Annotated in this window: 110 protein-coding genes and 1 pseudogene (1 of these 111 only partly in view); 52 read left to right on the top strand and 59 right to left on the bottom strand. The window is 58.3% G+C overall.

From position 1 onward, the window contains the following. The 5 genes from dnaA to AC4LF3_RS00025 all read left to right on the top strand — a co-directional run. A partial coding sequence (gene dnaA, locus AC4LF3_RS00005) for a chromosomal replication initiator protein DnaA (protein WP_491834553.1) occupies positions 1 to 1494 on the top strand: 1494 nt, incomplete at its 5' end. A gap of 28 nt (positions 1495 to 1522) precedes the next feature. Then, positions 1523 to 2626, top strand: a complete 1104-nt coding sequence (dnaN, locus tag AC4LF3_RS00010; protein ID WP_010796345.1) for a DNA polymerase III subunit beta — start codon at positions 1523 to 1525, stop codon at positions 2624 to 2626. A 12-nt stretch (positions 2627 to 2638) separates the two neighbouring features. Then, on the top strand, positions 2639 to 3748 hold the full coding sequence (gene recF / locus AC4LF3_RS00015; protein ID WP_491834554.1) for a DNA replication/repair protein RecF: 1110 nt from the start codon (positions 2639 to 2641) through the stop codon (positions 3746 to 3748). Then, complete coding sequence (gyrB, locus tag AC4LF3_RS00020) at positions 3745 to 6165, top strand: DNA topoisomerase (ATP-hydrolyzing) subunit B (protein ID WP_491834555.1); 2421 nt, start codon at positions 3745 to 3747, stop codon at positions 6163 to 6165. The genes recF and gyrB overlap by 4 nt, the downstream gene beginning before the upstream one ends. Before the next feature lie 163 nt (positions 6166 to 6328). Continuing rightward, a complete protein-coding gene (locus AC4LF3_RS00025; protein WP_491834556.1) occupies positions 6329 to 6886 on the top strand; it encodes a GNAT family N-acetyltransferase in 558 nt (185 codons plus the stop codon). A 55-nt stretch (positions 6887 to 6941) separates the two neighbouring features. On the opposite strand, the gene AC4LF3_RS00030 is transcribed toward AC4LF3_RS00025, so the two are convergent. From AC4LF3_RS00030 to glyQ, 4 genes are read right to left on the bottom strand one after another with little or no spacing between them, the layout of a single operon-like run. Further along, the gene (locus tag AC4LF3_RS00030) at positions 6942 to 7715 is read right to left on the bottom strand and encodes a lysophospholipid acyltransferase family protein (RefSeq protein WP_491834557.1); all 774 of its coding nucleotides are present in this window, start codon (positions 7713 to 7715) and stop codon (positions 6942 to 6944) included. 3 nt (positions 7716 to 7718) lie between these two features. After that, entirely contained in the window at positions 7719 to 8255 is a 537-nt protein-coding gene (gene gmhB, locus AC4LF3_RS00035) for a D-glycero-beta-D-manno-heptose 1,7-bisphosphate 7-phosphatase (protein WP_491834558.1), read from the bottom strand. Between the two features lie 5 nt (positions 8256 to 8260). Then, positions 8261 to 10315 (bottom strand): glycine--tRNA ligase subunit beta, encoded by a 2055-nt coding sequence (glyS, locus tag AC4LF3_RS00040; RefSeq protein ID WP_491834559.1) that lies wholly within the window; start codon positions 10313 to 10315, stop codon positions 8261 to 8263. Then, positions 10312 to 11262, bottom strand: a complete 951-nt coding sequence (gene glyQ / locus AC4LF3_RS00045; protein ID WP_219651308.1) for a glycine--tRNA ligase subunit alpha — start codon at positions 11260 to 11262, stop codon at positions 10312 to 10314. The genes glyS and glyQ overlap by 4 nt, the downstream gene beginning before the upstream one ends. A 102-nt stretch (positions 11263 to 11364) precedes the next feature. On the opposite strand from glyQ, the gene AC4LF3_RS00050 reads away from it, so the two are divergent. The 4 genes from AC4LF3_RS00050 to AC4LF3_RS00065 all read left to right on the top strand — a co-directional run bounded on the left by AC4LF3_RS00050 (position 11365) and on the right by AC4LF3_RS00065 (position 14619). Next, positions 11365 to 11934: a DNA-3-methyladenine glycosylase I gene (locus AC4LF3_RS00050; protein WP_286787330.1), complete on the top strand. Its 570-nt coding sequence runs from the start codon at positions 11365 to 11367 to the stop codon at positions 11932 to 11934. A gap of 55 nt (positions 11935 to 11989) precedes the next feature. Further along, positions 11990 to 12877 (top strand): lysophospholipid acyltransferase, encoded by an 888-nt coding sequence (locus AC4LF3_RS00055; RefSeq protein WP_010796354.1) that lies wholly within the window; start codon positions 11990 to 11992, stop codon positions 12875 to 12877. Positions 12878 to 12998: 121 nt separating this feature from the next. Then, positions 12999 to 14318: an Nramp family divalent metal transporter gene (locus tag AC4LF3_RS00060; RefSeq protein ID WP_491834560.1), complete on the top strand. Its 1320-nt coding sequence runs from the start codon at positions 12999 to 13001 to the stop codon at positions 14316 to 14318. Between the two features lie 34 nt (positions 14319 to 14352). After that, complete coding sequence (locus AC4LF3_RS00065; RefSeq protein ID WP_188866213.1) at positions 14353 to 14619, top strand: PilZ domain-containing protein; 267 nt, start codon at positions 14353 to 14355, stop codon at positions 14617 to 14619. Between the two features lie 15 nt (positions 14620 to 14634). Here the strand turns inward: AC4LF3_RS00065 and AC4LF3_RS00070 are convergent, their stop codons facing one another. The 4 genes from AC4LF3_RS00070 to def form a co-directional block, all read right to left on the bottom strand. Further along, positions 14635 to 14949, bottom strand: a complete 315-nt coding sequence (locus AC4LF3_RS00070; protein WP_491834561.1) for a tetratricopeptide repeat protein — start codon at positions 14947 to 14949, stop codon at positions 14635 to 14637. An 11-nt stretch (positions 14950 to 14960) separates the two neighbouring features. Continuing rightward, complete coding sequence (gene rsmB, locus AC4LF3_RS00075; protein WP_491834562.1) at positions 14961 to 16268, bottom strand: 16S rRNA (cytosine(967)-C(5))-methyltransferase RsmB; 1308 nt, start codon at positions 16266 to 16268, stop codon at positions 14961 to 14963. Next, positions 16265 to 17209 carry a methionyl-tRNA formyltransferase gene (gene fmt / locus AC4LF3_RS00080; RefSeq protein ID WP_491834563.1) on the bottom strand — a complete coding sequence of 315 codons (945 nt, stop codon included), beginning with the start codon at positions 17207 to 17209 and terminating at the stop codon, positions 16265 to 16267. Before fmt ends, rsmB begins: the two co-directional genes overlap by 4 nt. Positions 17210 to 17332: 123 nt before the next feature. After that, positions 17333 to 17842, bottom strand: a complete 510-nt coding sequence (gene def, locus AC4LF3_RS00085) for a peptide deformylase (RefSeq protein ID WP_188866209.1) — start codon at positions 17840 to 17842, stop codon at positions 17333 to 17335. Between the two features lie 143 nt (positions 17843 to 17985). Between def and AC4LF3_RS00090 the strand changes: the two genes are divergently transcribed. From AC4LF3_RS00090 to tsaC, 3 genes are read left to right on the top strand one after another with little or no spacing between them, the layout of a single operon-like run. Then, entirely contained in the window at positions 17986 to 19011 is a 1026-nt protein-coding gene (locus AC4LF3_RS00090) for a LysM peptidoglycan-binding domain-containing protein (RefSeq protein WP_010796361.1), read from the top strand. 54 nt (positions 19012 to 19065) lie between these two features. Next, positions 19066 to 20181: a DNA-processing protein DprA gene (gene dprA, locus AC4LF3_RS00095; RefSeq protein WP_010796362.1), complete on the top strand. Its 1116-nt coding sequence runs from the start codon at positions 19066 to 19068 to the stop codon at positions 20179 to 20181. A gap of 51 nt (positions 20182 to 20232) precedes the next feature. After that, positions 20233 to 20787 (top strand): L-threonylcarbamoyladenylate synthase type 1 TsaC, encoded by a 555-nt coding sequence (tsaC, locus tag AC4LF3_RS00100; protein ID WP_010796363.1) that lies wholly within the window; start codon positions 20233 to 20235, stop codon positions 20785 to 20787. Between the two features lie 29 nt (positions 20788 to 20816). Here tsaC and AC4LF3_RS00105 read toward each other — a convergent pair whose 3' ends face one another. Further along, entirely contained in the window at positions 20817 to 24467 is a 3651-nt protein-coding gene (locus AC4LF3_RS00105; protein WP_491834564.1) for a PAS domain S-box protein, read from the bottom strand. A gap of 70 nt (positions 24468 to 24537) precedes the next feature. Next, entirely contained in the window at positions 24538 to 25524 is a 987-nt protein-coding gene (locus AC4LF3_RS00110; RefSeq protein WP_491834565.1) for an NADPH:quinone reductase, read from the bottom strand. A gap of 132 nt (positions 25525 to 25656) precedes the next feature. Between AC4LF3_RS00110 and hemF the strand changes: the two genes are divergently transcribed. After that, positions 25657 to 26571, top strand: a complete 915-nt coding sequence (gene hemF / locus AC4LF3_RS00115; RefSeq protein WP_112297975.1) for an oxygen-dependent coproporphyrinogen oxidase — start codon at positions 25657 to 25659, stop codon at positions 26569 to 26571. A 35-nt stretch (positions 26572 to 26606) separates the two neighbouring features. After that, complete coding sequence (gene aroE / locus AC4LF3_RS00120) at positions 26607 to 27431, top strand: shikimate dehydrogenase (RefSeq protein ID WP_491834566.1); 825 nt, start codon at positions 26607 to 26609, stop codon at positions 27429 to 27431. Between the two features lie 350 nt (positions 27432 to 27781). Here the strand turns inward: aroE and AC4LF3_RS00125 are convergent, their stop codons facing one another. Next, complete coding sequence (locus AC4LF3_RS00125) at positions 27782 to 28207, bottom strand: OsmC family protein (protein WP_010796368.1); 426 nt, start codon at positions 28205 to 28207, stop codon at positions 27782 to 27784. Between the two features lie 196 nt (positions 28208 to 28403). On the opposite strand from AC4LF3_RS00125, the gene AC4LF3_RS00130 reads away from it, so the two are divergent. From AC4LF3_RS00130 to AC4LF3_RS00140, 3 genes are all read left to right on the top strand, one after another. Further along, positions 28404 to 29384, top strand: coding sequence for an aldo/keto reductase (locus tag AC4LF3_RS00130; RefSeq protein WP_491834567.1), 981 nt, complete (start codon positions 28404 to 28406; stop codon positions 29382 to 29384). A 160-nt stretch (positions 29385 to 29544) separates the two neighbouring features. Then, a complete protein-coding gene (locus AC4LF3_RS00135) occupies positions 29545 to 29979 on the top strand; it encodes a winged helix-turn-helix transcriptional regulator (RefSeq protein ID WP_491834568.1) in 435 nt (144 codons plus the stop codon). Then, entirely contained in the window at positions 29976 to 30974 is a 999-nt protein-coding gene (locus tag AC4LF3_RS00140; RefSeq protein WP_491834569.1) for an LLM class flavin-dependent oxidoreductase, read from the top strand. Before AC4LF3_RS00135 ends, AC4LF3_RS00140 begins: the two co-directional genes overlap by 4 nt. 115 nt (positions 30975 to 31089) lie before the next feature. On the opposite strand, the gene rfbD is transcribed toward AC4LF3_RS00140, so the two are convergent. The 3 genes from rfbD to AC4LF3_RS00155 form a co-directional block, all read right to left on the bottom strand. Further along, positions 31090 to 31968: a dTDP-4-dehydrorhamnose reductase gene (rfbD, locus tag AC4LF3_RS00145; RefSeq protein ID WP_491834570.1), complete on the bottom strand. Its 879-nt coding sequence runs from the start codon at positions 31966 to 31968 to the stop codon at positions 31090 to 31092. A 495-nt stretch (positions 31969 to 32463) separates the two neighbouring features. Beyond that, entirely contained in the window at positions 32464 to 33108 is a 645-nt protein-coding gene (locus AC4LF3_RS00150) for a 3-oxoacid CoA-transferase subunit B (RefSeq protein ID WP_074820992.1), read from the bottom strand. Beyond that, entirely contained in the window at positions 33105 to 33779 is a 675-nt protein-coding gene (locus AC4LF3_RS00155; protein ID WP_074820994.1) for a 3-oxoacid CoA-transferase subunit A, read from the bottom strand. The genes AC4LF3_RS00150 and AC4LF3_RS00155 overlap by 4 nt, the downstream gene beginning before the upstream one ends. 517 nt (positions 33780 to 34296) lie before the next feature. Here AC4LF3_RS00155 and AC4LF3_RS00160 point away from each other — a divergent pair. After that, a complete protein-coding gene (locus tag AC4LF3_RS00160; RefSeq protein WP_010796375.1) occupies positions 34297 to 34590 on the top strand; it encodes a hypothetical protein in 294 nt (97 codons plus the stop codon). A gap of 50 nt (positions 34591 to 34640) precedes the next feature. On the opposite strand, the gene AC4LF3_RS00165 is transcribed toward AC4LF3_RS00160, so the two are convergent. Then, the gene (locus AC4LF3_RS00165; protein WP_010796376.1) at positions 34641 to 34940 is read right to left on the bottom strand and encodes a hypothetical protein; all 300 of its coding nucleotides are present in this window, start codon (positions 34938 to 34940) and stop codon (positions 34641 to 34643) included. Between the two features lie 663 nt (positions 34941 to 35603). Between AC4LF3_RS00165 and AC4LF3_RS00170 the strand changes: the two genes are divergently transcribed. After that, positions 35604 to 36125, top strand: a complete 522-nt coding sequence (locus tag AC4LF3_RS00170) for a hypothetical protein (RefSeq protein ID WP_491834571.1) — start codon at positions 35604 to 35606, stop codon at positions 36123 to 36125. Positions 36126 to 36148: 23 nt separating this feature from the next. Here AC4LF3_RS00170 and AC4LF3_RS00175 read toward each other — a convergent pair whose 3' ends face one another. The 6 genes from AC4LF3_RS00175 to AC4LF3_RS00200 form a co-directional block, all read right to left on the bottom strand. After that, on the bottom strand, positions 36149 to 37165 hold the full coding sequence (locus tag AC4LF3_RS00175) for a MerR family transcriptional regulator (protein WP_491834572.1): 1017 nt from the start codon (positions 37163 to 37165) through the stop codon (positions 36149 to 36151). A 119-nt stretch (positions 37166 to 37284) separates the two neighbouring features. Beyond that, a complete protein-coding gene (locus tag AC4LF3_RS00180) occupies positions 37285 to 38511 on the bottom strand; it encodes a multidrug effflux MFS transporter (RefSeq protein ID WP_491834573.1) in 1227 nt (408 codons plus the stop codon). Between the two features lie 59 nt (positions 38512 to 38570). Beyond that, the gene (locus AC4LF3_RS00185; RefSeq protein WP_010796380.1) at positions 38571 to 39188 is read right to left on the bottom strand and encodes a TPM domain-containing protein; all 618 of its coding nucleotides are present in this window, start codon (positions 39186 to 39188) and stop codon (positions 38571 to 38573) included. 15 nt (positions 39189 to 39203) lie between these two features. After that, positions 39204 to 39983 carry a TPM domain-containing protein gene (locus AC4LF3_RS00190; RefSeq protein ID WP_491834574.1) on the bottom strand — a complete coding sequence of 260 codons (780 nt, stop codon included), beginning with the start codon at positions 39981 to 39983 and terminating at the stop codon, positions 39204 to 39206. Further along, positions 39980 to 40594 carry a LemA family protein gene (locus AC4LF3_RS00195; protein ID WP_219651335.1) on the bottom strand — a complete coding sequence of 205 codons (615 nt, stop codon included), beginning with the start codon at positions 40592 to 40594 and terminating at the stop codon, positions 39980 to 39982. Before AC4LF3_RS00195 ends, AC4LF3_RS00190 begins: the two co-directional genes overlap by 4 nt. 401 nt (positions 40595 to 40995) lie before the next feature. After that, positions 40996 to 41211, bottom strand: coding sequence for a dodecin (locus tag AC4LF3_RS00200; protein WP_010796383.1), 216 nt, complete (start codon positions 41209 to 41211; stop codon positions 40996 to 40998). Positions 41212 to 41390: 179 nt separating this feature from the next. Here AC4LF3_RS00200 and AC4LF3_RS00205 point away from each other — a divergent pair, with 179 nt between their 5' ends. Continuing rightward, positions 41391 to 41711 carry an ElaB/YgaM/YqjD family protein gene (locus AC4LF3_RS00205; protein WP_010796384.1) on the top strand — a complete coding sequence of 107 codons (321 nt, stop codon included), beginning with the start codon at positions 41391 to 41393 and terminating at the stop codon, positions 41709 to 41711. A 46-nt stretch (positions 41712 to 41757) separates the two neighbouring features. Here the strand turns inward: AC4LF3_RS00205 and AC4LF3_RS00210 are convergent, their stop codons facing one another. Next, positions 41758 to 42648 (bottom strand): LysR family transcriptional regulator, encoded by an 891-nt coding sequence (locus tag AC4LF3_RS00210; protein ID WP_037029877.1) that lies wholly within the window; start codon positions 42646 to 42648, stop codon positions 41758 to 41760. Between the two features lie 99 nt (positions 42649 to 42747). Between AC4LF3_RS00210 and trpB the strand changes: the two genes are divergently transcribed. Continuing rightward, on the top strand, positions 42748 to 43956 hold the full coding sequence (gene trpB / locus AC4LF3_RS00215) for a tryptophan synthase subunit beta (RefSeq protein WP_074821002.1): 1209 nt from the start codon (positions 42748 to 42750) through the stop codon (positions 43954 to 43956). Then, entirely contained in the window at positions 43953 to 44762 is an 810-nt protein-coding gene (trpA, locus tag AC4LF3_RS00220; protein ID WP_491834575.1) for a tryptophan synthase subunit alpha, read from the top strand. The genes trpB and trpA overlap by 4 nt, the downstream gene beginning before the upstream one ends. 181 nt (positions 44763 to 44943) lie before the next feature. On the opposite strand, the gene pbpG is transcribed toward trpA, so the two are convergent. Continuing rightward, a complete protein-coding gene (gene pbpG, locus AC4LF3_RS00225) occupies positions 44944 to 45870 on the bottom strand; it encodes a D-alanyl-D-alanine endopeptidase (protein WP_010796388.1) in 927 nt (308 codons plus the stop codon). Positions 45871 to 46149: 279 nt separating this feature from the next. Between pbpG and AC4LF3_RS00230 the strand changes: the two genes are divergently transcribed. Next, complete coding sequence (locus AC4LF3_RS00230) at positions 46150 to 46656, top strand: anti-virulence regulator CigR family protein (RefSeq protein ID WP_010796389.1); 507 nt, start codon at positions 46150 to 46152, stop codon at positions 46654 to 46656. 99 nt (positions 46657 to 46755) lie between these two features. Here the strand turns inward: AC4LF3_RS00230 and AC4LF3_RS00235 are convergent, their stop codons facing one another. Continuing rightward, positions 46756 to 47115, bottom strand: a complete 360-nt coding sequence (locus AC4LF3_RS00235) for a DOPA 4,5-dioxygenase family protein (protein ID WP_010796390.1) — start codon at positions 47113 to 47115, stop codon at positions 46756 to 46758. Positions 47116 to 47118: 3 nt separating this feature from the next. Further along, positions 47119 to 48135 carry a zinc-dependent alcohol dehydrogenase family protein gene (locus tag AC4LF3_RS00240; RefSeq protein WP_491834576.1) on the bottom strand — a complete coding sequence of 339 codons (1017 nt, stop codon included), beginning with the start codon at positions 48133 to 48135 and terminating at the stop codon, positions 47119 to 47121. 194 nt (positions 48136 to 48329) lie between these two features. Here AC4LF3_RS00240 and AC4LF3_RS00245 point away from each other — a divergent pair, with 194 nt between their 5' ends. Next, the gene (locus AC4LF3_RS00245; protein WP_491834577.1) at positions 48330 to 49499 is read left to right on the top strand and encodes a lactonase family protein; all 1170 of its coding nucleotides are present in this window, start codon (positions 48330 to 48332) and stop codon (positions 49497 to 49499) included. Further along, positions 49499 to 49882 (top strand): SMU1112c/YaeR family gloxylase I-like metalloprotein, encoded by a 384-nt coding sequence (gene gloA2 / locus AC4LF3_RS00250; protein WP_313550469.1) that lies wholly within the window; start codon positions 49499 to 49501, stop codon positions 49880 to 49882. Before AC4LF3_RS00245 ends, gloA2 begins: the two co-directional genes overlap by 1 nt. 64 nt (positions 49883 to 49946) lie before the next feature. Here gloA2 and AC4LF3_RS00255 read toward each other — a convergent pair whose 3' ends face one another. The 3 genes and pseudogenes from AC4LF3_RS00255 to AC4LF3_RS00265 form a co-directional block, all read right to left on the bottom strand. Next, a complete protein-coding gene (locus AC4LF3_RS00255) occupies positions 49947 to 50810 on the bottom strand; it encodes a methyl-accepting chemotaxis protein (RefSeq protein ID WP_371106376.1) in 864 nt (287 codons plus the stop codon). Next, a pseudogene (locus AC4LF3_RS00260) lies at positions 50802 to 51572 on the bottom strand (MCP four helix bundle domain-containing protein); the annotation flags it as partial. The pseudogene AC4LF3_RS00260 and the gene AC4LF3_RS00255, both read right to left, overlap by 9 nt. A 103-nt stretch (positions 51573 to 51675) precedes the next feature. Beyond that, positions 51676 to 52617: a choline sulfate utilization transcriptional regulator gene (locus AC4LF3_RS00265; RefSeq protein ID WP_434135271.1), complete on the bottom strand. Its 942-nt coding sequence runs from the start codon at positions 52615 to 52617 to the stop codon at positions 51676 to 51678. A 112-nt stretch (positions 52618 to 52729) separates the two neighbouring features. On the opposite strand from AC4LF3_RS00265, the gene betC reads away from it, so the two are divergent. Beyond that, entirely contained in the window at positions 52730 to 54241 is a 1512-nt protein-coding gene (gene betC, locus AC4LF3_RS00270) for a choline-sulfatase (protein WP_312509102.1), read from the top strand. Positions 54242 to 54309: 68 nt separating this feature from the next. Then, the gene (locus tag AC4LF3_RS00275) at positions 54310 to 55230 is read left to right on the top strand and encodes a choline ABC transporter substrate-binding protein (RefSeq protein ID WP_491834578.1); all 921 of its coding nucleotides are present in this window, start codon (positions 54310 to 54312) and stop codon (positions 55228 to 55230) included. Positions 55231 to 55708: 478 nt separating this feature from the next. Here the strand turns inward: AC4LF3_RS00275 and AC4LF3_RS00280 are convergent, their stop codons facing one another. Then, positions 55709 to 56353: an HAD family hydrolase gene (locus tag AC4LF3_RS00280; protein ID WP_312509105.1), complete on the bottom strand. Its 645-nt coding sequence runs from the start codon at positions 56351 to 56353 to the stop codon at positions 55709 to 55711. A gap of 97 nt (positions 56354 to 56450) precedes the next feature. On the opposite strand from AC4LF3_RS00280, the gene AC4LF3_RS00285 reads away from it, so the two are divergent. Both AC4LF3_RS00285 and AC4LF3_RS00290 read left to right on the top strand, forming a co-directional pair. Then, positions 56451 to 57209, top strand: coding sequence for an SDR family oxidoreductase (locus AC4LF3_RS00285; RefSeq protein ID WP_491834579.1), 759 nt, complete (start codon positions 56451 to 56453; stop codon positions 57207 to 57209). A 121-nt stretch (positions 57210 to 57330) separates the two neighbouring features. Continuing rightward, complete coding sequence (locus tag AC4LF3_RS00290) at positions 57331 to 57870, top strand: hypothetical protein (protein ID WP_491834580.1); 540 nt, start codon at positions 57331 to 57333, stop codon at positions 57868 to 57870. 435 nt (positions 57871 to 58305) lie between these two features. On the opposite strand, the gene AC4LF3_RS00295 is transcribed toward AC4LF3_RS00290, so the two are convergent. Both AC4LF3_RS00295 and AC4LF3_RS00300 read right to left on the bottom strand, forming a co-directional pair. Beyond that, positions 58306 to 59673: a glutamine synthetase family protein gene (locus AC4LF3_RS00295; RefSeq protein WP_491834581.1), complete on the bottom strand. Its 1368-nt coding sequence runs from the start codon at positions 59671 to 59673 to the stop codon at positions 58306 to 58308. 23 nt (positions 59674 to 59696) lie between these two features. Further along, positions 59697 to 61088 carry an aspartate aminotransferase family protein gene (locus AC4LF3_RS00300; RefSeq protein ID WP_074821039.1) on the bottom strand — a complete coding sequence of 464 codons (1392 nt, stop codon included), beginning with the start codon at positions 61086 to 61088 and terminating at the stop codon, positions 59697 to 59699. Between the two features lie 173 nt (positions 61089 to 61261). Here AC4LF3_RS00300 and AC4LF3_RS00305 point away from each other — a divergent pair, with 173 nt between their 5' ends. Continuing rightward, entirely contained in the window at positions 61262 to 61885 is a 624-nt protein-coding gene (locus AC4LF3_RS00305; RefSeq protein ID WP_125888069.1) for a glutathione S-transferase family protein, read from the top strand. A gap of 186 nt (positions 61886 to 62071) precedes the next feature. Next, positions 62072 to 63541: an alkaline phosphatase gene (gene phoA, locus AC4LF3_RS00310; RefSeq protein ID WP_491834582.1), complete on the top strand. Its 1470-nt coding sequence runs from the start codon at positions 62072 to 62074 to the stop codon at positions 63539 to 63541. A 124-nt stretch (positions 63542 to 63665) separates the two neighbouring features. Here the strand turns inward: phoA and AC4LF3_RS00315 are convergent, their stop codons facing one another. Then, the gene (locus AC4LF3_RS00315) at positions 63666 to 64148 is read right to left on the bottom strand and encodes a GNAT family N-acetyltransferase (RefSeq protein ID WP_074821043.1); all 483 of its coding nucleotides are present in this window, start codon (positions 64146 to 64148) and stop codon (positions 63666 to 63668) included. Positions 64149 to 64366: 218 nt separating this feature from the next. Between AC4LF3_RS00315 and AC4LF3_RS00320 the strand changes: the two genes are divergently transcribed. Genes AC4LF3_RS00320 through AC4LF3_RS00330 form a run of 3 tightly spaced genes read left to right on the top strand, consistent with a single transcriptional unit; the run spans position 64367 to position 67725 of the window. Then, positions 64367 to 65737: an aspartate aminotransferase family protein gene (locus tag AC4LF3_RS00320; RefSeq protein ID WP_491834583.1), complete on the top strand. Its 1371-nt coding sequence runs from the start codon at positions 64367 to 64369 to the stop codon at positions 65735 to 65737. Positions 65738 to 65741: 4 nt separating this feature from the next. Further along, entirely contained in the window at positions 65742 to 66854 is a 1113-nt protein-coding gene (locus tag AC4LF3_RS00325) for a GNAT family N-acetyltransferase (RefSeq protein ID WP_491834584.1), read from the top strand. After that, entirely contained in the window at positions 66826 to 67725 is a 900-nt protein-coding gene (locus tag AC4LF3_RS00330; RefSeq protein ID WP_308460593.1) for an arginase family protein, read from the top strand. Before AC4LF3_RS00325 ends, AC4LF3_RS00330 begins: the two co-directional genes overlap by 29 nt. Here the strand turns inward: AC4LF3_RS00330 and AC4LF3_RS00335 are convergent. From AC4LF3_RS00335 to AC4LF3_RS00375, 9 genes are read right to left on the bottom strand one after another with little or no spacing between them, the layout of a single operon-like run. Then, complete coding sequence (locus AC4LF3_RS00335) at positions 67698 to 68948, bottom strand: DegT/DnrJ/EryC1/StrS family aminotransferase (protein ID WP_491834585.1); 1251 nt, start codon at positions 68946 to 68948, stop codon at positions 67698 to 67700. The genes AC4LF3_RS00330 and AC4LF3_RS00335 overlap by 28 nt on opposite strands. Next, the gene (locus AC4LF3_RS00340) at positions 68929 to 69312 is read right to left on the bottom strand and encodes a DMT family transporter (RefSeq protein ID WP_491834586.1); all 384 of its coding nucleotides are present in this window, start codon (positions 69310 to 69312) and stop codon (positions 68929 to 68931) included. Before AC4LF3_RS00340 ends, AC4LF3_RS00335 begins: the two co-directional genes overlap by 20 nt. Further along, a complete protein-coding gene (locus tag AC4LF3_RS00345) occupies positions 69309 to 69683 on the bottom strand; it encodes a DMT family transporter (protein WP_122041166.1) in 375 nt (124 codons plus the stop codon). Before AC4LF3_RS00345 ends, AC4LF3_RS00340 begins: the two co-directional genes overlap by 4 nt. Further along, complete coding sequence (locus AC4LF3_RS00350) at positions 69680 to 70528, bottom strand: alpha/beta hydrolase (RefSeq protein ID WP_491834587.1); 849 nt, start codon at positions 70526 to 70528, stop codon at positions 69680 to 69682. Before AC4LF3_RS00350 ends, AC4LF3_RS00345 begins: the two co-directional genes overlap by 4 nt. After that, complete coding sequence (locus AC4LF3_RS00355) at positions 70525 to 71274, bottom strand: MtnX-like HAD-IB family phosphatase (RefSeq protein ID WP_010796414.1); 750 nt, start codon at positions 71272 to 71274, stop codon at positions 70525 to 70527. Before AC4LF3_RS00355 ends, AC4LF3_RS00350 begins: the two co-directional genes overlap by 4 nt. Next, positions 71267 to 72172, bottom strand: a complete 906-nt coding sequence (locus AC4LF3_RS00360) for an efflux RND transporter periplasmic adaptor subunit (protein ID WP_074821063.1) — start codon at positions 72170 to 72172, stop codon at positions 71267 to 71269. Before AC4LF3_RS00360 ends, AC4LF3_RS00355 begins: the two co-directional genes overlap by 8 nt. Next, complete coding sequence (locus AC4LF3_RS00365; RefSeq protein WP_010796416.1) at positions 72172 to 72912, bottom strand: ABC transporter ATP-binding protein; 741 nt, start codon at positions 72910 to 72912, stop codon at positions 72172 to 72174. The genes AC4LF3_RS00360 and AC4LF3_RS00365 overlap by 1 nt, the downstream gene beginning before the upstream one ends. Positions 72913 to 72916: 4 nt before the next feature. After that, complete coding sequence (locus AC4LF3_RS00370) at positions 72917 to 74053, bottom strand: ABC transporter permease (RefSeq protein ID WP_491834588.1); 1137 nt, start codon at positions 74051 to 74053, stop codon at positions 72917 to 72919. After that, positions 74050 to 75450, bottom strand: coding sequence for an efflux transporter outer membrane subunit (locus AC4LF3_RS00375; RefSeq protein WP_491834589.1), 1401 nt, complete (start codon positions 75448 to 75450; stop codon positions 74050 to 74052). The genes AC4LF3_RS00370 and AC4LF3_RS00375 overlap by 4 nt, the downstream gene beginning before the upstream one ends. Positions 75451 to 75731: 281 nt before the next feature. Between AC4LF3_RS00375 and AC4LF3_RS00380 the strand changes: the two genes are divergently transcribed. From AC4LF3_RS00380 to AC4LF3_RS00410, 7 genes are all read left to right on the top strand, one after another. Then, entirely contained in the window at positions 75732 to 76457 is a 726-nt protein-coding gene (locus AC4LF3_RS00380) for a response regulator (RefSeq protein WP_239383239.1), read from the top strand. Next, positions 76442 to 77599: a sensor histidine kinase gene (locus AC4LF3_RS00385; protein ID WP_074821074.1), complete on the top strand. Its 1158-nt coding sequence runs from the start codon at positions 76442 to 76444 to the stop codon at positions 77597 to 77599. Before AC4LF3_RS00380 ends, AC4LF3_RS00385 begins: the two co-directional genes overlap by 16 nt. A gap of 149 nt (positions 77600 to 77748) precedes the next feature. Next, positions 77749 to 79242 carry a YdgA family protein gene (locus AC4LF3_RS00390; protein WP_491834590.1) on the top strand — a complete coding sequence of 498 codons (1494 nt, stop codon included), beginning with the start codon at positions 77749 to 77751 and terminating at the stop codon, positions 79240 to 79242. A 119-nt stretch (positions 79243 to 79361) separates the two neighbouring features. Next, the gene (locus AC4LF3_RS00395; RefSeq protein WP_491834591.1) at positions 79362 to 81014 is read left to right on the top strand and encodes an isovaleryl-CoA dehydrogenase; all 1653 of its coding nucleotides are present in this window, start codon (positions 79362 to 79364) and stop codon (positions 81012 to 81014) included. Positions 81015 to 81104: 90 nt separating this feature from the next. Beyond that, entirely contained in the window at positions 81105 to 81416 is a 312-nt protein-coding gene (locus AC4LF3_RS00400) for a hypothetical protein (protein WP_491834592.1), read from the top strand. A 38-nt stretch (positions 81417 to 81454) separates the two neighbouring features. Continuing rightward, positions 81455 to 81784, top strand: a complete 330-nt coding sequence (locus tag AC4LF3_RS00405) for a four-helix bundle copper-binding protein (RefSeq protein ID WP_010796424.1) — start codon at positions 81455 to 81457, stop codon at positions 81782 to 81784. A gap of 103 nt (positions 81785 to 81887) precedes the next feature. Then, positions 81888 to 84248, top strand: coding sequence for an FdhF/YdeP family oxidoreductase (locus tag AC4LF3_RS00410; RefSeq protein WP_312271237.1), 2361 nt, complete (start codon positions 81888 to 81890; stop codon positions 84246 to 84248). Between the two features lie 31 nt (positions 84249 to 84279). Here the strand turns inward: AC4LF3_RS00410 and AC4LF3_RS00415 are convergent, their stop codons facing one another. Further along, the gene (locus AC4LF3_RS00415; RefSeq protein ID WP_219651370.1) at positions 84280 to 84480 is read right to left on the bottom strand and encodes a DUF2905 domain-containing protein; all 201 of its coding nucleotides are present in this window, start codon (positions 84478 to 84480) and stop codon (positions 84280 to 84282) included. 22 nt (positions 84481 to 84502) lie between these two features. Here AC4LF3_RS00415 and AC4LF3_RS00420 point away from each other — a divergent pair, with 22 nt between their 5' ends. Beyond that, positions 84503 to 87166, top strand: a complete 2664-nt coding sequence (locus tag AC4LF3_RS00420) for a mechanosensitive ion channel family protein (protein ID WP_491834593.1) — start codon at positions 84503 to 84505, stop codon at positions 87164 to 87166. A gap of 84 nt (positions 87167 to 87250) precedes the next feature. On the opposite strand, the gene AC4LF3_RS00425 is transcribed toward AC4LF3_RS00420, so the two are convergent. After that, complete coding sequence (locus AC4LF3_RS00425; RefSeq protein WP_491834594.1) at positions 87251 to 87802, bottom strand: gamma carbonic anhydrase family protein; 552 nt, start codon at positions 87800 to 87802, stop codon at positions 87251 to 87253. Between the two features lie 181 nt (positions 87803 to 87983). Here AC4LF3_RS00425 and prlC point away from each other — a divergent pair, with 181 nt between their 5' ends. From prlC to AC4LF3_RS00445, 4 genes are all read left to right on the top strand, one after another. Next, positions 87984 to 90035, top strand: a complete 2052-nt coding sequence (gene prlC, locus AC4LF3_RS00430; protein WP_491836225.1) for an oligopeptidase A — start codon at positions 87984 to 87986, stop codon at positions 90033 to 90035. Then, the gene (locus tag AC4LF3_RS00435; protein WP_491834595.1) at positions 90032 to 90304 is read left to right on the top strand and encodes a YheV family putative zinc ribbon protein; all 273 of its coding nucleotides are present in this window, start codon (positions 90032 to 90034) and stop codon (positions 90302 to 90304) included. The genes prlC and AC4LF3_RS00435 overlap by 4 nt, the downstream gene beginning before the upstream one ends. Beyond that, positions 90304 to 91074 (top strand): DUF1835 domain-containing protein, encoded by a 771-nt coding sequence (locus AC4LF3_RS00440; RefSeq protein ID WP_491834596.1) that lies wholly within the window; start codon positions 90304 to 90306, stop codon positions 91072 to 91074. Before AC4LF3_RS00435 ends, AC4LF3_RS00440 begins: the two co-directional genes overlap by 1 nt. Before the next feature lie 100 nt (positions 91075 to 91174). Continuing rightward, positions 91175 to 92725, top strand: coding sequence for a phospholipase D-like domain-containing protein (locus AC4LF3_RS00445; RefSeq protein ID WP_074821104.1), 1551 nt, complete (start codon positions 91175 to 91177; stop codon positions 92723 to 92725). Here the strand turns inward: AC4LF3_RS00445 and AC4LF3_RS00450 are convergent, their stop codons facing one another. Beyond that, positions 92726 to 93589, bottom strand: coding sequence for a LysR family transcriptional regulator (locus AC4LF3_RS00450; protein ID WP_491834597.1), 864 nt, complete (start codon positions 93587 to 93589; stop codon positions 92726 to 92728). A gap of 104 nt (positions 93590 to 93693) precedes the next feature. Between AC4LF3_RS00450 and AC4LF3_RS00455 the strand changes: the two genes are divergently transcribed. Beyond that, positions 93694 to 94119, top strand: coding sequence for a VOC family protein (locus AC4LF3_RS00455; protein WP_150348329.1), 426 nt, complete (start codon positions 93694 to 93696; stop codon positions 94117 to 94119). A 5-nt stretch (positions 94120 to 94124) separates the two neighbouring features. Here AC4LF3_RS00455 and AC4LF3_RS00460 read toward each other — a convergent pair whose 3' ends face one another. The 6 genes from AC4LF3_RS00460 to AC4LF3_RS00485 all read right to left on the bottom strand — a co-directional run bounded on the left by AC4LF3_RS00460 (position 94125) and on the right by AC4LF3_RS00485 (position 101014). Then, entirely contained in the window at positions 94125 to 94523 is a 399-nt protein-coding gene (locus AC4LF3_RS00460; RefSeq protein ID WP_219854955.1) for a VOC family protein, read from the bottom strand. Then, entirely contained in the window at positions 94523 to 95161 is a 639-nt protein-coding gene (locus AC4LF3_RS00465) for an SCO family protein (RefSeq protein WP_010796436.1), read from the bottom strand. The genes AC4LF3_RS00460 and AC4LF3_RS00465 overlap by 1 nt, the downstream gene beginning before the upstream one ends. Positions 95162 to 95283: 122 nt before the next feature. Then, positions 95284 to 96390 carry a Gfo/Idh/MocA family protein gene (locus AC4LF3_RS00470; protein ID WP_447109442.1) on the bottom strand — a complete coding sequence of 369 codons (1107 nt, stop codon included), beginning with the start codon at positions 96388 to 96390 and terminating at the stop codon, positions 95284 to 95286. 127 nt (positions 96391 to 96517) lie between these two features. Continuing rightward, complete coding sequence (locus tag AC4LF3_RS00475) at positions 96518 to 97921, bottom strand: aminoacyl-tRNA deacylase and HDOD domain-containing protein (protein WP_010796438.1); 1404 nt, start codon at positions 97919 to 97921, stop codon at positions 96518 to 96520. Between the two features lie 85 nt (positions 97922 to 98006). After that, a complete protein-coding gene (recG, locus tag AC4LF3_RS00480) occupies positions 98007 to 100082 on the bottom strand; it encodes an ATP-dependent DNA helicase RecG (RefSeq protein ID WP_074821118.1) in 2076 nt (691 codons plus the stop codon). Next, a complete protein-coding gene (locus AC4LF3_RS00485) occupies positions 100079 to 101014 on the bottom strand; it encodes a hydrogen peroxide-inducible genes activator (protein WP_010796440.1) in 936 nt (311 codons plus the stop codon). Before AC4LF3_RS00485 ends, recG begins: the two co-directional genes overlap by 4 nt. 275 nt (positions 101015 to 101289) lie before the next feature. On the opposite strand from AC4LF3_RS00485, the gene AC4LF3_RS00490 reads away from it, so the two are divergent. Further along, a complete protein-coding gene (locus AC4LF3_RS00490) occupies positions 101290 to 102144 on the top strand; it encodes an NAD-dependent epimerase/dehydratase family protein (protein ID WP_491834598.1) in 855 nt (284 codons plus the stop codon). A 39-nt stretch (positions 102145 to 102183) separates the two neighbouring features. On the opposite strand, the gene AC4LF3_RS00495 is transcribed toward AC4LF3_RS00490, so the two are convergent. The 5 genes from AC4LF3_RS00495 to AC4LF3_RS00515 form a co-directional block, all read right to left on the bottom strand. Further along, positions 102184 to 102564: a RidA family protein gene (locus tag AC4LF3_RS00495; protein ID WP_010796442.1), complete on the bottom strand. Its 381-nt coding sequence runs from the start codon at positions 102562 to 102564 to the stop codon at positions 102184 to 102186. A gap of 85 nt (positions 102565 to 102649) precedes the next feature. Further along, positions 102650 to 104764, bottom strand: a complete 2115-nt coding sequence (gene spoT, locus AC4LF3_RS00500; protein WP_491834599.1) for a bifunctional GTP diphosphokinase/guanosine-3',5'-bis pyrophosphate 3'-pyrophosphohydrolase — start codon at positions 104762 to 104764, stop codon at positions 102650 to 102652. 50 nt (positions 104765 to 104814) lie between these two features. Further along, complete coding sequence (rpoZ, locus tag AC4LF3_RS00505; protein ID WP_010796444.1) at positions 104815 to 105087, bottom strand: DNA-directed RNA polymerase subunit omega; 273 nt, start codon at positions 105085 to 105087, stop codon at positions 104815 to 104817. 86 nt (positions 105088 to 105173) lie between these two features. Then, on the bottom strand, positions 105174 to 105803 hold the full coding sequence (gene gmk / locus AC4LF3_RS00510) for a guanylate kinase (RefSeq protein WP_150348325.1): 630 nt from the start codon (positions 105801 to 105803) through the stop codon (positions 105174 to 105176). Between the two features lie 10 nt (positions 105804 to 105813). After that, positions 105814 to 106677 (bottom strand): YicC/YloC family endoribonuclease, encoded by an 864-nt coding sequence (locus AC4LF3_RS00515; RefSeq protein WP_150348324.1) that lies wholly within the window; start codon positions 106675 to 106677, stop codon positions 105814 to 105816. 189 nt (positions 106678 to 106866) lie between these two features. Here AC4LF3_RS00515 and rph point away from each other — a divergent pair, with 189 nt between their 5' ends. Next, the gene (rph, locus tag AC4LF3_RS00520; RefSeq protein ID WP_491834600.1) at positions 106867 to 107586 is read left to right on the top strand and encodes a ribonuclease PH; all 720 of its coding nucleotides are present in this window, start codon (positions 106867 to 106869) and stop codon (positions 107584 to 107586) included. A gap of 14 nt (positions 107587 to 107600) precedes the next feature. Then, positions 107601 to 107963: a DUF4870 domain-containing protein gene (locus AC4LF3_RS00525; protein WP_010796448.1), complete on the top strand. Its 363-nt coding sequence runs from the start codon at positions 107601 to 107603 to the stop codon at positions 107961 to 107963. 57 nt (positions 107964 to 108020) lie between these two features. On the opposite strand, the gene crc is transcribed toward AC4LF3_RS00525, so the two are convergent. Then, positions 108021 to 108800, bottom strand: coding sequence for a catabolite repression control protein Crc (gene crc / locus AC4LF3_RS00530; RefSeq protein ID WP_037029885.1), 780 nt, complete (start codon positions 108798 to 108800; stop codon positions 108021 to 108023). An 82-nt stretch (positions 108801 to 108882) separates the two neighbouring features. Between crc and pyrE the strand changes: the two genes are divergently transcribed. Beyond that, on the top strand, positions 108883 to 109524 hold the full coding sequence (gene pyrE, locus AC4LF3_RS00535) for an orotate phosphoribosyltransferase (protein WP_122041140.1): 642 nt from the start codon (positions 108883 to 108885) through the stop codon (positions 109522 to 109524). Between the two features lie 24 nt (positions 109525 to 109548). Next, positions 109549 to 110148 (top strand): DUF4124 domain-containing protein, encoded by a 600-nt coding sequence (locus AC4LF3_RS00540; protein ID WP_371106364.1) that lies wholly within the window; start codon positions 109549 to 109551, stop codon positions 110146 to 110148. A 41-nt stretch (positions 110149 to 110189) separates the two neighbouring features. On the opposite strand, the gene argB is transcribed toward AC4LF3_RS00540, so the two are convergent. The 3 genes from argB to dut form a co-directional block, all read right to left on the bottom strand. Continuing rightward, positions 110190 to 111092 carry an acetylglutamate kinase gene (argB, locus tag AC4LF3_RS00545; protein ID WP_010796452.1) on the bottom strand — a complete coding sequence of 301 codons (903 nt, stop codon included), beginning with the start codon at positions 111090 to 111092 and terminating at the stop codon, positions 110190 to 110192. A 65-nt stretch (positions 111093 to 111157) separates the two neighbouring features. Next, entirely contained in the window at positions 111158 to 112552 is a 1395-nt protein-coding gene (gene algC / locus AC4LF3_RS00550) for a phosphomannomutase/phosphoglucomutase (protein WP_491836226.1), read from the bottom strand. A 1193-nt stretch (positions 112553 to 113745) separates the two neighbouring features. Next, positions 113746 to 113775: the end of a dUTP diphosphatase gene (gene dut / locus AC4LF3_RS00555; RefSeq protein ID WP_010796454.1), read on the bottom strand. The gene runs 426 nt beyond the window's last position; 30 of the gene's 456 nt are visible here — the last part of the coding sequence; its start codon lies beyond the right edge, outside the window; it ends in the stop codon at positions 113746 to 113748.

Consider the following 113775-nt stretch of genomic DNA (forward strand, 5'->3'; position numbering starts at 1 on the left):
GTGTCAGTTGAACTTTGGCAGCGCTGTGTCGATGTACTGCGCGATGAGCTGCCTTCTCAGCAATTCAATACTTGGATCCGCCCTCTGCAAATAGAAGCAGAAGGAGCCGAGCTACGCGTTTATGCGCCGAATCGGTTCGTACTGGATTGGGTAAATGAAAAGTACGTTAGCCGGTTGCTCGAGCTGCTTGAGGAGCAATCCGATGATGGGTTGGTACCCGAGCTGACTCTGCTGATTGGAAGTCGCAAGAGCAGCAAACCTACGCGAGCGCCTTCCATGACGGCGCCGCCTGCTCCTGTCGTATCCACTACACCTTCATTACCTGAGTCTACGGGTCGAGATCCGGTTGCCGAGCCTGAAACATCAGTGCAGCAGATCGAGATGCCGATCGCTGATGATGCCGATCCGCAGCCGGCGCCTCTGGTCGCCAACAAGACCGAGCGCAACGTTCAGGTAGAAGGGGCGCTCAAGCATACGAGCTACCTCAATCGTACTTTTACTTTCGAGAATTTTGTCGAGGGTAAGTCCAACCAGCTGGCTCGTGCTGCAGCCTGGCAGGTTGCGGACAACCCCAAGCATGGATACAACCCTCTCTTCCTTTATGGAGGGGTTGGCTTGGGCAAGACGCACCTCATGCATGCAGTGGGCAACCATCTGCTCAAGCGTAATCCCAATGCCAAGATTGTGTATCTGCATTCGGAGCGTTTCGTGGCTGACATGGTGAAAGCCCTGCAGTTGAACGCCATCAATGAATTTAAGCGTTTTTATCGCTCCGTTGATGCCCTGCTGATCGACGATATCCAGTTCTTCGCACGCAAGGAGCGTTCACAGGAAGAATTCTTCCATACGTTCAACGCCCTGCTTGAAGGCGGACAGCAGGTTATTCTGACAAGTGATCGTTACCCCAAGGAAATCGATGGGCTTGAAGAACGCCTCAAGTCCCGTTTCGGCTGGGGGCTGACAGTGGCTGTCGAACCGCCTGAGCTGGAAACGCGAGTGGCCATTCTCATGAAGAAGGCAGACCAGGCGAAGGTAGACCTTCCCCATGACGCTGCCTTCTTTATCGCCCAGCGGATTCGCTCGAATGTTCGAGAGCTTGAGGGTGCACTCAAGCGTGTCATCGCCCATGCTCATTTCATGGGGCGAGAAATTACGATCGAGTTGATTCGCGAGTCGCTCAAGGATCTGCTGGCGCTTCAGGACAAACTGGTTAGCATTGAAAATATCCAGCGAACGGCTGCTGAATATTACAAGATCAAGATCGCCGATCTGTTGTCGAAGCGACGTTCTCGTTCCGTTGCTCGTCCTCGCCAAGTGGCGATGGCCCTGTCGAAGGAATTGACCAATCACAGCCTGCCAGAAATAGGTGATGCCTTTGGCGGGCGCGATCACACGACAGTGCTGCACGCTTGTCGTAAGATTGCCGAACTCAGAGAGTCCGACGCTGATATTCGCGAGGACTACAAAAATCTATTGCGCACACTGACGACCTGATCAGAAGCACTTGGCAAGGGACAAGACCATGCATTTCACTATTCAACGCGAAGCCTTGTTGAAACCATTGCAGCTCGTGGCTGGTGTCGTGGAGCGTCGGCAGACATTACCGGTGCTGTCCAACGTGCTGCTGGTGGTCCAGGGCCAGGAACTGTCCTTGACAGGTACTGACCTTGAGGTTGAGCTGATCGGCCGTGTAACGCTCGAAGACAAAGCTGAGCCTGGCGAGATTACCGTACCGGCTCGCAAACTCATGGATATTTGTAAGAGTTTGCCAAGCGATGCCCTGATCGATATCCGGACCGATGAGCAGAAGCTGCTCGTCAAAGCTGGCCGCAGTCGCTTTACATTATCCACATTGCCGGCCAATGACTTCCCTACCGTTGAGGAAGGTCCCGGATCAATGAGCTTCAGCCTGCCGCAAAGCAAGTTGCGCCGTCTTATCGACCGCACTGGATTTGCCATGGCTCAGCAGGATGTCCGTTACTATCTGAACGGTATGCTGCTTGAGGTCAGCGAAGGCCATTTGCGCGCAGTTGCGACCGATGGGCACCGTCTTGCCATGTGCGTACAGGAAGCGGGAATCCAGTACGAAGGTCGTCATCAGGTAATTGTGCCGCGTAAAGGTATCCTGGAGTTGTCACGGTTGCTGCTCGAGCCTGAGGAGCCGGTCAATGTTACGTTGGGCCAGCACCACATTCGAGCGACGACCGCTGACTTTACCTTTACTTCAAAGCTGGTCGATGGGAAATTCCCTGACTACGAGCGTGTACTGCCACGCAACGGTGACAAGGTTCTGACTGGTGAGCGTCAGCTGTTACGGGAGGCGTTCAGCCGTACGGCTATCCTTTCTAATGAAAAATACCGTGGTATTCGCCTCCAGCTGGTAACCGATCAGCTGAAGATCCAGGCTAACAACCCTGAACAGGAAGAAGCTGAAGAAGAGTTGCAGGTGGATTATGCTGGTGCCGATCTGGAAATCGGATTCAACGTAAGCTATTTGCTCGACGTACTGGGCGTCATGACGACGGACCAGGTACGCATCACCCTTTCCGATTCCAATAGCAGTGCGTTGGTTCAGGAAGCCGGCAATGACGAGTCCTCTTACGTCATTATGCCGATGCGTCTGTAATTTCGAGGCGCGATGTCCCTTATCCGCCTGACCGTCACCGCTGTGCGTAACCTGCACGCGGTGACGCTGACGCCTTCCCCGCGGATCAATATCCTTTACGGCGACAACGGTAGCGGCAAGACCAGTGTATTGGAGAGTATCCATCTGCTAGGACTTGCTCGCTCGTTTCGTAGCACCCGACTGTCACCCGTTATCCAGAACGAGCAAGCCGCCTGTACGGTCTTTGGCCAGGTCAGCTTGCCTAGTGATGGCGTCAGTAGTCTGGGCGTCCAGCGTGAGCGTAATGGTGATTTCACTATTCGTATCGATGGGCAGAATGCTCGAAGTACAGCCCAACTTGCTGAAACTCTGCCGATTCAGTTGATCAATCCCGACAGTTTTCGATTGCTTGAAGGAAGCCCAAAGATCAGGCGGCAGTTTATAGATTGGGGTGTGTTCCACGTGGAACCGCGTTTTCTACAAGTGTGGCAAAGGCTTCAGAAAGCGCTAAGACAGCGGAACTCATGGCTGCGACATGGTAAAATGGATCCTGCCTCGCAACAGGCGTGGGACAGAGAACTGACGCAAGCCAGCAACGAAATCGATGCGTTTCGGCGAGCCTATATTACAGAGCTCAAACCTGAGTTTCAGGCTGCTCTGGAAGAGCTAGTCGATATTGAAAACCTGACGTTCAGTTATTACCGCGGCTGGGACAAAGACCGCGAGCTGCAGGATGTGTTGACGGCGTCCTTGACCCGAGACATGCAGCTTGGACATACGCAGGCCGGTCCGCAGAGAGCCGATCTACGAATTAGGCTAGGTAGCCACAACGCGGCAGATATCCTGTCGCGTGGCCAGCAAAAACTGGTGGTCTGTGCATTGAGAATTGCACAGGGAAGATTAATCAATCGAGTCAAGCGCGGCCAGTGTGTCTATCTGGTAGATGATTTGCCTTCCGAATTGGATGAACAGCACCGCAAGGCATTATGCCGTTTGCTGGAAGGCCTTAACTGCCAGATCTTCATCACGTGTGTCGAGAAAGAATCATTGGAATCCAACTGGCAAGACGACACGCCAGTGGCCCTGTTCCATGTTGAACAGGGATCCATTACGCAGACCCCAAGCGTTGGGAGTAAAGCATGAGCGAGAACCAGACTTACGATTCCTCCAGTATTAAGGTACTGAAGGGACTGGATGCAGTTCGCAAGCGTCCGGGAATGTACATCGGCGATACCGATGACGGTACCGGCTTGCATCACATGGTATTCGAAGTTGTCGATAACTCTATCGACGAAGCCCTGGCGGGGCATTGTGATGAAATTACCATTACGATCCACACGGATGAGTCCATAACCGTCCGCGACAATGGACGTGGAATTCCGGTCGATATCCACAAGGAAGAAGGCGTTTCGGCAGCCGAAGTCATCATGACGGTACTGCACGCAGGCGGTAAGTTCGACGATAACACTTACAAAGTATCCGGCGGCTTGCACGGTGTAGGTGTGTCCGTTGTAAACGCTTTGTCTGAAGAGCTGCGCCTGACGATCCGTCGACTCGGTCAGGTTTGGGAACAGGTCTATGTCCACGGCGTTCCGCAGGAGCCTCTTAAGGCGATTGGTGAAACGGACGGGACCGGCACTCAAATCCATTTCAAGCCGTCAGCCGAGACCTTCAGTAACATCCATTTCAGCTGGGATATTCTGGCCAAGCGATTGCGCGAACTGTCCTTTCTGAACTCGGGCGTGGGCATTCTGCTGCGAGACGAGCGCTCGGGCAAGGAGGAGATGTTCAAGTACGAAGGCGGACTGCGCGCATTCGTTGATTATCTCAACACTAACAAAACGCCTGTCAATCAGGTGTTCCACTTCAACGTAGGTGACCGCGAAGACGGTATCGGTGTGGAAGTAGCGTTGCAGTGGAATGACAGTTTCAACGAAAACATTCTCTGCTTTACCAACAATATTCCTCAGCGTGATGGCGGTACTCACCTTGCCGGTTTCCGTTCAGCGCTGACCCGTAACCTGAACACCTATATCGAGGCGGAAGGTCTGGCCAAGAAGTTCAAGGTTGCGACTACAGGTGACGATGCACGTGAAGGCTTGACGGCAATTATTTCCGTTAAGGTTCCGGATCCCAAGTTCTCTTCCCAGACGAAGGATAAATTGGTTTCTTCTGAAGTGAAGACTGCAGTAGAACAGGAAATGGGTAAGCAATTCGCTGATTTCCTGCTCGAAAATCCCGGTGAAGCCAAAGCGGTTGTCGGTAAGATGATCGATGCGGCACGCGCTCGTGAAGCGGCGCGCAAGGCACGCGAAATGACCCGCCGTAAGGGCGCTCTGGATATCGCAGGTCTGCCCGGTAAGCTGGCGGACTGTCAGGAAAAGGACCCTGCGCTGTCAGAACTGTACATCGTGGAGGGTGACTCCGCAGGCGGTTCGGCGAAGCAAGGCCGTAACCGCCGTACGCAAGCCATTCTTCCACTAAAGGGCAAGATCCTGAACGTGGAGAAGGCGCGCTTTGACAAGATGCTGTCTTCTGCTGAAGTCGGTACGCTGATTACAGCGCTGGGCTGCGGCATTGGCCGTGAAGAATTCAACATCGACAAGCTGCGTTATCACAACATCATCATCATGACCGATGCTGACGTTGACGGCTCGCACATCCGTACGCTGCTCTTGACGTTCTTCTTCCGTCAGATGCCCCTGTTAATCGAGCGTGGTTATATCTATATCGCTCAGCCTCCGCTGTATAAGGTCAAGCGTGGCAAGCAGGAGCAATACATCAAGGACGACGAGGCGATGGAGGAATACCTCACGCAGACCGCCCTTGAAGATGCTAGCCTGCACGTGAATGAGCATGCTCCAGGACTTTCCGGCGTTGAGCTGGAGAAAATGGTGAACAACTATCGTACGGTGATGAAGTCCCTCAAGCGGCTGTCCCGCCTGTATCCGTCGGATATCAGCGAGCACATGCTTTACCTGCCTCGTGTTGAATTGGAGCAACTGGCTGACCAAGCGGCGATGAACGCATGGATCGACATGCTGCGTACGCGTCTGAAGACCAATGAGCGCTCCGGTCTTGCCTACGAAGTCAACTTGCGTGAAGACCGCGAACGTCATCTTTGGCTGCCAGAGGTTGAGACCAAAGCGCACGGGCTCTCAAGTTATGTCACCTTCAACCGGGATTTCTTCGGTAGCAATGACTATCGTCAGATCACGACGCTGGGCGCTCAGATCAACAACCTGCTTGAAGACAGCGCTTATGTGAAGCGTGGCGAGCGCCGCAAGGCAGTCTCTACTTTCCGTGAGGCTCTTGAATGGCTAATGGGCGAGACAGCGAAACGCTACAGCATCCAGCGCTATAAGGGCTTGGGCGAGATGAATCCGGATCAGTTGTGGGAAACCACAATGGATCCGAATGTACGTCGCATGTTGCGTGTCACGATTGAAGACGCTATTGCTGCTGACCAGATCTTTAATACCCTGATGGGCGATCAGGTAGAGCCGCGTCGCGACTTTATTGAAAGCAATGCCCTGGCAGTATCAAACCTGGACGTCTGACCGCTACGTAACAAACAAAAGGCCAACGGAAACGTTGGCCTTTTTTATTGTGGTTAACTTTAACAGCACCAATACCATGCGTTGATTTCCCACAGCTGTGTTGGAAATCTGCTGGTAACACAGCTTGTGTATATCTCAGAGTTATACACAGTCGAGTTAACACATGTCTTCTCTTCCCTTGTTGAAAACACATCGTTTGCAGCTAAGGCCGTATGTCCCTGCCGATGCGCCTTTTCATTATCTGCTGGCTGACAATCCCGATATTGCTTCCATGACCGGGACGCTGCCCTCGGCTTATACCCTTGAACTGGCAGAGCACTGGATCTCCAATCATGAACGTTGGTTTATGGAAGGACGAAGCCTTAATCTGGCCGTTGTGCTTCAAGAACATGCTGCATTGATTGGAACGATAAGCCTGAGCGGTTTCGGCTCTCCTCATCGAAAAGCTGGCTTGGCTTACTGGATAGGCAAAGCCTACTGGAATCAGGGCTACTGCAGCGAGGCAGCAATGGTGGTAATTGAATATGGTTTTACTACGCTTGGACTCAATCGGATCTTCGGCGAGTGCTTCAAGCGAAACCGTGCATCTATCAGAGTGTTGGAAAAGCTAGGCATGAGCTACGAAGGGTGCCGGCGCGAAGATATGCACAAGGCAGAGCAATTCGAGGATGTGATGATGTATGACTTGCTTCGAAAGGAATGGAAACAGACCTCTGTATAATTTTCATCTGTGCATAACAAAACCCGGTTATCCCGGGTTTTGTTTTTTGACCTGATCAACTATTAGTAGCGGGCCTGACTGGAGGGTCAGTTAACGCTGAGTTATGCACAGGTGATATAGAGGCCAGCGCTTGATCGATAAAGGACTGACTACGGTTATTGAGGTCTACAATCGCACGGGGATCAGAGCCATTGGGCGGTAGGGCCGGACCAATAATCACTTTGATGGTGCCGGGACGCTTGACCCAGCTCTTGTTTGGCCAGTATTCACCGGCGTTGTGAGCGATAGGCAGTACCGGCACGTTCAACGCACAAGCCAGCGCAGCGCCACCGCGAGAAAACTTGCCAGTCTCTCCCGGCGATACACGAGTCCCTTGGGGAAAAATCAGTACCCAGCAGCCTTGCTTGATGTAGCGTCCGCCTTGTTCGGTAATCTGCTGAAGGGCAACCTTGCCATTGTTTCTGTCGATAGCGATTGGCTTGAGCAAAGCAAAAGCCCAGCCGAAGAACGGTACCTTGAGCAACTCGCGCTTGATCACCTGTGAGGTGGGTTCAAACAGGGCAGACAGGAAAAAAGTTTCCCAGGTGCTCTGGTGGTTGGCAATGATGATGCAGGGTGTCTTGGGAATATTCTCAAGCCCTGAAATCTCATAGCGGATACCGCAAACCACCTTGGCCAGCCAAACGGCAAAACCCGTCCAGGCCTTGACGATAAAGCGATAGCGCGCTCGATAGGAAAGCAGCGGAGCGACCAGCAGGGATACACACGACCAGATGATGCCGCTGGTGCCAAGGAGAATATAGAAGATCACAGTACGCAGGACGCGCATGGATTAGTCCTGTAGGAGATGTTGTACAACAGCCGCCAGATCGGGAAAGACCTGTGTTCCTTTCGGGAGCGGCTTCTGCAAGGTTCGCTCACCCTTCCCTGTTTTTACAAGGTAAGGCGTACAGCCCATGGCAATACCAGCGGTCAGATCACGCAGGCTATCGCCGACCACAGGAACCCCGGTCAGGTCGGTCATGCCGTAATGCTGTGCCACTTGGCGGAACATACCCGGGCTTGGCTTGCGACAGTCACAGCCGTCATCCGGACCGTGGGCGCAGTGAACGATCAGATCGACATGGCCGCCCTGCCCGCTCACCAGCTGCCTGAGTTTTTCGTGCATGGCCTCCAGTGTCTCGCCATCGAACAGCCCGCGCGAAATACCGGACTGGTTGGTGGCAATCGCCACCTTCCAGCCGGCTTGGCTCAATCGGGCCATGGCTTCGATACTGCCCGGGATCGGAACCCATTCCTCGACCGATTTAACAAACGCGTCGGAATCCTGATTGATGACGCCATCCCGGTCCAGCACGATCAGCTTCATATCGATCAACCCAGCAACGAGATATCGGCAATGCCCAGGAACAGCGCCCGTAGACGTGCCAGGAGCGCATAGCGGTTTGCGCGGATATGCTCGTCTTCAGCGTTTACCAGTACCTGATCAAAGAAGCTATCGACCGGTTCACGTAGACTTGCCAGGCGGTTGAGTGCTTCGCGGTAGTTACGTGCCAGTGACAGCGGCTCGACGTTCTGCTCGGCATCAGTGATTGCTTCGAGCAATACCCGCTCGGCATCGTGTTCGAAGAGCTTGGCATCGACCTGGGCCAGTACCATGCCTTCGGCCTTGCCTAGAAGGTTGGATACACGCTTGTTGGCCGCTGCCAGCGAAGCGGCTTCCGGCAAACCACGGAAAGCCTGAACGGCCTGCACTCGCTGATCAAAGTCCAGTGCCGAGTTGGGTTTCAGGGCGCGTACAGACAGATAGACTTCAGCGGCAACGCCTTCATCCTCATAGCGCGCGCGCAGGCGGTCAAAGATGAAATCCTGTACCTGCTGAGCCAGATCGCCCGCTTTGACCTTATTACCGTACAGTTCGATGGCCTTGTCGATCGCAGCCGGAATACTGAGGTCCAGCTGTTTTTCGATCAGGATGCGCAGCACACCCAGGGCCTGACGGCGCAGGGCGAACGGGTCCTTGCTACCGGTGGGCAGCATGCCGATGCCGAAGATACCAACCAAGGTATCGAACTTGTCTGCCAATGCAACAGCGGCGCCTGTAGCGGTACGAGGCAATTCAGCTCCTGCACCGCGGGGCATGTATTGTTCGTTCAACGCGTGCGCAACGTCTTCGGCTTCACCGCCATGCAGTGCATAGTAATAGCCGGCGACGCCCTGCATTTCAGGGAATTCACCTACCATTTCGGTAGCCAGATCGCACTTGGCCAGGATGCCTGCACGTGCTGCTTTTTCTACGTCGCTGCCCAGTTGTTCGGCGATGTATGCCGCCAGCTGGGAAACACGCTCGGACTTCTCATAGACAGTGCCAAGTTGAGCCTGGAAGACCACATTCTTCAATCGCTCGTTGAAGTGCTCCAGCGGCTGCTTCTTATCCTGTTTAAAAAAGAATTCGGCATCGGTCAGACGCGGGCGAACAACCTTCTCATTTCCAGAAACGATCTGGATTGGGTCCTTGCTTTCGACGTTTGCCACCGTGATGAAGCGCGGCAGAAGCTTGCCGTTGGCGTCCAGCAGGCAGAAGTACTTCTGGTTGTCCTGCATGGTGGCGATGAGGGCTTCCTGGGGAACCTCGAGGAAACGTTCCTCAAACGAGCACACCAGTGGTACCGGCCATTCGACGAGTGCAGTCACTTCATCAAGCAGACCTGCCGGCACGACGGCATTGCCCTGCTGCTCGGCAGCCAGCTCATTGACGCGGCGCTCGATCAACGCGCGACGTTCGGCAAAATCGGCCAGCACATAAGCTGCGCGAAGGTCTTCAGCATAGTTGGCGGGAGCCGTGATGTTTACGCTGCCTGGACTATGGAAGCGGTGACCGCGAGATTCGCGGCCGGCTTTCTGGGCCAGGATTTCGCAATCCAGTACGTCATTGCCAAAGAGCATGACGAGCCACTGGGTCGGACGAACAAATTCTTCACGACGGGCGGCCCAGCGCATGCGCTTGGGAATAGGCAGTTCACCCAGGGAAGCTTCAACAATCCCTGGCAACAGGGTGCCGGCTGGTTGACCCTGAATTGTCTGGGAGAAACGAAGCTTCGGACCGCTACGGTCGATTTCGCTGATATCCACGCCGCACTTGCGGGCGAAACCCAGCGCCGCCTGTGTAGGGTTGCCGTCGGCATCAAAGGCTGCTTTGACCGGCGGGCCGTCCAGATTGACGCTGCGATCAGGTTGCTGCTCATCCAGTTGGTTGATCAGCACGGCTAAACGGCGCGGTGCAGCGTAGTAACGGGTACCGCCATAGTTCAGCCCGGCAGCCTTGAGGCCTTTTTCGATACCGGCGAGAAACGCCTCACCCAAGCTTTTCAAGGCTTTGGGTGGCAGCTCTTCAGTACCGAGCTCGACGAGGAAATCCTGGGCGCTCATTGTTCGGCCTCCTTGAGTTTGGCGAGTACTTCGTCACGCAGTTCGGACGTGGCCATGGGGAAGCCAAGGCGTGCGCGGGCCTTCAGGTAGCTGTGCGCCACAGCACGGGCCAGGGTACGAACGCGCAGAATATAGCGCTGGCGCTCGGTTACAGAAATGGCGCGGCGAGCATCCAGCAGGTTGAAGGTATGCGAGGCCTTCAGCACCATTTCATAGGTCGGCAACGGCAATTCGAGCTCAAGCAGGCGGTTGGCTTCCGACTCGTAAAAGTCGAACAGCTCGAACAGCTTGGGCACATTGGCATGCTCGAAGTTGTAGGTGGACTGCTCCACTTCGTTCTGATGGAACACGTCGCCATAGGTCACGGTACCGAATGGACCATCGGTCCAGATCAGGTCATAGACCGAGTCGACGCCCTGCAGGTACATGGCCAGACGTTCCAGGCCATAGGTAATCTCACCGGTCACTGGATAGCACTCGATGCCACCGGCCTGCTGGAAGTACGTGAATTGGGTAACTTCCATGCCGTTCAGCCAGACTTCCCAACCCAGACCCCAGGCACCCAGGGTGGGCGATTCCCAGTTGTCTTCCACGAAGCGGATGTCATGGACGAGCGGGTCAAGGCCGATGGCCTTCAGGGAGCCGAGGTAAAGCTCCTGGAAGTTTTCCGGGTTGGGCTTCAGGACTACCTGGAATTGGTAGTAGTGCTGCAGGCGGTTGGGGTTTTCGCCGTAGCGACCGTCGGTTGGACGGCGGCTGGGTTGTACGTAGGCGGCGTTCCAGGTTTCCGGGCCGATGGCGCGAAGGAACGTGGCGGTATGGAACGTACCGGCGCCGACTTCCATGTCATAGGGCTGCAAAACAACGCAGCCCTGCTCCGCCCAGTAGTTTTGCAGGGCGAGGATCAGATCCTGGAAGGTGCGCACGGCGGGTGGAGTCGAAGTCACGGCGTTCACCTGTGCTGGAGACGGTAAAAGTCAGGCAGTATAACCGATTAGACTCGGATGATATTTAGGTGAACGGCCTGTTCTGACCATTAGGGAGCCCTCATGCCGCGTTGCTACTGGTGTACTGACGATCCGCTGTATATCGCCTACCACGATGAGGAGTGGGGAATACCGCTGAAAGATCCGCAGCGGCTGTTCGAGTTGCTGGTGCTGGAAGGCTTCCAGGCGGGATTATCGTGGATCACCATTCTGAAAAAGCGCGCCCGTTATCGGGAAGTGCTGTTCGGTTTCGATCCTGGGCGACTGGCGGCCATGACCGATGAGGAGATTGAGATACGCATGCAGGATGCAGGCATCATTCGCAACCGGATGAAGCTCAAGGCTGCCCGGCAAAACGCCCAGGCGTGGCTGCGCCTGGAGGATCCGGTGACGTTTCTCTGGTCGTTCGTCGGTGGTGAGCCAAAGATCAACCATTTCCGCGATCGCAGCGAGGTCCCTGCCATCACGCCTGAGGCTGAGGCGATGAGCAAGGCGCTCAGGAAGGCAGGCTTCACGTTTGTCGGCCCGACCATCTGTTATGCCTATATGCAGGCCGCCGGGCTGGTGATGGATCACACGACGGACTGCGACCGTTACGCCGTGTTATGTGGTGATCAGATGCCGAAAGGCTGATCAGCCCCGGCGTGCGGCAGTACAATAGTGGATTTTATGCTTGTGGGAGTTGCTCTTGGAAAAGCTCAAAGGCGCGCTGATTGTCGGCTTCTTGCGTCTGTTGGCCCTATTGCCCTGGTCCATGGTACAGCGGCTGGGTTCCTTCATTGGCTGGTGCATGTGGAAACTGCCGACACGTGCTGGCAAGGTGACCCGGATCAATCTGGCCCATTGTTATCCAGAGCTTGAGGGCGAAGCGCTGGAGCAATTCTCCAAGGAGTGCCTGGCTGGTATCGGCAAGACCCTGACCGAAAGCGCCTGTGCCTGGATCTGGCCAGCAGAGCGCTCGCTCAAGCTGATTCGTGAAGTGGAAGGCATGGACGTGCTGCAGGAGGCATTGGCTTCAGGCGATGGCCTGGTGGGCATTACCAGCCATCTGGGTAACTGGGAGTTGCTCAACCACTTTTATTGCTCCCATGCCAAGCCGATCATTTTCTACCGTCCGCCCAAGCTGAAAGCAGTGGATGAGCTCCTGAAGAAACAGCGGGTTCAACTGGGCAACCGTGTGGCACCTTCTACCCCGGAAGGCATCATCAGTGTGATCAAGGAGGTGCGTCGGGGCGGCGCTGTGGGTATTCCGGCCGATCCCGAGCCTAGCCGAAGTGCGGGGCTGTTCGTGCCCTTCCTCGGCACTACGGCGCTAACCAGCAAATTTGTGCCGTCGCTGTTGGCCAAGGGTAAGGCGCGGGGTGTGTTTTTCCATGCGGTGCGCCTGCCGGATGGCAGTGGCTACAAGGTGATTCTCGAGGCTGCTCCACCGGAAATGTATGACAAGGATCCGGAAGTGTCCGTGGCCGCCATGAGCAAGGCGCTGGAGCGTTACGTCAGTACCTACCCTACGCAATACATGTGGAGCATGAAGCGCTTCAAAAACCGCCCGGATGGCGAGCCTCGCTGGTACTGAGCGTATTCCATGCACTTGTGTGGTCAACCATTCATATCCAGCCAAGTGTGATGCCTGGTCTGTTCGGGTTCAGACCAGGCCTTGATACAGGCAAACCAGTCTTACTGATCGAGAGCAGCAGGTGAAATTCTCAATTCCCAAAATTGCTACAGCACCCTTCTGTCCCTCCGAGGTCAGTGGGTCGGTGACTGTCACGCCCGGTGCGCCCTTCTGGCGCAAGGCTTTCCAGTTTGCAGGTCCGGGCCTTCTGGTCTCGATCGGTTACATGGATCCTGGCAACTGGGCGACCGCCATCGAGGCAGGCTCCCGCTTTGGCTACAGCCTCTTGTTTGTGGTGTTGCTGGCCAGCTTGGCCGGCATGGTGGTTCAGTGCCTATGCGCGCGTCTGGGACTGGCCACTGGCCGCGATCTGGCGCAGCTCTCTCGCGAGCGATACAGCCCGCGGACAGCCAAGACGCACTGGGCATTGGCACAGATATCCATCATCGCCACCGATCTGGCGGAGGTGCTGGGATGCGCGTTGGCATTTCATCTGCTGCTTGGGTGCTCGCTAACCACGGGGATCATCCTGACGGCTTTCGATACCTTGTTGATCCTGAGCTTGCAGCGTCGGGGGTTCCGTCAGTTGGAGGCCATCATGCTGGGGCTGGCCGCCACGATCGGTATCTGCTTCTTTATCGAGCTGATGCTGGTCAATCCATTCTGGCCCGACGTGGCAAAAGGCTTCGTACCGTCCTGGGAGGCGATCGCTCATCAGGAGCCCTTGTATCTGGCGATCGGCATCCTGGGCGCGACCGTCATGCCGCACAACCTCTATTTGCACTCTTCGGTGGTGCAGACACGTCTGGTGGCGAAGGATCAGGCCAGCCGGCTAGAGGCCATTCGGCTGGCGCGTTTCGATACCATTGGCTCGCTGGCGCTGGCCCTGCTGATCAATGCGGCGATCCTGATTCTGGCCGCTTCGGCATTTCACCGTACCGGCCATACGGATGTGGTCGAGATTCAGGATGCGTACCACCTGCTCGATCCGCTGGTTGGCGGTGCGCTCGCCAGCATTCTGTTTGGTGTGGCGCTGCTGGCTTCGGGACAAAGCTCGACCTTTACCGGGACGGTAGCCGGACAGGTCATCCTGGAAGGGTATCTGCAACTCAAGATTCCCTGCTGGCAGCAGCGATTGGCCACACGCGCCATGGCCCTGGTCCCGGCGCTGATTGGCGTGTGGTGGTTGGGCGAGGGTTCCGTGGGCAAGCTATTGGTACTGAGTCAGGTTGTCCTGAGTCTGCAGCTTCCCTTTGCGCTCTACCCGCTCATTCGCATGACGAGCGATACGAAACTCATGGGCCCTTTTGCTAATCGCACCTATACCAAGCTGCTGGCCTGGTTTCTGTTCGGTATCATCAGTCTCGCCAACCTGTGGCTTCTGGCGCAGTGGTTATTCTGATGACAGACGGAAAAGCAGTAAGTAGGAGAACGTGATGGGTATCAATCAGAGACGCCACCCACGTATAGCCATGAAAGTCCGGTTGCGCATCACGCATCCGGACTTTGGCGAGCTGATCTGCCAGACACGCGATCTGTCTGATGGTGGCGTCTATGTACAGCATGCGACGTTGACGGAGTGGCCTGTCGGCACAAGGGTGCAGGGGCAGGTGCTGGACCTGCCTATCGAGGCACCGATAGTGGATATGGAAGTAATGCGCGTGGATGCACTTGGTGCGGGCTTCCGCTTCCTGCGAGGATAGGCCAGGAAGTTTGGCTTAGCCCTTTTGCTTATCCAGACGCTTCAGGAAAACCGTCATTTCTTTCTCTGACTGCTTATCGCCTTTGGCTTGGGCTGCTGCCAGGCCCACCTGCCAAGCCGTACGAGCCCCGTCACTGTCGCCCTGCTGATCCAACGCCTTGCCAAGTAGCTTCCAGGCAGCGGAGTAACCTGCATCTTGTTCCACACAGCGCCGAAGGTGTACAGCCGCCTGGGTAGCATCACCCGCATCCAGATAGCCCTTGCCCAGCCCGAACCGCAACATGGGATTATCCATTCCCTTGGCCAGCATTTTTTCCAGTGATTCGAGCATGGGCAGTCCTCTTATTTAGCGATTTTGATCAGCTTGGCGTAGTAAAACCCATCGTGACCATTTTCTTGGGGAAGCAACTGTCGGCCATGTGGCTGTTTGATCCCCCAGGGTGCTGGGATATCCAGCTCCCTGGCGCCCGGCGTTCGCGCCAGAAACGCGCCGATGTTATCGGTATTTTCAACCGGCATTACCGAGCACGTGGCATACAGCAGAATGCCTCCGACTTCTAGCGTGGGCCAGAGTGCATCCAGGAGTTCAGCCTGTAATTGGGCCAAGGCAGGAATGTCCTCGGGTGTACGGGTAAGCTTGATATCTGGATGGCGACGGATGACGCCTGTGGCTGAACAGGGTGCGTCGAGCAGAATGCGCTGGAACGGTTTGCCGTCCCACCAGTTATCCACTGCGCGGCCGTCCGCTGCAATCAAGGTGGCAGAAAGGTTGAGGCGGCTGAGGTTTTCACGTACTCGGGCGAGACGCGCCTCCTCGGCATCGATAGCCACAACTTCGGCCAAGCGCTCTTCCCGCTCAAGGATGTGGCACGTCTTGCCACCAGGCGCGCAGCAGGCATCCAGCACACGCTGGCCAGGTGCCAATTCCAGCAACAGGGCTGACAGTTGCGCGGCTTCGTCCTGAACGCTGACGCGACCCTCGGCAAAGCCCGGCAGGGTTTTTACATCCTGAGCTGCCAGCAGGCGAATGCCGTCCTCACTGTAGGCGCAGGCTTCAGCCTCAATACCGGCGGCAATGAGTTCGGCCAGATAAGCGTCTCGTGTTCCCAAGCGATGGTTTACCCGCAAAATGAGCGGGGGATGAAGATTGTTGGCGTGGCAGATCGCTTCCCAGTGCTCAGGCCAACGCGCCTTGAGCTCTTTTTGTAGCCAACGCGGATGGGCCAGCCGAGCGGCAGGGTCACGCTCAAGGCTTGCCAGGATCTCTTCGCCTTCCCGTTGGGCACGACGCAGTACTGCATTGAGCAGGCTTTTTGCCCAAGGCTTTTTAAGCTTGTCCGCGCAGCCTACGGTTTCACCTAAGGCTGCATGGGCAGGCACGCGAGTGTAGAGGAGCTGATACAGACCAACCAGCAGCAGCGCTTCCACGTCGCGATCCGCTGCCTTGAATGGTTTTTGTAACAGCTTCTCGGCCAGCAGAGCCAACCGGGGCTGCCAGCGAGCGGTGCCAAAAGCCAGCTCCTGAACCAGCGCACGATCCCGTGGATCAACTTTGTCCTGTTGGGCTGGCAGGCTGCTACCCAGCGAGGCGCGGCCTGCCAGCACGGCAGCCAGTGCCCGAGCCGCAGCAAGACGGGGATTAAGACTCATAAGCCAAGTACCTGACCTGCGGCAAAGCGCTCACGGCGGGCATTAAACAAGTCAGCAAACGCGAGCGGTTTACCGCCAGGAAACTGTATGCGCGTTAACAGCAATGCGTCTCCACCACAGGCAACGCGTAAGCCTTCACGGCTGGCCTCCAGAATCTCACCTGGTTGTCCGTTGCCGTCTACTACTGTTGCCGCGTAGATTTTCACGCCTTCTCCCGCCAGTGTGCTGTGGCATAACGGCCACGGATTGAAGGCACGGATCAGCCGTTCCAGATCGACAGCAGGACGGCTCCAGTCCAGCTTGGCTTCTTCCTTGTTAAGCTTATGAGCGTAAGTTGCCAAGGCATCATCCTGCAGCTTGTCTGGCAACGTACCGGCTGCCAATGCAGGAATGGCTTCGACAACCGCTTCTGCGCCTAGCAATGCGAGACGGTCATGTAGGCTGCCACCGGTATCTTCGGCAGTAATCTGTGTACTTACCTTGCTCAACATGGGGCCGGTATCCAGGCCCGCTTCCATCCGCATGACCGTGACGCCCGTTTCGGCATCGCCCGCTTCGATGGCACGCTGGATCGGCGCAGCCCCCCGCCAGCGAGGTAATAGCGAGGCATGGCTGTTAATGCAGCCCAGGCGCGGAATATCCAGTACGGCTTGCGGCAGAATCAACCCATAGGCCACGACGATCAGGAGATCAGGCTTAAGGGCTGCAAGCTCTGCCTGTGCATCAGCGTTGCGTAGCGTCTGAGGTTGATACACTGGAATGTTGTGAGATTCCGCCAGCTGCTTGACGGGACTCATCGCCAGTTTCTGCCCTCGTCCAGCCGGACGGTCAGGTTGTGTATACACGGCGGCTATTGAGTAGCCTACCCTTAACAGAGCATGTAGATGGCGGGCGGCAAATTCTGGTGTACCAGCAAAGACAATACGCAAAGGTTGAGTCATGGGGCTCTCATGGATCAGTACAAGGCAGCAACTGCTCGCTACTATAAAGGCGAGTCTTGCATAGGATAGAGGTCTTGGCACCAGAATGAAAAAGGCCTGCTGCTGCAGGCCTTTTCAGAGCGATCAGGCGTTCTGCTGGCGGTGCTGCTTTTCCAGCTTTTTCTTGATGCGGTCGCGCTTGAGCGAGGATAGATAATCAACAAACAACTTGCCGTTGAGGTGATCCACTTCATGCTGAATGCAAACAGCCAGCAGGCCTTCGCAAATCATCTCGAACGGCTCGCCATTACGATCAAGGGCATTTACCTTGACGCGTTCAGGTCGCTCTACTTTTTCGTAGAAGCCCGGTACGGACAGGCAGCCTTCCTGGTACTCGCCCAAGTCCTGGGTCAGGGGTTCCAGTTTCGGGTTGATGAACACGAGCGGCTGGCTCTTGTCTTCACTGATATCGATGACGATCAGCTGTTTGTGAACATTGACTTGGGTAGCGGCCAATCCTATGCCAGGCGCTTCGTACATGGTTTCGAACATGTCATCGATCACCTGACGAAGGGCATCGTCCACCTCCGCAACCGGCTTAGCGATAGTGCGCAAGCGGGGATCAGGGAATTCTAAGATATTTAAAAGGGCCATGATGTGTGTGAAGCACGTGTGGAATAAATTCGAAAGGCACTGCTAAGATGCAGCAGCGTTGATTTAATAGCCCCGCCAGGGAGTGATTGGGGCATTCCCTCAGGGTTTTTTTGCATATTGCACATAGTAAAGGGATTCACCGGATGAGGAAATCGTTGTTCGCCCTGTTGCTGGTGGCGGCTAGCAGTTGGGTGCAGGCCGACGTACAGCTGCGCCAGGGGCATCCAGACAGTTACACGGTGGTGCGCGGCGATACCCTTTGGGATATTTCCGGCAAATTTTTGAGCAAGCCCTGGCAGTGGCCAGAAATATGGCATGCCAACCCACAGGTCGAAAACCCGCATTTGATCTATCCCGGCGATAGACTGAGTCTTGTCTACGTGGACGGGCAGCCTCGGCTGATGCTCAACCGTGGCGAGTCCCGCGGCACGATCAAACTGTCGCCTACCATCCGGTCGACACCGATTGCCGAAGCGATACCGACGATTCCGCTGGAGGCCATCAACAGCTTCCTGCTGTCGAACCGTGTGATCGATGATGCCAATCAATTCAGGAACGCCCCCTATATCGTGGCCGGCAATGCCGAGCGTGTTGTCAGTGGCGCCGGTGATCGAGTCTACGCACGTGGCCACTTCACCGAGGACCAGCCTGCCTACAGTATTTATCGGCAGGGAAAAGCGTATAAAGATCCCCAGACTGAAGAATTTCTGGGCATAAACGCCGATTATATCGGTAGCGGCGACAAGGTGACCTCTGAAGGCGACATGACCACGCTGGTGCTCAGCCGCTCCAATGAAGAGGTTCGCCTGGGCGATCGCCTGTTCCCCACCGAGCAGCGTGTCGTCAACTCGACCTTTATGCCCAGTGCACCCGACAGGGACATCAACGGAATCATTCTTGATGTTCCGCGTGGTGTTACCCAGATCGGCCAGTTCGATGTGGTCATCATCAACAAGGGTATGCGCGACGGGTTGGTCGAAGGCAACGTACTGGCTGTCTACAAGACCGGCGAAACCGTACGCGACCGGGTAACGGGTGATAACGTCAAGGTGCCCGACGAGCGCTCTGGTCTGCTGATGATCTTTCGCACCTATGACAAGCTCAGCTATGGCCTGGTCCTGAATGCGACTCGTCAGCTCTCGGTTCTGGACAAGGTCCGTAATCCCTAAATAGTCACACTGGCGCAGCCTTTCAAGGGGTGCGCCACGATCAAGGATGATCGTATGTCGTTTTCTTCTCCGGCGGAGCTTGAAGCCCGCCTGCGTCTGCATAATCTCCCTGAAATTGGTCCGCGCCGCTTTCACCATCTGATTCATGCCTTTGGCAGTGCTTCGGCAGCGCTTAGTGCGCCGGCTTCCGCCTGGCAGGCATTGGGTATTCCGGGCGTCTGCGCAGACGCCCGCCGTACCGCTGAAACCCGTGAACGTGCAGCCCATGCTCTCGCCTGGCTGGAAAGTGAACATCACCACTTGGTGTGTTGGGATGATCCCCGCTATTCCGCACTACTGGCCGAAACCAAGGGGGCGCCACCTCTGCTCTATGTAGCGGGAGCCGTGGAACTGCTGGAGCGGCCCCAGCTCGCCCTGGTCGGCAGCCGCCAGGCGAGTGCCTATGGGCTTGATAACGCTCGCCGGTTTTCCAAGAGCCTTGCGGCGGCAGGTTTCTGCGTAACCAGCGGCCTTGCGCTCGGCGTCGATGGTGCAGCTCACGAAGGTGCGCTGGAAGCCAGCGGTGCTACGATTGCCGTATTGGGCACAGGGCTTGAGCGACTCTATCCTCGTCGCCATATCAGCCTGGCTCGTCGTATCGTCGAGCACGGTGGCGCGCTGGTGTCAGAGCTACCCTTGGATGCAGCACCCAACGCCGCCAACTTTCCGCGGCGTAACCGTATCATCAGCGGGTTATCACTCGGTGTACTGGTGGTCGAGGCGAGTCCTTCGAGTGGCTCCCTGATCACAGCGCGGCTGGCAGCAGAGCAAGGACGCGAAGTGTTTGCCATTCCCGGCTCGATTCATCATCCCGGCGCACGTGGCTGCCATCAGCTGGTCCGTGAAGGGGCGCAACTGGTCGAGAGTATCGAACATATTCTGGAATCGCTCAGAGGCTGGCAGGCACCGTTTGGACAATCGTCCCTGCCCTTGATGAATGAGCCTGAACCAGCAGATGTTCCACGTGAAACGCATCCTTTGCTGGACGTGCTGAGGGCTTCCCCCCAGAACAGCGAGACGCTTGCCCAGCTCAGCGGTTACGAGGTTTCTCATTTGCTGGCCGAGCTGACGGAGCTTGAGCTGGATGGCCGTGTGGCCCGTGAAAATGGACTTTGGGTCTATCGAGCGTGACGGGTCAGTCTCGGTTAAACTCGTGATCTTTTTATGGACAGGAGTGAACCGATGCTCAGCTGCTGGCGCGTTCAATATGCTGCTCACGTCATACGTCACGGCGGTGTAATCGCCTACCCGACCGAGGCAGTCTGGGGCCTGGGATGTGATCCCTGGGATGCGGCTGCGGTCTATCGGTTGCTGCGTATCAAGCAGCGCCCGCTGGAAAAGGGTTTGATTGTAGTGGCCGACAACATCAGGCAGTTCGATTTCCTGCTGCATGATCTGCCCAAGGAATGGAAGGACAAACTGTCGAGCACATGGCCGGGGCCCAATACCTGGCTGGTGCCGCACCAGAACCGCTTGCCGGGCTGGGTGACGGGTGTGCATCAAACGGTAGCGTTGCGTGTGACTGACCACCCTCTGGTGCGTGAACTGTGTGCCTTGAGCGGCCCGATCATTTCTACCTCCGCCAACCCGGCGGGACGTCCGGCCGCCCGTTCACGGCTTAAGGTTGAGCAGTATTTTTCCGGAGAGCTGGACGCCGTGCTGGGCGGTGCGCTGGGTGGTCGCAGAAGCCCCAGCGTTATCCGCGATCTGGAAACAGGTCAGGTCTTTCGTCCCTGATAGTAGAGCTGACCTCTATGGCTAAATGGTCAGCTCTGGGGTTCGTCAACAAGCATATGACGGACCCGGTTGGCCAGCTCATCGATCAGGAAAGGCTTGCCGATTATGTCGGTACCTTCAGTCAGACTACCCTTGGGCTGGACGGCTTCGCCCGCATAGCCGGTCATGAAGAGAATCTTCAATGTCGGACGTGACGCTCGTGCCCACTCGGCCAGTTGCGTACCGCTCATGCCGGGTAGCCCTACATCGGTAATCAGTAGATCCACCGGCGCGTCGGATTCCAGAATAGCCAGGGCCTCATGTGCATGGTGAGTATCCTGGGCCGCGTACCCCAACTCATTGAGTACTTCGACCACGAGCAGGCGAACGGCCGAGTCATCACCCACGACCAGAATGGATTCGCCGTTTCCTGGCGCTACGACTGCTTCGACTTCCTCTTGATCCAGAGACTCGGCTTGAAGTGCACGGGGGAAATACAGGGTAATCGTTGTGCCTTGCCCTACTTCGCTTTGCAAGGTGACATGGCCGCCAGACTGTTTGACGAAACCATAGATCATTGACAGACCCAGGCCTGTGCCCTGCCCAATGGGCTTGGTAGTAAAGAACGGGTCGAAGGCCTTGGCTACGACCTCCGGACTCATACCGGTACCGCTGTCCCGGACTGTTAGCGTGACGTAGTGACCTGGATTCAGATCTTCTAGCGGATGGGTTGCCTCATTGAAAAAATGACCTGTTTTGAGTACCAGGGTACCCCCATCAGGCATTGCGTCGCGCGCGTTGATGACCAGGTTCAACAGGGCGTTTTCCAGCTGGTTGGTATCCGACAGGGCATGCCAGAGATAGGGATGCAGTTGGGTGATGATTTCGATGTGCTCGCCGAGGGTTCGCCGGACCAGATCTTCCAGTGAAGTGACGAGGGCATTCAGATCGATGGGTTGAGGATCGAGTGTCTGACGACGAGCAAAGGCCAGCAGGCGCTGCGTCAATGTGGCAGCACGATGAGCAGAGACACTGGCGGCCTCCATGTAACGCTCCAGCCCTTGAAGCTGCTGGCTGCCAATTCGGCGCTTCATGATTTCAAGCGAACCAATGATGCCGGTCAGCAGGTTATTAAAGTCATGGGCAATCCCGCCGGTGAGTTGCCCGACCGCTTCCATCTTCTGCGACTGGCGTAGGGCTTCCTCGGTCTGCTTGAGCATGACCGCCGCCTCCACTTCAGCCGTGACATCCCGCGCAAAGACATAAACCTGTCCATCCTTGTCGGCCGTGGCCTTCCAATCGATCCAATGCCATTCGCCTGAGCGGGCTCGGTAGCGGCTGCGAAGGCCATTGATCGTCTCGCCGATCGGGAGCTGTCGAAAATGCTGTGTAGGCGATGGATCATCGGGATACTCGAGACGGGAAGTCTCAAATGCCAGCAGCTCCGATTGGGACCAGCCCAGCTGGCGCGTCCATGCCGGGTTCAGGCTTTGCCAGCGCTCACGCGCGAACACACCCAAGAGATCGTCAGACAGTGCCCAGGTGCGGTCGCGTTCGGCGGTTCGTTCGGCAACCCGTTGTTCCAGGGTTTCGTTCAACTGGCGCAAACGCTGCTCGACCTGGCGAATCTCGGTGATGTCTGTGTGTACGCCTACCCATTCGACAATGACGCCCTCTTCGATGACCGGGATCGCCCGGACCGAAAAGATCCGCCACTTGCCGTTCTGGCAACGCACGCGCTGTTCGTCGTGAAAGGTCTTGCGTCCACGTAAGGCAGCACGCCACCGCTTGAGCGAGCGAGGAGCATCTTCGGGATGCAGCGCGCGGGTCCAGCCCGTGCCCTGGTATTCCTCATACGTCTGACCCGTCAGGGCACTCCAGGCTGGCTGTTCTCCAATCATGCGGCCCTTGGCGTTGTTGGTCCAAAGCACCCCCTGAACCGCATCGACTGCAGCGCGGAACCGCTGGTTCGACAGGTGCAGCGACGCTTCGGCCTGCTTGCGCTGGGTAATGTCCACAACCACGGCACTGACATACTGAGGCATGCCCTCTGCGTCATGGGCTAGCGAGACGTGCAAGCTGGTCCAGACCTGGGAGCCATCCGGCCGCATATAGCGCTTGTCGACCAGATAGGACTCCCCCGTCTTGAACATCTGCTGGGTCAGCACCTTGCTGGTCTGGCGATCTGACGGATGCGTCAGTGCATCGACATTGCTGCCGATCAACTCTTCTTCGGAGCGCCCGAGAATATCGCAATAGCGTGCATTGACGAGCACGATCGTGCCGTTGAGGTCCGTCTGGCAGATACCGACCGCAGCCTGGTTGATCAACGTGGACAAGCGGTTGGTACGGTCCTGTAGGGTGGCTTCGGCCTGAAGCCGATCTTCGATATCGATGGAAACAGTCACCGAGGCGATGACCTCGCCTTCGGAATTACGCACGGGCGCGCTGGAAACTTCAAATGTGCGAACGGTCCCGTCCGCGCGCCGATAGATCATGGGTTCCGGTGGGATGGGATTTCCAGAGGAAAGCGCCCGTACCGTCGGGTAGTCCTCAATGGCGTAGGGTCGGCCATCAGAATGAACCGCTCCCAGATGCTTGTAGCGATGCAGACTCTCCCCGCCCGGTGTAATGCCAAGTTGGTTCTGAATCTGTTTGTTCAGCATCAATGAGCGCCCAGTGCCCGCTTCGGAGATGGAAATACCCAGAGGGGCCTGCTCCAGGACGCTGGTCAGCAAGCCACTTTCGAGTTGTAGCCGGGCTTGGCTTTGGTGAAGTTGATCCTGTGCCCTGGCCTTTTCGATGGCGACCGACGCGAACTGCGCCAACTGCACCACAATGGCTTCGTCCGCCTCATCGAACTCACCCGTGAACTTATCCGAAAGCTGGATCAGACCCAGATTGGTGCCCTGATGGCTGATCAACGGGACCGCCAGCCAACCGCGCATGGGTGGATGTTCATTGACATAGGTGCCAAAGTTCTTCCAGCGCGTATGCGCTTCCAACTCGGCCTGGGTCATGCGCACGGGCTGATTGGTCTCGCAGACCATGGCATAGATGCCACCGCCGCTGGGCAGGGCGTCGAGATGGCGCCACTTCGCGTATTTCTCGGAAAGCGACACGCTGGTGATGGATTGGCTCCAGTCTTCACCCTGGGTCATGCTGACTACGGATTGGTGAGCCCCTACGATCAGGCGGGCCTGCTCGGTAATGGCGTCCACGGTGGTTTTCATATCGGGCGCCGAGGTAATCGCCCGCGTTGCTTCGGCCAATGCCTTGAGCTGGGTCACGCGGCGGCTGAGCGTGTCAGTCAGATGATCGCGGTCGCGCTCGGTATGCAGGGATTGGGTTCGATCCCGCAGGGTCAGCAGAAAGCCGAGATGAAGGTCGTCTTTCATGAGCGGTACGGTTCGCGCACTTCCCCAGAACTGCGTGCCGTCGCGGCGTACATACCAGCGCTGGCTGTTCACATGACCTTTCGCTCGGGCCGTTTGCCGCTCCTGATGAAGAATGGGACCGATGAGGTCTTCGGCGTTGAGCAGGAACTCGACGGTCTTCCCGACCACCTCGGCCTCGCTCCAGCCGAACAGCGTCTGGGCACCGGCATTCCAGCTGGTCAGTCGCCCGTCCAGGTCCGTGGTAATGATGGCGTAATCCGTAGCGCTGTCGAGGATCGCAGCGAGGAGGGCTTGATGAGGCATACGATCGACACAGGCTCCAAATCAGCGGTACTACGGAGGAGGCAAGCCAGGCTTGCCTCCTTTCCTGCAATTATGACCGTTCCAGGATCAGAACGGTTGACCCCGTTGTTTCGCGGCCTGTCAGGGCACGTTGCGCCTGGGCGGCTTCGGATAACAGGTAGCGTTGGTTGATCTCGATCTTGAGCGTACCGTTGGCGACCAGGCCGAAGAGTTCGTCTGCCATGGATTGCAGCCGTTCTGGCGTATCGGCATAGCCTGCCAGGGACGGACGTGTGACAAACAGCGAGCCTTTCTGGTTCAAGATCGCCAGGTTGACCCCTGTCACAGCGCCAGACGAATTTCCAAAACTGACCATCAGGCCACGCGGTGAGATGCAGTCCAGCGACGCCTCCCAGGTATCCTTGCCGACACTGTCATAAACGACCGGACACTTCCTACCATTGGTCAGCTCAAGGACTCGCTTGGCGATATCCTCTTCCTTGTAATTGATTGTCTCCCAGGCGCCCAGGCGACGGGCATGTTCGGCCTTGGCAGCAGAGCCCACAGTGCCGATCACGCGCACACCCAGCGATTTTGCCCACTGACAGGCCAGAGAGCCGACGCCGCCCGCAGCGGCATGAAACAGGATGGTTTCGCCCGCTTCGACACGATAGGTCTGGCGCAGCAGGTACTGGACGGTCAGCCCCTTGAGCATGACCGCTGCCGCCTGCTCAAAGCTGACGCTTGCAGGCAGGTGAACCAGATTACGCTCCGGCAGGGAATGGACCTCGGCATAGGCGCCCAGCGGGCCGGTGGCATAGGCAACCCGATCTCCAACCTTGAACCGCGTTACGCCACTGCCGATGGCCTCGACAATCCCGGCACCTTCACTGCCCAGCCCGGATGGCAAAGTACCAAGGGGATACAGGCCGCCCCGGTAGTAGGTATCGATAAAGTTGAGTCCAATGGCCTCATTGCGGACACGTACCTCGTTCGGCCCTGGTTCGGCAGGTGTGAAATCGACATATTCGAGCACTTCCGGGCCGCCGGTGCGGCTGAACTGGATACGTTTTGCCATGGGGATTTCCTTGTAAGAATAGTGGCTGAACCTTAATCCAATCCCTTGCAGAGGCCTGCGTCAACCGGCAAAGCACCCTCCGGTGGTATGATTCAGGACTTTCTTTACCCTTCCCTACTCCAGGTGATGACCGTGAAAGACCGAATCGAAGCCGTAAAGGCATACCTGCTCGATCTACAGGATCGCATCTGCCAGTCCTTGGAAGCGGAGGATGGTCATGCCCGGTTCATGGAGGAGGCCTGGACACGTCCTACCGGCGGCGGTGGTCGTACGCGTGTGATTGGTGAAGGTGCCGTCATCGAAAAAGGCGGTGTGAACTTCTCTCATGTCCACGGCGACAGCATGCCGCCTTCGGCCAGCGCCCATCGTCCTGAGCTGGCAGGTCGCAGTTTCGAGGCCATGGGCGTCTCGCTGGTGATCCACCCTGAAAACCCGAATGTACCCACCTCCCACGCCAATGTGCGTTTTTTCATCGCTGAAAAAGACGGTGAAGAACCGGTCTGGTGGTTTGGTGGCGGTCTGGATCTGACGCCTTATTATGGTAACGAGGAAGACTGTATCCACTGGCACCGGGTGGCACGGGATGCCTGTGCGCCATTCGGTGAAGACGTCTACCCGCGTTACAAAGCCTGGTGTGATCGTTACTTCCAGATCAAGCATCGCAACGAGCCGCGTGGAATCGGTGGCCTGTTCTTCGATGATCTGAACGAGTGGGACTTCGAGACCAGCTTTGCCTTTCTGCGGGCTATTGGCGATGCCTACCTGAACGCCTACCTGCCGATTGTACAGCGTCGTCGGAACGAGCCTTTTACCGAAGCACAGCGCGAGTTCCAGGCCTATCGCCGCGGCCGCTACGTAGAGTTCAACCTGGTCTATGACCGTGGCACCCTGTTCGGTCTGCAATCGGGCGGCCGTACCGAGTCGATCCTGATGTCCCTGCCACCCATTGTGCGTTGGGGATATGACTGGAAGCCGGCGCCCGGTAGCGAAGAGGCTCGTTTGACCGAGTACTTCCTGACCGACCGTGACTGGTTGGCTGATACCTGATACCGACCCATTGATCTTTGCTTCAAGGACATCTCATGGACCGTTATGCCGTCATTGGCAACCCTGTCGCCCATAGCAAGTCGCCTGCCATTCATAGCCGCTTTGCCGAGCAGACAGGACAGGCCATGCGCTACGACACCTGGCTTGCGCCGCTTGGCGAGTTCGAGCGCAGCGCGCGTGATTTTTTTGCCGATGCGGCAGGCGCCAATGTGACGGTCCCGTTCAAAGAGGATGCCTTTCGATTTGCCGATGAGCTGACTGAGCGTGCCCGACGTGCCGGTGCGGTCAATACGCTAAAGAAGCGGGAAGACGGGACCTTTCTGGGCGACAACACTGACGGTGCCGGACTGGTTCGTGATCTGACGGTCAATGCAGGCCTGTCCCTGACTGGCAAGCGTATCCTCATCCTGGGCGCTGGTGGTGCCGTACGTGGCGTGTTGGAGCCCATTCTGGCGGAGCGGCCTGCGGCCCTGGTCATTGCCAATCGGACCGAGAGTAAGGCCATACAGCTGGCGCGTGAATTTTCAGCGCTGGGAATGATCGAGGCGGCAGCGTTCAACCTTGAGGCGGAGCCGTTCGACCTGATCATCAATGGCACTGCTGCCAGCCTTTCCGGCGATGTTCCCCCTATCACCTCTACCTTGGTCCGCGCTGGGGTAACCGTTACCTACGACATGATGTACAGCAAGGAGCCAACGCCCTTCTGTTGTTGGTCAGCCACACACGGCGCAGTACAAGTCCTGGATGGTCTGGGTATGCTGGTTGAGCAGGCTGCCGAAGCATTTTACCTTTGGCGCGGCATACGGCCGGAGAGCGGCCCGGTATTGCATGAACTCAGACAGCAGCTGGCGGCGTCCTGATTAGAGCATTGCGTCTTCTGGATAGCTTTATTAGGAGACCTGCTACTGACGCATGTGGATAAGTAATGCCTGTACAAAACGATCCGAACATTATCCAATGCTGAAAATAGATATTGTGGCAGCCCTGTTTTGACTAACAGGATTTATGGCTTGAAGGCAAAAGACAGGCGTATTAAGACGAAGTAGCAATAGAGTTTGCTATAGCGCATGTGGATAAGATTCAACTCCTGTGCATAATTAAGGAGATACCCACAGGCTTCATGTTGTCTTTATATACGCTTGAAGAATGACGCTGGAAGGTATTTGCGGCAACCAGTGCCCGGCAGCGTAGCCAGGCACTGAGTTGAATATCAGTTCAGCAAGGTGGCATCTAGGCTGATCTTGGCGTTCAGTACCTTGGAGACTGGGCAGCCTTCTTTCGCCTTGTTGGCGATGGCCTGGAATTGGTCGTTGTCGATGCCTGGGATCTTGGCCGACATGGTCAAATCAATCGTCGTGATTTCGAAGCCTTCGCCTACCTTGTCGAGCGTAACCACTGCCTTGGTTTCGATACGCTCGGCTGTGAAGTTCTCCATCCCCAGCATCATGGAAAAGGCCATGGAGAAGCAGCCCGCATGCGCTGCGCCAATCAGCTCCTCGGGGTTAGTGCCGGGCTGGTCTTCGAAGCGAGTGTTGAAACCGTAGGGATTTTCCTTCAGCGCGCCGCTGCCTGTGGAAATCGTACCTTTACCGTCCTTCAAACCACCTTGCCATACAGCAGATGCTGTCTTTTTCATGGTTCCTCTCCTGTGGATGACTCGAGTTATATGTGAAATCGGATGCTGGGCAAAGTTCGTTGGAGGGTGCGGCGAAACGTAAGGCGTACAGGTGGTGTTCATCAGGGTAAGGTAAAAGGGCCGGAGCAAATGGCCAGGGTTGTGGTCAGCCTATGACCTGCCTTTTCTCCGGTCTGATTTATTTCAAGGAGTCGTCATGGACTATAAGAACCTCGGGTCTACGGGCCTGAAAATTTCTCCGCTGTGCCTGGGCTGTATGACCTACGGCGTGCCTGAACGTGGTAATCATCCATGGACGATGGGCGAAGAAGAGAGTCGCCCGCTACTCAAGAAAGCCCTCGACATGGGCATTAACTTCTTTGATACCGCCAACGCCTATTCCGATGGTACCAGTGAGGAAATCGTCGGTCGGGCGCTGAAGGACTTTGCCCAGCGTGACGAGATTGTGCTGGCCACCAAGGTCTATTTTCCGATGCGCAACAAGCCCAACGTGGGCGGCCTGTCACGTAAGGCGATCTTTGCCAGTATCGATGCCAGCCTCAAGCGCTTGGGCACTGACTACGTGGACCTGTACCAGATCCACCGCTGGGATTATGAAACGCCTATCGAAGAAACCATGGAAGCGCTGCACGATGTGGTGAAGGCGGGTAAAGCGCTGCATATCGGTGCGTCCAGCATGTACGCCTGGCAATTTGCCAAGGCTCTGCACGTGGCAGATCAAAATGGTTGGACCCGTTTCGTCACCATGCAGAATTATGTGAACCTGCTGTATCGCGAAGAAGAGCGCGAAATGCTGCCGCTCTGCCGTGACGAAGGCATAGGGGTCATTCCCTGGAGCCCCATGGCACGTGGAAGGCTGACCCGAGATTGGGATACCAGCAGCGCACGCGTTGAGAGTGACGAGTTTGGCAAGAGCCTGTATGCCAATACGGCCGATGCCGACCGCCGTGTGGTTGAGCGTGTGGCCGAGATTGCCAACGAGCGTGGCGTACCGCGTGCACAAGTGGCACTGGCCTGGGTTGTGCAAAAACCGGGCATCAGTGCACCCATCATTGGTGCGTCCAAACCGCAGCACCTCGAAGACGCTGTGGCCGCCCTCTCGCTCAACCTGACCGCCGAAGAGATCGCCCGCCTTGAGGAACCTTACGTCCCTCATGGTGTGGTCGGTTTTGCCTGATCACGGTCTTTCCGGTACGACATCTGTCGTACCGGACCTACCGCGCCATTACCTCACCCTATCGGTTTCATAGTCACTAAAAAGAGCCAGGTTACTTTTAATAACTGCCTTAAAGGCGTAGAGTGAGTTTCTTGATGTAATCACGCTCAGCGAGGTTGCCATGGACGATTCTAACAAGTCCGCTACCGGGCGCCGCCGACTGAAAAACCACGACTGCCCTATCCGTGATGTGCTGGACCGTGTAGGCGATGCCTGGTCGGTACTGGCTGTTTTCAAGCTGGACAGCGGACCACTGCGTTTCAATGAACTCAAGCGTCAGATCGATGGCATTTCCCAACGAATGCTGACCGTCACGTTGCGCAACCTGGAGCGCGATGGATTGATTACCCGAACGGTCATTCCCTCAACACCGCCTCAAGTGGAATATGCCCTGACCGGGATCGGGCGAAGCCTGGTCATTCCCATCCGAGCCTTGGCCGATTGGGCCGCTCAATCGCAGCCCATCATTCAAGAGGCGCGCGATACCTACGATCTGGCCATGCGGCAGCGACAAACCGAAGAGCCTGCCGCGGCTAACGAGGAGACTTCTACATGACTCAACTCAAAGACACCGCCATTTCCGTCCTGGACCTGGCGCCGGTACGAGACGATGGCAGCGCTGCCCAGGCCCTGCATAACTCACTCGACCTTGCTCGCCATGTGGAGCGGCTAGGCTATAACCGATTCTGGGTCGCTGAGCATCACAACATGGACGGCATCGCCAGCTCAGCTACGGCCGTTCTGCTCGGATATTTGGCGGGCGGTACGTCCACAATCCGCATCGGCTCCGGTGGCATCATGCTGCCCAACCACGCCCCTCTTGTTGTGGCCGAGCAGTTCGGCACGCTGGATGCTCTGTATCCGGGCCGTATCGATCTGGGGCTTGGCCGTGCGCCCGGGTCCGATCAGATGACCGCCCATGCACTGCGCCGTGATCGTTTGGGAAGCGCCGATGACTTCCCTTCCGACGTAGAGGAGCTGCAGTACTTCCTGGGTCCACGACAGGAAGAACAGCGGGTAATCGCCGTGCCGGGTGTCGATAGCAACATACCGATCTGGCTGTTGGGATCGAGCCTGTTCAGTGCTCAGCTAGCGGCTGCCAAAGGTTTACCGTATGCCTTTGCATCCCATTTTGCGCCACGCTATATGCATGAAGCGATTCGTCTGTACCGTGAAAACTTCCGCCCTTCCGAGGTGCTGGACAAGCCCTATGTCATGCTGGGTGTTCCGCTGGTTGCAGCAGACAGCGACGAGGAAGCCAATTACCTGGCAAGCACGGTTTATCAGCGCGTCTTGGCATTAATGCGTGGCCAAAGCCTGGTGCTTCGCCCGCCGGTTCGAAACATGAGTCCTGAATGGTTGCCCCATGAAAAAGACGCTGTGCTGAACATGCTGGGCATGGCGATTATTGGTGGGCCGGACAAGGTACGCGAGCGGGTCGATTTGCTGCTTGAGAAGACCGACGCCGATGAATTGATTTTCACCTGCGATGTGTATGAACATGCTGATCGACTCAGGTCGTATCAGATTCTGGCCGAACTTAAAGGCTGATATAAAAAGGGCGCTATGGCGCCCTTTTTCATAACGTTAAACTAATAATGCTGATATCAGCGCATTCTAAAGAGATATCAATCAGCTATTAAATTAATATTACTTTATTAGCGGGCTATTTATCTGCAAAGTTCTGTTGCCAGAACTGTTCGAAGGCTTCTTTCCACTCGGGTAATTGCACGCCCCAGTTAGTCTGAATACGTGAGCAATCCATTCGTGAATTAGCTGGACGTTTCGCTGGAGTGGGATACTCATACGTGGCAATAGGATAAAGCCGGGCACGTAAACGGCCTTGCTCTTCAAGTTTCTGAGCGATCGTTTCGGTAAAGCCAAACCAGGATGTCTTGCCTGTCGAGGTAAGGTGGTAAATACCCCAGGGGCCTGGGTTGCCCATGGTAATGCGATCTACAATGTGGCTAGTGGCTGAGGCAATCGTATCGGACCAAGTCGGTATGCCGATCTGATCATCTACAACGCGCATTTCGTCTTTTTCCTGCAGCAGGCGATGCATGGTACGAACAAAGTTGTGACCATCCTGGGAGTAAACCCAACTGGTTCGCAGAATCAGATACTGTCCGCCTACGGCCTGAACCGCCTGTTCGCCAGCCAGCTTGCTTTCGCCATACACGCTGGTGGGGTGGGTGGCATCCTCTTCACTGTAGGGCTCGTTCTTGTCACCATCAAATACATAGTCGGTCGAATAGTGGATGAACGGAATGGCCCGTGCCACAGCCTCCTCCGCCAGAATCCGCGGTGCCTCTGCGTTTACCTTGAAAGCCATCTCGGCGTCGGTCTCGGCCTTGTCCACAGCCGTATACGCAGCAGCATTGATAATCAGGTCTGGCTGCACACGTCGAACGGTTTCACGAATGGCCTCTTCATTTGCAAGATCCATGGCATCACGACCCAGAACAACAAGTTCATGATCGGTTTTAAGGCTTCTTTGCAGCGCTTGAGAGACCTGACCGCTTCGACCTGTAATTAAAATTTTCATACTTCTCCAGCCTGATCGAGCGGCATTAACCCAAAAGCAGTGAGCTAGTTGATTAAGAACCCGATAGTGGTTGGTTTAATAATGAGCGACTGATGCTCAATTATTGCCCAACAATAAATCAATATGATGGTCGCTATGTTGAACGCGTTTAAAAGTTAAGCAAACTTTAAATAAAGCGAAAAACACAGAGCACCGCAGTTTATAAAAAACCAGGGCGATAGTGTGCCTGCCTATACGGGCAAGGCCAGAGGCGGGGCGGAGCGCTATGGCGGCGTGGGCAGCCAGAAAAGGAGATTGGTCATAAAACGTGCCAATAACAGCGTGCTTAGTCGGCGAACACTAACACACCTTTGTGACGGTTTGTCAGCAAAGTTGTTTCAAGACAGACAAACCTTTACAGAGGCTGTTGAAAGGCCATGAAGTTGGCAGAAGAAGCGGGCCTAGTACCTTGAGGCTTGTGAGTTCCATGGCAAGGCCGCTCTTCTTTGATAAGGGTCAAACCGGCTTTTGTACCAGTGCAAGGCCAGTCATTTCCTGAAGACTTTCAAGTGTGAGGCCTTCGACAAGTTCGCTGGCATACACGCGGCCGTCAGCAATATCGAAAATAGCCAGATCGGTATACACACGAGATACGCAGCCTACGCCCGTCAGCGGGTAGGTACAGTGCTCGACCAGCTTGCTTTGCCCGGCTTTGGTCATGAGATCCATCATGACAAAGACCTGCTTGGCACCTATTGCAAGGTCCATAGCACCCCCTACGGCAGGAATCGCATCAGGCTCGCCGGTGTGCCAGTTGGCCAGATCGCCTGTGACGGATACCTGGAAAGCGCCGAGCACGCAGATATCCAAATGGCCGCCGCGCATCATTGCGAACGAATCCGCATGGTGAAAAAACGCACCGCCTGGCAGCAGGGTGACAGGCTGCTTGCCAGCGTTAATCAGATCAGAATCTTCCTTGCCCTCCTCTGGCGCCGGACCCATGCCCAGTATGCCGTTCTCGCTATGCAGAAAAATCTCGCGGTCAGCCGGCAGGTGGTTGGCCACTAGCGTCGGCAGTCCAATCCCCAGATTGACGTAGGCTCCTTCCGGGATGTCCTGGGCGACTCGGGCAGCGATCTGGTTGCGGTTGAGTCTGTTCATTCCTGATCTCCTGAAACACGAACGACGCGTTGCACAAAAATGCCTGGCGTAACGATGATTTCCGGATCGATCTCGCCCAGCTCCACAATTTCACGGGTTTGCACGATGGTAGTCTTTGCGGCCGTCGCCATGATGGGACCAAAATTGCGGGCAGCCTTGCGGTAGGTCAGGTTGCCCCAACGGTCGGCACGGTCCGCGCGAATCAGAGCAAAGTCGGCATGAATGGGATATTGGATAACGTAGTGCTTGCCGTTGATTTCGCGTGTTTCCACGCCTTCGGCCAGAATCGTGCCGTAGCTGGTCGGCGTGAAAAAGGCGCCGATACCGGCACCCGCAGCGCGGATACGCTCGGCCAGATTGCCCTGCGGCACTAACTCCAGTTCAATTTTGCCGGCACGGTAAAGCTCGTCGAATACATAGGAGTCGGTCTGACGTGGAAATGAACAGATGATTTTGCGAACCTGACCTGCCTTGAGCAGGGCTGCCAGGCCTACATCGCCATTGCCCGCATTGTTGTTGATGATGGTGAGATCTTTCGCACCGTGCGCTATCAACGCATCAATCAGCTCAGAAGGCTGTCCGGATGGGCCGAAGCCGCCAATCATCACGGTGGCACCATCGTGGATGTCTTCCACCGCCTGGCTCAGGCTCTCGACAATCTTGTTGATCATTGTATGTCCTCATTCAAGGGTCTCGCTGTTGCTCATGCACCAGCCGAGGAGGTAAGCCGCATGCACCGAGCATATGCGATTGCATCCCTTGAAAAAGGTGGTTGTGTCCGATAATCGGACACAAAACGCTTCATATGTGCGTTTATCGATCGTCACCCGTATTAGTACGCCGTTGTAAGGCAAGTAGGCCATCTCAGCATTTCAATACGGCCTTTGGAGAATTAACCGGCACAGCGCTGGTCATTTTAATGACTTACACAAATGCGATGATGGCAAAAGGCTCTAGGTCAAGCATTGGCGATTAGGTTAACCAAATATTTGTGTGCACTAATTCACGGTATTGTAGGGAAATCTGAATCATTCCTGAACATGGGAGAATCGGTTAAGCAAAAAGCATTGTGATCCTAAAGTTTCCTTTTACTGTGTCGACTTATTAAAGAGGCCACAGGAAATTCGGCTTTCGCGCTAACGCTATCAACACAAGGGATTTGAATGAATATTCTTCAGGAAACACTGAATGAGCTATCTTCACTCCGCGCCCAGTATTGGACGTTTTGTACCCAAAGAGCAGCATGTCTTTTGGGGTGAGCGAGTCAGCGAGCTGCTGCAGATCGTTGCGATCAGTCACGGCTTTGATTTAATGCGCCTTGGCGCAAGCGAGGCATACCGCCTCAAGGGCTTTCTGGATACGCTCGAACAGAATGACTATCCGGAACTGGCCGACTGGAATGACCGGGTTTTTGCCTGCACCCGCCTTACGTGCCGGGTCGAGCTTGAGAAGTACATGCTGGAAGGCATGCCCAAGTCCTGACGTACCCCCTCTCCTTTCTGGGCTGCCCGCCTGATGTGGCAGCCGGACGCTCATGGTGAAACCGCCTCTTCTTCAGCCGATGCAGGTTTGGTCAGGCGCATTGAGGTCAGATATAGCGAAAATACCAGGACGAAGGCACCCAGAAGAAAGCCGACATAGGGAATTCTGAAGGCAATCAACAGGGCGGCGGCGGCACCGCTGGCTGCTGCTGGGATAGCTCTGAACACATCAAGCTTCAAGGTAAAGGGTTTGTGGCATTCGGGACATAATCGGCTTCCATCCGACTCAGGCGGACCGAAGACTGCAGCGTGGAAGGCGCTGATGCTTTGTTTGCAGTGGGGGCATTTCATGCTGAATTCCTTTTCAAGCAGTCAGGCAGGTTAACTGCATCCTGAAATCCTACGCGCGCTCCGAAGAAAATGGGGAGCTGCCGTGCAGAGCTGTGAGCAGGTTCATGTAAATAAGCATGGGTTTGTGCTAAAGCCACAGGCCGTTAGCTCAAGTGCCTGGACTGTCTTTTCGAACGGATAGGACCCTCCGGGCTGCCGATCGTTTCTGGTCTTATCACATCTTGTGGCCCTGGCTGGAGCAGCCCTGCGTCAGAATGTCAGTCACGGTATTGCCCGTCCCTGCCGTACGCCAGGATATGCTGGCATAGCCTTTCGTCTAAAAACGTATAAGGTGGCTCAGCGCTTACGGGCGCGTTCCGAAACGAGCCTTCTTCTTCCTGCGCATCGAAGCGGTTTCGCTGGAATGGTTTCAGTAGAGGCACTCCAGCGCAGCGGCTCAAAGTGACCCCGTCAGTGAGGTTATTTGGATCTGTCCAGTCCTAGTCGTATTGCTTCCCATCGGCATGTGCCGGGCGGACGAAATGCTCTCACCAACCTTTTTACCTTGTTGCAGAATCCCTTGGCAGGCAGATGAGCCCTTTCCCTTCAGGTGGCGCTGTCTGCCTTTAGCGACAGGCCCGGCTAAGCGGGCTGTGAACACAATAACTAAAAAGGGTGGTAGCGATGGAGCACATTCTCAAAGCAGCCTTCGGCTGCCAAAGCGAAGCCGAGCATGTCCGACATGAGTTGATCGCAAAAGGCGTAGCCGGTCGGCATATCTCACTTTCAGCCTCTCGAAATGAGACGGCAGGTTCTTCCACAGGTTCGCTGGGTGAACGAATCAGCCATTTCTTCTGTTCACTTTTCGACCTGGCCGATGATGAGCCCGCGCGCGAAGCCATTACCCAGCACTCGACTGTCCTGACGGTCACGCTTACCGAGTACCAGCAGCAGGCCGTAGTCGAGGCCGTGCTCGCGCAGAACGGTGCAATGAGTGCCCATGCCCTGACGGATGACTATGCCATCTCCAGTCACTATCCAAGTTCGGCCTGTACGCTCGGCATGGGTTCCTTCGCCTTGGCCGGTCAGGTGCCACAAGAGGCGACAGGAGGCCGGTTCGTGCCGACCCAGGCGGAAGAGGAGGCCTGGTTGACCAAGCCTCCGCTGGAGCTGCCCTCGCTGTCTCTCTTATTTGCCAAGCCCTGATCACAAGATCAGGGCTTGCAGGGCTAGGTGCGCAGTGCTGCCATGGCCTGGCCGAGATAGCGCTGGATATCGTCTGTCATCCAGGTGCCCTCAGCCAGCTGCGGCTCGCAGGCATGGGCCTGGCGCAGTTTATGGTGGGTCTCGGGATTTGTGCCTGCATAGGCGGTAAACAATGCGGTCCAGCGTTGCGCCAGCTGCAGCGCCTCTGGAGAGTGGGGAGGCAGTCCGTTATCCATAATGCGGCGTAAATCGGCCAGAAGCGGTAGCCATTTCGGGACCTGCTCGCCATAGTTTGCCTGCATGAAGGCGAACTCTTCGGGTGTGAGATACCGTTCATAGATCGCAAGCTTGCCGGCCGTGAAGGCCTTCAGGATAAAGTTGGTCATCTTGGTGGTGACACCTGTCTGCTCCTGTAGCGGGGCCTCATGGCGGAACAGCTCGTTGAGCCGTACGGCCAGGGCCGGGTTGGTTGATGTATTGCGCTCCAGGAGCGTCATCCAGCGCCGTGCCAGCGACTGTGCTTGAACGGACTCAGGGGGGAGCTCTTGTTGGAGGAGCTGATGGGCTTCCTGCACCAGTGCGCGCCAAGCCTGCTGGTTGGCGGGAGTGTAGAAAGGCAGATCATTCAGGTCTTCAGGGGCGAAATGCTGTTCGTACATGGTCATCAATTCCAGAGTCTTCAACCAATCGGCCAGGTCAGGCTCCTCTCCTTCACTGAGTTGTCGATGCAGGTCTGCCAGGCGATTACGCAGATTGGTTTGCTGAGTAATCTGTCGGTCCAGCCGGCGGATCTGCTGCTCGGTGATGGTCAGGAGCGCAACGTCTGGCCGCGCCAGAAGGGCTCCGATCTCGGCCAGCGACAGGCCCATGCCACGCAAGGCCTGGATCTGGTGCAGCCGGGCAATATCGGCCCGGTTGTACAGTCGGTAGCCGGCATCGGAGCGCGCGGAGGGTGTGAGCAGGCCGATGCTGTCGTAATGGTGAAGAGCCCGAATCGTAAGACCCGACTGCTTAGCCAGTTCGCCCACTTTCAATAGCATCGAATTGCTCCTTTCTTCCACGTGCGGAATTGATCCTGAGGCCTCACGTTACGATAGGGTCAAGGGGGCTGTGAACAAAGACGCGGGCTGACTATTTAAATGGCCAGCCCGGAAAGACATTACCGCGTTGAGGCGGGCTCGGCCGATGAGGAAAGACGCGTGACCAGCGCCCAACCCAAGCCACTTACCACGACTCCAATGGACAGCGCCACGGCCAGGCGGAAGGCGCTGCCGTACACCAGCGGTGCAAGCCAGCCGCTGACAATGGAAAAGAAGATCATCTGGACAAACCCCAGGACTGACGCGGCGGTACCAGACAGCTCCGGTACGCGCTCGAGGATGCGTAGTGTCATGGTAGGAATACCCAGCGACAGGCCGAAGACGAACAGCCCGTGCGGGATGACGGCCGCATAGACGTTCAGGTCGGTAGCCAGACCTGTATAGGTCAGGTTGATCAAGCAGCTCAGGCCAAGCATGGCGTAGGCAAAGCCGATCAGTCGACCGGAAGGCAATTGTGAGGAAAGCCGTGCTGCCAGAAAGGACCCGCTGGTCAATCCGATCACGATAGGAATGAACAGATAGCCAAAGTCGGTTTCGGCCAGCCCCAGTACCTGGGTGACAAAATCGGGGGCGGCGCCGATCAGGAAGGCGAAGCCGCCAAACAGGGCGCCGAAGACCACGGCGCGTGCCATGAACTGCCCGTCCCGCATGACTCGTCCGTAATTGCGCGACAGGACGCTCAGATCGAAGGCTTGTCTGCGTTCTGGCGCCAGGGTTTCGGGCATCAGGAACGCGCAGAGCGAGGCGCTGAAAACGGCAAGCGCCGCGAGGAAAAAGAATACGCCGCGCCAACCGGTGTGTTCTGACAGGTAGCCGCCAATAATCGGCGCAAAGGCTGGGGACACGCTGAAGACCATGATGATGTAGGACATGGTTTTCTGGGCCACCGGACCCTTGTAACAGTCCGTCACGATGGCCTGTCCCACTACCATTCCTGCACCAGCGGACAGGCCCTGGCAGACACGGCCTGCCAGCAGCCAGTCGAAGCTCGGGCCGAATGCCGCGATCAGCGAGCCGGCGATATACACCGCCAGGGCCGAAAGAATGACCCGCCGGCGGCCGAACGAGTCGGACAGGGTGCCATGCAGAAGCGTCATGAATGCGAACGCCAGCATATACAGGCCGAGCGTCAATTGGGTCTTTTCAGGTGTCAGCTGAAAATCTCGGCCGATGGCGCCAAAGGCCGGCAGGTAGGCATCAATCGACATGGGGCCGATACAGGCCAGGGCGCCGAGGATCAGCACCATCACGGGATAGCGAGGAATAGAGGTGGTGGTCGTTTGCAAGGGGAATAACCTGTCACGGGCCACAGTGGCCCGCGTCAAACAAGGGAAACGCCTACCCCTCAGGGTAGGATGATCAGCCGGTCCGGTAGCTCGTTACGCGTATGGGTTGCCGGCAGGTGTTGCTTCAGGTGCTCACCGCATGCGTCGATACAGGTCAGAAAGCCCTGCAAGGTTTCGCCGCGACGAACCTGCTGTGTAAAGGTTGCGATGATCGACTGCCAGGTTTCGTCACTCAGCTTTTGCGAAATACCTCGGTCTACGAGGATTTCCACATAGCGTTCGGCTTCCGATACAAAGATCAGCATGCCAGTTTCCGCCTGTGTGTGGTGAAGGTTGTGCTCGAGAAACTGACGGCGTGCCAGGTTGGACGCGCGCCAGCAACGCACCTGGCGTGGAATCAGACGCGTCGTGATGGCTGGAATGCGGAAGATCAGACTCAGCGCAATCAACGTGCCCCACTGGACCAGCAGGAGTTCATGGGGGCTCAGCCAACCTGGGTAGTAATTGATCGCGCCTGGAACGATCAATGCAATGAGGCTCGCCCAGAGTAACGGGATATAGGTGTAATCATCGGCCCGTGCGGCCAGCACCGTGACCAGCTCTGCATCGGTATCGCGTTCAACGCGAGAGATGGCTTCAGCGACCTGTCGCTGCTCGTGCTCGTTGAGTAATGTCATAGAGGTCCGCTCTCCTTACCAATCACCTGAAGCCCCGCCGCCGCCAAAGCTGCCGCCGCCCCCACCAAAACCACCTCCTCCAAGGCCACCTCCTCCCGAGCGGCCACCACCGCCGAGAACACTGCCAAGGATTGCGCCGGTTAGCACCGAGTTGCCTCGCCCGCCACGTCCACCACGACCGCCTCCGCCACCTTTCATCATGAACAGGATGATGACGAACAGGACGATGAACAGAATCGGGGTAGGACGATCTTCACTGTCGTGATATGTATCATCCTGTGCCGGGCGTACCAGCGGATCGCCGCCCAGTACCTTGAGCATGGCGCTAGCCCCCTCGTTAATGCCTTGAGCAAATTGACCCTGCCGGAACGCGGGAACAATGACCTGATTGATGATCAGGAAGGACTGCGCATCCGTCAGGCGGTCTTCCAGACCATAGCCGACTTCGATTCGGACCTTGCGGTCGTCACGCGAGACAAGAAGTAGCGCACCATTGTCTTTGCCTTTCTGCCCGATCCCCCAATGGCGACCGAGCTGATAGCCATACTCCTCAATGGAACGGCCTTGCAGGCTGGGGATGGTAGCGACCACCACCTGTTCGCTCGTCGCCTGCTCATGGGCCTTGAGCATCTGCTCCAGTCGGGCCTTGGTCTGGGCATCCAACATTCCGGCCTGATCAACAACCCGGCCGGTCAAGGGTGGGAAACCAGGAGCCTGCTGGGCCTGTGCCACCGCTGCACAAGCCCAGAACAGAATCCACAGCGCAAAGGCGCGAAACACCGGGCGATCAATCATTGATTGAAGTTGACCTTGGGTGCCTGATCAGCGTTAGGCGTCGTGGCTTTGAAGTTCTCGCGAACCGGCAGGTCGCTGTAGAAGATCTTGTGCCAGATGCTGCCCGGGAAAGTGCGGATTTCGGTGTTATAGCGCTCGACCGAGGCGATGAAGTCACGGCGGGCCACGGCGATACGGTTTTCGGTACCTTCCAGTTGGGATTGCAGAGCCATGAAGTTCTGGTTGGATTTCAGATCCGGATAACGTTCGGACACCACCATCAACCGGCTCAGGGCACCACTCAGCTGCTGCTGGGCCTGATCGAACTGCTGGAGTTTCTGGGGATCGTTAAGCGTGCTCGCGTCGACCTGAATGGAGGTTGCCTTGGCGCGGGCCTCGATCACGGCGGTGAGGGTATCCTGCTCCTGCTTGGCATAACCCTTTACGGTCTCAACCAGATTCGGGATGAGATCGGCACGGCGCTGATACTGGTTTTCCACCTGCGCCCAGGCCGACTTCACTTGCTCGTCATAGGTAGGAATAGTGTTGATGCCGCAGCCGCTCAAGAGCGAAGCCAGCACGGCGAAGACCGCAATCTTCCAGCTCAAGCGTAGTCCCTGGGTCGTATGCATTGCGTGTAACTCTCCGTTTGTATACCTGAATATGGGTGGCAGTCATGGCTTCGTGATGACGAAGCGTGCGTATAAATACGGATAGCGCGACCCCGCAAGAGTTCAGGCCAATCGCCTCCGCTGTTGTCACGAAAAAATCGCAACCACTGCCCATTGAGGTAAGGCGAGCGAGGCTCATTATCTGGCAGACGGAACTGCCCGGAACAGGCGTTAGGTTTTTGTTGCAGATGGGATAACGAGAGGGGAAATGCATAGGAATGGGATTACGGAGCTGCGCGGGGGTTGATAGCGGATCGGCACACAGGCCGCTGCGCTATCACCTGCCGGGCAGCTCCGGGAAGTTCTCGCAGCAATAGAGCGTTTCGCCGCTTATTGGTTCACTGCGAAATCTTTTTATCAGATCAGCTGTTTTCGATACGGAAACCGATTTTCAGCGTTACCTGATAGTGCGCCACCTTGCCGTCTTGAATATGACCGCGGGTCTCGGCGACTTCAAACCACTCCATGTTCTTGATGGACTTGCTGGTCTCCGCCAGGGCGTTGTTGATGGCATCTTCGACGCTGGTGGTGGAGGAGCCGACAATTTCCAGCTTCTTGTACGTGTGATGATCAGACATGTAAACCTCCTGGTTGTAGTTGGCCAATCATCTGGCCAAGGAAAAAACCGCTTGTTTAATGAGTCTCATCAAAACGTGGATTAGTTCAGTGTGTACAAGTGTTGATCAAGTTTGTGTCGCACTTTCGCTGCCGGGTGAAGTCAGACCCGGAACACTCAATGAAACAGGAGGTTCACGCCATGGCTCGTAACAGTTCCTATCAGGCAACCCTTGAAAATCTTGAAGACCAGATTCAAACACTGAAAGATTCTCTCTCCTCCTTGAAGCGCAGTGCTTCGGCGGAGTCCCGTCATTCGTTGAAGTCGTTCAAGGACAACACCAGCCACGCGCTGCACCGCTCGGGTGAGAGCCTGGAAGACTTTTATGACGAAGCACGTGTATTAGCACTAGAAGCCAGCAAAATAGCCGGTACAAGTGTGCGCAAGCACCCTTGGGCTACTGTAGGCGTGGTGGCCGGTCTGACTGTACTGGCAGGCTGGTGGCTGCTGCGCGACGAATAATGTCGCCTTTTTCGCCGCTCGCCTTGCCGGGCGGCGATGATCCTTTCTAGTCCTCTGCCAGCGCTGCTCGCAGCCACTGTGCAAGCCGCTGTGCTCGCTGGTCCGCCAGCCGCCCCGGCACCCATAATGCCAAAACCGCTTCGGTCTCAACGAATCCCCACGGTGCTATCAGCCGTCCTGCCGCCAGATCTCCAGCCACCAGGGGTTTAGGCGCAATGGCGACGCCCAACCCGGCCACGGCTGCTTCTAACAGGTAATAGAGGTGCTCGAAGCCTGCGCCAACCGTCAGGCTGTCAGCTGGCAGACCATGGCGTTGCGCCCACGCAGGCCAGGCCTGCGGACGGGAAGCCGTATGCAATAGTGGCTCGCCCAACAGCGCCGTAGGGGGTGCGTTCTGAAACAGGGATGCATTGGCATACCGGGGACTGACGACCGGGCCGATACATTCAGGGGCCAGCACGTGTACGTGCATGTCCGGCGGTGCAGTTGGCTCGGCAAACAAGAGTGTGGCGTTGAGGCCGGGACGGCGGGGATCGAGCTCACCCTCGCTGGTGGACAGGCTCAGCCGTAGTTCAGGCAATTCACGGTTGAGTCGATCCAGTCGCGGAATGAACCAGCGAGCCAGAAGGCTGCCCGAGCAGCCCAGCACAAAGGGGGCATCGCTGGCGCCGCGTTTGAGATCGGCACAGACGCTGCGCAGCCGCTCGAACGCTTCGGCACTGGCGTCCCGCAGCCGAAGACCCGCTTCGGTTAGCGCAAGGCCCCGCCCTTCCCTGACGAACAGCACCACGCCCAGCTGTTCCTCTAATGCACGAATCTGACGGCTTACCGCGCCATGGGTAACGAACAGCTCCGCTCCTGCCTTGCTGACGCTACCCAGGCGTGCCGCTGCCTCAAAGGCACGCAAAGCATTTAAAGGAGGAAGATCGTTCATTATCCGACCTGTGAGTTTTTCTAACAGATACAGGCGATCTTATCGATTTATTCCTGTCCAGCAACCGGTTAGTGTAAAACCATATTCACAGGGAGCTCTCCCATGACAGACATGACCTACAGCCAAGGCCCTGACGCTCAGGGCATGTTCGGCCAGTTTGGTGGCCGCTATGTGGCCGAAACCCTGATGCCGCTGATTTTGGATCTCGAGCGTGAGTACACCGCCGCGATGAAGGATCAGGCGTTTCTGGATGAGCTGGCCTATTTCCAGCGCGACTACATTGGCCGCCCCAATCCGCTGTATTTCGCCGAGCGCCTGACCGAGCATTTTGGTGGCGCCAAGATCTATCTGAAGCGCGAAGAGCTGAACCACACCGGCGCGCACAAGATCAACAATTGCATCGGCCAGATTCTCCTGGCCAAGCGTATGGGCAAGACCCGCATCATTGCCGAGACCGGTGCCGGCATGCACGGCGTGGCCACAGCCACCGTAGCGGCCCGCTTCGGCCTGCCCTGTGTGATCTACATGGGCACCACCGATATCGACCGGCAACAGGCCAACGTCTTTCGCATGAAGCTCCTGGGGGCGACGGTGATCCCGGTCACTGCCGGTACGGGCACACTCAAGGATGCGATGAACGAGGCACTACGTGACTGGGTGACCAATGTCGCCGATACCTTCTATTTGATTGGCACCGTTGCCGGTCCACACCCCTACCCGGCCATGGTTCGTGATTTCCAGGCCGTAATCGGTCGTGAAGCCAAGGCGCAGATCTTTGAGAAAGAGGGTCGCCTGCCCGACAGCCTGATCGCCTGTGTGGGCGGTGGATCAAACGCTATGGGGCTGTTCCATGAATTCGTGGACGACAAGGACGTGGCGATCATTGGCGTTGAAGCCGGTGGCCACGGTGTCAGTACCGACAAGCACGCCGCCAGCCTGAACGGTGGCGTTCCTGGCGTCCTGCATGGCAATCGTACGTTTCTTCTACAGGACGACGACGGCCAGATCATCGACGCGCATTCCATCTCCGCCGGCCTGGACTATCCTGGCATCGGCCCGGAGCACGCCTGGTTGCATGATGTGAAGCGCGTGGAGTATGTGCCGATCAATGACGACGAGGCGCTGGCGGCTTTCCACCAGACCTGCCGTCTGGAGGGCATCATTCCGGCGCTGGAATCCGCCCACGCTCTGGCTGAAGCCTACAAGCGCGCGCCTACGCTGCCCAAGGATCACATCATGATCGTCTGCCTCTCCGGCCGCGGCGATAAGGACATGCAAACCGTGATGAGCCATCTGGGAGACAAGCTATGAGTCGTCTGGAAACCCGTTTCGCCCAGCTGAAGCAAGAGGGCCGCGCCGCGCTCGTGACCTATACCACCGGGGGTGATCCGGACTATGCCACGTCGCTGGCAATCCTCAAGGGCCTGCCCAAGGCGGGTGCCGATGTGATCGAGCTGGGCATGCCCTTCACCGATCCCATGGCTGATGGTCCAGCCATCCAGGCTGCGGCCCTGCGTGCGTTGAAGAATGGGCAGACCCTGGCAAAAACGCTGGATATGGTGCGTGAATTTCGCCAGGAAGAAGCCGAAACACCCCTGGTGCTGATGGGTTACTACAATCCAATTCACCGTTATGGCGTTGAACGCTTCCTGACCGAAGCCAGGGATGCCGGTGTAGACGGCCTGATCGTGGTGGATCTGCCGCCCGAGCACGACGCCGAGCTGTGTGACCCGGCTCAGGCAATAGGCATCGACTTTATCCGCCTGACGACACCTACCACAGACAATAACCGCCTCCCGCGTGTGCTGAACAGCAGCTCAGGCTTTGTATATTACGTCTCGGTGGCGGGTGTGACAGGGGCGGGTTCGGCCACGACCGAACACATCGAGCATGCGGTCGAGCGGCTGCGGCAGTTCACCCAGCTTCCGTTGTGCGTAGGCTTTGGTATCCGGACGCCCGAGCAGGCCAGAGTGGTTGCTCAGCTGGCGGATGGGGTGGTAGTGGGCTCCGCCTTGGTCGACCAGATCGCCAAGGCGCAAAGCAGCACCGAGGCCGTCGAGGGTGTATTGAGCCTGTGTGGCAGTCTGGCGGAAGCGGTACGCAGTGCGAGGCGGTGATAGATAAGTGGCCTGAGTGATGGATATCGCTTCGCTCAATCTACCTTATGGGTTAATACCCTGCCGGTACTGCGCGCAACGCACTCGCCTCAAACAAAAAAGCCGCTGCATTTGCAGCGGCTTTTGTTTTGCAGGATGGGTTGAGCTTGGCGATACCCATTATTCCCGTACATACCGCGTCTTACTGCGCGGCGACCGCCTGGCGAGCGGCCATATGGCGCTGCTGCTTGTAAGCCTTGGCAACCTCTGGAATTGGAGTGACCTTGCCGGTCTCTATCCATTTGCGCAGACGGTTAGCGTCAGCCATGTGGGTGTATTTACCAAAGGCATCCAGTACCACAAACGCTACGGGACGGTTGTTCATGACCGTGCGCATGACCAGGCAATGACCGGCTGCGTTGGTAAAGCCGGTCTTGGTAACCTGAATATTCCAGTCGCTCTTGCCCACGAGGTGATTGGTGTTGTGGAAGCCTAGGGTGTAGTTGGGCTTGCGGAACGCCACAGTCTTCTCTTGCGTGGTGCTCAGCTGACCAATCAGTGGGTAATTGCGGGTGGCCTGGAGCAGCTTGACCAAGTCACGGGCGGTCGAGACGTTGTTCAGGGACAGACCTGTCGGCTCGGTATAGTGGGTATTGGTCATGCCCAGGGCGCGTGCCTTGGCGTTCATGGCGGCCACAAAGGCCTTTACACCGCCCGGGTAATGCTCGGCCAGACTGGTGGCAGCACGGTTTTCCGAGGACATCAGGGCTAGTAAGAGCATGTCATGACGGCTGATCTCGCTGCCCAGACGCACACGCGAATACACACCACGCATTTCCGGCACATCGTCAATCTTGACGGTCAGCATTTCATCCATGGGTTGCTTGGCATCCAGAGTCACCATGGCGGTCATAAGCTTGGTCACGGACGCAATGGGAGCCACGACGTCGGGGTTGCTGGAATACAAGGGCTGGCCCGTTTGCATGTCGACCAGCAGGGCGCTGCCCGATGCCAGTTCTTGCCGCATCGGCACAGTGGCCTTGGCCTTGGCCTCGGCTGCACTGACATTTGCAGCCCCCAGGCTGCCCCCGATCAATACAGCACTCAATACGAGAGAAAGATATTTCACGTGAATATCGTCCGGCTGAAGAGGTAAATAGCAGACTCGACCTGTCTGGCGTCTCGAAAGGCACTCTGGCAGGTCCCGAGTCCGGCGCAGCGGCAGTATAAAGGGCACCCTCCCGGGCGATGGAACCCCCTTACCCAAGTTTTTTCGTGGCGCGAAGGTAAAGGTTTGCTGACATAGCGCTCTGACGACGCGGATGACGATAGACTGAAAACAGCCCATACCGTAGGTAACGGGTTGTTTTGAATCAGGATCCTCTGGATCGCCATGTGGGAGACCACCATGAATCGCATGAAAAAAGCCATCGCCAGCGTATGCGTTACGTTGTGTGTGGGATCGCCACTTGCGCTGGCTTCGCCGCCGGATCAAATGAACGGGCCGCAGGGTGGCAGCAAGGGACACGGTCAGGGCGCGCAGATGCCGCATGGCCAGGACCATAAAGGCGGTTCTGCCCAGTCGAAAGGTAACCAGGGCAATCAAGGACATGGTGGTCCGCAGGCCAGCCAGGGTCATGGCAAGCGGTTACCTCCGCAGGATTTCAGCCCGGTACGTGAAACCATACGGGCCCACAAGGGCGAGATCGGCCGCGGCTCACCGCTTCCGCCGGGACTGGTGATCGCCAAGGGCAAGCCGCTACCCCATGGATATGGCAAGCCGCTGCCACCCGGCATCGCCAAGCAGCTGCCCCGCTATGACGGTTATGAGTGGCGCCGCTTGGGCACGGACATGGTGCTGATCGCTATCACGACCGGCATCGTGTATGAGGTCCTGCACAACGTGCTGGATTGATTGGTCAATTCTTTGGGTGGTGGCGCAGTAACCCTGCGTTAGTGCGCCTTTACCTAGACTGAAGCAATCCGTGGTGCCGCACAGTGCGTCATAACGGGCTTACTGAAAGTCGTATTGCACGGGTTCTTCGGGTAGCACGGACAGGTCAAGCGGCCTTACCGCACCCATCCATAGGGCATGGTCGCGGTGATCGGCACGATCATGGCCGGTCACGGGATGAAGAAAGATCACCAGCCCGTTCCGGTTGAGCGCCAGCCAGGGCACCACGTCCGCAAATACCTCTGGACGAAACGACAGCTGACAACTCCAGTCCGGGTGAGGGCCGACCGGTCGCTGGTGAACCCGGCCCATCGTCACGGCAAAGCGGCGCGCGGCCTCTTCGCACAGCGCCCTGGCCTGCTCCAGTGTCGTGGCGTCGAAATAAACATGGGCGTGGTAGCCCTGGATTGCCGCTGTCATGTCTTACCCTTCAAAGCGAATGACGACTTTGCCCACATGGCTCTGTCCGTCCATGTAGCGATACGCCGCTTCGGCCTCGTCGAAGCTGAAGGCTTTGTCGATCACCGGCTCGATGCGATGCAGGGCGATAGCACGGTTCATGGCATCGAACATCTCGCGTGAGCCGACATAGATACCCTCCAGTACGACAGAGCGCTGGATCAGCGCTGCCGGGTTGATCTCTCCACCCGTCAGCACACCGATCAGGTGGGTGGCGCCGCCCGGACGAGTCGAGCGCAGCGAGCGAGGCAGCGTACCGGCGCCGCCGACTTCTACCACATGGTCAACGCCGATCCCTTCGGTCAGGCCTAGCACCTGCTCCTGCCACTCTGGATGCTGCTTGTAGTTCACGGTCTCGTGGGCACCCAAGGCCTTGGTCTTTTGTAGCTTCTCATCGCTGGATGAGGTAATGATGGTACGCGCCCCGGCTGCACGGGCGAACTGGAGACCAAAGATGGACACACCGCCTGTACCCAGCAGCAGCACGGTCTGACCAGCCACCAATGGCTGAACACTGCCGAACAGCGCATGCCAGGCCGTTACGCCAGCGCAGGGCAAGGTGGCACCGGCCTCATAGGAGAGATGCTCGGGTAGCGTAACCACGCCGTTCTGGTCGAACAGTACGTACTCGGACAGCACCCCGTCGATGGCGCCACCCAAGGCGGAGGCGCCGTGGGTGGGGTCCAGATGGCCGCCAATCCAGGTCTGCATGAAGATACCGGCCACGCGATCGCCTACTTTGACGCGGTCAACGTCATCACCGATCTCCACTACTTCCCCTGCACCATCGGACAGGGGCACCAGATCCTTGGGCAGACCGCCACGTGCATAACGGCCGGTTGCGACCATGAGGTCGCGGTAGTTCAGCGAGGCGGCCTTCATCTTGACCAGAACCTGGCCGCGTCCCGGCTTGGGTGTATCACGCTCGCGCAGGGTCAGGTCGGCATAGGATTCGGCTTTAGGCAGGCAATAGAAACGCATCGTACTCTCCTGTTTGAGAAATGAGCGGGCTCAGGGCCGCCACAGAAAAAGGTTCAAACCGTTACACTTGGGTCGGACCGCATGGAAACGATGAAGCTCAACAGAATGTGTCACAAAGCGAACTGATATCACCGGTTCAGGTCTGTTAGCTAACTTTTTTGCCCGTGCCTCACTGATCAGAATGAGTAAACGCCATGAAGCTGCCCTCTTTGCTACCACTGTTCCTGCTCGCGCCACTGACCGGCATCGCGACCACCGCCAGCGCTGAGCCGGGACTGTATAACCTGCTGGTAGGGACCTACACCAACGGCAGTAGCCAGGGGCTTTATGTCTACCGATTCGACAGCCGCGCCGGGCAGGTCACCGGGCCGCTGCGCGTTGTCAAAGCCCACAACCCGTCCTATCTGACGCTGGCGCGCGACGGCCGTACCGTATTTGTCGTCAACGAGAATGGTCGTGGCAGCCAGGGCGATGACATTGGCCGCGCCACGTCTTATCGCTTCGAACCAGAAAGCGGCCGGCTGCAACAAATCAGCCAGGTCAAGACCCTGGGGGATCATCCAACCCACTCGACGCTCAGCCCTGACGGACAGTTCCTGTTTGTCGCCAATTATTCCGTCGAGCCCGAAGGCTCTCTGGCCGCGCTGCCGGTGCAAAGCAACGGTGTGCTGAGCCCGGTTGCCCAGATCGAATTCTTCCAGGCCAGTAATAATCACCCGGAGCGGCAGACGTCCGGCCACGTACATGGGGTGACGTTTACGCCAGACGGCCAGTATCTGTTCTCGCCAGACCTCGGCGCTGACAAGATTTTTGCCTATCGCTACAACCCTGCACGACAGGAGCGCCCGTTGTCTCCGGCTGAAACTCCCTATACGCCCGTTCCATCAGGCAGCGGCCCGCGCCATATCGTCTTTAGCGGTGATGGCCGTTTCGCCTACCTGACCCTTGAGCTGACCGGACAGGTCATGGTGTTCGCCCATGAAAACGGTGCACTGCGACAGTTACAGGTCTACACCTTGGCGCCGGAAGGTTTCAGCGGCAAGGTAGGTGCAGGCGCCATCCATCTCTCCAACGATGGCCGCTTCCTCTACGCTGCCAACCGAGGCGATGACAACCACATCGATGTGTTTGCCGTCGATCCGGTGGAAGGCACGCTGACCTTTGTCGACCGCCGCTCCGTCAACGGTCGCGAGCCCCGCGAGTTCAGCATTGATCCGACGGGACGCTACATGCTGGTGGCCAACCAGGGCAGTAGCCAGCTGAAGGTGTTCGCGCGCGATCCGCAAACCGGCAAGCTGGGCGAAGAGCTGCAGAGTGTCGACGTAGCCATGCCGTCCGACCTGAAGTTCGTGGCGGTGCCCTGATGTTCGACCGTTTGCACCATGTGGCGCTGATCTGCTCCGACTACCCCACGTCCAAGCGTTTTTACACCGAGGTGCTGGGGCTCAGGGTGATAGCCGAGACCTTTCGTGAGGCGCGCCAGTCCTGGAAGCTGGATCTGGCTGTTGGTGATCACGCCCAGCTCGAGCTGTTCTCCTTCCCGGACGCGCCACCGCGCCCTTCCCGGCCGGAAGCGCAAGGGCTGCGTCATCTGTCCTTTGCCGTGGAAGACCTGGACGCTGCCATTGCGCATCTCAAGCAGCATGACGTTGCCGTAGAGCCTATCCGGGTAGACGAGCTGACGCAGAAACGCTTCACTTTTTTCAGCGATCCGGACGACCTGCCCCTTGAGCTCTACGAGCGTTAAGGGCAATACCCGGCGGCAATAAAAAAGGCAGCGCCTGGAGCTGCCTTTTTCGTAGGCGTCAGCGTTAGATCTCGAAGCGTTTCACCAGACCGTTCAGGTCCACCGCCAGGCGAGACAGTTCCGCACTGGCAGCATTGCATTGGGCTGCGCCGGTTGCGGACTGGGAGGCCAGGTCACGGATGTTGACGAGGTTACGGTCTACTTCACGAGACACCTGCGCCTGCTCTTCCGACGCGCTGGCAATCACGATGTTGCGCTCGTTGATCTCGGCAATGAGCTGGGTGATTTCTTCAAGCGCCGCACCGGCAGACTGGGCAATCGCCAACGTGTTTTGCGCTTGGCTGGCGCTGCTCTGCATGGATGTTACGGCTTCCTGCGTACCGCCCTGGATGGCGCTGATCATCTGTTCGATTTCACGGGTGGACTCCTGGGTGCGGTGGGCCAGGGCACGCACCTCATCCGCGACCACGGCAAAACCGCGCCCCGCTTCACCGGCCCGTGCTGCCTCGATGGCCGCGTTCAGGGCCAGCAGATTGGTCTGCTCGGCAATGGCCCGAATTACATCCAGCACCTTACCAATATCGTGAGCCTGTTCGGCCAGTCCGCTGACCAGTGTGGACGTCTTGTCCACCTCGCCGGCCATGTGCTCAATGGCTGTAACTGTGTTGTCGACCTTGGTGCGGCCTTCGTGAGCGGCCTGCGCCGAGCGCTTGGACGATTCGGAGGTGGACACGGCGTTACGGGCTACTTCCTCGACAGCGGTGCTCATCTGGGTCACGGCAGTTGCAGCCTGCTCGATCTCGTGGTTTTGCTGGGTCAGGTTCATGGATGAGCTTTCGGTAACCAGATTCAGCTCCTCTGCCGCAGAGGCCAGTTGTGTGGAGGACGAGGAGATCTGTTCGATCGCATCGCGCAGGTTACCTTGCATGACGGCGAGGGATTCGAGCAGCTGCCCTACTTCATCCTTGCCGTCTACCAGAACCGGCACGCTCAGGTTGCCGGATGCTACGGCGCGCGCACTGCTCACAGCCTGGCCCAGCGGACGTACGATGCTGCGACTCATGACCCAGGCCAGCAATACGGTGATTGCAAACGCCAGGGCGATGGCAAGGCTGACGCCCAGCTTGCCGGCGTTATAAGCTGCCTCCGCCTTGTCGGCGGCCTTGCCGGATTCATCTGCGCTGTACTGCGACAGCTTTTTCAGGCTAGCAGCAAGTTCATCGGCAATTCCCGCCATTTGCGCATTTAGAATTATATTCGCTGAAGCTTTATCGCCTGACATGACTAAGCGTGTCATTTCAGCTTGATGGATTAAGTATGCATCCTGGAGCTTTTTGAACTGGGTATAAAGTTCCTGCTCGCTTGGCAGTTGAACCATCGTTTCATAGCGCGCCTCGGCATCCTTAAGCTCTGCTTTGACGGCGCTTAATTTGTTTGCAGTTTCCTGGCGGCGTTGATCAGTGTCAGCTGTAAATAGGCGCAGGCTAAAGACACGTACACGCATCATGTGCATGTTCATGTCACCCAAGGCGGCAATAGCTGGCAGCCAGTGTGCATCTACCTCGCGTGACTGCTCGCGCATGTTGCTCATTTGGCTCATTGAAAACAGGCCGAGCCCTAGAACGATAAGCGCCATCAGACCAAAGCCTGCGGCCAGGCGGGGAGCGATTTTCAGAGTGCGTAACGCCATGAGTTCATCCTCAAGAACAAGTAGGCAAAAAGCCTTTGCTTGTCCTATCGGTCCAGGCGCTATTAGCTTGATAGGCTTTTTACATATCGCAATACAGTGTTTTTCATACACTAAGGCGAAAGCGGTCTAGCACAAGGGTTTCGCCGTTGATCTCATTATGCAGCCATCCGACGAACTGCTCGACCAACCTGCCCCGCCGCTTCCGCTCGGGAATCAGTGCATGATAGCCATAGGCGGACGTGGCGCATTCGGCAATCGGGCGGCATAGCAACCCTTGCTCGACCAGATTGTCCACCAGATGCCGCCAGCCAATCGCAACGCCCTGGCCGGCGATAGCGGCTTGAATGACGAGGGTGTAGTTATCAAAGCTCAACACCGCCGGAATAGGCGGTGCTTGAATATCCAACGCCTGGAAGAGCCCTTTCCAGTCGAACCATTTGCTCGACAGCTCCGGCTTCAAATGCAGCATGGGCAGGCTGGCCAGCGTCTGCTTGGGGAGCGGCAATGTCATACCCTGAACCAGGCGCGGACTACAGACCGGGAAAACCTCTTCTCGAAACAAGGCCAGCGACTCACCATGCTTGAAGCGACCATCGCCAAAGGTCAGGGCAATATCGATATTTTGCAGATTTGGCCCAGGCATGCGATCGCTGGTGACAAGGCTGACGTCCAGCTCCGGGTGCAGTGCATGAAAGCGGGGCAGGCGAGGCATCAGCCAATAGGCGGCGAAGGCGAAATCGGTCGCTACGTTCAAGACTTCATGGGGCGCTCGTCGCGTGATGGCTGCAATGCCCGTGTCGATGCTGTCCAGCCCCGCCTGAACGTGTTCCAGAAGCAACGCCCCAGCGGCCGTTAGGGTAATGCCCCGATACACACGGTCGAACAGGCGTACCGACAGCTGCCCTTCCAGCCGTTTGATCTGCTGGCTGATGGCCGGCTGCGTCATGCCCAATTCGGCTGCCGCTGCGGTAAAGCTCAGGTGCCGGGCAGCCGCTTCGAAGATACGCAGGCAGTCTAGCGATAGTGGCTCATCCATCAATGCCATAAGTTCTCCTTATCCAACACATGCATTCTCATGTGGTTTACCCATCAACCTTGCAGGATTGATCATGGGCTCACGCACTATCGCATAACTTTCCAGCATAGGACGCGCCGCAATGAAGCAACCCAATATCCTTTTCATCATGGCGGACCAGATGGCTGCGCCGCTGCTGCCGCTCCACCGTGCCGACTCGCCCATCAAGGTTCCCAATCTTGAGCGTCTGGCACAGCAGGCCGTGGTGTTCGATTCGGCATACTGCAACAGCCCATTGTGTGCGCCCTCTCGCTTTGTCCTGATGAGTGGGCAATTGCCTTCAAGAATTGGGGCCTACGACAACGCCGCTGACTTTCCTGCGGACGTTCCGACTTATGCCCATTACCTGCGCCGCCTGGGCTATCGCACTGCCCTCTCCGGCAAGATGCATTTCTGCGGACCGGACCAGCTCCACGGCTTCGAGGAGCGTCTGACCAGCGACATTTACCCTGCCGATTATGGCTGGGCGGTGAACTGGGACGAGCCGGATGTGCGTGCAAGCTGGTATCACAACATGTCATCCGTGCTGCAGGCCGGGCCTTCCATCCGCACCAATCAGCTGGACTTCGATGAGGAAGTGGTCTTCAAGGCCAGGCAATACCTCTATGACCATGTCCGCCGGGGGGATGACCAGCCCTTCTGCCTGACTGTCTCCATGACCCACCCGCATGACCCCTACACGATTACCAAGGAATTCTGGGATCTGTATGAGGAAACGGACATCGAGCTGCCACGGGTGACGCTGTCCCAGGATGAACAGGACCCTCACAGCCAGCGCCTGCTCAAGGTCATTGACCTGTGGGACAAGCCGTTGCCGGAGCAAAAGATTCGGGATGCGCGCCGCGCCTACTACGGGGCATGCAGTTATGTGGATGCCAATATCGGCAAGCTGCTCAGGACTCTGGAAGAGTGCGGACTTGCAGAGGATACGATTATTGTCTTCTCGGGCGATCATGGCGACATGCTGGGTGAGCGCGGCCTCTGGTATAAGATGCACTGGTTCGAGATGTCTGCCCGCGTACCCCTGCTCATCCACGCCCCCAAACAGTTTGCGGCGCGGCACGTCAGTGCGTCGGTTTCCACCATGGACCTCTTGCCGACCCTCGTGGAACTGGCCGGAGGCTATGTGCAGGACGGCCTGCCCCTGGATGGTCGATCACTGCTGCCGCACCTGGAGAATCGGGAAGGCCACGATGAAGTCATCGGTGAGTACATGGCCGAAGGCACACACAGCCCGCTGATGATGATCCGGCGTGGCCGCTACAAGTTCATCTACTCCGAGCAGGACCCGCTGCTTCTGTTTGATCTTGCCAATGATCCCCAGGAGCTGGAGAACCTTGCAACCAGCAGTGAATACCAGAGCGTATTGGATGCCTTTGTACACGAGGCCCATACCCGATGGTCCATACCCCATATCCATGCCGATGTGCTGGCCAGCCAGCGGCGTCGCCGCTTTGTCGCCGAGGCGCTGAATAAAGGCGTACGTACAGCATGGGATCACCAGCCGTTCGTGGATGCGAGCCAGCAATACATGCGCAACCACATCGACCTGGATGATCTGGAGCGCCGTGCCCGTTATCCACAGCCGCTGTAATCAACCCTTGCTCGAAGGATGCTGACGGGCCACTGTAGACCCGATAACACACGCTGAAGGACGCACGCATGAAACCAATACCCACGCTCTTGATGGTTGGCGCCGCCCTGTTTGGTACGCAGGTTCACGCTGAAGATGCCGCTTGCGGCACTGTTCGTATGGCTGATCCGGGTTGGAGCGATATATCCACTACCAACGCCGTTGCCGGCTTTCTGCTCGAATCGCTGGGCTACCAGAGCACGGTCGACACGCTTTCCGTCCCTATCGTGTTTGGCGGCTTGAAGGATGGCAAGATCGACGCCTTCCTGGGCAACTGGATGCCTGCGCAGCAAGGGTACTACGACCAATTCGTTAAAAGCGGCCAGGTGACCGATCTCAGGGAAAACCTGAACGGGACCGAATTCACCCTGGCCGTACCCAAGTATGTCTGGGACGCCGGTGTGAAAGACTTCAGCGATCTGGCCAAGCATGCTGGCAAGTTCAACAAGAAGGTCTACGGCATCGGCTCGGGTGCCCCGGGTAACCAGTCGATCCAGAAGATGATCGACGGTAACGAGTTCGATCTGGGCGGCTGGCAACTGGTGGAATCGAGTGAGCAGGCTATGCTGGCGCAGGTAGGCCGCTCTGTGAAGCGCAACCAGTGGGTGGTCTTCCTGGGCTGGACGCCCCACCCCATGAACATCAATTACGAGATGAAGTACCTCACCGGCGGTGAGAAATACTTTGGCGAGGCGGGCACAGTTCATACGTTGACACGTAAAGGGTATGCCGAGCAGTGCCCGAACGCAGGCAAGCTACTCTCCAACCTTGCGTTCACGCTGGATATGGAAAACGCCATCATGAACGACGTGGTGGAGAAAAAGATCAGTTATGCCGACTCTGTACAGAACTGGCTCAAGGCTAATCCACAGGCCATTGAGCCCTGGCTGCAGGGTGTGAAAACCAAGGACGGCAACGACGGTCTGGACGCGGTCAAGGCAAAGTTGTAGAACATGATTGCGTAGGGAAAACGGGATGTATCACTAACCCGTTTTCCCTACAGCTACAGGCTGAACCAGCCCCTATCGATAGCCATATTCACCAGGCTGTCACAACACGGCGATAGCCTTTATCGCACCGTGTGCAGCGGGCAAAAAATGTCCTTATCGGCTACACCCCCCTTATTTCCTGTATTCCATGAGCTTATGAAACGTCATACGTCAGACATCGTATGAGTTAAAAGGCTATGCGAAATCGCCAAATAAATAGTCATACCTATTGCTAACGAAGTGGGGCGGTTATGAGTAACTTCACTGGGTCATGTAGCGAGCTTTAGAGAGCGCTACACATGATTTCGCGGCCTACAGTGGAGGGAATATCGGCGGTTAAGGAGCATATTGAGCGAAGCGATTTTGCTGCTTTTCTCTGCATTCAGTGGGCATGAGTGTTTTGATGATGGGTATCGCGCAGCTCAACCCATCCTGCTCATCACACCAGCGCTTCTTTCAACGCCTCCAGTGTCTCAAACACAAACCGCGGCCCTTCCGCTTTCAGCTCTGCACGGCCTCCATAACCGTAGCTCACACCGGCTGCATCTACACCGTTGCGTCGAGCACCTATGAGGTCGTGTTTGCGGTCCCCAATCATCAGGCAGGTCTCGGGCTGCAGCTTTTCCGTCTCCAGCACATGTTTGATCAGCTCGCCCTTATCCGTACGCGTGCCATCCAGCTCGCTGCCATAAATGGCCTTGAAATACCCCGTCAGCTCAAAGTGGCGCGCAATCTCATTGGCAAACACCCAAGGCTTGGACGTCACCACATACAGGCTGTACCCCTTCTCTTTGAGCACTGCCAACGTCTCGCGGATGCCTGGGTACGGCGTGTTTTCATACAGGCCCTTCTCTTTAAAGCGCACCCGATAGTGCTCCACGGCCTGCCAGGCCTGGGCATCGTCGAATCCATAAGACGCCATAAAGGCGCTGTGCAGCGGTGGGCCGATAAAATGAGTAAGCGTGTCTGGATCGGGCTCATTGATACCCATCTGAGCCAGTGCATATTGGATGGACAGTGTGATGCCGAGCTTGGGATCGGTCAGTGTGCCGTCCAGATCGAACAGGAGATTGGCATAAGGCATAAAGTCTTCTCATCAAGGCTGTGGATAACAGAGCCTACCCTAACCGCGCGGGCTGGTTTAGGCTCAGGTCTTACCTAATAAAAAGAAGGATTCACGCATGAACGCAGCCGGTAAAGTCGCGCTTGTCACCGGGGCCTCTCAGGGGATTGGCAAGGCCGTTGCCCAGGCGCTATTGAATGATGGGTATCGCGTCGTCATCGCTGCCCGTCGCGAAGCGCCGTTGCAGGCGTTTATGGAAGAAGGCAAGGCTGCAGGTCAGGAGGCCCTGGCCGTTGTGTGCGATGTGACGGACGAGCAAAGCGTAGACGCCCTGTTCGAGCGCATTAAGGCAACTTATGGCCGGCTCGACGTCCTATTCAACAATGCGGGTATCGGTGCCCAGGCCGTACCTATTGATGAGCTGGACGTCAGTGCCTGGCGTGCTACGGTCGACACCAACCTGACCGGCGTCTTTCTATGCAGCCGCGCCGCCTTCCGCCTCATGCGCCACCAGACACCCCGCGGCGGTCGGATCATCAATAATGGCTCCATCTCCGCCCACGCCCCACGGCCTTTCAGCGTAGCCTATACCGCGACCAAACATGCCATTACCGGCCTGACCAAATCCCTCTCCCTCGACGGCCGCGCTTATGACATCGCGTGCAGCCAGATCGACATCGGCAATGCCGCTACCGAAATGACCGAGCGCATGAGCACAGGCATCCTGCAAGCCAACGGCGAAAAAGCAATCGAGCCACGAATGGATGTGCAGCACGTGGCGGACGCGGTGCGTTATATGGCCGGTTTGCCTCTGGAGGCGAATGTGCAGTTTATGACGGTGATGGCAACGAAGATGCCGTATGTGGGGCGGGGGTAATACTTAACCAGTAATTTATGAACTCGTTATTTAGAGTTTACTAGCTGTCTTTTTGGGCGGGAGCATGCATTCAAGAAATGATGTATATAAAACTCCTTAACTAATAGTCTAGGAATTCCGCATGAGGTTTTGGTTATTCTTTATCGCGTTAATACTAATTGGTATGTGGTGCGGCCTCAGTGGGATTTTGCTTGGATATATAGATTTATCCTTGGCAAGTTTAAAGCTTCCTAAAAATACAGCTGAATATGGTGATTCTTTAGGTATTTTAAATGGCCTGTTTTCAGCAGTAGCAATATTTCTTGCGCTTATAGCCGTTCTTTTACAAGGTAAGGAGTTAAAAGCTTCCACTAGAGCACAAAATGAACAAGCAGAAGCACTTTTAAAACAAATTATATATCAAAAAGAGTTAAATGATAGAAACTTAGAAATTTCTACCACCATGCTACAGCAACTTAGGCAGCAGCAAATCAAGAATCAGATTCATATTTTACAGGCAAAGCAGCAGTATCATTCTTCAGAAATAGATAGGATGGACAAGGTGCTGGAGAAAATTTCTGGAAATAGAGAAAAAGCGGATCTTTTTGAAAGCTGTGTTGCAAAGAAAAAAGAACACATACATGAGCTTAATAATATTAAAAAGGAAATGAGTAATTTGTAGTTAAAGATAAAATATTGGTGGATATAAAAAGTGGTTTTGGATTTTAAAATTATTAATTTTATATTGGAGTTGAAAAAATTTGTTCGTGTCGCCAACTAAGCATAACAATGTTTATTGTCCTGTGATATCAGTATCTTCATTCCATGCTGCTTACTCCGTTATGTACAATTAATCGATTTATGGCCTTTCGCTTCAGACTACGGCTTAGCTATTTACGGTCTACCTCAACCTGTTGGGCTTGGTCCTCTTAGTTTTAACGAGCATTGGGGGGATGACGTATATCTTAGCTCAGCTCAGATTCAAGAAATTTACCTCATCCAGCCTTTCAAACTAGACACAGTGCAGCCGCGTCCACACCACATTTCTGCTGCTCCCTTCCAAATAGGGTGTGCTTCTCTTTAGCCTGATGACTTTATTCACTGTTTCACCGCGTCATCACACATGCGTCAAATACCACCGCCAATCCTGCTCCCCTACCTCCCCCATGAACTGACGGTACTCGGCCCATTTGATAGCGAGATAGACCTTTAAAAACTCATCGCCCAAAGCCTCCTGTGCCCAAGCTGATGCTTCCAGACTGCGTAGCGCCGTGAGCCAATCGGTGGGCAGGGTTTCGCGGGCTTGTTGGTAGCCATTGCCGGTGACGGGCTCGCCGGGATCGATTTCTTCACGAATCCCTTTATGAATACCGGAAAGAAGCGCGGCGGCGGCGAGGTACGGGTTGGCGTCGGCGCCGCAGATGCGGTGCTCGATGTGGCGGCTGTGCGCCGGGCCGCCAGGAACACGGAAAGAGACGGTGCGGTTGTTTACACCCCAGCTCTTGGCCTGCGGGGCGTAGCTGTTGGCCTGGAAACGACGGAACGAGTTGGCGTTGGGGCAGAAGATCGCCAAGGCGTCGTTCAGCGTCGCCATCATGCCGCCAATACTGTGGCGCAGTAACGGCGTACCGTGTGGGTCTTCGCTGGCCATAAGGTTGTTACCGTTGGCATCGGCCAGGCTCACGTGCAAATGCAGGCCGCTGCCCGCCAGATCACCAAAGGGTTTGGCCATAAAGCAGGCCTGCAAGCCGTGCCGGTTGGCTACGCCACGGACCAGCCGCTTGTAACGTACGCTCTCATCCACCGCCTGCAGCGCATCGAAGCGGTGCTCCAGGGTCAGTTCGATCTGGGATGGAGCGTATTCGGAAATGGCTGTGCGTACCGGCAGCCCTTGTACCTGGCAGGCGGCGTACAGGTCATCCAGGAATGGCTGCAGCTGCTCCAGCTCATACACTCCGTATACCTGCGGAGCCTGTGGGCGGATGCCGTTCATTTGCACGGCAGGCTGTGGGCGGCCCTGGGCGTCGCGCTGCTTGTCCAACAGATAGAACTCAAGCTCCACCGCCATGACCGGGTAATAACCGTCCGCCTTGAGTCGATCCACGGCGCGCACCAGCACATGCCGAGGGTCTGCCGGAGCGGCAGGCAGGCCCTTCTCCGGGTGCATGCTGACCTGCACCTGCCCGGTGGGCACGGTGCGCCAGGGTTGCAGCGTCAGGCTGCCGGGCAGTGGATATGTCCAACAGTCGGCATCCGCCACGTCCCAGACGAGCCCGGTCTCGTCAACGTCCTCCCCCTGGATGGTCAGCGCCAGGATAGAGCTGGGCAGCGGGCGACCATTTTCATAAATGGCCAGCAGTTCGTCGCGATGCAGGAGCTTGCCGCGTGGGACACCGTTGGCGTCGATCAATATCAGCTCAATGCTGCGCACGTCAGGGTGCTGGGCAAGAAAATCGCGGGCTTCCTGGGGATCGGCAAAGGTCATGATCAGGGCTCTTGTTGTTAGGGTTATTCGCGGGCGTTGGGCAGGGCCAGCAGATCGATCAGGGCATTATCCAGCGTGGCGATGAGACGATCCACGTCTGCCTCGGTGGTGTCGGGGCAGCACAACGTCATGTTGTGAAACGGCGTGATCAGGATGCCGCGATTGATCAGATACAGGTGCAGCGCCATCTGTAATTCATCATGAAAGGCTGCCTCGGCTTCGGCACCCGTCTTGGGCGGGGTTGGGCAGAACTGAAACTCGCACCGTGCGCCCAGCTCGGTCACAGACCACTTCAAGCCATGTCCGGCGATCAATCGGCGGAAGCCATCAGCGAGGCGCTTGGCTAGCGGCAGCATGTGGGCATAGGCAGCGGGTGTCATCACCTGTTCCAGGTTGGCGCGCATGCAGTGCATGGCCAGGGCGTTGGCGGAAAGTGTAGTGCCCATGCCGCTGTGGCCGTGTCCGTGGCTATGTGCCTGCGCCTGTTCTCGCGCTGTGTGCATGCGTTCGGCCATTTCCGCACTGCAACCAAACACGCCGCAGGGTACGCCGCCAGCGATGGGTTTGCCCATCACAAAAAAGTCTGGCTCAAGGTTCCACAGGCGGGTGCAGCCGCCAATGTCAGTAGAAATGGTATGGGTCTCGTCGATGATCAGCAGCGCGCCATACTGGCGGGTCAGCTGCCGACACTGTTGTAGAAAGCCCGCCTCTGGTAGGACCATGCCAATATTGGTCATGGCGGGCTCGCATAACAGCGCGCAGACATCCCCTTCAGCCAGGGCCGCCTCCAAGGCTGCCACATCGTTGAAGGAAATGGCGCGGCTGTATTCGGTCAGGTCATACGCTTGGCCAATCAGGCCGGAACGAGGCACCGTCCGACCGTTGCGGTGGCGCACCATCACATCGTCTACCGTGCCGTGGTAACAGCCATCGAATACCAGAAGCGTCTTGCGTCCGGTTACGGCACGCGCCCAGCGCAGCACGTAGCGATTAGCATCGGTTGCCGTGGCGGTGACCTGCCAATACGGCAAGCCGAAGCGTTCGGCCAGCAACTCGCCGCACACGACCGCATCCTCGCCCGGCAACATGGTGGTAAGGCCGTTGGACGCCTGTTCGGCCAATGCCTTGGCAATGGGGTCCGGTGAGTGACCAAACATGGTGCCGGTATCGCCCAGGCAGAAGTCGATGTATTCATGGCCGTCCACGTCGTAGAAACGTGCGCCCTTGGCCTGCTCGACGAACAGGGGCACCGGTGTCGACCAGTCGGCCATCCAGTGCATGGGAACGCCCCCGTAAAGCGACTTTCGGGCGCGTTCGGCCAGTGCCACGGAGTTCGGATTGTTGGCGAGAAAACGCTCGCGCTCTTGAGCGGTAAAGGTTTCTACAGCAGATGGGTGGATGCCACTGGCGGTCATGCAGATCACCTCGCTTGGACGTCTCCTCATGCTATGAGTAACCGCGTAAAACGCAAGGTGTTGGCAAGAGGCCGTTTTCTATTAGAGGGGCCTTACAACGTGTTCATGTCCCGGACATTGTAAGATGACGGTTTTGCTGCCGTGCGGCCTGACTCCTGTATGAGGTTACAGCCTTGATTCTCTACGATCTGGAACGATCCGGTAATTGCTACAAGATCCGTCTGCTGCTGTCTGTGCTGGAGTTGAACTATCAACGGGTCAAGGTCGATCTCAATGCCGGCGAGAACCGGCAGCCGGAGTTTCTGGCCATCAACCCCCGGGGGCAGATTCCGGTTCTGGTGGATGACAGCGTAACGCTCTGGGACTCCACATCGATCCTGGTGTATCTGGCTCGCCAGTATGGGCGTGGCTTGTGGCTGCCTACCGATCCCGTGACCATGGCCAAGGTGATGCAATGGCTGGCCTTCGAACAGAACGAAGGTCGCTATGGACTGGGTCGTGCCCGGTCGATCAGCCTTAACAACACGTCGGTCTTTGCGCGTACCGGCAACCTGACGGATTGTCAGGCCTTGGGTCTGGCTGGACTAGAGGTACTGGAGAAGCAACTAACCGGCGAAGAGTGGCTGGTGCCGGAAGCCGGCGGCCCGACGATTGCCGATATCGCCTGCTACCCATACACCGCCATGGCGCCGGAAGGCGGCATTGACCTTGCCCCCTTTGTAGCCGTTCAGAAATGGCTGCGTCGTGTGCAGGCGTTGAAAGGTTATGTAGAGCTGCCAAAGGCCGCTCCGGCATAACGTATAGATTGGATTGGGACGCCTTGGATTGATGCCCAGCAGCCCGCCTGGGTATCAATCGGCTCAATGCACGTCGTAGCAGGTTTTTTGCCGCTATTTTCTGTCATGAAAAGGTCATCTGAGCACGGCACTTTTGGCAGGCCTTGAAACAATCAAGCGCTTGGATCACTGTCAAAAGGATATTCAATGAAGACGATGCCCGCCCGTTGGTCTCAAACGGCCGCACTGTCCACCTCTCTGGTTGCCTCTGCACTGCTCACCGCCTGCGCCACGCATACCACTCCTCCCGCTTCCACCGACACCCATAAGGCCGCTCCGGCCAGCTTTTATGCTCGGGGTGCGGCTGGCGACCTCGCCCAGCATGGTGGCGCCCGTCGATTGGACGGTGATCTGACACAAGCCTTGAAAGCAACGCTTTCAGATCGGCCTGCCAAGAACGTGATCCTGCTGATTGGCGATGGCATGGGTGATTCGGAGATCACGATCGCGCGCAATTACGCTGAAGGTGCAGGCGGCTATTTCAAAGGCATCGACGCCCTGCCGGTCACGGGCCAGTACACCCACTATTCACTGGATCGCAAGACGGGCAAACCTGACTATGTAACCGACTCAGCGGCGTCTGGTAGCGCCTGGGCAACCGGCACCAAGACATATAACGGTGCCATCAGTGTCGACATCAAAGGACAACCACAAAAGACATTACTGGAGTTGGCGAAAACAGCCGGGAAGGCGACTGGAAACGTCTCCACCGCTGAAATCCAGGACGCAACGCCTGCTGTGCTGGTCGCTCATGTAACCGGGCGTAAATGCTACGGTCCGGTTGCCACCAGTAAGCAGTGCCCTACCAATGCACTGGAAAATGGCGGTGAGGGTTCGATTACCGAACAGCTTTTGAACACACGCCCTGATGTTACGCTCGGCGGCGGCGCAGCGAGCTTCGCCGAAACGGCCCGTGCCGGACAGTGGCGGGGCCAGACGCTCTTGCAGCAGGCCCAAGTACGCGGTTATCGCGTAGTGAATGACCTTGATTCGCTTAAATCAATTTCTCAGGCCAACCAGCAACAGCCGCTGCTCGGGCTCTTTTCCTCTGGCAACATGCCGGTACGCTGGATGGGACCAAAAGCCAGTTACCATGGGAACATTGATCAGCCAGCCGTTACGTGTCGCGTTAACTCCGAGCGGACGGCCAGCATGCCAACGTTGGCAGACATGACACAAAAGGCCATTGAGCTACTTAATCAGAACGACAAGGGCTTTTTCCTGCAGGTAGAAGGGGCCTCCATCGACAAAGCTGATCATGCGGCTAATCCCTGCGGCCAGATCGGTGAGACCGTAGACCTCGACGAGGCGGTGCAAAAGGCGCTGGCTTTTGCCAAGGCTGACGGTAATACGCTGGTTATTGTGACGGCGGATCATGCCCACTCCAGCCAGATCGTCTATCCCGATGTGAAAGCGCCCGGCCTGACCCAAGCCCTGAACACGCGTGACGGTGCAGTCATGACGGTCAGCTACGGCAACTCTGAAGAAAGCGACCAAGGCCATACCGGCGCGCAGCTACGGATTGCTGCTTACGGTCCTGGCGCCGCCAACGTGTCCGGTCTGACTGATCAGACGGATCTTTTCTTTACCATCCGCAATGCCCTGCAATTGCCCTGACAAAGGCTACTGTGTAGCGCTACTCAATGGAGCATGCTTCGTTAGGTAGCGCTACGCTTTACCCAACCTACAATTCAGAATGGCAGGCATGTGTCATGCGGCGATACCTAACGGTACGATTTGATCAAAGCGCGCGGAACATCACGTAGCAGTCCACCAGCCCCTGGGTGCGGTGACGGTAGGCCTTGGGCAGCGTGCCGACGACCTCAAAACCATGCTTTTTCCACAGGGCAACCGCCACCTGATTGGTGGAGACCACCGAGTTGAACTGCATTGCGAGAAAGCCCAGCTCGCGCCCCATATCCAGTGAATGGGCGCACAAGGCACTGGCGACTCCCTGCCCGCGTGCGGCTTCGGCAGTCATGTAGCCGCAGTTGCACACATGGCTGCCCGGCCCGGCGGCATTGGGCTTGATGTAATAAGTACCCAGAATCTGCCCGTCCCGCTCCGCGACAAAGGTGGCCTTGGGTAGCTCGACCCAGAGCTTCCAGGCGGCGTCACGGTCCATGGCCGGATCAAGCGCATAGGTTTCCTGGCTTTGGACGACTGCCTGGATGATCGGCCAGACCTGATCAAAGTCAGCGGCGGTAATGGGACGAATATTCATAAGAGCACTCCTGCGTTCGTTCTGGCTTTGATAATGCCAGCTCACGCCTGAAAACGTTACGTTTGTCGCTTCGCGAAACGTTCTGTTTCATCTCCACACTTTGCACACAATCCCTCGACAGGCCAGCAAGGTTGCCTTTGCACAATGCAGGGCAGTTGTCATCGCGCGTCTGCTGTAGACCACGGTGATCCTCACCCAATCGCAGTCTGGAGCAATCCATGAACAACGAAGCCTTGCTGGCTGACGAAGCCAAATACTGTTCTTTTGGCGACACTGTCCACTACGTTAATCCGCCCAAGATTTTTACTGGCTGCGAAGGCAGCTACATGTATGACGCCGAGGGCACACCCTACCTCGACCTGCAGATGTGGTACTCGGCCGTCAACTTCGGCTACAAGAATCCGCGTCTCGACGCCGTGATGCGCAAGCAGCTGGATGTCCTGCCCCAGGTTGCCAGCCAGTATCTACACCCCACCAAGATCGAGTTGGCCAAGACCATCGCTCAGGACGCCGAGCGCAAGTTTGGTTTGCCGGGCCGCGTGCATTTCAACGTTGGCGGTTCGCAGTCCGTTGAGGATTCGCTCAAGATCGTCCGTAACGCTACCGGCGGCAAGAGCCTGATGTTTGCCTTCGAAGGCGGCTACCATGGCCGTACGCTGGGCGCATCGAGCATTACTTCCAGCTACCGCTACCGTCGCCGTTACGGCCACTTTGGCGAGCGCGCCAACTTCGTGCCTTTCCCTTATCCCTTCCGCCGCCCGAAAGGCATGACGGCCGAAGAGTACGGCGAGCACCTGGTGAAGGACTTTGCCCGTAAGTTCGAGAACGAATACCACGCAGTGTGGGATCCCAAGGCGAAGGAGTCGGAATATGCGGCCTTCTACGTCGAGGCTATCCAGGGCACCGGCGGCTATATCGTTCCACCGAAAAATTACTATACCGGCCTGAAAAAGGTCTTGGACGATCACGGCATCCTGCTGGTGGTCGACGAGATCCAGATGGGCTTCTACCGTACCGGCAAGCTGTGGTCGATCGAGCATTTTGGCGTGAAGCCGGACATCATCGTCTTCGGCAAGGCCCTCACCAACGGCATGAACCCGCTGGGCGGCGTATGGGCCCGCGAAGAGCTGATCAACCCCGATGTATTCCCGCCGGGCTCCACGCACTCCACTTTCGCGTCCAACCCGTTGGGTACGGCGCTGGGCCTCGAAACCCTGCGCATGACCTCGGAAGTGGACTACGAAAAGCATGTGATGGACCGTGGTGCGTACTTCCTGGAAGGCCTGAAGGACCTCCAGAAGCGTCACAAGGAAATCGGTGATGTCGACGGTCTGGGTCTGGCCCTGCGCGCCGAGATCTGCACCGAGGACGGCTTTACCCCGAACCGCGAGCTGTTGGACAAGATGGTGGACATCGGTCTGGCTGGCGATCTCGAATACAAGGGTAAGAAGACCGGTCTGGTGCTGGACGTGGGCGGCTACTACAAGAACGTCATCACGTTTGCACCGTCGCTGGAAATCTCCTTCGCCGAGATCGATCAGGCGATGGAACTGCTTGACCAGTTGATCACTCGCGCCAAGCAGGCCTGACGCGGTGGGGCTCGAACAAAGGCCCGGCTCTGCCGGGCCGCTGTACGGCAATCAGCTCGAGCCTGGGGCGCTGATCGATCAGTTCAGCGCTCATCCGCCCGAAGGGTTTCAGGTGCTGCGCCTGCCCCAGGCCACACCGGGCTTCGAGGCGGAGTTCGATCTGCTGACTACAGTAGACGGATCGCTCAAGCGCAGGATCGAATCACTTCCCCTTTATCGCCATTGGTCCAAATGGCTGCGTATCCGTACGGCCTTCATCGGCACGACGGTTTCCGAATATGCCCTCTTCCCGGCAGCCTGGTCGGCCCGCTCGCTGGTCAAGCGTCTGCGTAAGGCGCTGGGGTGGTGCTATCCGATGATGATCATCAAGGATATTCCCCAACACTCTCCCCTGCTGGACGACTCGGCCAACCTGTATGCGGAGCGGCTGCTTGAGGCCTGCAAGGCAGAGGGTTTCGTTCTGGTGGAAGGTCAGGCGCTGGCCTATGTACCCATCGATTTCGCCTCCGTGGAGGAATACCTGGGCCGTCTTTCGTCGAGCCGCCGCAAGGATATTCGCCGTAAATGGCGCAAGCGCGAGGCGTTGACGATTCGTGAGGTGCCGACAGGCGATGCGCAGTTCCTGTGTGACGAGCTGATCGACGAGTATTACCGGCTATACCTGAATGTGTACGACCAGAGCGAGATTCACTTCGATCGTCTGTCTCGTGGGTTTTTCGAGCAGATGCTGCGAGATGCAGGCAGCGGTGGAATGGTGTTTGAGTATCGCCATGAGGACCGGCTGATCGGCTATAACGTGTGCTTCGTGCATGACGGCAAGCTGATCGACAAGTACATCGGGCTGCAATATCCCGAAGCCCGGTCGTTCAACCTGTACTTCATCAGCTGGCTCATCAATCTGGACTATGCCCTCAGCCACGGTCTGACCCATTACGTAGCCGGCTGGACAGACCCGGAAATCAAATCCTACCTGGGTGCTTCCTTTACCTTCACCTGTCACGCCGTCTATGTGCGCAACACCCTGTTGCGTGGCCTGGCGCGACGCTTTTCCCGGTACTTTGAAAGTGACCGCCAATGGAGTGACAGCCGTGAACCAGCCTATCGTTCTGGATCTTGATGGCTCTATCGGTGCAGTAGACAACGCCCTGCGCCTGGACCTGCGTGACTGGCAGGCACGGGTGCGGTTTGGCTGCCGCGTCTCGACTCTCGATGCCTTCGGCCGTGATGTGGTGGCCCGCCTACCCGTCAACCACGGCCCTGTACTGATGGGTAGTGGTGATTTTCATCATTTGAGCTGGCCGCTCATTGCCCGGCAGACGTCCCGTACACGGGGCGTTCGGGTCGTAGTGTTCGATAATCACCCGGACAACATGCGTTATCTGTTTGGTATCCATTGCGGTTCCTGGGTGCGTCGTGTCGCCCTATTGCCGCAGGTCAGCCACGTTCATGTGGTGGGTATCACCTCGCCAGACATCGGCCGTGGACATGCCTGGGAGAATTACCTGACGCCACTGCGCAGCGGTAAGCTGAGCTACTGGAGCCTGGGCGTAGACACGGGGTGGGCGCGTTGGCTGGGTGTGCGGTCGGCCTTTCGCAACTTTGCCGATGCCGACACCCTGGCTGATACCCTGAGTGAGCTCCTGATTCGTGAGCAGCAACCCACGTACTTATCCATCGACAAGGATGTTTTCAGTCCTTCGGTCGTCCGCACCAACTGGGATCAGGGGGTCATGCTTGAGCATCATGTCATGCAGGCGATTGAGGCCTTGAAGGGGCAGCTCTTAGGCAGTGATATCACCGGTGATGTCTCGGTCTATCGGCACCCCAGCGCCTGGAAGCGCTGGCTAAGCGCCGGCGATGGCCAGACGCTGGAAATACCTGATTTGACCTTACAATCCTGGCAGGTGGAGCAGCATGTGCTCAATCAGCGTCTGGTTAGCCGGCTGAACACGGCGCAGGGCTATGAGCGCGTCATGCGCTCGGCGTGACAAGCCTCTTCAATCACCCCATAGACCACATCAAAATCAGCCTCGCTTAACCAGGGGCTATTACTGATAGCCAGGATTCGACCCGCCAGCCGGCGGGCTTCCTGGCATTCAACGGGCGACTTGTAGGTAAGCGTCGTGTTCAGATAGTGGTAATCCGGCAAGGCATGCACGAAGGGAATGCTCAGACCATAGCCATTTCCCCAGAGTGCTTCCAGTACCGAGTCACGGGCCTCGCGGCTGGGCATGAGCACTAATAAAACGGGCCAGCTCCCCTCGCCCTCATGACCTACAAGGGGAACCAGCCCAGAAAGGGTGCGCAGGCGCTTGAGCCTGCGTTCGGCCTGCATGCGCTGTTGTGTGAGGAAGTCGGGCAGGCGCTTCAGGGCGCGAACGCCAACGGCCTGCCGCCAGGACCCAACCTGATGCAACGTAATGGGCAGAGAAAAATATTCATCGGCAGCGGCCACCCAATCCCCTTTCTTCAGCGCACGCCGCAGTGGCAGGCCGTAAGCGAGCCGCAGACCCGCAGGCCGATAGAGGGCGGCATAGCCCAATAGCTCAACACTGCGCTTGAATTCCAGCCAGGGTTTTGGCTGCGCCAGCGCCTGACTGGCATGACGCAAGGCCTGACGAATCGTCTCCTCGCGGGCGATAAGGGCGCCGCCTTCAAAAATCGTAAGCCCCTTGCCCACTGCCAGGCTGAAAAAGGCAATGTCGCTGCGTATGCCGATGCTATGACCACCGACACGGCTGCCCAAGCCCTGGGCGGCATCCTCGATCACCCAGGCGCCTACCGCCCGGGCGCATTCAAGCGCTGGGTCGATATCGCTGATCCGGCCGCACAGGTGGGTTGGGACGACGGCCAAGGTCTGCTCGTTGCACAAAGCCTCGAGCATTAATGGATCAAGGTCGAGGCTGTCCGGCTTGAGGTCACAGAGTTGTAGCTCAAGCCCACACTGGACAACCGCCAGCGCCACCAGCGGGCAGGTATAGGCCGGAACGATAACGGTCGTACGTGCAGGTGACAGCCTTTTCAGCGCTGTAAGCGCAATGACCATTGCCGCGGTGCCAGAGCTTTCCAGCTGAACATGCTCCACGCCTAGAAAACGCGCCAGGGCGGTGCTCAGGTTACGCTCGCCGCCGGGCAGCAGGTCGCGCAACCGCAAGGGCAGGCCCGCTGTGGGCGGTGCGTCGAAGTAGGCTTTACGAGGAAGCCGCTTCACGGTGTTCACTCAGGGCCAGGCAAACGATGCCCAGGATGATCAAACCGGCAGCCAGCAGTTGCGGCCAGCCCAGATGCTCGTTGAACAGCCACACGGACAGCAGCATCACGGAGACGATCTCCAGATGCGAGGCCGCAAAGGCCGGGCCGACCGGCACGTGCTTGAGCAGGGTCATCCAGCAGAAAAAGGCGCCGATGTAGCCTACGAACGCACCGTAGATCCATGGATGGCCGAATACCCGCCACAGCCACTCGGTGGTCATCGACAGGGGTTCGGCCTGCAGGGCGGCGTATTTGAAGCTCAGCTGCGCCAGCGTATCGAACGCCATGAGCAGCAGAAAACCAATCAGGTAGAAACGCTTCATGCCTGTATCCCCACTACGGCAACGCCAATGGAAATGAGGCTGATGCCCAACACCCGCAATGGCGTGAGCTTTTCAGCGAAGAAAAAGCGCCCCGCCAGCATGATGGCCACAATATTGATAGAGCCCAGCAGTACACCCTGGGACAGCGGCACCAACGACAGAAACGCCAGCCACACGACAAACTCCATCACGTAGCAGCCGATTCCCAGCCACAGCCACGGGCGACGGCTCATCTCTATCCAGTGCGCAAGTCCGTCCTTGTCCGCCGACTCGGTCGCTGCAGCCTTGAACGCCAGTTGGCCGACACTGTCGATCACCACATTGGCGATCCACAGCACGATGACGAGCCCCGGAAAGGTTTCGGCCGTCATGCCGTGACCCTGTCCGCCACAGGCGATACTGCCTGCTCGCCCAGCGCGCTCTTGATGAACGCAACCGTTTCGGAGGCCACCTTGCGCCGCTCACGGTCCACTGTGATCATGTGATAGCTGTCTTCCAGCCAGACCGTTGTCACCGGTCCCTTGACCGAGCGCTCTACCAGTCGCGCGTTGTAGTCGAGGCTGGCAATGTCGTCCTGGGTCGCGTGCATCACGAGACAGGGTGAGGTGATGTCGCCGAGCTGTTTGCGTACCTGGGTAGCCAGGGCATACATCTCTGCCACGGCCCACCAGGGATTGCCCGGCAAGCCTGCTGCGGCGCTGTCGCCAGAATTCATCTGGTCGACGATGTAGGTGCGCAGCATTTCATCCTTGATGCCATAGGGCGGCTGCTCGATGAACATGGTCTTGCGACCGATGCCCAGCGCCTTGCAGATCGGAAGGATGAAGCAGAAACGGGTGTAGAACGGCATGCTCCAGCCGTCGTGGCGGAACATGGTTGCCAGCGCGGCTACGCCGGCAATCCGGTCCGGCTGATCGGCTGCCAGCTTGAGTGCCAGTAGCGCGCCCATGGACAGGCCCGCCACGAAGACATGACCGACCTGCTCGCGCAGCTTGTCCGCTGCAGCGCAAACACTGGCATACCAGTCCTGCCAGCGTGTTTCGACCAGATCATCGGCTGTGCCGCAGTGGCCGGCCAGTTGAACACCATAGACTGTGAAGCCAGCCTTGTTCAGCCCACGGCCGAACAGGCGCATCTCGTTGGGCGTTCCGGTCAGGCCGTGGATCAGAAGGACGCCGGTGCGGCCGCCTTCCAGAAGAAATTCATGTTCAGTCATCGAGAGGGTTGCTCTTGAGGAACGAGCTCGTCCAGCCAGGACAGGGCGTCGTTGAAAGTGGAAATCGGTGCGAAGGGATAGCCGCGCTGGCGGCAATGATCGATCAGCTTGTACTTGGCCAGCACAAAGTCGGCACGGCCCGAGACGCAGAAGTCCGAAGTGCTGTCGCCAATGAATAACACGCGTTGCTGGCGCTGGTGCTGAAGGGCAAGCCGCTCGCACTTGCAGGTGCCGCTGTCGCGAAGGCAGTGCGGGCTGGCAAAGGGAGAGGCAAGTTCCCAGCTGCGCTCGCCGGTCTGGGTCAGGTAGTTAGCCTGCACGGGCAGCCCGCCCAGTCCGTGGCGGCGCAGGATATAGCGGATCGCATAATCCAGCCCGTCACTGATGACTTGAATCAGCAGCCCCCGCTCGCCAGCGGCCTCGACAAAAGCACGAAAGCCCGGATCGATGGCGATGCCGTCGAGATGCGCGTGGAACTCCTCCTGTGACATGTCCAGCAGTGCCACCTGGCCCTGCATGCAGTCACGGGAGCCGATCCGACCGGCCTCCCAATCGTCTTCCAGCTCTTGCCAGCCGGGGCGGCCAAAACGTTCGAGCAGGGAGTCGATCACATCGACCTGGCTGATGGTGCCGTCGAAATCGCACTGGATCATCCAGGGCTGCGAAGGGTTCGGCAAAACCTCGCGAACGACAGGCGTATAGGGCCTGAGCGATTCGTCGAGCACGGAGTGTGAAAGATTATTCATGGAAATTCACCCGTACATTCTGGCCGATACGAAGCGTCGGCGGCTGATCGAACGCGAGCAGGCAGTCGACCACTCGCACGTTGGGATGTCCCTGGCTGTCGTCGTCCAGGTGGCTGCTGCCAAAGAGATCGCCCAGGCGTGTCACGTGCGCCTTCAGGGGCGGCTGGCCGGGCTCGGCTTCCAGCACAACATCTGCTGTCATGCCCGGCTTCACACGATGGACAAAGCTTTCATTGAGTTCGGCGCGGATTTGCAGCGGGCGCTCCGGCAGGATCACCAGCAGCGGCCTGGCATCCTCTGGCGAAACGAGCGAACCCTGGGTGGCGTTGACGCGCACTACCGTCCCGGCCTGCGGTGCGTGTAGAACGCGCTCGGCCAGCCGATCCTTGGCCAGCGCGACATGCTGGCGGGCAATCTCGACCCCTGCCTTGGCAACGGCCTGTGCCGATTCCAGCTGCTGAACCTGTTGCCGGGCCTCGGTTGCCTGTTGCGGGTCCACTGCACCCTGACGGGCGGCCTTCTGCAATTGCTGCGCGCGCTGGCGTGCTGGCGGCAGACGCTGCTCCGCCGCTTTCTGCCGGGCCTGCGCCTGCGCCAGCTCTGCTTCATAGGCCTTGAGTTCGGTACGGGCGCTCCGGTCGTCCAGCGCTGCCAGTTCGGCGCCGCGCTGGACCGTGTCGCCTTCGGCCACGGTAAGGCGTGCAAGTCGGCCGGCCTGCAGGGATTTAAGCTCCAGCAGCCCACCCTGCACCTCTACCTTGCCCCTCGCCATGGCTACATATTTTGCGGCTTCGGTCGCAGCCGGTTTCGCCGGTCGCGGAGGTTTCTTGTCCGAGCAGCCTACGACCGACGCGATCATCAAGGCGGCCAGCAGACTGTGGGTAATACGCATGTTCATCAGGCAAACTCCCTGCGGGCGTGGCTGCCCTGTTCGGAGGGTCGCCAGTCACGTTGAATCTGTCCGTCCTCCATCTCCAGTACCCGGTCGGCATGACGGATCAGGCGCGGATCGTGGCTGACGCACAACACGGTGGAGCCTTGCTCATGGGCGATGCGTTGCAGCATCCGGGCGACGTTTTGTCCGTTTTCGGCATCCAGAGCACTGGTAGGCTCATCGGCAAACAGCAGTTGGGGGCGCTTGGCCAAGGCGCGGGCAAGTGCCACACGCTGCCGCTCGCCGCCAGACAGCGAAGCCGGGCGCAGGTCGAGCCGGTGAGCCAGCCCCACTTCCTTGAGCACCTGCCGGGCGCGCTCCAGGGCGTCCTGGTTGGAAAAGCCCAGATAGCCCAGCGGCAATGCCACCTGCTCGGTAGCGGTCAGCGCCGGAAACAGATTGAAGCCCTGAAAGACAAAGCCGGTGTGCTTGAGACGAAAGCGCTCAAGGGCACGCTTGGCCAGTCCACCTAGCTTCTGGCCCAGAGCGCGGGTCTCACCTTCGTCCGGCGCCTGCAACCCACTGAGCAGCGACAGCAAGGTGCTCTTGCCACAGCCCGAAGGCCCTGAAATCAGGGTCAGCTCACCCGGATAGATGGAGACGGACAGCCGTTGCAATACGTGCAGGCGAACCATGCCCATGAGGAAGGATTTGCTGACCTCATCGGCTTCCAGGCTGGGAGCGGGACGCTTCACAGGAGTCATGTCATTACCTCAACAGCAGTGCAGGGTCAGCGCGCAGCAGGCCGCGCATGGCAATGAGCCCGGACACGAGCGCAAGGCCCAGGACCAGGGCGGCGCAAATCAACGCGATCGGGGTGTTCATGGCCACGGGGACGTCATGGCGGGCGGCGACGCTTAGCAGGACCGTGCTGGTAAGCCCGGTAACAAGCAAGCCGAGCCCGCCAACCCAGCAGGACTGTTCAAGCACTACCTGACACAGTGATCGGAAGCTGGCGCCCAAGGCGTTGAGCACCGCGTATTCGCGGGCAGAGGCGGCTACCATGGCCATCAGCGACTGGCTGGTAATCACCGCGCCGACCAGGCAGACAATGCCTGCCATGAACAGTACGGCTACCCCCGCGCCGGTATCGAACATCCAGTAGAGCTGGGAGCGCCAGGCGAATTGCTTGGCCGTCCAGACCTCGAAGGGACCGAAAGATGGGTTGGCGACCAGGCGGGCCTGGGCCGCCTCGACATGGCTGGGCTTGCGCACCTTGGCAACGTAATAGGTCGGTCCGCTGCCAGGATTGTCATCCCCCTGCAGCAGGCGGGCCGTGTCCAGTGAGGCCAGCACGTTGACGCCACCCAGGCCGCGCAGACCGGCAATGGCCGCGACGACATGAACGCGATGGCCATTGATCCATGCGGATTGATCCAGGCTGACGCCCAGCTGATTCAGTTCCGAGCGGTCGACAATGACGGCGTTGGGCTCTTCCAGGCGCTGGCGCAGTCCTGAGGAGAGCAGGCTGGAAAACATCATGCCCTGGCGGCCCGGATTGATCCCCGATACAAAGACCGAGACTCCACCGCTTTTCTCATGGGTGCCATGCCAGTCGCCTTCTACCCAGATATAAGGCTCTACATCGGTAACATCCGGGTCCATGCGCAGGCGCATTTCTACGTCAGGACTGATCGTCCGACCAAAGTTGACGCTCTGGGTACCTGGATAGCCCGCCCATAAATCGGCGGATGAGGACGAGACATACACCGCCGCGCTGCCAAAGATACCCAGCACCAGTGCAGCCTGCACCGTCAGCAGCACACCGGAAAAGCCAATGGCCAGAATGGCGGGTAGAAAGCGGCGCCACTCGTGGAACAGTGTCTTACGGGCCAGGGCAATCATGTGTGCTTCTCCCCGGCTCCGGCAGGAAGCGGTGCGCCGCCCAGCGCCTTATAGAGCGCCACGAATGCCAGGCTTCGACGAGCCTGGGCCGTGGTAAGTTGAAGCGAGGCCTGCAACTGGTCACGCTGGGCGTCTAGCTGCTCCCATTGGCTGGTCAGGCCTAGTTGAGTCAGGGTCAGGCCGTGCTGCGCCCGCTCGTCCAGTGCCGCTTCTGCCTGTTGTAGGTGCGTGACCCGCTCCTGCTCCTGGCTAAAGGCCGCCAGGGCCGCTTCGGTCTGGGCAACGCTATCGAGCAAGACCTGGCGGTAACCCTGCAAGGCGGCCTTCATAGTGTACTTCTGGGCTTTCTCTGCGGCTTTGCGCTGGCCCCAATTGAAGATAGGCAGGTCAATAATCGGACCTACCATGGGAACGCTGTTTGAGCGGACCTTTTCGTGCATTGTCATGTTGTAGGCATACAGATAGGAAGTGCCCAGCGCGACGTGAGGATAGAGATTGGCATGGGCCAGACCCAGCTCACCGGCTGCCTGCAGGACGTCGGCTTCTGCCCTTTGGATATCGGGACGGGTGCGCAGGAGGTCACTGGGCACCTGCTGCACCGAGACCTGCTTGATGCGCGGCAGCGGCTGTACCGTATTCCAAGAGGCATCTGGCGAGGTCTGCCCCAGCAGGGCGGCCAGGGATTGCAGGGCTCGTGCCTGGACCTGGCGGGGTTGCGCCAGGCGTGCCAGGGTCTCGGCTCGTTGGGCCTGGAGTTGCAGGCGCTGATCGGACGACGCCAGATGGCTGGGAATACGGATATCCAGCAGGGCCAGGGCCTTCTGATCCAGCACCGCCAGGGCTTCGAGCGTCTGGATCTGTTGCTGGGCGGCGCGCAGTTCGAGGTACTGGCGCACCACTTCCGAAACTACAGTGACCTGGGCGGCCTGCTGCTCGGCTTTGGCCTGCTTTATCCTGGCTTTGGCCTGCTTTTCAGCACCTTCACGCGCGCCAAACAATCCCAGGTCCCAGACCGCGTCCAGGCTGATCTGGAAAAAAGTATCCGTGGCCGAGACTTCTTCGCTGCTGCGGGTTGCCAGTGACAGTTGGGGTAGATAATTGGCGTCAGTCTGGCGTGTCAGTGCGTGGGCCTGCTTCAGGCGGCTCGAAGTCTGGGCGAGCGTCAGGTTATCGGATACCGCACGTGCCACCAGCTTATCCAGTACGGGATCGTTGAAGGACTTCCACCAGCCGTGCAGGTCAACGGTCGGCGCTGCTGATGCAGGCTGGGCAACCTGTTGCTGCCACTGGCCCGGCAACGTCTGGGGCAGCGCCGGTGCATCGATCTGCGAGCAGCCCGCCAGCACCGTGAGTGCCAGGCTGCAGGTAGAGAAAAAACTGACCGGAAAGCGAACCATACGACAGCGAACCCTGGACAGCGAGTATCCAATCGAAAGAGGTTTGTGTAGCCCGAGGCTACGGCGTGAGGGAATTGTGCAAAGTCAAACTTGCGTGGCTTTGCAGGTTTTGTGGAGGAACGATGGAGACGCGAACGTCCGGTGCGGATGAATGAACGCACAGGCATGGAGTCCAAGTCGATACGCTTGGTTTGCGCTAGTTTGGTAGTCCGCGGAGCTACCCTCGTAGAGGTGTGAGCAGGTCCGTATACTGCTTCGGATTGAACTCAGAGGCGCTATGTATGAGTAACGACTCCCGGCCATCAGGTCCTCTCGTCTTGTTCGTGGAGGATGAACCGAGCATCTCGGACATTCTGGTGGCCTATCTGCAACGTGACGGCTTGCGTACCGTGCATACAGCGGACGGGCTCGAAGCCCTCCAGCTGTTCCGTCGTATGCGTCCAGACATCGTGCTGCTTGATATCCGCCTGCCCGGCATGGATGGCGTAGACATCCTCAAGACCATCCGCAACGAAAGCGAGACGCCGGTCATCATGGTCAGCGCCCTGGCCGACGATCTCGACAAGATGCTCAGCCTCCGCCTGGGGGCCGACGACTATGTGGTCAAGCCGTATAACCCGGCCGAGGTTGTGGCCCGTGTCCGGGCGGTACTGCGCCGCACCAGCGCTGTCCAGGCGCAGACACATACGTCTGCCCCGCTGCGCGTAGGTCGTCTGGAAATCGACCAGCAGGCCTACATGGCTCGGGCATACAGCGAAGGCGGCGAAGCTCAGGTCCTGCCGCTGACCCTGACCGAATTTCGCCTGCTGAGCACGCTGGCCAACCAGCCTCGCCGCTGCTTTTCGCGCAGCGAGCTGATCGAGTCCTGCCTGCCGGAAAGCGACGCGCTGGACCGGGTCATCGACTCGCATTTGAGCAAGCTGCGGCGCAAGCTTCAGGATGCCGGTTGTGATGATCTGATCGAAACTGTACGCGGCATCGGGTATCGACTATGGCCCGAGTCCTAGACCGCATATGGGTCCGCTTCGGGCTGAATATTGTTGCCACGGTCTTTGTGACCATCGGCCTGCTCTGGGCCACCATATTCGTCTACACCCAATACGAGTACGACCGCTTCTACAACAACCTGCCCGTTAACGTCCGGCAGGAGATGGATCTGCTTGAGGCGCAGGATCAGGACAACAGTCCCCGGATGATTGAGATCTACAGCCAGTACTGGCGGGGCGACCCTTGGGACGGCGAGCAGCTGGCGCTTGTCCTGGGGTTGGTGTTCTGTCTGCCGTTTGGCCTGATCGCCGGGCTCTGGACGTCGCGACTCGTGACCTTGCCGGTGGGGTCCATTGCTGAGGCGGCCAACCGGATCGCCCTGGGCGATTTCAGCGTGCGGGCGCACAGCAAGAGCCAGCGTGGCGAGCTGGCGGATCTAGTACGCGATTTCAACCACATGACCGATTCCCTGGAATCTTTAGAGCATGAGCGCAAGGCCACTGCGGCTGCCATCTCCCATGAGCTGCGCACGCCTATTGCCATTCTGCAGGCCCGGCTGCATGCCCTGTGCGATGGAGTCATTCCGGCTGAGCCGCTGGAGTTTCAAAAGCTACTCGAACAGGCTGAACACCTGGGGCGACTGGTGGATGATCTGCATACCCTGTCGGTAGCCGATGCCGGGCGTTTGTCGCTCCATATGGTCACGGTGGATCTGGCTGAAGTGGCGCGGGACACCCTGGGCAAATATGCCAGCCGTCTGGACAGTTATGGGATTGAGGCCGAGCTGGCGGTGGAGGCCCCGGACCTCACGGTCAAGGCCGACGAGGATCGGCTGCGACAGATCCTTAACAACCTGATCGAAAATGCGCTGCGCTATGCACGCGAAGGCGGCTGGCTGGAGCTTCGCCTGAGTACCCATGCCGAACAGGCTGTAATCGTGCTGAGCGACGCCGGTCCCGGCCTGCCTGATGTCATCAAGGCCAATCTGTTCAAACGCTTTCAACGCGCGGATGCCTCGCGTAACCGGGCCAGTGGCGGAACCGGCCTGGGCCTTGCCATCGTCAAGACGCTCACGGTGCTGCAGGGTGGCCGCATTGAGGCCGGTGAGTCGGCGCGTGGCGGCGCACAGTTTCGTATCTATCTGCCGTTGAGCCGTGCCTGATCGCGTATCAACATAGCCGATACCCAAGGCGATTGGCATAATCGCGCCGGCTTGCAGGCCTGAAACCGCAAGCCGGACCTTTCGACTGGCCGCGCCGCTGGCGCTCGACCGGCTGAAAATGGATTTTCACCCCTTATACGAGTTTTCTCATGAAAAAAGCAGCTGGAATTGCTGTCGGTATTGCCCTGGTCGTTGGAGCGGTCGCTGTGGGCGGTGCCTGGTATACAAGTACCCAACTGGAAGGTGCGCTCAACCAGGCCATTGACCAGACCAATGCACAATGGGCCAAGACGCTACCTGATCAATCGGCGCATATGGAGCTGGTCAGTCTGGACAAGGGGCTCTTCAAGAGCACCGCCCATTACCGCATCGTCCTGCCGGGTAGCGGCTTGGGACTGGACACGCCGATCGAAGTGCTCATGGTCGATCATCTGGAGCACGGCCCCTTCCCTGCGTCCCGCCTGGCCTCTTTCAAGCTGGCGCCGGTCATGGCCAGCAGCCATTTTGCGCTGGAATCCAGCCCCAGCCTGCAGGCTTGGTTCACGGCTGCCAACAATGCGGTACCCGCGTACGGCACAGCGGTAATTGGTTACGACCAGCAGGTGAATGGCACGCTGACGCTGCAGCCCTTCGAGCTTAATGAGGATGAGCGACACGTAGCCTTCGCTGGGGCAACGCTTGGGTTCAAGACTGACCTTGAGCTGAAACGCTATCAGCTCGACCTGTCGGCGGACAGCCTGGTGCTGACCTCGCCGACCAAAAACGGAGCGATGGTCAGCACAACGTTGAAAGGCATACGTGTTACCGCCGATCGCAGCCTGGGACAGAGCGGGCTGTATACGGGCCGCTCGGACCTGGGCCTTCAGTCGATGCAGATCCAGGGAGACACCCTTCCACCGGTAGTCATGCGCGATATCACTGCCCAGGACAATCTGCAGGAGCACGGCCTGCGGCTCGCCGATACCATCCACTACACACTGGGTGGCATGACGGTTGACGGTAAGGAGGTAGGAAGTGGCCGTATGTCCCTGAGTTTCAGGGATATCGATGCGGCAGCCTTGCAAGGCATGGCGACCACCTATTCGCAGTATGCCGAGCGTGTCCAAATCGATCCGGAAACCCAGCAGATGCCCGCGATGCTGCCGGAAGAGCGGGCCCGTATGCAGTCATTTGGCAGTACGTTGCTGGCGGCCAATCCCGTGGTCACGCTGGACGAGTTGTCCTTCAAGACCGCCCACGGCGAGAGCCGCTTCAATATGGCGGTCAATCTGACGCGTCCGGCGGAATATGATCATCTGTCGCCCGCCGAGGTGTACCAGCAGATGATCAGCCGGCTGGATATGCAGCTTCGCCTTTCCAGGCCGATGATTGCTGACCTGCTCTCGCTCAAGCGCGATCCGTCCCAGGATGCTGCCGACGCTGCCCAGGAGGCCAAGGCGGCAGGTGAGGCAATAGGCGACATGGCAGCGTCGTCGCAGATGGCTCGGGTGGAAGGCGATGACATTGTCGCTACGCTCAACTATGCCGACCACATGGTCGACTTCAACGGCCAGAAAATGGCCCCCGAGCAGTTCGCCATGCTAATGCAGAACACCGCGCTGGCGGCTATCACCATGTCAGCACTGGCGCCCCAAGCACAGTGATTCTGGTGCGCGCGGTGGCTGGCTGATGCCGCCGCGTTTCATCGGTCTCGGCAAATAGCACTCCCCGCTCCCGGACAATGGCGCTATAACTGACCCACCTTAGTCAGGGAGCGGTCGCCATGTTGTGGAGTCAGTTCGCCGAAACGCACGAGGTGTTTAATCAGGTCCCGCCGTTGGAGGGAGTCAACCTCTATCGGCTGGATACGCCACTTCAGGAGTGGATACACCGCTACCGCGGTGGTTGGGCGGATGACCGTCTCGGCGTCTATGGGGCGCTGGCGGGAGGAACTCTGATGGCGGCCGGTTTTCTGGCGAACCGGTATCCCCCCGAATTTCACAGCCATGACCGGTACGGTCATCGTATCGACCAGGTCGAGTTTCACCCTGCCTACCACGAGCTGATGCGTACCGCCGTCGAGCACGGTATCCCTTCCCTGCCATGGACCGATCCGCAGCCTGGCGCGCACGTGGCACGGGCAGGCCTCATGTACCTGCATAATCAGGCCGAAGCCGGTACGAGCTGCCCGCTGACCATGACCTTTGCCAGCGTACCGGCCCTGTTGCACCAGCCGGAGCTGGCTGCGCGCTGGCTTCCCAAGGTCACGGCGCGCGTCTACGATCCGTCCCATGCGCCCATGGAGACCAAGGGCGGTGTGACACTTGGCATGGCCATGACCGAGAAGCAAGGCGGCACTGATGTGCGCGCCAACACCACTCAGGCTCACCCTGTGGGCTCCCCTGGCCCGGGCGAGGCCTATGAACTGGTTGGCCACAAGTGGTTCTGCTCGGCACCCATGTGTGATGCCTTCCTGACGCTGGCACAGACCGGCCAAGGGCTTTCGTGCTTCCTGCTGCCGCGCTTCCGGCCGGACGGCAGCCGCAATCAGTTTCACATCCAGCGCCTCAAGGACAAGCTGGGTAACCGCTCTAATGCGTCCAGCGAGGTGGAATACCGCGGTGCGCTGGCCTGGCTGATCGGTGAGGAAGGCCGTGGTGTGGCGAATATCCTGACCATGGTGGGGATGACCCGCTTCGACTGCATGATTGGCTCCAGCTCGCTCATGCGGCAGGCGCTTACGCAAGCCATGCACCATTGCGCCCATCGGCAGGTCAGTGGCAAACGGCTGATTGAGCAGCCGCTCATGCAAAATGTTCTGGCTGATCTGGCCCTGGAAAGCGAGGCCGCCCTGGCACTTACGCTGCGTCTGGCGCAAGCGCTGGATCAGCCGGACGATACGGGCGAACGGGCCTTCGCGCGGCTGGCCACGGCGGTGGGCAAATACTGGATCTGCAAGCGGGCCCCCGCCTTTATCAACGAGGCGCAGGAGTGCCTGGGCGGGGCGGGCTATATCGAGGACAGCCTCCTGCCACGGTTATATCGCGAGGCGCCGGTGAACTCCATCTGGGAAGGCTCCGGCAATGTGCAGTGTCTGGATGTGCTTCGTACGCTGTCACGCGATCCGGACGTGGCAGCCGTCCTGTTCCAACATCTGGATGAAGGCCGTGGAGATGTGCGGTTGCAAACCCATGTAGCGCGGTTGAAGGCCGCCTTGGCTAAGCAGGATGATCTGCCGTACCGCGCCCGACAGGTCACGGAGAGCATCGCCCTGGCCCTCCAGGCGCGTCTGCTGCTGGATGCGGGCAACCATGAGGTAAGCGATGCCTTTCTGGCCAGCCGGTTGGGCGAGCGCCACGGTTATGTCTACGGCACGCTGCCTCTGGGCGTGGCGCATGAGGCAATCCTGCGCCGCAGCGCACCCTTGATGGTATAGCGCCAGCTTTCCTGCCCAGCAATGAAACCTTGGGCGGCTCCTGCGGTTCATACCTGTATCGTGTACAAGCAGGTGACGACAGGCATGGGTATGCGCGCCTCCTTTCTGGTGCTGTTGCTGGGCTTCTTCCTTGGAAGTGGCTACGCCCAGGCATGCTGTGCGCCCGCATCTCCGTGCCCTTTCATGCAGGCCGAACAGATTGACGTTCGCCACTCGTCGCCCTCTCCTGCCTCTCAGAACACCCTGATGGTCAAGGCATGCTGCTGCGTTCCGGCACAGGCTGCTGCGGTACGACTAACCTTTGCCCGCGCCCCCCTTCCTTCGGACCCTTACGCGCCGTCCTTCTACCACTCCGTATACCCCTCCCTGCCTGATCCACCTCCCAAGGCCGTGCCCGTTTGAGCCCATCGATTAACCCTTATTTCAAACGGAGAACGATCATGACGACTTCTGCTTACGACGCCTGCATCAAAGCCTGCTCCAACTGTGCCCTCGTCTGCGAAATGTGCGCATCGGCGTGCCTACGGGAAGAGGACGTGAAAATGATGGCGCGCTGTATCCAGCTTGACCGGGACTGCGCCGACCTGTGCGCCCTGGCAGCGGTGCTGATGCAGCGCGAGAGCCCTTTGGCCAAGGAGTTTTGTGCGCTGTGCGCCAAGGCCTGCCGTGCTTGCGGTGAAGAGTGTGCCAAGCATGACATGGACCACTGCCAAGCCTGTGCCAAGGCTTGCCTGAGCTGCGCGGAAGAATGCGAGCGCATGGCGGCCTGATCCATCCGTACCCCGGCGCTCCGGCGCCGGGCCCTTTCGCTTTGGAATGTGGCCAACCGTGAGCTGACAAGGTCAGCGGCCATCTGCCTGCAAGGAGCTACGCGTGAACAAACCTCGTTTCAAGCCTTATAAGTCAGCCTCTGGTGGCTGGGGTTCGGCTTTCTCAGTCGCGAATATCCTGATCCGTGAGAAGTCGCCTGTCGGCTCCGGTCTTCTTCTACTCAAGCAAAACAAGCCGATCGAAGGCTTTGCCTGCGTCAGCTGCGCCTGGGCCAAACCCCACCCGGCCCGCCCTTTTGAGTTCTGCGAAAACGGGGCCAAGGCCACCGCCTGGGAAAACACCAGCAACCGCTGCGGACCTGATTTTTTCGCGCAGCATACCGTGACGGAATTACTCAACTGGCGTGACTACGACCTTGAGCAACAGGGTCGGCTTACTCATCCGCTACGCTGGAACGCCGAGACGGATAGATACGAGCCGATTCGCTGGGACGTTGCCTTTCGCGAGATTGGCGATGAACTGAGGGCCATGGCCGACCCGAACGACGTGGTGTTCTACACCTCGGGCCGGGCGGCGCTGGAAACCTCCTACATGTTCCAGCTGTTTGCCCGTATGTATGGGACAAACAACCTGCCCGACAGCTCCAACATGTGTCACGAGAGCACCTCCATCGCCCTGCCGGAAAGCATTGGTGTGCCGGTGGCCACTGTGACGCTTAACGACATGGAAAAAACCGACGGCCTGTTTTTCTTCGGTCAGAACGTCGGTACCAGCAGTCCGCGCATGCTTCACCAGCTTGAAGAGGCGCGTCAGCGCGGCGCGCCTATCGTTACCTTTAACCCGATCCGTGAGCGCGGGCTGGAGAAATTTACTAACCCGCAGTCCCCGACCGAGATGGCGACCGGCAAGGAAATCACCATCAGCACCCATTACAATCAGGTCGCCATTGGGGGTGATATTGCGGCCATGGCCGGGATGTGCAAAAAGCTGTTCGAGATGGACGACCAGGCGCGTGCCGCCGGGAAACCACGCGTGTTGGATGTGGACTTTATCGAACAGCATACCCATGGCCTGGAGGCTTTCGAAGCGAAGATTCGCAGCTATACCTGGGAAGAGCTGGAGCGTCGTTCCGGCCTTACCCGCAGTGCCATGGAGCTGGCGGCAATGGTCTATGCCCGCTGCGAGCGCGTCATTGGCGTATATGGCATGGGGCTTACCCAGCACCGCCAGGGCGTAATGAACATCCAGATGCTTGTCAATTTGCTGCTGCTGCGCGGCAACATGGGCAAGGAAGGCGCCGGTATCCTGCCCGTTCGTGGTCATTCGAACGTGCAAGGGCAGCGTACAGTTGGAATCACCGAGAAGGCCAGCCACGTCCCGGCGGAAAACCTCAAGAAGCAGTTCGGCTTCCAAGCGCCCCAGGATGACGGCGTGAACACCGTCGAGGCGTGCGAAGGCATTGTCAGCGGTAAGGTAAAGGCCTTTATCGGTTTGGGCGGCAACTTTGTACGGGCCGTTCCGGAAACACTGCTGATGGAGCCGGCTTGGCGCAAGCTCAGGCTTACCGTGCAGATTTCCACCAAGCTCAACCGTAACCATCTGGTGCACGGTGAGAAATCCTACATCCTGCCATGCCTGGGCCGAACGGAAATCGATGTGCAGGCCACCGGTGAACAGCGCCATACCACCGAAGACAGCACAGGGTGCATCCGGGCCTGGCGCGGCGTTGCCAAGCCGGCGGCGCCTAATCTGTTATCGGAGCCCGCCATCGTGGCGGCACTGGCCAAGGCAACACTGGAGCCCAATCCCCGGCTCGACTGGGATGCCTGGGTCGCCGACTACAGTCTGATCCGTGACGCCATCGCCGAGAGCTATCCCGATATCTTCCATGACTTCAACGTGCGGATGCTGGAGCCCGGCGGTTTCCATCGTCCACTCGGTGCCTCCGAGCGCAAGTGGGCCACCGAGACCGGCAAGGCCAACTTCATCACTCCCGACAAGCTCACGCCTGATGATGACATCGAGCCTGATCTCAAAAAGCAGGGCGTGCTGCAGCTGATGACGCTGCGCAGTAACGATCAGTTCAACACCACCGTTTATGGCTACAGCGACCGCTTCCGCGGCGTCTATGGGACGCGGGCGGTCATCCTCATGAACCGTCGTGATATGGCCCGCCACGGGCTGGCCGAAGGCGACATGATCCAGGCCATTACTGCGGTGGATGATGGCGTACACCGGGAAGTCGGCCCACTCCGGGTGACGCCGTACGACATCCCTGAGGGCTGTTGCGGTGGCTACTACCCCGAATGCAATCCGCTGATTCCGCTCTGGCATTACGCGGAGCGCAGCAAAGTGCCTGCCGCCAAGTCCATTCCGATTCGGCTGCGCAAGGTCATCGCCGTGGTGAAGGATCGCAACGTCCCGTCCGAGCCGGCCTCACCGGCCGGGGTGGGCGCGGTGTAAGTGAACTGAGCCCCGGCGGTCCGGCCAGGGCTCAGCGATTGATCAGCCACAGCACAACGGATACCACCGCACTGATCAGAATCATGGTGGTGATAGGGAAAAAGAACGAGACGTTCTCCCGTTTGATCACGATATCGCCCGGTAAATGACCCAGCGGTAGCCGTCCGATCCAGGGCCATAACAGGCCGACGGCAACTATCAGCAGTCCTATGACGATCAGAGTACGAGACATATCATCATCCGATTCGAGAGCCATGCCTAAACAGATTTCACGAGTGTGCCTTGCGTTCCTTTTAATCCTTTCTCTAGGCCACGCCCTGGCGGCCGATCAATCCGCAACGGCTGATGAAACCATTTCTCCAGGCGATGCTCGCCGCGCTGTTAGCGTACTGCAGGATGAACAGCAGCGCGCCGAGGCGGTGCGGGCCCTCAAGGCGATTGCCGACACGGCTCCAGCCAAGGACGCCGATGCAGCGAAGTCCGATGATCAATTGGCGGACGATACTGCTGCCGATACCGCTGCCCCTGCCGAAGCACCTGCTGCCGTGGCGATCGAAGCGAACGGTCTGATTGCCAGAACGCTCCGTCAGGTCAGTCGGTGGGGCGATGGGCTGGAAGATCAGCTTCACCAGATCAAACAGGCCGCCCTGGCGTTCCCGGTGTGGTTACGAACCCATTCTGCCAGTGACCAGGGCAAGCATATCCTGAGCGAGGCGCTGGTCGATCTGGCCATTGTTTTCGGCGTAGGCCTCGCCCTTGAATGGGGGTTGCGCTACCTGTTGGGCAGACCCCGACGCGCCTTGATCCAGCATGCTGAAGAAGCAGACGAACGCGCCCGACGCGAGCAGGCCGAGCGGGATGAAAGGCAGCGACTGGCTCAGGCCCAGGCCAGGGCGCGGGCCGAACGGGCACAGGCCGAGCAGGCAGCTGTTGCCAACGCTGCCGAGGTGGGCGGTATTCGCCCGGCCAGCGAGGAGGTGGCGCTGGTACAGACGACGCGTGATGGCGTCGAGCAGATCGAGGCCGTACCGGTCGGTGCGACAAATGCCGCCAAGGGTGGCCCTGCCAGTACCGCCTCCGACTCCGCAGCCCAATCCCAACAGCAGGCGACTGCTGATACCGTTAGCCATGATACAGCTGCTTCACCCCGGCATGCCGCCATGCCGGGCGGGCATTGGAGTACCCTGCGTCACCTGCCCTATGCATTGGGCTCGCTAATCTTTGATCTGTTGCCGCTGGCGTTATTCTTTGGTGCAGCGGCGCTGATCATGCGGGCGCTGTCGGGTGATGAACAGAGCGTCATGACGGTTGTTCAGGGCTTCGTGGGCGCCTACGTTACAGTGCGCGTCTGCATGGCCGTGGTTCGCCTGCTGATCTCGCCGATAGGCCACGGGATGCGCATCATCCGCGTCAGAACCGATATCGCCCGGACTCTGGAAACCTGGATACGGTTCACCGTTGTGCTGGCGGCGTTCGGTATCGCCCTGGCTGAGGCAGTCGAGGCGCTGGGCGCAGGCCGGGCGGGCCATCTGGCAATCGTCAAACTGTTCTCGCTGCTGGTTCACCTCTGCCTGGTCGTGCTTATCTTCAAGGTTCGCAAGCCGGTCGGTGCGTTGATCGAAGCACCTGCCGAGGCAACCGGGCCGGTGGCCGCCTTGCGTAACTGGCTAGCGCTCGTCTGGGCCTTTTTTGCCGCAGCATTCGTTATCGGGCTGTGGGTGGTGTGGGCGCTGGGTGTCGAGAACGGCTTTCCCAAGCTGATCAACTTTATTGCCCTATCAGGGGCGGTGGTCATTGCAGCGCGGCTGCTGGCGATCCTGGTCCTGGGCGCAGTAGGGCGTGCTTTTCAACCCAAGACCGACGCGCCTTCAGATGAGAGCAATACGCCTGCCTCGTCTGTACGCAGCCGCTTGGCTGATCGTTATTACCCGCTTGCCCGCCGGTTGATCACCGCGACTATCACCGTGTGCACCGTCATTGTCCTGTTTCAGCTCTGGGGCCTTGACGCGCTGAGCTGGTTTGCCAGTGGCACCATAGGGCGCAGTCTGCTTTCTGCCGTATTGACGATCCTGGTGGCGGCTCTTGTGGCGATTGTTGTCTGGGAGTCGGCCAACGCCTCGGTACAGCGGCGTCTGACGCGGTGGACAAACGAGGGGGATCTGGTCCGGGCTGCGCGCCTGCGTACGCTCCTGCCCATGCTACGCAGCTTCCTGCTCATCATTATCGTGCTGGTGGTCGGCCTTACAGCACTCAGCCAGATCGGTATCAACACCACGCCGCTGCTGGCTGGTGCCAGTATTATCGGTGTGGCTGTCGGTTTCGGCTCGCAGAAACTGGTGCAGGACTTCATTACCGGTATCTTCCTGCTGATGGAAAACGCCATGCAGGTGGGGGACTGGGTCACCGTGGCAGGCGTCTCCGGTACGGTAGAGTACCTGTCGATTCGGACGGTACGTATCCGGGCCGGTGACGGTTCGCTGCATATCGTGCCGTTCAGTTCGGTCTCGACGGTCAACAATATCAACCGTGGAATCGGCAATGCGTCTATTCGTATCAACGTGGGCTACAACACCGACATCGATCAGGTCTTTGACGAGCTGAAAGCCATCGGTGCGGAAATGCGACAGGACCCGGCCTTCAAGGATCTGATCATCAATGATCTGGAGGTCTGGGGGGTGGACGCGGTCGACGGCTCCATGGTGACAGTACTGGGTCAGATGCGGTGTATCGACAAGGGCCGCTGGGGTGTGCAACGCGAAACCAACCGCCGCATCCTCAAGCGCTTCCGCGAGCTGGGTATCACCATTGCCGACCCACGTACCTATCTGGTCATGCCAAGCGAAACTGCTGCCACGGATCGGTCGCCCCTGCCACACGGTAACCATTTGCCCAGCAACCAGCCAAGCCCTGACGCCTGAGGGCTTGGCTGATAGGAGGAAGAGCGCTGTGCTCCGGCAAAGCGCTCTTTATCTTCCCAACCGTAAATCCATTGCCGCTGCGGCTCAGGCGTCGCGTTGGTCGTAGCCCTCGGCAAGGTGTTGATCCTTCAACTTCACGTAGTTGGCTGCGCTGTACTCAAAGAAGCTACGCTCCTTTTCCGTGAGCGGGCGCGCCTGCTTGACCGGGCTGCCCACATACAGGAACCCGCTTTCCAGTGTCTTGCCTGGCGGCACCAGACTACCGGCACCGATGATCACCTGACTCTCCACCACGGCCCCGTCCATGACGATGCTGCCCATCCCCACCAGGACCTGATTGCCGATGGTGCAGCCGTGCAGGGTGACCTTGTGGCCGACCGTCACATCATCGCCTACGATCAGAGGATAGCCGTCCGGGTTGTATGGGCCGGCGTGGGTGATGTGCAGCACGCTGCCGTCCTGAATGCTGGTACGCGCACCAATGCGCACGCGGTGCATGTCGCCGCGAATCACGGTCAGCGGCCAGACGGAGCTGTCTACGCCCAGCTCCACGTCACCGATGACCACGGCGGTGGCGTCCACAAAAGCGCGTTCGCCCAGGACGGGCGTTTTATTCTGGTAAGTGCGAATGGTCACGATAGATACCTTTTCTAATCAGGCGAGCCTTGAGTCTGGTTAAGATGGGCTCCATATAGTCTTCTTTGAGAGCCTTTCGTTGACTGGGCAGAGCCGGCCAATGCGTCCTTTGAGGCAGCATAGCCGTATCCCGGTCGGCGTGGGGCTCAAGCTACCCGTATATATCCTTGAGGGGAACACCGTGAGCGCCAGCAATCCTCTGTTACAGCCCTACGATCTGCCACCCTATTCCGCGATCAAGCCTGAATTTGTCGAGCCGGCCATTGATCAGATCCTGGCAGACAACCGCGCCGCCATTGCCGAGTTGCTGAAGACCCAAAAGGAAAACCCGACCTGGCAAGGTCTGGTCGTGGCGTTCGACGAGCTGAACGACCGTCTGGGCCAGGCATGGAGCCCGGTCACCCACCTCAATGCCGTGTGCAACAATCCTGAGCTGCGTACGGCCTATGAGGCCTGCCTGCCCAAGCTTTCTGCTTACTCCACGGAGATCGGGCAGAACAAGGACCTTTTTGAGGCCTACCAGACGCTGTCCGAAAGCGAAGAGGCCAAGGGCTTTGATGCTGCTCAGAAGAAGATTCTCGACAACGCCCTGCGTGATTTCCGCTTGTCGGGTATCGACCTGCCGCCTGAACAGCAGAAGCGCTACGGCGAGATCCAGTCGCGCAAATCGGAGCTGTCCAGCAAGTTTTCCAACCAATTGTTGGACGCTACCCAGGCGTGGACCAAGCATGTGACTGACGAATCTGCTTTGGCGGGGCTACCAGATTCCGCCAAGGCCCAGATGGCCGCTGCCGCCCAGGCCAAAGGGCTCGACGGCTGGCTGATCAATCTGGAATTTCCCAGCTACTACGCCGTGATGACCTACGCCGACGACCGTGCCCTGCGTGAGGAAGTCTATGCGGCTTACTGCACCCGTGCCTCCGACCAAGGCCCCAATGCCGGCCAGTTCAACAATGGTCCGGTGATGGAAGAGATTCTTGACTTGCGTCAGGAGCTGGCGCGCCTGCTGGGCTATGCCAATTATGCCGAGCTGTCCCTGGCGACCAAGATGGCTGAATCCAGCGAGCAGGTCCTGAATTTCCTGCGTGATCTGGCCCAGCGCAGCAAACCTTTTGCCCAGCGCGATCTGGATCAGCTGAAGGCCTTTGCTGCTGAGCAGGGCGTAACTGATCTCAAGAGCTGGGACACCGGCTACTTCGCCGAGAAGCTGCGTCAGGCTCGCTATTCGCTTTCCCAGGAAGAGCTGCGCGCCTACTTCCCGGTCGACAAGGTACTGTCCGGTCTCTTCGCTGTGGTGCAAAAGCTCTACGGTATCGAGATCAGCGAGATCAAGGATGGCTTCGACAAATGGCACCCGGACGTCCGTCTGTTCGAGATCACCGAAAACGGCAAGCACGTGGGGCGCTTCTTCTTCGACCTCTACGCCCGTGCCAACAAGCGTGGCGGTGCCTGGATGGACGGTGCTCGCGACAAGCGTCGCAATGCCCAGGGCGAGCTGATCAACCCGATCGCCTACCTTGTCTGCAACTTCACTCCGGCCAGCGGTGGCAAGCCTGCCCTGCTGACCCACGATGAAGTGACTACCCTGTTCCACGAGTTCGGTCATGGCCTGCATCATCTGTTGACCCGCATTGAGCATGCAGGTGTTTCCGGCATCAACGGTGTGGCATGGGATGCGGTCGAGCTGCCGAGCCAGTTCATGGAAAACTGGTGCTGGGAGCCGGAAGGTCTGGCATTGATCTCCGGCCATTACGAGACCGGCGAGCCACTGCCCCAGGAGCTCCTGGACAAAATGCTGGCTGCGAAAAACTTCCAGTCTGGACTGATGATGGTGCGTCAGCTGGAGTTCTCGCTCTTCGACTTCGAGCTGCATGCCACCCACGGCGATGGCCGTAGCGTACTCGACGTGCTGGAATCCATCCGAGATGAAGTTTCGGTTATGCGTCCGCCGGCCTACAACCGCTTCGCCAATAGCTTTGCCCACATTTTTGCTGGCGGTTATGCCGCGGGGTACTACAGCTACAAGTGGGCGGAAGTCCTGTCAGCCGATGCCTTCTCCAAGTTCGAGGAAGAAGGCGTGTTCAATGCTGAAACCGGCCGCGCCTTCCGTGAGGCCGTCCTGGCTCGTGGTGGTTCGCTTGAGCCGATGGTGCTGTTCGTGGACTTCCGCGGCCGTGAGCCCAGCATCGACGCGCTGCTACGCCACTCCGGTCTTACCGAGGAGGCTGCATGAGCGGACCGGTAAAACGCTTCATCGCCGGGGCCGTGTGCCCCGCCTGCCAATCGGTAGACACGATGAAGATGTGGAACGAGAATGGCGTACCGCATCGCGAGTGCGCCTCCTGTGGCTATGGGGATACGCTGGACGAGCGAGGCAATTCGGTTCCCAAGGAATTGCCTACGCGCGTCAATGCGCCCAAGCAGTCAAAGCCTGCCACGGCTCAGGTCAAGGTGGCTCAGTTCTTTCCGAATCCCAAGCTCAAGAAGGACAAGCTTGACTGATGTGGCACGTTGTCTGTGGTGATGTCGCGGCTGAAGGTGTCCGTCAGGTGATTGATACCGAGGCCACTTCATCGCTACGGATAATGCGTGACGATCTGGCCGTAGGGCCGCTGGTGGATGTACATCAGCCGCCCTGTCCGGTTCGGTCGGTATTCTGGGAGGCCGTCTGGCCAGACGATGTTCCCGCTCCCGACTTTTCCCGCCAACTGGCGGACGATGCCACGTGGCTTGAGCATGCAGCACAAGGCAATCGCCCCATTACTGTCTGGCACGGCGACAGTGCTTCCGAACAACTCTTGCTCTGTCGTATCGCTGCCGCTCTGCATGATTCTTCTGTTGCGCTATACAGTGTTCCATGTGGAACACATCGTAGCGATGTACAGACTCGCCGTGCGGTTGGCCAATGCTCACCTGAGTTGTTGAAGCAACTGTATAGCCCTGTCCTCATCCTGCCCGAGCAGCAACAGGATCTGGCTAAAGCCTGGCATGAGGCAGTCGAAGCCAAGGCCAGTATCAGGCGATGGTTAGACGGTAGTTTTTGGTACAGCGACTACGAAACGGTCGACACTATCCTCCTCCAGCATTGCACGCCAGAATGGCAACCGCTCGCACGAGTGATAGCCGAAGTCATGATACGCAACGAAGGATTTTTCGCGACGGATACCTTTCTAGGCTGGCGTGCCCGCGATTTGGCTCATAGAGGCCTCCTTGTCCTGCAAGGGCCTGAAAAGGGGCATTACTCCCAGCAAATGGTCTGCCTGCCAAAATGACAGGCACAGGCCGGTCTTATCATGGCCTTCTGCCCTGATCTTCTGAATTTAACCGCAACGCAAGCGTCGAAGGGATACGCATTCGACCTGGAGGGAATCTGTGTACGCCCGTTTATTACTGCTGTCCTTCGTCCTGTTGACGGGTTGCGCTCAGGTCCAGACACCAACTCCCTCCTCCATGCTCGCGCCAGCCGGCACGCACCTCAACAGTGTGCTTCAACGGCAGGCCGTCAAGCATCCCGGACAATCAGGGTTTCGCCTTCTGGAGTCCAGCACCGACGCCTTTACCGCTCGCGCCGAGCTGATCCGCATGGCCCAGCGCAGTTTGGATATTCAGTACTACATTGTTCACGATGGGGTGACCACGCGCATGCTGGTCAATGAGCTGCTGGCCGCTGCTGACCGTGGTGTGCGGATTCGTTTCCTGCTTGACGACACCAGCAGCGATGGTAATGACTATGCCCTGGCGGCACTGGCAGCCCATCCCAACATCGAAGTTCGCGTCTTCAACCCGCTGCATATCGGTCGCAGTACCGGCGTTACGCGTTACATGGGGCGCTTCCTGCACCTGTCGCAGCAGCATCGCCGCATGCATAACAAGCTGCTGCTTGCCGATAACAGCGTAGCCATTGTAGGCGGTCGCAACCTGGGGGATGAGTATTTCGATGCCAAGCCCGAAATGAATTTCACGGACCTCGACCTGCTTGGAGCGGGTCCTGTCGCCCATCAGCTCGGTGTAAGCTTCGACCAATACTGGAACAGCGAGATCAGCCAGCCCATTACAGGCTTTCTGCGCCGCCCGCCCACAGCTCACGCGCTGACTCGAATGCGCACAGGGCTCAAGCGCTATCTGGACAGCGAGCGGGTAAAGGATTCGGCGCTCTACAACCGATTGCGCCGTTACGACACTGCACCGCAAATGGAGGGTTGGCTTCATGAGCTGACCTGGGCCAATGGCAAGGCGCTCTGGGACGCGCCACGTAAAGTGTTGGCAGAGGGCGAGCCGGACCGAAACCTGTTACTGACGACTCAGTTGATGCCCAGCCTTGACGACGTGCACAAGGAGCTTTTCCTGGTCTCCGCCTATTTCGTTCCAACCCAGACAGGGGTGGAGTACTTGAGTGAGAAAGCCCACGAGGGGGTAGATATTCGCGTACTGACCAACTCGCTGGAAGCGACGGACGTTCCCGCTGTTCATGGCGGATACGCGCCGTACCGCGACGAATTGCTCAAGCAGGGCATCAAGCTCTATGAAATGCGCAACCGCCCGGAAAAAGGCCTGCATGCCTCGCCTTATAGCTTTGGTCAGTCGGCTTCCAGCCTGCACAGTAAAGCCATGGTGCTTGACCGTGAGCATACCTTTGTCGGGTCCTTCAATTTCGACCCGCGTTCTATCCTGTGGAATACCGAGGTTGGCATCATGGTAGACAGTCCTGCCCTTGCCGGCCGGGTCCGTCAGCTGATTCTCGATGGTATGGCCTTGGGTGTCAGCTATCAGGTGAAGCGGGTCGACCGCGACGGAACAACCAAGCTGATCTGGCTGGAAGAGCGCGACGGCAAACTGTATGAGCTGAACCATGAGCCTGGCGGATTGTGGCGCCGATTCAACGCCTGGATCGTGCGTGCAGTAGGCCTTGAGCGTATGCTCTGATCAGCCTTTTGCCGCCTTTACGCATTCCAGAAAGAACGACAGCGCCGCTTGCTTGCGCAGACCCCGACGGCAAATGGCGACCAGCTCGCGGTGAAACGTGAGCGGCCCTAGGGAAAGCGTGCGCACGCGCGCCTGAGCCAGCTGCAGACCAGCCTGAGGAATCAACGCCACCCCCAGGCCATACTCGACCATTCTGACGATAGCTTCCAGCTCATCAAGCTCTAGCGCTTCACGAGCGGCAATCCGGTGCTCTTGAAGGAACCGGCTCACCTGTCGGCCACCAAAGGAGCCTCGGTCATAACGAACGAAGGGCTGTGTTGCCAATAAGGCCAGCGGATCGTCGCCTGGCAACGTGGCGGGCGTGATGAGCACGAATGGCTCCTGGGCCAACGGAATTTCATCCAGCTCCTTGGGTAAGGCAAATGGTGGTTTGATCAATAGCGCCAGGTCGATTTCGCCGGCGTCCACGCGGCCTAGGAGCTGCAGCGAGACGCCAGGAATCAGCTTGAGGTCTACCTGGGGGGCGTCCTGACGAAAGCGCATCAGTGCCTCGGGCAGCACGCCGGTTTGAACCGTGGCGATGGCACCGATCTTTAGTTCGCCCTGCCAGTGGGCGACATCTGTGGGGGCCGCCATCTGCTCGTACAGCGAGAGGATCTGTTCCGCCAACGGGAGCGCCTGTTGGCCGGAGGCATTAAGCAGCGCCGCGCGGCCGGTCCGGTCAAAGAGCCGTACGCCCAGATCACGTTCCAGCTGGCGCATTTGTGCACTGACTGCCGACTGCGTCAGGCCAACCTGTTGCCCAGCCGCTGAAAAGGTGCCATGTCGTGCAACTGCAATAAAGGTCTTCAATTCCCGAAGCACTGTCAGCCTCAAAATAGTTGCTGCTCGGCAGCAAGAATATTCGTTTTTCCATCGAAACGCTTGTGGCTGACAATAGGGTCTTGCCCAACCTGATGAGGTTTCTCATGGCGCTCTCCCCTTTCCACCTGGCTATTCCTGTGTACGACCTGGCGGCCGCCCGGCATTTTTATGGTGACGTTTTTGGCTGCCCTGAAGGTCGCAGCAGCGAGCAATGGGTCGATTTCGACTTTTTTGGCCATCAGTTGGTGATTCACGAACACCCGCGTACCGCGGCGCAGGAACATGCCCATACCAATCCTGTGGATGGCCATGATGTGCCTGTGCCGCACTTTGGTGTCGTATTGGGTTGGGCTGAGTGGGAAGCGTTGGCGGATCGCCTGAAGGCACGTGAAACGGCGTTTGTAATCGAGCCCTACGTGCGCTTCAAGGGACAAGTAGGTGAACAGGCCACCATGTTCCTGCTGGACCCGTGCGGTAACGCGCTGGAGTTTAAGGCGTTCAAGGACATCGATCAACTATTCGCCAAGTGAGGCTATTAGCCGTCGCTATAGGGTTCGCCATAAAAGCGCAGCAGGCAGAAGCCATGGCCAAAAGGATCACGAAGCACGGCCATGTCTCGAAATGCCGAACGCCGGACGTCACCCTCCAATGTAGCCCCGGCGGCTAGTACTTTTGCCAAGGCAACATCGAGGTTATCGACTACAACGTCGAGATGTACAGGTGTCCAGTGCTGGCCGTACTGGCGCACCTGTCCTGCGGTTTCGCTACCCGCTGGCTTTTGTAGCAGATAGATCGGAACATCTGCCCCGGCTAGCTCAACGACTTGTTCATCATAGAGCTTACGCTGCACCGTCAGATCCAGCGCCTGCGTATAAAACTGGATACCGCGCTCCAGGTCGTCGACATCCAGATTGATCAGCAAGCGTATAGTCATTAGCGCTTGGCTTCCATCAGACGTGGCAATTGCTGGGCCAACAGATCCAGCTGCATGGGCTGGCGTACATAACCGACAGCACGGCCGTTCGGGTCGATCAGAACCAGATTGGCGCCATGGTCCACGGTGTAGCTCTGCTGGGTGGTATCGGCCGGAATGAAGGGAATCCCGACGGTATTGGCCAGCGTCTGGGTGTCGGCCATGTCACCTGCCAGGGCTTTGAAGCCTGGGTTGAAAAACTCTACGTATTGTTTCAGCCGCTCCGGTGTATCCCGGGCAGGATCGACGGTTACAAACGTTACGCCCAGCGCATTGCGATCCTTTTCAGGCAGTTTGGTGAACAGTTGCTTGAGCTGCGCTAGGGTCGCCGGACAGACGTCCGGGCAGAAGGTATAGCCGAAGAACATCAATCGCCACTGCCCTTTCAGCGAGTCGAGCGTAATCGCTTCCTTGTCCTGATTCGTAAAGTTGAGTGCAGGAAGTGCCTTGCCTTGAGGCAGCATGACGATGCCCGCGTCCATCAGCTCGGCAGGTGTTGGCGCCGCATCGGTTCGATAGGCACGGTAGCCGAGGGCTGCCACCGCAATCACGGCAAGAAAGATGGCAAGAATAAGAACGAGACGGCGAGCATTGGTCATGACGGACAACCTTGAGCAACGGAATGTGCATCAGGGTACTGGATGTGGGCCCGCCTCGCACCGTCAGCAGGCCGGATCGACCCGCGAAGCGTTTCAAGACGCTTCGCGAGCCTGTAACAGCATCAGGTGGTAGGTTCGGTGGTATTGATGTAGTCCGGCACCTTGGCGAGCGGCAGTGTACGCACCTGCGCCTGAGTAGGACCCTGGCGGGGCGGCAATGGCTCCAGCGTCTGGGTCTGTCCGGTTTCCAGCGCCCGCTCGATGGCAGCCAACACCCGAATGTCCCGCCAGCCTTCATCACCGTCCATCTCAGGTATCCGATCATTCAGGATGCAGTCGGAAAAATATTCGGTCTCGCCACCGAACTGGTCGACGACAGGATGTTTATGTTCCTGTGTCTCACCCTCGATGGTCGCACGATAGGTGATAGCTACACCTTCACCAAAACCGAAACAGGGCGACGCCTCGATTTCGCCTTTCGAGCCGACTACCTGGAAGCGCTCGGTATTGGGTGCGCTGTAGCTGACGGTAAACTGCGCCAGGCGCTCCTGAGGGAAGCGCAGGGTGACGGACACTGCGTCATAGGTCGTGATGTCACGCCCGGGTGTATTGACCCCCACGGCATGCACTTCGATAGGCTCGTCACCAAACAGGTTGCGAACGGCATTGAGCGGATATGGCCCCATGTCCGGTACTGGTCCTGCCCAGTAACCATTCAGGGCGCGATGATTCTGCGGGTCTAAAGGCTGGGCGAACGTGGAAGTGAAGATACGTGGGTCGCCAATATCACCCTTGCGTATGCGCTCGACCATTTCAACCGTCCCCGGCTCGCAGTGCAGGCGATAAGCGATCATGAGCTTGGCACCCGACTTCTTGGACGCCTCGATAATGGCCATGCAGTCTTCCTCGCTGGTGGCCATGGGCTTTTCCAGCAGCACGTGGATACCTGCCTCAAGTGCCGGTACGGCAAATTCGCGGTGGCGGAAGTTGGGTGTAGCCAGGTAAATGGCGTCGATCTCACCGGAGGACAGCAGTGCCGGAAAGTCCTCGTAGCGATAGCTCTTGAGGTTGTACCGTTTGGCCAGTTCGTCGGCCTTGACCGGATCGCCTGTCACCAACGCCGTCATGACCGAATTGCTGGTCTGGCCGACACCCGGCATGAACGCACCCTGGGAAATCCAGCCACCCGCGACAACCGCATAACGGATCTTGCCCTCTGCACTTGGCATGTTGCTTGTCCTCCATTCGATGGGCAGGCGAAAAGCCTGACCCTTATTTCTGTCGGCAAGCAAGCGAGGGGTGAAGTTCCTCAGGCTGGACGACTGTTCATGAAGAAAGCCGTCTAGCCTGCAGTTTTTACTGAGGCAGTTGAGACGCCAGTTCGCGCAGGGCCGCTTCGGCACCCATGATGCGGCTCAGGCATTCCTGCGCCTTTTCAGGAGTCAGCCCCAGGCGCTCATACAGCTCAGGCGGAATGGGACGTGCCGGGCCGCTGCCAATGCCTTCAGCGCGCAGCAGTTGCACGGCCATGAAGGTCAGGTTGGCATAGATGGCGTTGGGCCCGTCATAGGCCGGATAGGCCTGGAAGCGAAGCGCGGCTACCAGTTCTTCCGGCATTTCCCAGTTACGCATCAGCCAGGCGCCGATCTGCTCACGGGTGATGCCGATCAGGTGGCGCTCAATCAGGCTGCTGTCCAGATGCGGGTTGGCTTCCACGTGACGGCAGATCAGTGAGAAATGCGGCGGGAATACATGAGCCAGCACCAGATAGCCAAAGTTATGTAACAGTCCGCACAGGTAGGCAATGCCCATCTCAGGACGAACCTTGCGTGGCATGGCGCGCGCCAGCCCTTCGATGACGGCGGCGGTAAAGATGGACTGTTTCCAGTACGGCGTTGCGCTTTGCGGCTTGTCCTTGGGCAACGTGATCGTCTTGCCGAGTGTCAGGCCCAGCGCCAAGTTGATGACCAGGTCGAAACCCAGAACCCGAACGATTGCATCTTCCACGGAGCGAATCTTGCCGGGCGCCGCGTAATACGGAGAAGACGCCCAGCTGATGACCTGGGCGGCTAGCGCCGGGTCGGTTTCCACCACACCGGCCAGATCATCGACCGTCGCTTCGGGATTGACGCGCAGCTTGATGATTTTCTCAGCTGTCTTGGACAGCGGCGGGATTTCCAGCGTCTCATCGAGGCGCTGCTTGATACGGCGCGCCGTGAAATGCGTGACGGCGCGGGTGATTTCCGCATCGTCCGCTTCCGGGCGCGTCTGATTGGGCTGAATGTCCAGCAGCGGCTCGCCGAAACGGCCCGGGTTGGCCTCGGCCAGTAGGCGACGGAAATCATCCACGGAGACTTCCAGCAAGACATCCTCCTCGCCAGACTCCAACAGCAGGTTGGGCTCCTTGAGCAGGCGTTCGTCATACAGGCAGGGCGAACTACTCAACGTAGGCAGGCCCGGCAGCACCTTGAGTTCGTGCTTGTGCAGCGCCTGGGACAGCCGTTCAGGCTTCATGACGGTCAGCGTGCGGCCGGTTAATTCCGACAGACGGTTAAGGTCGAGCAGCTGGTTCTGCGGAAACAGAACCATCAGAACCCCAGTCGAGTCATCCAGCAGGACGGCCTGTACGCGTTGGGCATTGGAAGAGAGGCCCATCGTGGAATTCACTTCACGATAGGACACCCCCAGCTTATCCAGCATCTCCTTGATGGGCGCTGGTGCATGAGGGGTTGGCTCGGAGGTGTGGGCTACGTCAGTCATGGTATTTCCGCTAGGCCAGATGTAGCCAGTATAACTACCTCGCGCCGCACTGGAATGCCTCTGACCAAAGGTCACAAACTTTTATTTAGACCTGGCCGTATTGCTGACCATGGCGTAGCCAACGTTCCAACAGTGGACTGACATGGGCGGGCCATTTTGCCAGCAGTTCCTGAGCGGCATCCCGTACCGCCGGGAGCAGATCGGCATCGCGCATCAGATCGGCGACCTTGAATTGCAGGAGACCGGTTTGCCGGGTACCCAGCATTTCACCCGGGCCACGCAATTCCAGATCCCGTTCGGCAATCACGAAGCCGTCGTTCGTCTCCCGCATGATCGCCAGCCGCTCACGGCCAATATGCGACAGCGGAGGATGGAACAGCAGCACACAGTGGCTGACCGCACTGCCCCGCCCTACCCGGCCGCGCAACTGGTGCAACTGGGCAAGGCCCAGCCGCTCGGGGTTCTCGATGATCATGAGGCTCGCGTTGGGTACGTCCACGCCAACCTCGATCACTGTGGTGGCTACCAGCAGCTGCAACTCGCCCGCCTTGAACTGCGCCATGATCTCGGCCTTCTCAGCGGGCTTCATCCGGCCGTGGATCAAGCCGACCCGCAGCTCGCCCAGGGCCAGCGACAATTCCTCGAAGGTGGTTTCCGCGGCCTGACAGGTCAGCTCCTCAGACTCTTCGATCAGCGTACACACCCAATAGGCCTGTCGGCCTTCCAGGCAGGCGGCGCGCACACGCTCCACGACTTCTTCGCGACGGGTATCGGTAATGGTGACGGTATTGACCGGCGTACGGCCTGGGGGCAATTCGTCCAGCACCGAGGTATCCAGATCCGCATAGGCGCTCATGGCTAGTGTGCGCGGAATGGGCGTCGCGGTCATGATGAGCTGATGAGGGCTCAGGCGCCCTTCTACACCTTTCTGCCTCAAGGCCAGCCGCTGTTGAACACCGAAGCGGTGCTGCTCATCAATGATGACAAGGGCCAGCCGCGCAAAGTGGACTTCACTTTGAAAAAGAGCGTGGGTGCCGACAACCATGGGCGTTCCGGCCGCAATGCGCTCCAGTGACGCGGCGCGCGCCTTGCCCTTGAGCTTGCCAGCCAGCCAGGCAACCTCCAGCCCCAGAGGCTCGAACCAGCGTTGAAAATTCAGGTAGTGCTGCTCGGCCAGGATTTCTGTCGGCGCCATCAGGGCGACCTGATACCCAGCCTCAATGGCCTGCAGTGCAGCCATGGCCGCGACCACGGTCTTGCCTGCCCCTACGTCACCCTGTACCAGACGCAGCATGGGTTCATGCTGGGCCAGATCATGGGCAATTTCTGCACCGACCCGCTGCTGGGCGCCGGTAGGCTTGAAGCCCAGGTTGGCCAGGTATTGTTTGGGTAGTTTTTTAGCAGGTGGCAATGGCGGTGCCTGCTGCGCGCGCATGGTTTCACGCAGGCGTTGCAGGGAGAGCTGATGGGTCAACAGCTCCTCGAAAACCAGCCGGCGCTGTGCCCAATGATGACCTATTGCCAGCTCCTCAACATCGGCGTCCGGCGGCGGGCGGTGGAGATAGCGCAGGGCCTCGGCCAGAGGGCCAAGCTTGTACTGTTTTGCCATTTCCGGTGGCAGCCAGTCTGGCAGGCTATGCGGCCCCAGTCGCTCCAGTGCTTGTTCGGTCAACTGTCGCAGGCGCAGCTGGGTCAGCCCTTCGGTGGTCGGATAGATCGGCGTCAGTGTCTGTTCGACAGGCGCTGGCGCGTCATCCTTCAGGGCCCGGTATTCCGGATGATAGATTTCAAGCCCCGATGCACCGGGCCGTACTTCACCGTAGCAGCGCAGGTGCGTGCCACGCTTCATGCCATCCTTCTGGGCCTGGCTGAAATGAAAGAAGCGCAGGCTCAATGTGCCACTGCCGTCCTGCAGGCGAACCAGCAGGCTGCGGCGGCGACCCATGATGACATCAGCGGTGGCTACGACGCCTTCTACAACAGCGTCCTGCCCAGGGCGTAAGGCCCCGATCGGGACGACCCGGGTACGGTCCTGGTAGCGCAAAGGCAGATGGAACAGGACGTCCTGCAGATTCTCGAGCCCTACCCTGGCCAACTTCTCTGCCATGGCCGCGCCGATGCCTTTCAGCGCGGTGACCGGGATCGCAGACAGTTCGGTCATGCCGGTTGTACGACTCCTGCCGCTTCAGGTCGGGCCACGGAGCACAGGCGTACCGAGTCGGCCAGCACCTCGATGGCGCGTGGACGCGGGAAGCTGGCTCGCCAGGCAATGGCGACCGTACGATAAGGCACCGGCGCGGTGAACGGGCGAACCTCGATCACGCCCGGCGCATAATGATGACTTTCCACCGCCGAGAACGGCAGGACAGACACGCCTAGCCCGGAGGCCACCATGTGGCGGATGGTTTCCAGCGATGAGGACTCGACCTGGGTATGCTTGGCTTCGTCCCCATGCTTGCGCACCGTCGGACAGGCTTCAAGCACCTGATCGCGGAAGCAGTGCCCTTCACCCAGCAGCAACAGACTTTTGTCGCTGAGCTGGGCATTATCGATCGACTTGAGCTCCGTCCATGGGTGGCGTGCGGGCATCATGACGTAGAAGGGCTCGTCATAGAGCGCCTTGGTCAGAACGTCCGGCTCGCTGAACGGCAACGCGATGATGATGGCGTCGAGTTCACCGGTGCGCAGCTTGTCCCGCAGGACGTGCGTGAAATTCTCTTCGATATACAGCGGCATTTCCGGCGCCACGCGGTTCAGCTGGGGAACCAGGTGGGGAAACAGATAAGGACCAATCGTATAGATGGCGCCGATCTTCAGCGGAGCGCTGAGCTGGTTCTTGCCCGCCTGGGCCAGCTCGCGAATACCCTGGGCCTGTTCCAGCACCTTTTGGGCCTGGGCCACAATGCTTTCACCCGTGGGTGTCAGGCGAACCGCACTCTTGCTGCGTTCAAAGATCAGGATGCCCAATTCGTCCTCAAGCTTCTTCACCCCGACCGACAGAGTCGGCTGGCTGACATGGCAACGTTCGGCGGCACGGCCGAAATGCTGCTCCTGGGCAAGAGTCACGATATAGCGCAATTCAGTGAGGGTCATGATTGAATCAATCCTTAGAGCCTTTCCATACACAGCGGCGCACGAGGCTCGGCGAGGTGTCAGGCAAGGCGCCATTCCGAAATGACGGCGACGCTTGAAGGTCGTCCGTTCCGAGTCGTTCGCCAGACGGGTCAGCTAATGACCAATTAACAAATACTATCACCTGCAAGCATAACGGCTGCTCTTTTTTGAACCAAGCTGTGTTGCAAGGCTTGAGGCTTAAAACGTGACTCGGCAAGCTACTCCATTCGATCGCTATTGATGCAGGTATTCCTATGTCCGTCTCCCCTCGTGTTCTGATTGCCGGCTGTGGCGACGTTGGCAGCCGCCTGGGTATACGCCTGCAGGCGGCTGGCTGGACGGTGCATGGGCTGCGCCGCTCGGTGGAACAGCTGCCCAGCGTTATTCTACCGGTCGCAGGCGACCTGACCGCCGCGGAGGCGCCAGCGCAATGGCCGACCGGGCCGCTGGATTATGTCGTATACGCCGCAGCGGCGACCCGGCACGATGAAACCGGTTACCGTACTGCCTATGTCGAGGGCCTTCAGCATGTGCTGGCGTGGCTTGAACAGCACCAGCAAATGCCGCGTCGGCTGGTCTTTATTTCCAGCTCTGGCGTATACGGGCAGAAAAACGGCGAGTGGGTGGACGAGACCGCCGCTACCGAGCCCGAAGATTATTCCGGAAAGATTCTGCTGGAAGCCGAACAGGTGGCTCAGGCAAGCGGCCTGCCCGCTACAGCTGTACGCTTGAGCGGTATTTACGGCCCTGGTCGCGAATGGCTGCTCAATCAGGTTCGCCAGGGGTATCGCGCCGCCAGTGAGCCACCGCTGTATGGCAACCGTATTCACGTTGACGATGCTGCCGCGCTGCTCGCTCATCTGTTGAGCGCGGATCAACAGGGCGTTGCGCTGGATTCTGTTTACCTAGGGGTGGATGACGAGCCCGCTCCGCTCCACGATGTCGTCATGTGGTTGCGTGAGCAACTGGGCGTTACCCATTGGGCGGAGGAATCTGCCGTACGCCGGGCCGGTAGCAAGCGCTGCCGCAATACGCGCGCCCGTGAATTAGGATGGACGCCGCAATACCCCAGCTTTCGCGAAGGCTATTCCGCTATCCTGAATGTCTAGGACAAGCAGGCGCAGCCGTAGGGCTGCGCCCTGTCGTGCTTATTCCAGAACCAGGATACCGTCCATTTCAACCTGGGCACCCTTGGGCAGCGCTGCTACGCCAATGGCGGCACGCGCCGGATAGGGCTGCTGGAAGTAACGACCCATGATCTCGTTCACTTTGGCAAAGTGGCTGAGGTCAGTCAGGAAGATGTTCAGCTTGGCGATATCGGCCAGCGAACCGCCCGCGGCTTCCGCAACGGCTTTCAGGTTCTCGAATACCTGTACGGTCTGCGCCTCGAAGCCTTCTACCAGCTCCATGGTCTTGGGATCCAGCGGGATCTGCCCGGACAGGTAAACCGTATTCCCGACCTTGATCGCCTGGGAGTAGGTGCCGATGGCGGCCGGTGCATTCTCGGTATGGATCACGGTCTTGCTCATGGAGTCGCTCCTTTATCCAGATGACAAAAAGCCTGTCGATAGAACCGACAGGCTAGCAGGCATCAGGGACAGGTGGAAAGGCTCGTTAACTGCGAACGCGTGTGATGCTGGCGACGCCGGAAAGCGTACGCAGTTTTCGAATGACCCGAGCCAGATGTACACGGTCATGCACGCTGACCACCAGCTGAACCACGCTGATGCGGCCGTCGCGCTCGTTCATGCTGATCTTTTCAACGTTGGCATCCACTGCCGTTACGCTGGTCGCCAGCATGGCGATCAGGCCGCGCTGATGCTCCAGTTGAACGCGTAGCTCCACATTGAATTCGCCAACCACATCCTTTGCCCAGGTGAGCGGGATGCATTTCTCGGGATTCTGGCGAATCTCGGCGATGTTCTTGCAGGTGTCCAGATGGACGACCATGCCCTTGCCCGCCGACAGGTGCCCAACGATCGGGTCGCCTGGAATCGGCGTACAGCACTTGGCATAGCTGAGGACTAGCCCTTCGGTACCCCGAATCGCGAGCGGGCCTTCGGTCTGCGCCTTGTCTTCCTGGCTTTCGGCATCGGCCGATACCAGGCGACGGGCGACCACGTAGGCCATCTGGTTGCCCAGGCCGATCTCTTCCAGCAGGTCTTCGAGTACCACTACCTTGTATTCCGCCAGAACCGGCAGGATACGCGGCAGGGAAATCCTGGAGAGCTGGGTATTGAAGTTGGCCAGCGCCTTGTTGAGCAGACGCTCGCCCAGGCTGATCGATTCGGATCGGCGCTGCTGCTTGAGTGCATGGCGGATATTCGTCCGCGCCTTGCCGGTCACGACAAAATTCAGCCAGGCTGGATTAGGCCGTGTGCCGGGTGCCGTGATGATCTCTACCGTCTCACCACTATTGAGCGGCTGTGACAGCGGTGCCAGACGGCGGTTGATGCGGCAGGCAATGCAGCTGTTGCCCACATCGGTATGTACCGCATAGGCAAAGTCGACCGGCGTGGAGCCCTTGGGCAGCTCCATGATCCGACCTTTTGGCGTGAAGACATAGACCTCGTCCGGGAACAGGTCAATCTTCACGTTCTCGATGAATTCAAGGGAGTTGCCGGCGCGCTGCTGGAGTTCAAGGATGCCCTTTACCCACTGGCGAGCACGGGCGTGGGAGCCCTTTGGCTCCTCTTCACCTGACTTGTAGAGCCAGTGCGCTGCAATGCCGTTGTTAGCCATGTCTTCCATTTCGCGGGTGCGAATCTGGATTTCAATCGGTACGCCATGGATGCCGAACAGGGTCGTATGCAGGGATTGGTAACCGTTGGCCTTGGGAATGGCGATGTAATCCTTGAAGCGGCCCGGAATCGGCTTGTACAGGCTGTGCACCGCACCCAGGACGCGGTAGCAGGTGTCGACCTTGTCGACGATGAGGCGGAAGGCATAGACGTCCATGATTTCATTGAACGACTTACGCTTGCCCCGCATCTTCTGGTAGATGCTGTAAAGGTGCTTTTCGCGACCGATCACCTCGCCCGGCAGCCCTTCACGCTGCAGACAGCTGGTCAGTGACTCCTGGATCTTGCTGACGATCTCGCGGCGATTGCCCCGGGCGGCCTTGACTGCACGCCGGATACGCTCGGCGCGCATGGGATGCATGGCCCGAAAACCCAGATCCTCGAATTCGGCATACATGTTGTGCATGCCCAGCCGGTTGGCGATCGGTGCATAAATTTCCAGGGTTTCCTTGGCGATGCGGCGGCTCTTGTCCGGCGGCATGGCATCAAGGGTGCGCATGTTATGCAGCCGGTCGGCCAGCTTGACCAGAATGACGCGAATGTCACGCGCCATGGCCATGGCCATTTTCTGGAAGTTTTCCGCCTGAGCCTCGGCCTTGGTCTCGAATTGCATCTGGGTCAGTTTGCTGACCCCGTCCACCAGCTCGGCCACAGTTTCGCCGAACTGCGCCATGAGCGCCTCTTTGGCAATGCCGGTATCCTCGATGACGTCGTGCAGCATGGCGGCCATCAGGCTCTGATGGTCCATGTGCATATCGGCCAGGATATTGGCGACCGCAAGCGGGTGGGTCACGTAGGGCTCGCCGCTGCGGCGGCGCTGCCCATCGTGAGCTTGCTCGGCGTAGTAATAGGCGCGGCGGACCAGGTTGACCTGATCAGGGCTCAAATAGGACGCGAGCCGTTCGGAGAACGTGTCTATGGCTGGCATGGATGGCTTATCTCCTGCCGGCCCACGTGACGGCTCGTCGGTCCGGCATCTTACAGCGCCTCGCTATCGGCCTCGTTGTTTTCTTCGAAAGCAGCGAACAGCGGCTCTTCTTCAACGATATCTTCCTGACGAACCACTTCGTCATCGACCAGGCCTTCAGCGATTTCACGCAGGGCCACTACGGTCGGCTTGTCATTATCCCACGGTACTTTGGGCTCTTTGCCGCCGGTTGCGAGCTGACGCGAGCGCTTGGTGGCGAGCATGACCAGTTCGAAACGGTTATCGACGTTATCCAGGCAGTCTTCAACGGTGACGCGGGCCATGGTGTTCCTCGGTGGTAATGTGATCCCGAAGCGGGAGGACTGTGTAGTCTAAAAAATCGGCAGTGCTAAGGGAAGTGCCGTTTGGCTCATGACCGCTGGATCAGGAGCTTTTCGAGCAATTCGTTGTGTCGGCGTTGCTGGCGGTCCAGACGCAGTTGCCTGGCTCGGAAGACGGACTTCAGATCTTCCAGTGCCGAGGCGAAGTCATCATTGATGATCAGGTAGTCATATTCGACATAGTGGCTCATCTCGCTGACCGCTTCGTGCATGCGTCGCTCGATCACCTCATGGCTATCCTGCCCGCGGTTGTTCAGTCGCTGGCGCAGGGCTTCCTGGCTGGGCGGCAGGATAAAGATGGACTGAGCATGAGGCATCTTGCGACGTACCTGTTGGGCACCCTGCCAATCGATCTCGAGGATCAGGTCGTGACCTTCGGCGAGGGTCTGCTCCAGCTGGCGCTGGGACGTACCGTAGTAGTTGCCGAACACTTCGGCATGCTCCAGGAAATCGCCATGCTCCAGCAGGCCCTGGAAGGTCGAGACATCCACGAAGTGATAGTTGACCCCGTCGACCTCGCCCGGGCGCATGGTGCGCGTGGTGTGGGAGACGGATACACGGACTTCAGGCAGGGCATCGAGCAGGGCCTTGACCAGGCTGGTCTTGCCTGCACCCGAAGGCGCCGAAACGATGTAAAGGGTGCCAGGGAGGGCTGTCATAGTGAATGGCCTATTCGATGTTCTGCACTTGTTCGCGCATTTGTTCTATCAATACTTTGAGATTGACCGCCGCCTGGGTGGAGCGCGGGTCAAAGGCTTTTGAGCCTAGGGTGTTGGCTTCGCGGTTGAGTTCCTGCATGAGGAAGTCCAGGCGACGGCCGGCGGCGCCTCCAGCCTTGAGCACACGACTCACCTCGCCTACGTGCGTCGTTAGACGGTCCAGCTCTTCTGCCACGTCGCTTTTCTGGGCCAGCATGACCAGCTCCTGTTCGAGCCGCTGTGGATCGGCCTCAAGGCTTAGCTCGGCAAAGCGGTCGAGAATCTTCTGGCGCTGGGCGGCGAGCATCTCGGGAATCAGCTCACGAAGCGCGGCCACTTCGACCAGAATGGCCTGCAGGCGCTCCTCGATCAGGCGGGCCAGCTCCGCTCCCTCACGGTTGCGGCCGGCCTTGAGTTCATCCAGTGCGGCTGCAAACAGGGCTTTTGCCTCGGCATTTAGGGCCTGTGGGTCGGCGCTCTGGGAGATCAGTACACCCGGCCAGCTCAGGACGGTCATCGGATCGATCAGGGCGGGCTGTTGGATCATCGACGCCAGGCGTTCGGCTGCTGCAATCAGCTGGCCGGCGCGCTGTTCATCAATCTGTAGGCTGGGTGCGGCATTCTCTTCGCTGAAACGCAGGGTGCATTCCACCTTGCCACGTGACAGACCCTGGCGCAGTGCCTCGCGGACACTGCTTTCAAGGTCGCGAAACGCTTCAGGCAAACGCAGGTGCGGCTCCAGATAGCGATGATTGACCGAGCGCAACTCCCAGCTCAGCGTACCGTACACACCCGCGCGTTCAACGCGGGCGAAGGCCGTCATGCTATGCACCATGGAATGTCCTCGCTTAAGCAGTGCGGGAATACCCGGCAACGATCACGGAAGCGTTTTCGCTGCAGAGCGGTCCGCAAAAAAGAGGTAAGTCTACCCCAGCCTGACGGTGGGCCCAACGTAGTGATGTCGCATGATCCTCTATGGGGCCTATAATGACGACCAGTTTTCTCCTGCAACAGGTATCCCTACATGAATCGTCCGAGTGGTCGCGCTGCCGACCAGTTACGCGAGATCCGCATCACCCGTCACTACACCAAGCATGCCGAAGGTTCGGTTCTGGTGGAGTTCGGTGACACTAAAGTGATCTGCACGGTCAGCGTCGAGGCCGGAGTGCCACGCTTCCTGAAGGGCAAGGGGCAAGGTTGGCTGACGGCCGAATACGGCATGCTGCCACGTGCGACCGGCGAACGTACCCAGCGTGAAGCCTCCCGTGGCAAGCAGGGTGGCCGTACCCTGGAAATCCAGCGCCTGATCGGTCGCTCGCTGCGTGCGGCGGTAGATCTGACCAAGCTGAGCGAGAACACCCTGTACATCGACTGCGACGTGATCCAGGCCGATGGCGGTACCCGTACGGCCTCTGTGACCGGAGCCTGTGTGGCGCTGGTCGATGCGCTGGCGGCGCTCAAGAAGCGTAGCGGGCTCAAGGGCAACCCGCTCAAGCAGATGGTTGCAGCCGTCTCTGTGGGTATCTACCAGGGCGCACCGGTGCTGGATCTAGACTATCTTGAAGATTCCACTGCCGAGACCGATCTGAATGTGATCATGACCGATGCTGGCGGCTTCATCGAAGTCCAGGGCACGGCGGAAGGTGCGCCCTTCCAGCCTGAAGAGTTCAACGCCATGCTGGCGCTGGCTCAGAAAGGCATCAAGGATCTGTTCGAGATACAAAAGGCCGCCTTGGCCGAATGACCTGACGAGGGCGTATGAACGAACTACAGCAAGTCCCCAGTGCAGATGCACGCCGTTGGGCCATGCTCTGCCATTATTCGGCGTTTCTGTGGTTCGTGGCGCCCATGATCGGCAATGTCATCGGACCGCTCGTCGTCTGGCAGTTCAAGCGGGAGGCTGATCCCTTCATTGATGATCAGGGCAAGGAAGCACTCAACTTCCAGCTCACCATCACGGTGGCCACCCTGCTCTGCTGGCTGCTCGCCTGGGTGCTGATCGGGTTTCCTCTGATGGTTCTCGTAGGCGTGTGGGCCTTTGTGCTGACCGTTATCGCGGGCCTCAAGGCCAACAAGGGCCGCCCTTACCGATACCCCTTCTGCTGGCGACCGGTGGACTGAGCGTCAGACAATAAAAAACCGGCCCTGGGCCGGTTTTTTATTTATTACCAACAACTCTCAGATGCTGAGCGCCCAATCGTAATCGATCATCAGCGGAGCATGCTGTGAGAAGCGCGGCTGCCGAGGCAGACGTGCCGAACGCACGAAACGGCGCAGACCCGGTGTCAGGATCTGATAGTCGAAGCGCCAGCCAAGGTTCAGGTGCTCGGCCTGCTCACTGTCCGGCCACCAGCTGAACTGGTCGCCATCACGGCTGATCTCGCGCAGGGCATCCACATAGCCCATATTGCCGATCACTTCGTCCATCCAGGCCCGCTCAGGTGCCAGGAAGCCCGGCATCTGCTGGCATTCGCGCCAGTTCTTCACATCGATCTTCTGATGTGCGACGTAGAGCGAACCGCAATAGATGTACTCGCGGCGCTTGCGGCGCTGCTTGTTCAGGTAATTGGTGAAGTCGTCCATGAACTTGAACTTGTGGTTCAGTTCATCATCACCGCCCATGCCAGAAGGCAAAAGCAGTGTGGCAATACTCACCTTGTCAAAATCAGCTTGCAGGTAGCGTCCGTAACGATCTGCAGTCTCAAAACCCAGGCCGCTGATGACCGCTTTGGGCTGGAGCTTGCTATACAGCGCAACACCGCCCTGGCTGGGTACCTCGGCGTCGCAGGCATAGAGGAAGTAGCCATCCAGTTGGTAGGCAGGATCTTCCAGATCGAAGGCGGAGGCGCGGGTGTCCTGCAAGCAGATCACGTCGGCATTCTGGCCTTGAAGCCAATTGAGCAACCCTCGCTCAACGGCAGCCTGAATACCATTCACGTTCATACTAATGATCCGCATAAATGGCCCCCAAAAAATCGTGGATGTATGATACCCGAGCTCAAACGCTTTAGCTAAATTCATGCCGCCCGGGATTTTCGTAATGCAGGCGTATCAACGCAATTTCATTCGTTTTGCTATCGAGCGCGGAGTTCTGCGCTTCGGTGAATTCACATTGAAGTCCGGACGTGTTAGTCCGTATTTCTTCAATGCCGGTTTGTTCAACAGCGGAAACGCCTTGGCTCAGCTAGGACGTTTCTACGCCGCTGCGGTCACAGACTCAGGCCTTAATTTCGACGTATTGTTCGGTCCGGCCTATAAAGGGATTCCGCTGGCTGCCGCTACAGCCGTTGCGCTGGCCGAAGAACATGGTCGTGACCTGCCTTGGTGCTTCAACCGAAAAGAGGCCAAGGATCACGGTGAAGGCGGCATGTTGGTGGGGGCTCCGCTGGCGGGTCGCGTCCTGATTATCGACGATGTCATCACGGCCGGTACTGCAATCCGCGAGGTCATGCAGATCATCCAGGCACAAGGTGCTACGCCTGCTGGCGTATTGATTGCATTGAATCGTCAGGAGCGTGGTAAAGGCGAGTTGTCGGCCATTCAAGAGGTCGAGCGGGACTTTGGAATGCCAGTCGTCAGTATCGTGGCCCTGGATCAGGTACTGGAGTATCTGGCCGGTGACACTGAGCTGAAGCAGCATCTGCCGGCTGTTGAAGCCTACCGCGCGAATTACGGTATCTGAACTGACGCATGAGGCGAGATGGCGGTGGCGAGAAGAAAAAAGGCGGTGCTTGGGAGCGCCCTGATTTTACTGACAAGTAGTGTTCTGGCTGCTGAGTCCACCCCCATCCAGCTGTATCGCTATGTGGATCGCAACGGTGTGACCGTAATCGATCGGCAGGGCGTGCCAGCTGAATATGCAGGCAAGGGATACGATATTCTCAACGAGCAGGGGCGCGTCATGAAGGTCGTGCCCCCTGCCCCGCCTGCTGAGGAAATTCTCCGACGGGCGGCAGCCAAGCAGCAGGCCCAGGCGGACGCAAATCTGCTCAGGCTGTACAGCAGTGTGGCGGATGTCGACCGCGCCAAGGTGCGTAAACTGAACGAGCTGGACGGCTTGGCGGCTGTCAAGCGCGGGAATCTTCAGGCGCTCAACCAGCAGCGCGACACGCTCATGAGCCAGGCGGCCAGTTATCAGCGTGGTGGTCAGGCTGTGCCGGACGATCTGCTTCAGCGGATCGAGGCGCTCAAGGGGGAAGAGCATCGCCTGCAGAGCGAGCTGGACCGGTATATCAAGGATCGCCAGACGGCAGAGGCCAACTTCAATGCGGATCGCGCCCGGATCGTACAGCTTCTGGATGAGTAAGCGATTCCACTGGAAACGGGGCCTGAGCCCCGTTTTTAGGCTTACAGCTGCTGATTGGTAATCAATGTGCCCACACCGATATCGGTGAAGATCTCCAGCAGTACAGCATTAGGGACGCGGCCATCAATAATGTGGGCGCTTTGTACCCCACCCTGCACCGCTTCGAGGGCACAGCGAATCTTGGGCAGCATGCCCCCGTAAATGGTGCCGTCGGCAATCAGGCCGTTTACCTGCTCAGTGGTCAATCCGGTCAGAACCTGCCCTTCTTTGTCCATCAAGCCGGCGATATTTGTGAGAAGCATCAACTTTTCAGCCTTGAGGGCTTCGGCTACCTTCCCTGCTACCAGGTCCGCGTTGATGTTGTAGGACTCCCCGTTTGCGCCCACGCCAATGGGTGCAATGACGGGAATGAAATCACCCGATACCAGCATGTTCAAAAGTTCGGTGTTTACACCGCTGACCTCTCCGACCTGACCAATATCGATGATTTCCGGCTTGGTCATCTCCGGTGTCTGACGGCTGACAGTGAGCTTGGTCGCTCGAATCAGGTTGGCGTCCTTGCCGGTCAGGCCAATGGCACGACCGCCATGACGGTTGATTAGGTTGACGATGTCCTTGTTCACCTGACCGCCCAGGACCATTTCCACGACGTCCATGGTCTGGCTGTCGGTGACACGCATGCCGTCGATGAAATTGCTTTCGATGCTCAGGCGCTTGAGCAGATCACCGATCTGGGGGCCGCCACCATGCACCACGACCGGGTTGATTCCCACGGCCTTCATCAGCACGATGTCACGGGCAAAGCCGGCCTTGAGCTCATCGCTTTCCATGGCGTTGCCGCCGTACTTGATTACCAGCGTCTTGCCGACGAAACGGCGAATATAGGGCAGCGCTTCGGAAAGCACTTGGGCGACATGCGAGGCATCATCGCGGCTCAGGGTCATGGCGTACTCCTCAGGTCGATAAAAATAAAGGGCGCCTGGGCGCCCTTTATTCTGCGGTTCGAATGTTAGAACGGCAGGTTCAGGTCAGGCTGAACGGCAAGCAGCTGCTTGCGGAAGACATCCTTGATACGGTCCAGCTCTTCTTGGGTTTCAGCCTCGAAGCGCAGCACCAGTACCGGCGTGGTGTTGGACGCACGGACCAGACCCCAGCCTTCTTGATAGTCGACACGCACGCCGTCCAATGTGGTGATCTGTGCATCACCCCATTTGGCATCGCGCTGCAGGGCATCGATGATGCCGAACTTGCCTTCTTCGGTCACCTGGATATTGATCTCGGGTGTAGAGATATCCACCGGGAAGGTATCGAATACTTGCTGGGCGGTGCCCTTCTCCTGGCTCAGGATCTCAAGCAGACGCACGGCGCTGTAGATGCCATCGTCAAAGCCATACCAGCGCTCTTTGAAGAACACATGACCGCTCATCTCGCCCGCCAGCAGAGCACCGGTTTCCTTCATCTTCTTCTTGATGAGGGAGTGACCGGTTTTCCACATGATCGGACGACCGCCGTAGCCGGCAATCAGGTTGTTCAGGCGGCGGGTGCACTTAACGTCAAAGATGATATCGGCGCCCGGGTTGCGGGATACCACATCCTTGGCGAACAGCATCAGCAGCTGGTCGGGATAAATGATGTTGCCTTCGTTGGTCACGACGCCTACGCGGTCGCCGTCGCCATCAAAGGCCAGACCCAGGTCGGCGCCGGTTTCCTTGACCTTGGCGATCAGGTCTTCCAGGTTCTCGGGCTTGCCCGGATCCGGATGGTGATTCGGGAAGTTACCGTCAACGTCGCAGAACAGCGGAATAACGGTGCAGCCCAGGGCTTCGATCAGCTGGGGTGCAACTACACCGGCCACACCGTTGCCGCAGTCGACCACGACTTTCAGCTTCTTGGCCAGGACGATGTCGTTCTTGATCTGGTCGAAATAGCGATCCAGTACGTTGATCTTTTCAACGGTACCCTGACCGGTTGCAACGTCGCCGGTCTCGATGCGCTCGCGCAGGCGCTGAATACTTTCGTTGGCCAGGGTCTCGCCGGCGATCACGATCTTGAAACCGTTGTAATCCGGCGGATTGTGGCTACCTGTGAGCATCACACCGGACTTGCCAGCCAGAATGTTGGCTGCGTAGTACAGAACGGGTGTTGGCACCATGCCGATGTCGCTGACGGTTGCGCCGGTATCAGCGATCCCCTTGATCAGCTGCTCGACCAGTTCCGGGCCGGACAAGCGGCCATCACGGCCTACGGCCACGTTGGGCTCGTTACGGGCCAGGCTTTCGGAGCCGATGGCGCGACCGATCCAGTACGCGGTTTCCGGCGTCAGGGAGTCGCCCACTACGCCACGGATGTCGTAGGCGCGGAAAATGCTGGTATTGAGTTTCGGGGCTTGAACGGTGTTGCTCATTAGGGGTTTCTCCAATCCCAGGAGATCCTGGTCTTCGTCGAGGATATCGATATCAAGTATGTCGTCACTGCTTGGAAACATCGGGTCTGTATACGACGCGCTGCCTTGCTTGGCCAATGCCGTTACGGTCGCCTCTGCAGGCGCCGTGACCGAAGCGGCTGCTTCGGTGGATTTCGGCGGTGGCCCGACCAGTGCCTGTGTCAGGGGTTCGAGTTGTGAGAACCGCAAAACAGGCCGTTGGGCCACAAGACCGCTAACAAGTTCCTGATGAAAACGGGAGAGACTGCACACATCGTCAACGAGACGCCGTTGCAGGTGCCTGCGCAGCAGCAAAAGCCCGGCCCCGGCCCCGGCCAGCGACAGGATGAGCGCCGCTGGCAACGTCCATAACGGCCAGCCAGCACTGAACGAGGTGGCCGGTATTACTTCCAGCGTCCAGAGAGGGTTATTGGTCTTGAAGGTATGCGTATCGGCAGTGACCGGTATGCCGCCCTCTGCCAACCGTTGAGGCGCAGCCTGGTTGAAGCGCTGAGTCAGCTGCCAGTGGCCCGCCTCGATGGGCATGCCTGTCAGGCCGCTTAGCAGGACGCGCAGGTCCTGTACCAGCAGGACGGTGCCAACGACCCGGCTGTCGCTTGCAGTAACGGGGGCTGCGGTATAAACCAGCCATTTCTGGCCGACCCGGTAGGCTTCTGATCCGGCAGGCTGCCCTGAGCTGACACGACGTGCCAGATCCAGAGCGGCGAAGTTCAAGGGCCCCGGCCTTGTCTCGTTGGGCTGGCTGCTGTTCTGACGAACCAGATGGGCATCGATCAGGCCGCCGTGCTGAAGAATCTGCTCGGCTGATGAGCGCAAGTCCTCGTTGGACTGGGTCAGTGCCTGGACCACCATGGGCTCGGCAGCAGTCATGCGGGCGCGATTTTCCAGCTGGCTCAGCGCCTGGCTCACAGCGGCGGCCTGCCCTTGTCCCCAGGCCTGGGTCAATTGTGTCTGGGAGTCCCGCTGCAGCGGCTCGATGGCGAGACCCCACAGCAGGCCCAGTCCCAGGAAGGAGCCCGCCAGGGCAGGTAGAAGACCGGGTAGCAGAGAGACGTTCTTGTTCTTTTCTTGAGCGGGGCCTTTGGGCGTGGCCTTGCGCTTGGTGTTTTTCAATGCAGCACCTCGTTTCTGTCCCTGGGAGGCAGGCTCGGCGGTCAGCGGGTACCGGAGTGTCCGAAACCGCC

It is taken from the genome of Pseudomonas sp. C2.3V (assembly GCF_058536325.1).

Bases quoted from the DNA above. Each gene is read 5' to 3' on its own strand.
- AC4LF3_RS00255 (WP_371106376.1), bottom strand. From the start codon at position 50,810: ATGCAAGGTAACCTGCGCGATGCGATCGAACAGATCTCCTCGTCCTCC.
- AC4LF3_RS00485 (WP_010796440.1), bottom strand. From the start codon at position 101,014: ATGACCCTCACTGAATTGCGCTATATCGTGACTCTTGCCCAGGAGCAG.
- rsmB (WP_491834562.1), bottom strand. From the start codon at position 16,268: ATGAGTCTTAATCCCCGTCTTGCTGCGGCTCGGGCACTGGCTGCCGTG.
- trpA (WP_491834575.1), top strand. From the start codon at position 43,953: ATGAGTCGTCTGGAAACCCGTTTCGCCCAGCTGAAGCAAGAGGGCCGC.
- AC4LF3_RS00280 (WP_312509105.1), bottom strand. From the start codon at position 56,353: ATGCCTTATGCCAATCTCCTGTTCGATCTGGACGGCACACTGACCGAT.
- glyS (WP_491834559.1), bottom strand. From the start codon at position 10,315: ATGAGCGCCCAGGATTTCCTCGTCGAGCTCGGTACTGAAGAGCTGCCA.
- AC4LF3_RS00245 (WP_491834577.1), top strand. From the start codon at position 48,330: ATGAAGCTGCCCTCTTTGCTACCACTGTTCCTGCTCGCGCCACTGACC.
- aroE (WP_491834566.1), top strand. From the start codon at position 26,607: ATGGACCGTTATGCCGTCATTGGCAACCCTGTCGCCCATAGCAAGTCG.
- tsaC (WP_010796363.1), top strand. From the start codon at position 20,233: ATGCTCAGCTGCTGGCGCGTTCAATATGCTGCTCACGTCATACGTCAC.
- AC4LF3_RS00285 (WP_491834579.1), top strand. From the start codon at position 56,451: ATGAACGCAGCCGGTAAAGTCGCGCTTGTCACCGGGGCCTCTCAGGGG.
- AC4LF3_RS00345 (WP_122041166.1), bottom strand. From the start codon at position 69,683: ATGACGGCCGAAACCTTTCCGGGGCTCGTCATCGTGCTGTGGATCGCC.
- AC4LF3_RS00495 (WP_010796442.1), bottom strand. From the start codon at position 102,564: ATGAGCAAGACCGTGATCCATACCGAGAATGCACCGGCCGCCATCGGC.
- AC4LF3_RS00460 (WP_219854955.1), bottom strand. From the start codon at position 94,523: ATGACTATACGCTTGCTGATCAATCTGGATGTCGACGACCTGGAGCGC.
- gyrB (WP_491834555.1), top strand. From the start codon at position 3,745: ATGAGCGAGAACCAGACTTACGATTCCTCCAGTATTAAGGTACTGAAG.
- phoA (WP_491834582.1), top strand. From the start codon at position 62,072: ATGAAGACGATGCCCGCCCGTTGGTCTCAAACGGCCGCACTGTCCACC.
- fmt (WP_491834563.1), bottom strand. From the start codon at position 17,209: ATGACTCAACCTTTGCGTATTGTCTTTGCTGGTACACCAGAATTTGCC.
- argB (WP_010796452.1), bottom strand. From the start codon at position 111,092: ATGACCCTGAGCCGCGATGATGCCTCGCATGTCGCCCAAGTGCTTTCC.
- AC4LF3_RS00130 (WP_491834567.1), top strand. From the start codon at position 28,404: ATGGACTATAAGAACCTCGGGTCTACGGGCCTGAAAATTTCTCCGCTG.
- AC4LF3_RS00370 (WP_491834588.1), bottom strand. From the start codon at position 74,053: ATGATTGCCCTGGCCCGTAAGACACTGTTCCACGAGTGGCGCCGCTTT.
- AC4LF3_RS00140 (WP_491834569.1), top strand. From the start codon at position 29,976: ATGACTCAACTCAAAGACACCGCCATTTCCGTCCTGGACCTGGCGCCG.
- AC4LF3_RS00360 (WP_074821063.1), bottom strand. From the start codon at position 72,172: ATGAACATGCGTATTACCCACAGTCTGCTGGCCGCCTTGATGATCGCG.
- AC4LF3_RS00400 (WP_491834592.1), top strand. From the start codon at position 81,105: ATGCGCGCCTCCTTTCTGGTGCTGTTGCTGGGCTTCTTCCTTGGAAGT.
- AC4LF3_RS00090 (WP_010796361.1), top strand. From the start codon at position 17,986: ATGAGGAAATCGTTGTTCGCCCTGTTGCTGGTGGCGGCTAGCAGTTGG.
- AC4LF3_RS00265 (WP_434135271.1), bottom strand. From the start codon at position 52,617: ATGGCATTGATGGATGAGCCACTATCGCTAGACTGCCTGCGTATCTTC.
- AC4LF3_RS00470 (WP_447109442.1), bottom strand. From the start codon at position 96,390: ATGCCAAGTGCAGAGGGCAAGATCCGTTATGCGGTTGTCGCGGGTGGC.
- crc (WP_037029885.1), bottom strand. From the start codon at position 108,800: ATGCGGATCATTAGTATGAACGTGAATGGTATTCAGGCTGCCGTTGAG.
- AC4LF3_RS00160 (WP_010796375.1), top strand. From the start codon at position 34,297: ATGAGCTATCTTCACTCCGCGCCCAGTATTGGACGTTTTGTACCCAAA.
- AC4LF3_RS00350 (WP_491834587.1), bottom strand. From the start codon at position 70,528: ATGACTGAACATGAATTTCTTCTGGAAGGCGGCCGCACCGGCGTCCTT.
- rph (WP_491834600.1), top strand. From the start codon at position 106,867: ATGAATCGTCCGAGTGGTCGCGCTGCCGACCAGTTACGCGAGATCCGC.
- AC4LF3_RS00435 (WP_491834595.1), top strand. From the start codon at position 90,032: ATGAGCGGACCGGTAAAACGCTTCATCGCCGGGGCCGTGTGCCCCGCC.
- AC4LF3_RS00340 (WP_491834586.1), bottom strand. From the start codon at position 69,312: ATGAAGCGTTTCTACCTGATTGGTTTTCTGCTGCTCATGGCGTTCGAT.
- AC4LF3_RS00300 (WP_074821039.1), bottom strand. From the start codon at position 61,088: ATGACCGCCAGTGGCATCCACCCATCTGCTGTAGAAACCTTTACCGCT.
- AC4LF3_RS00320 (WP_491834583.1), top strand. From the start codon at position 64,367: ATGAACAACGAAGCCTTGCTGGCTGACGAAGCCAAATACTGTTCTTTT.
- AC4LF3_RS00380 (WP_239383239.1), top strand. From the start codon at position 75,732: ATGAGTAACGACTCCCGGCCATCAGGTCCTCTCGTCTTGTTCGTGGAG.
- AC4LF3_RS00135 (WP_491834568.1), top strand. From the start codon at position 29,545: ATGGACGATTCTAACAAGTCCGCTACCGGGCGCCGCCGACTGAAAAAC.
- def (WP_188866209.1), bottom strand. From the start codon at position 17,842: ATGGCCCTTTTAAATATCTTAGAATTCCCTGATCCCCGCTTGCGCACT.
- AC4LF3_RS00515 (WP_150348324.1), bottom strand. From the start codon at position 106,677: ATGGTGCATAGCATGACGGCCTTCGCCCGCGTTGAACGCGCGGGTGTG.
- AC4LF3_RS00415 (WP_219651370.1), bottom strand. From the start codon at position 84,480: ATGTCTCGTACTCTGATCGTCATAGGACTGCTGATAGTTGCCGTCGGC.
- trpB (WP_074821002.1), top strand. From the start codon at position 42,748: ATGACAGACATGACCTACAGCCAAGGCCCTGACGCTCAGGGCATGTTC.
- AC4LF3_RS00185 (WP_010796380.1), bottom strand. From the start codon at position 39,188: ATGACATTACTCAACGAGCACGAGCAGCGACAGGTCGCTGAAGCCATC.
- AC4LF3_RS00395 (WP_491834591.1), top strand. From the start codon at position 79,362: ATGTTGTGGAGTCAGTTCGCCGAAACGCACGAGGTGTTTAATCAGGTC.
- AC4LF3_RS00525 (WP_010796448.1), top strand. From the start codon at position 107,601: ATGAACGAACTACAGCAAGTCCCCAGTGCAGATGCACGCCGTTGGGCC.
- AC4LF3_RS00295 (WP_491834581.1), bottom strand. From the start codon at position 59,673: ATGACCTTTGCCGATCCCCAGGAAGCCCGCGATTTTCTTGCCCAGCAC.
- AC4LF3_RS00105 (WP_491834564.1), bottom strand. From the start codon at position 24,467: ATGCCTCATCAAGCCCTCCTCGCTGCGATCCTCGACAGCGCTACGGAT.
- AC4LF3_RS00065 (WP_188866213.1), top strand. From the start codon at position 14,353: ATGGGTATCAATCAGAGACGCCACCCACGTATAGCCATGAAAGTCCGG.
- algC (WP_491836226.1), bottom strand. From the start codon at position 112,552: ATGAGCAACACCGTTCAAGCCCCGAAACTCAATACCAGCATTTTCCGC.
- AC4LF3_RS00150 (WP_074820992.1), bottom strand. From the start codon at position 33,108: ATGAACAGACTCAACCGCAACCAGATCGCTGCCCGAGTCGCCCAGGAC.
- AC4LF3_RS00175 (WP_491834572.1), bottom strand. From the start codon at position 37,165: ATGCTATTGAAAGTGGGCGAACTGGCTAAGCAGTCGGGTCTTACGATT.
- AC4LF3_RS00195 (WP_219651335.1), bottom strand. From the start codon at position 40,594: ATGCATACGACCCAGGGACTACGCTTGAGCTGGAAGATTGCGGTCTTC.
- AC4LF3_RS00475 (WP_010796438.1), bottom strand. From the start codon at position 97,921: ATGACTGACGTAGCCCACACCTCCGAGCCAACCCCTCATGCACCAGCG.
- AC4LF3_RS00125 (WP_010796368.1), bottom strand. From the start codon at position 28,207: ATGAAAAAGACAGCATCTGCTGTATGGCAAGGTGGTTTGAAGGACGGT.
- gmk (WP_150348325.1), bottom strand. From the start codon at position 105,803: ATGACAGCCCTCCCTGGCACCCTTTACATCGTTTCGGCGCCTTCGGGT.
- AC4LF3_RS00170 (WP_491834571.1), top strand. From the start codon at position 35,604: ATGGAGCACATTCTCAAAGCAGCCTTCGGCTGCCAAAGCGAAGCCGAG.
- AC4LF3_RS00455 (WP_150348329.1), top strand. From the start codon at position 93,694: ATGGCGCTCTCCCCTTTCCACCTGGCTATTCCTGTGTACGACCTGGCG.
- AC4LF3_RS00490 (WP_491834598.1), top strand. From the start codon at position 101,290: ATGTCCGTCTCCCCTCGTGTTCTGATTGCCGGCTGTGGCGACGTTGGC.
- pyrE (WP_122041140.1), top strand. From the start codon at position 108,883: ATGCAGGCGTATCAACGCAATTTCATTCGTTTTGCTATCGAGCGCGGA.
- dprA (WP_010796362.1), top strand. From the start codon at position 19,066: ATGTCGTTTTCTTCTCCGGCGGAGCTTGAAGCCCGCCTGCGTCTGCAT.
- AC4LF3_RS00365 (WP_010796416.1), bottom strand. From the start codon at position 72,912: ATGACTCCTGTGAAGCGTCCCGCTCCCAGCCTGGAAGCCGATGAGGTC.
- AC4LF3_RS00465 (WP_010796436.1), bottom strand. From the start codon at position 95,161: ATGACCAATGCTCGCCGTCTCGTTCTTATTCTTGCCATCTTTCTTGCC.
- AC4LF3_RS00240 (WP_491834576.1), bottom strand. From the start codon at position 48,135: ATGCGTTTCTATTGCCTGCCTAAAGCCGAATCCTATGCCGACCTGACC.
- AC4LF3_RS00190 (WP_491834574.1), bottom strand. From the start codon at position 39,983: ATGATTGATCGCCCGGTGTTTCGCGCCTTTGCGCTGTGGATTCTGTTC.
- gloA2 (WP_313550469.1), top strand. From the start codon at position 49,499: ATGTTCGACCGTTTGCACCATGTGGCGCTGATCTGCTCCGACTACCCC.
- AC4LF3_RS00235 (WP_010796390.1), bottom strand. From the start codon at position 47,115: ATGACAGCGGCAATCCAGGGCTACCACGCCCATGTTTATTTCGACGCC.
- recG (WP_074821118.1), bottom strand. From the start codon at position 100,082: ATGACCGAACTGTCTGCGATCCCGGTCACCGCGCTGAAAGGCATCGGC.
- AC4LF3_RS00025 (WP_491834556.1), top strand. From the start codon at position 6,329: ATGTCTTCTCTTCCCTTGTTGAAAACACATCGTTTGCAGCTAAGGCCG.
- AC4LF3_RS00165 (WP_010796376.1), bottom strand. From the start codon at position 34,940: ATGAAATGCCCCCACTGCAAACAAAGCATCAGCGCCTTCCACGCTGCA.
- AC4LF3_RS00440 (WP_491834596.1), top strand. From the start codon at position 90,304: ATGTGGCACGTTGTCTGTGGTGATGTCGCGGCTGAAGGTGTCCGTCAG.
- rfbD (WP_491834570.1), bottom strand. From the start codon at position 31,968: ATGAAAATTTTAATTACAGGTCGAAGCGGTCAGGTCTCTCAAGCGCTG.
- AC4LF3_RS00110 (WP_491834565.1), bottom strand. From the start codon at position 25,524: ATGGCAAAACGTATCCAGTTCAGCCGCACCGGCGGCCCGGAAGTGCTC.
- AC4LF3_RS00290 (WP_491834580.1), top strand. From the start codon at position 57,331: ATGAGGTTTTGGTTATTCTTTATCGCGTTAATACTAATTGGTATGTGG.
- AC4LF3_RS00275 (WP_491834578.1), top strand. From the start codon at position 54,310: ATGAAACCAATACCCACGCTCTTGATGGTTGGCGCCGCCCTGTTTGGT.
- spoT (WP_491834599.1), bottom strand. From the start codon at position 104,764: ATGCCAGCCATAGACACGTTCTCCGAACGGCTCGCGTCCTATTTGAGC.
- AC4LF3_RS00355 (WP_010796414.1), bottom strand. From the start codon at position 71,274: ATGAATAATCTTTCACACTCCGTGCTCGACGAATCGCTCAGGCCCTAT.
- AC4LF3_RS00230 (WP_010796389.1), top strand. From the start codon at position 46,150: ATGAATCGCATGAAAAAAGCCATCGCCAGCGTATGCGTTACGTTGTGT.
- AC4LF3_RS00205 (WP_010796384.1), top strand. From the start codon at position 41,391: ATGGCTCGTAACAGTTCCTATCAGGCAACCCTTGAAAATCTTGAAGAC.
- AC4LF3_RS00385 (WP_074821074.1), top strand. From the start codon at position 76,442: ATGGCCCGAGTCCTAGACCGCATATGGGTCCGCTTCGGGCTGAATATT.
- AC4LF3_RS00375 (WP_491834589.1), bottom strand. From the start codon at position 75,450: ATGGTTCGCTTTCCGGTCAGTTTTTTCTCTACCTGCAGCCTGGCACTC.
- AC4LF3_RS00030 (WP_491834557.1), bottom strand. From the start codon at position 7,715: ATGCGCGTCCTGCGTACTGTGATCTTCTATATTCTCCTTGGCACCAGC.
- AC4LF3_RS00315 (WP_074821043.1), bottom strand. From the start codon at position 64,148: ATGAATATTCGTCCCATTACCGCCGCTGACTTTGATCAGGTCTGGCCG.
- gmhB (WP_491834558.1), bottom strand. From the start codon at position 8,255: ATGAAGCTGATCGTGCTGGACCGGGATGGCGTCATCAATCAGGATTCC.
- AC4LF3_RS00405 (WP_010796424.1), top strand. From the start codon at position 81,455: ATGACGACTTCTGCTTACGACGCCTGCATCAAAGCCTGCTCCAACTGT.
- AC4LF3_RS00200 (WP_010796383.1), bottom strand. From the start codon at position 41,211: ATGTCTGATCATCACACGTACAAGAAGCTGGAAATTGTCGGCTCCTCC.
- dnaN (WP_010796345.1), top strand. From the start codon at position 1,523: ATGCATTTCACTATTCAACGCGAAGCCTTGTTGAAACCATTGCAGCTC.
- recF (WP_491834554.1), top strand. From the start codon at position 2,639: ATGTCCCTTATCCGCCTGACCGTCACCGCTGTGCGTAACCTGCACGCG.
- AC4LF3_RS00390 (WP_491834590.1), top strand. From the start codon at position 77,749: ATGAAAAAAGCAGCTGGAATTGCTGTCGGTATTGCCCTGGTCGTTGGA.
- betC (WP_312509102.1), top strand. From the start codon at position 52,730: ATGAAGCAACCCAATATCCTTTTCATCATGGCGGACCAGATGGCTGCG.
- AC4LF3_RS00155 (WP_074820994.1), bottom strand. From the start codon at position 33,779: ATGATCAACAAGATTGTCGAGAGCCTGAGCCAGGCGGTGGAAGACATC.
- rpoZ (WP_010796444.1), bottom strand. From the start codon at position 105,087: ATGGCCCGCGTCACCGTTGAAGACTGCCTGGATAACGTCGATAACCGT.
- AC4LF3_RS00050 (WP_286787330.1), top strand. From the start codon at position 11,365: ATGCCGCGTTGCTACTGGTGTACTGACGATCCGCTGTATATCGCCTAC.
- AC4LF3_RS00420 (WP_491834593.1), top strand. From the start codon at position 84,503: ATGCCTAAACAGATTTCACGAGTGTGCCTTGCGTTCCTTTTAATCCTT.
- AC4LF3_RS00070 (WP_491834561.1), bottom strand. From the start codon at position 14,949: ATGCTCGAATCACTGGAAAAAATGCTGGCCAAGGGAATGGATAATCCC.